Annotated in this window: 96 protein-coding genes, 1 pseudogene and 1 riboswitch (2 of these 98 only partly in view); of the genes and pseudogenes, 47 read left to right on the top strand and 50 right to left on the bottom strand. The window is 72.2% G+C overall.

All coding sequences use genetic code 11. The annotated features are described in order from the left end of the window. Positions 1-431, bottom strand: partial view of a MarR family winged helix-turn-helix transcriptional regulator gene (locus AB852_RS22250; protein WP_073791417.1) — the 5' portion only. 28 nt of this gene lie to the left of the window's left edge; 431 of the gene's 459 nt are visible here — the first part of the coding sequence; it begins with the start codon at positions 429-431; its stop codon lies off the left edge, out of view. Positions 432-1,606: 1,175 nt separating this feature from the next. On the opposite strand from AB852_RS22250, the gene AB852_RS22245 reads away from it, so the two are divergent. After that, positions 1,607-1,861, top strand: coding sequence for a hypothetical protein (locus AB852_RS22245; protein WP_073791414.1), 255 nt, complete (start codon positions 1,607-1,609; stop codon positions 1,859-1,861). A gap of 216 nt (positions 1,862-2,077) precedes the next feature. Continuing rightward, positions 2,078-3,430 (top strand): DUF2252 domain-containing protein, encoded by a 1,353-nt coding sequence (locus AB852_RS22240; RefSeq protein ID WP_073791718.1) that lies wholly within the window; start codon positions 2,078-2,080, stop codon positions 3,428-3,430. An 80-nt stretch (positions 3,431-3,510) separates the two neighbouring features. Here AB852_RS22240 and AB852_RS22235 read toward each other — a convergent pair whose 3' ends face one another. Both AB852_RS22235 and AB852_RS22230 read right to left on the bottom strand, forming a co-directional pair. Beyond that, a complete protein-coding gene (locus tag AB852_RS22235) occupies positions 3,511-4,848 on the bottom strand; it encodes a DUF1254 domain-containing protein (protein WP_073791412.1) in 1,338 nt (445 codons plus the stop codon). Between the two features lie 135 nt (positions 4,849-4,983). Then, entirely contained in the window at positions 4,984-5,430 is a 447-nt protein-coding gene (locus AB852_RS22230) for a DUF7144 family membrane protein (RefSeq protein WP_073791409.1), read from the bottom strand. 190 nt (positions 5,431-5,620) lie between these two features. Between AB852_RS22230 and AB852_RS22225 the strand changes: the two genes are divergently transcribed. After that, complete coding sequence (locus tag AB852_RS22225; RefSeq protein WP_073791716.1) at positions 5,621-6,490, top strand: class I SAM-dependent methyltransferase; 870 nt, start codon at positions 5,621-5,623, stop codon at positions 6,488-6,490. A 13-nt stretch (positions 6,491-6,503) separates the two neighbouring features. Here the strand turns inward: AB852_RS22225 and meaB are convergent, their stop codons facing one another. From meaB to AB852_RS22190, 7 genes are all read right to left on the bottom strand, one after another. Continuing rightward, positions 6,504-7,622, bottom strand: a complete 1,119-nt coding sequence (gene meaB / locus AB852_RS22220; RefSeq protein WP_079184834.1) for a methylmalonyl Co-A mutase-associated GTPase MeaB — start codon at positions 7,620-7,622, stop codon at positions 6,504-6,506. 10 nt (positions 7,623-7,632) lie between these two features. Further along, positions 7,633-9,840, bottom strand: a complete 2,208-nt coding sequence (gene scpA / locus AB852_RS22215; RefSeq protein WP_073791406.1) for a methylmalonyl-CoA mutase — start codon at positions 9,838-9,840, stop codon at positions 7,633-7,635. Then, the gene (gene mutA, locus AB852_RS22210; protein WP_073791403.1) at positions 9,840-11,696 is read right to left on the bottom strand and encodes a methylmalonyl-CoA mutase small subunit; all 1,857 of its coding nucleotides are present in this window, start codon (positions 11,694-11,696) and stop codon (positions 9,840-9,842) included. Before mutA ends, scpA begins: the two co-directional genes overlap by 1 nt. 139 nt (positions 11,697-11,835) lie before the next feature. Beyond that, positions 11,836-12,294, bottom strand: coding sequence for a hypothetical protein (locus tag AB852_RS22205; RefSeq protein WP_073791714.1), 459 nt, complete (start codon positions 12,292-12,294; stop codon positions 11,836-11,838). A gap of 110 nt (positions 12,295-12,404) precedes the next feature. Next, the gene (locus tag AB852_RS22200) at positions 12,405-14,300 is read right to left on the bottom strand and encodes an alpha/beta hydrolase (RefSeq protein ID WP_073791400.1); all 1,896 of its coding nucleotides are present in this window, start codon (positions 14,298-14,300) and stop codon (positions 12,405-12,407) included. Further along, positions 14,297-14,734 carry a hypothetical protein gene (locus AB852_RS22195; RefSeq protein ID WP_073791398.1) on the bottom strand — a complete coding sequence of 146 codons (438 nt, stop codon included), beginning with the start codon at positions 14,732-14,734 and terminating at the stop codon, positions 14,297-14,299. The genes AB852_RS22200 and AB852_RS22195 overlap by 4 nt, the downstream gene beginning before the upstream one ends. A gap of 189 nt (positions 14,735-14,923) precedes the next feature. Beyond that, positions 14,924-16,339, bottom strand: coding sequence for an MFS transporter (locus tag AB852_RS22190; RefSeq protein WP_073791395.1), 1,416 nt, complete (start codon positions 16,337-16,339; stop codon positions 14,924-14,926). A 327-nt stretch (positions 16,340-16,666) separates the two neighbouring features. On the opposite strand from AB852_RS22190, the gene AB852_RS22185 reads away from it, so the two are divergent. After that, entirely contained in the window at positions 16,667-17,491 is an 825-nt protein-coding gene (locus AB852_RS22185; RefSeq protein ID WP_079184833.1) for a helix-turn-helix transcriptional regulator, read from the top strand. A gap of 285 nt (positions 17,492-17,776) precedes the next feature. On the opposite strand, the gene AB852_RS22180 is transcribed toward AB852_RS22185, so the two are convergent. Next, a complete protein-coding gene (locus AB852_RS22180; RefSeq protein WP_143201264.1) occupies positions 17,777-18,328 on the bottom strand; it encodes a hypothetical protein in 552 nt (183 codons plus the stop codon). Between the two features lie 514 nt (positions 18,329-18,842). On the opposite strand from AB852_RS22180, the gene AB852_RS22175 reads away from it, so the two are divergent. After that, positions 18,843-19,382 carry an NUDIX hydrolase gene (locus tag AB852_RS22175; RefSeq protein ID WP_073791389.1) on the top strand — a complete coding sequence of 180 codons (540 nt, stop codon included), beginning with the start codon at positions 18,843-18,845 and terminating at the stop codon, positions 19,380-19,382. 4 nt (positions 19,383-19,386) lie between these two features. Here the strand turns inward: AB852_RS22175 and AB852_RS22170 are convergent, their stop codons facing one another. Next, complete coding sequence (locus tag AB852_RS22170; RefSeq protein WP_178391087.1) at positions 19,387-20,697, bottom strand: NsdA family TPR-like regulatory protein; 1,311 nt, start codon at positions 20,695-20,697, stop codon at positions 19,387-19,389. A gap of 149 nt (positions 20,698-20,846) precedes the next feature. Here AB852_RS22170 and AB852_RS40905 point away from each other — a divergent pair, with 149 nt between their 5' ends. The 5 genes from AB852_RS40905 to AB852_RS22155 all read left to right on the top strand — a co-directional run bounded on the left by AB852_RS40905 (position 20,847) and on the right by AB852_RS22155 (position 23,427). Further along, entirely contained in the window at positions 20,847-20,984 is a 138-nt protein-coding gene (locus tag AB852_RS40905) for a hypothetical protein (RefSeq protein ID WP_245876867.1), read from the top strand. Positions 20,985-20,996: 12 nt separating this feature from the next. Then, entirely contained in the window at positions 20,997-21,299 is a 303-nt protein-coding gene (locus tag AB852_RS40900; RefSeq protein WP_245876866.1) for an ATP-binding protein, read from the top strand. Continuing rightward, entirely contained in the window at positions 21,287-22,399 is a 1,113-nt protein-coding gene (locus tag AB852_RS22160) for a radical SAM protein (RefSeq protein WP_073791384.1), read from the top strand. The genes AB852_RS40900 and AB852_RS22160 overlap by 13 nt, the downstream gene beginning before the upstream one ends. Positions 22,400-22,402: 3 nt before the next feature. Further along, positions 22,403-22,540, top strand: a complete 138-nt coding sequence (locus AB852_RS39875; protein ID WP_178391086.1) for a hypothetical protein — start codon at positions 22,403-22,405, stop codon at positions 22,538-22,540. A gap of 77 nt (positions 22,541-22,617) precedes the next feature. Further along, positions 22,618-23,427: an aminoglycoside phosphotransferase gene (locus AB852_RS22155; RefSeq protein ID WP_073791381.1), complete on the top strand. Its 810-nt coding sequence runs from the start codon at positions 22,618-22,620 to the stop codon at positions 23,425-23,427. A gap of 65 nt (positions 23,428-23,492) precedes the next feature. On the opposite strand, the gene AB852_RS41665 is transcribed toward AB852_RS22155, so the two are convergent. After that, on the bottom strand, positions 23,493-23,705 hold the full coding sequence (locus AB852_RS41665) for a VRR-NUC domain-containing protein (protein ID WP_073791378.1): 213 nt from the start codon (positions 23,703-23,705) through the stop codon (positions 23,493-23,495). A 387-nt stretch (positions 23,706-24,092) separates the two neighbouring features. Further along, complete coding sequence (glnA, locus tag AB852_RS22145; protein ID WP_073791375.1) at positions 24,093-25,502, bottom strand: type I glutamate--ammonia ligase; 1,410 nt, start codon at positions 25,500-25,502, stop codon at positions 24,093-24,095. 315 nt (positions 25,503-25,817) lie between these two features. On the opposite strand from glnA, the gene AB852_RS22140 reads away from it, so the two are divergent. Further along, complete coding sequence (locus AB852_RS22140; protein WP_073791372.1) at positions 25,818-26,285, top strand: RDD family protein; 468 nt, start codon at positions 25,818-25,820, stop codon at positions 26,283-26,285. A 203-nt stretch (positions 26,286-26,488) separates the two neighbouring features. Here the strand turns inward: AB852_RS22140 and AB852_RS22135 are convergent, their stop codons facing one another. From AB852_RS22135 to lipB, 4 genes are all read right to left on the bottom strand, one after another. Continuing rightward, positions 26,489-27,190, bottom strand: a complete 702-nt coding sequence (locus AB852_RS22135) for a DUF4191 domain-containing protein (RefSeq protein WP_073791369.1) — start codon at positions 27,188-27,190, stop codon at positions 26,489-26,491. A gap of 324 nt (positions 27,191-27,514) precedes the next feature. Next, positions 27,515-27,724, bottom strand: coding sequence for an SCO2195 family GlnR-regulated protein (locus AB852_RS22130; RefSeq protein ID WP_073791366.1), 210 nt, complete (start codon positions 27,722-27,724; stop codon positions 27,515-27,517). Positions 27,725-28,068: 344 nt separating this feature from the next. Continuing rightward, positions 28,069-29,034: a lipoyl synthase gene (lipA, locus tag AB852_RS22125; RefSeq protein WP_073791363.1), complete on the bottom strand. Its 966-nt coding sequence runs from the start codon at positions 29,032-29,034 to the stop codon at positions 28,069-28,071. Positions 29,035-29,196: 162 nt separating this feature from the next. Further along, complete coding sequence (gene lipB / locus AB852_RS22120) at positions 29,197-30,051, bottom strand: lipoyl(octanoyl) transferase LipB (RefSeq protein ID WP_073791361.1); 855 nt, start codon at positions 30,049-30,051, stop codon at positions 29,197-29,199. Between the two features lie 218 nt (positions 30,052-30,269). On the opposite strand from lipB, the gene AB852_RS22115 reads away from it, so the two are divergent. Continuing rightward, positions 30,270-31,841: an NsdA family TPR-like regulatory protein gene (locus tag AB852_RS22115; protein ID WP_073791358.1), complete on the top strand. Its 1,572-nt coding sequence runs from the start codon at positions 30,270-30,272 to the stop codon at positions 31,839-31,841. Positions 31,842-31,949: 108 nt separating this feature from the next. Here the strand turns inward: AB852_RS22115 and AB852_RS22110 are convergent, their stop codons facing one another. Together AB852_RS22110 and AB852_RS22105 are read right to left on the bottom strand one after the other, a co-directional pair. Beyond that, positions 31,950-33,308: an NAD(P)/FAD-dependent oxidoreductase gene (locus AB852_RS22110; protein ID WP_073791355.1), complete on the bottom strand. Its 1,359-nt coding sequence runs from the start codon at positions 33,306-33,308 to the stop codon at positions 31,950-31,952. Positions 33,309-34,294: 986 nt separating this feature from the next. Further along, positions 34,295-35,194 (bottom strand): TIGR01777 family oxidoreductase, encoded by a 900-nt coding sequence (locus AB852_RS22105; protein ID WP_073791353.1) that lies wholly within the window; start codon positions 35,192-35,194, stop codon positions 34,295-34,297. 106 nt (positions 35,195-35,300) lie between these two features. Between AB852_RS22105 and AB852_RS22100 the strand changes: the two genes are divergently transcribed. Further along, positions 35,301-35,798, top strand: coding sequence for a GNAT family N-acetyltransferase (locus AB852_RS22100; protein ID WP_073791350.1), 498 nt, complete (start codon positions 35,301-35,303; stop codon positions 35,796-35,798). Between the two features lie 19 nt (positions 35,799-35,817). On the opposite strand, the gene AB852_RS22095 is transcribed toward AB852_RS22100, so the two are convergent. Continuing rightward, entirely contained in the window at positions 35,818-36,345 is a 528-nt protein-coding gene (locus tag AB852_RS22095) for a DUF4240 domain-containing protein (RefSeq protein ID WP_073791335.1), read from the bottom strand. A 134-nt stretch (positions 36,346-36,479) separates the two neighbouring features. On the opposite strand from AB852_RS22095, the gene AB852_RS22090 reads away from it, so the two are divergent. Then, the gene (locus AB852_RS22090) at positions 36,480-37,463 is read left to right on the top strand and encodes an SDR family oxidoreductase (protein WP_073791712.1); all 984 of its coding nucleotides are present in this window, start codon (positions 36,480-36,482) and stop codon (positions 37,461-37,463) included. A 58-nt stretch (positions 37,464-37,521) separates the two neighbouring features. On the opposite strand, the gene AB852_RS22085 is transcribed toward AB852_RS22090, so the two are convergent. From AB852_RS22085 to cobT, 9 genes and pseudogenes are all read right to left on the bottom strand, one after another. Beyond that, positions 37,522-38,532, bottom strand: coding sequence for a helix-turn-helix transcriptional regulator (locus AB852_RS22085; protein ID WP_073791332.1), 1,011 nt, complete (start codon positions 38,530-38,532; stop codon positions 37,522-37,524). A gap of 123 nt (positions 38,533-38,655) precedes the next feature. Then, on the bottom strand, positions 38,656-41,361 hold the full coding sequence (gene aceE, locus AB852_RS22080; RefSeq protein WP_073791329.1) for a pyruvate dehydrogenase (acetyl-transferring), homodimeric type: 2,706 nt from the start codon (positions 41,359-41,361) through the stop codon (positions 38,656-38,658). Between the two features lie 1,124 nt (positions 41,362-42,485). Continuing rightward, complete coding sequence (locus AB852_RS22075) at positions 42,486-43,121, bottom strand: GntR family transcriptional regulator (RefSeq protein ID WP_073791326.1); 636 nt, start codon at positions 43,119-43,121, stop codon at positions 42,486-42,488. 221 nt (positions 43,122-43,342) lie between these two features. Further along, a complete protein-coding gene (sucB, locus tag AB852_RS22070; RefSeq protein ID WP_073791323.1) occupies positions 43,343-45,181 on the bottom strand; it encodes a 2-oxoglutarate dehydrogenase, E2 component, dihydrolipoamide succinyltransferase in 1,839 nt (612 codons plus the stop codon). A 61-nt stretch (positions 45,182-45,242) separates the two neighbouring features. Then, complete coding sequence (gene lpdA / locus AB852_RS22065) at positions 45,243-46,631, bottom strand: dihydrolipoyl dehydrogenase (protein ID WP_073791320.1); 1,389 nt, start codon at positions 46,629-46,631, stop codon at positions 45,243-45,245. Between the two features lie 256 nt (positions 46,632-46,887). Next, positions 46,888-48,441, bottom strand: coding sequence for a leucyl aminopeptidase (locus AB852_RS22060; protein ID WP_073791317.1), 1,554 nt, complete (start codon positions 48,439-48,441; stop codon positions 46,888-46,890). Positions 48,442-48,617: 176 nt separating this feature from the next. Then, positions 48,618-49,424, bottom strand: coding sequence for an adenosylcobinamide-GDP ribazoletransferase (locus AB852_RS22055; RefSeq protein WP_073791314.1), 807 nt, complete (start codon positions 49,422-49,424; stop codon positions 48,618-48,620). Positions 49,425-49,998: 574 nt separating this feature from the next. Next, positions 49,999-51,720: pseudogene (locus tag AB852_RS22050) on the bottom strand (phosphatidylglycerol lysyltransferase domain-containing protein); the annotation flags it as partial. A 218-nt stretch (positions 51,721-51,938) separates the two neighbouring features. Further along, positions 51,939-53,021, bottom strand: coding sequence for a nicotinate-nucleotide--dimethylbenzimidazole phosphoribosyltransferase (cobT, locus tag AB852_RS22045; protein ID WP_073791311.1), 1,083 nt, complete (start codon positions 53,019-53,021; stop codon positions 51,939-51,941). Positions 53,022-53,181: 160 nt separating this feature from the next. On the opposite strand from cobT, the gene AB852_RS22040 reads away from it, so the two are divergent. Continuing rightward, on the top strand, positions 53,182-54,165 hold the full coding sequence (locus AB852_RS22040) for a class I SAM-dependent methyltransferase (protein ID WP_073791308.1): 984 nt from the start codon (positions 53,182-53,184) through the stop codon (positions 54,163-54,165). 751 nt (positions 54,166-54,916) lie between these two features. Here the strand turns inward: AB852_RS22040 and AB852_RS22035 are convergent. Next, complete coding sequence (locus AB852_RS22035) at positions 54,917-56,125, bottom strand: bifunctional adenosylcobinamide kinase/adenosylcobinamide-phosphate guanylyltransferase (RefSeq protein WP_073791296.1); 1,209 nt, start codon at positions 56,123-56,125, stop codon at positions 54,917-54,919. A 91-nt stretch (positions 56,126-56,216) separates the two neighbouring features. Here AB852_RS22035 and AB852_RS22030 point away from each other — a divergent pair, with 91 nt between their 5' ends. After that, positions 56,217-56,471 (top strand): hypothetical protein, encoded by a 255-nt coding sequence (locus AB852_RS22030; protein ID WP_073791295.1) that lies wholly within the window; start codon positions 56,217-56,219, stop codon positions 56,469-56,471. 58 nt (positions 56,472-56,529) lie between these two features. Here AB852_RS22030 and AB852_RS22025 read toward each other — a convergent pair whose 3' ends face one another. The 3 genes from AB852_RS22025 to AB852_RS22015 form a co-directional block, all read right to left on the bottom strand. Next, a complete protein-coding gene (locus tag AB852_RS22025) occupies positions 56,530-57,606 on the bottom strand; it encodes a S1C family serine protease (protein ID WP_073791294.1) in 1,077 nt (358 codons plus the stop codon). Positions 57,607-58,369: 763 nt separating this feature from the next. After that, a complete protein-coding gene (locus AB852_RS22020) occupies positions 58,370-59,128 on the bottom strand; it encodes a methyltransferase domain-containing protein (RefSeq protein ID WP_399546539.1) in 759 nt (252 codons plus the stop codon). Then, positions 59,125-59,754: a DUF3043 domain-containing protein gene (locus AB852_RS22015; protein ID WP_073791293.1), complete on the bottom strand. Its 630-nt coding sequence runs from the start codon at positions 59,752-59,754 to the stop codon at positions 59,125-59,127. Before AB852_RS22015 ends, AB852_RS22020 begins: the two co-directional genes overlap by 4 nt. A 283-nt stretch (positions 59,755-60,037) precedes the next feature. Between AB852_RS22015 and AB852_RS22010 the strand changes: the two genes are divergently transcribed. The 5 genes from AB852_RS22010 (at position 60,038) to AB852_RS21990 (ending at position 66,586) form a co-directional block, all read left to right on the top strand. Continuing rightward, a complete protein-coding gene (locus AB852_RS22010; protein WP_073791292.1) occupies positions 60,038-60,832 on the top strand; it encodes a PspA/IM30 family protein in 795 nt (264 codons plus the stop codon). Between the two features lie 33 nt (positions 60,833-60,865). Continuing rightward, on the top strand, positions 60,866-61,144 hold the full coding sequence (gene pspAA, locus AB852_RS22005; protein ID WP_073791291.1) for a PspA-associated protein PspAA: 279 nt from the start codon (positions 60,866-60,868) through the stop codon (positions 61,142-61,144). Positions 61,145-61,312: 168 nt separating this feature from the next. Next, positions 61,313-62,593, top strand: a complete 1,281-nt coding sequence (locus AB852_RS22000; protein WP_073791710.1) for a sensor histidine kinase — start codon at positions 61,313-61,315, stop codon at positions 62,591-62,593. Next, positions 62,590-63,267: a response regulator gene (locus AB852_RS21995; protein ID WP_073791290.1), complete on the top strand. Its 678-nt coding sequence runs from the start codon at positions 62,590-62,592 to the stop codon at positions 63,265-63,267. The genes AB852_RS22000 and AB852_RS21995 overlap by 4 nt, the downstream gene beginning before the upstream one ends. Positions 63,268-63,475: 208 nt before the next feature. Next, on the top strand, positions 63,476-66,586 hold the full coding sequence (locus AB852_RS21990; RefSeq protein ID WP_073791289.1) for an efflux RND transporter permease subunit: 3,111 nt from the start codon (positions 63,476-63,478) through the stop codon (positions 66,584-66,586). Between the two features lie 174 nt (positions 66,587-66,760). On the opposite strand, the gene nadA is transcribed toward AB852_RS21990, so the two are convergent. Then, entirely contained in the window at positions 66,761-67,939 is a 1,179-nt protein-coding gene (gene nadA, locus AB852_RS21985; protein WP_073791709.1) for a quinolinate synthase NadA, read from the bottom strand. 375 nt (positions 67,940-68,314) lie between these two features. On the opposite strand from nadA, the gene AB852_RS21980 reads away from it, so the two are divergent. After that, the gene (locus AB852_RS21980; protein WP_073791288.1) at positions 68,315-68,671 is read left to right on the top strand and encodes a HesB/IscA family protein; all 357 of its coding nucleotides are present in this window, start codon (positions 68,315-68,317) and stop codon (positions 68,669-68,671) included. Between the two features lie 192 nt (positions 68,672-68,863). Here the strand turns inward: AB852_RS21980 and AB852_RS21975 are convergent, their stop codons facing one another. After that, positions 68,864-70,408 (bottom strand): hypothetical protein, encoded by a 1,545-nt coding sequence (locus tag AB852_RS21975; protein ID WP_073791286.1) that lies wholly within the window; start codon positions 70,406-70,408, stop codon positions 68,864-68,866. A gap of 174 nt (positions 70,409-70,582) precedes the next feature. After that, positions 70,583-70,792, bottom strand: coding sequence for a hypothetical protein (locus tag AB852_RS21970; RefSeq protein WP_073791284.1), 210 nt, complete (start codon positions 70,790-70,792; stop codon positions 70,583-70,585). 189 nt (positions 70,793-70,981) lie between these two features. Here AB852_RS21970 and AB852_RS21965 point away from each other — a divergent pair, with 189 nt between their 5' ends. Then, on the top strand, positions 70,982-71,956 hold the full coding sequence (locus AB852_RS21965; RefSeq protein ID WP_073791281.1) for a carbohydrate kinase family protein: 975 nt from the start codon (positions 70,982-70,984) through the stop codon (positions 71,954-71,956). Positions 71,957-72,615: 659 nt separating this feature from the next. On the opposite strand, the gene AB852_RS21960 is transcribed toward AB852_RS21965, so the two are convergent. Further along, complete coding sequence (locus tag AB852_RS21960) at positions 72,616-74,043, bottom strand: cysteine desulfurase/sulfurtransferase TusA family protein (RefSeq protein WP_073791279.1); 1,428 nt, start codon at positions 74,041-74,043, stop codon at positions 72,616-72,618. Positions 74,044-74,363: 320 nt separating this feature from the next. Between AB852_RS21960 and ctaC the strand changes: the two genes are divergently transcribed. The 4 genes from ctaC (at position 74,364) to AB852_RS21940 (ending at position 78,870) form a co-directional block, all read left to right on the top strand. Then, positions 74,364-75,323 carry an aa3-type cytochrome oxidase subunit II gene (gene ctaC, locus AB852_RS21955; protein WP_073791276.1) on the top strand — a complete coding sequence of 320 codons (960 nt, stop codon included), beginning with the start codon at positions 74,364-74,366 and terminating at the stop codon, positions 75,321-75,323. Then, positions 75,320-77,071: an aa3-type cytochrome oxidase subunit I gene (gene ctaD / locus AB852_RS21950; protein ID WP_073791274.1), complete on the top strand. Its 1,752-nt coding sequence runs from the start codon at positions 75,320-75,322 to the stop codon at positions 77,069-77,071. Before ctaC ends, ctaD begins: the two co-directional genes overlap by 4 nt. Beyond that, positions 77,068-77,466 carry a cytochrome c oxidase subunit 4 gene (locus AB852_RS21945; RefSeq protein WP_073791271.1) on the top strand — a complete coding sequence of 133 codons (399 nt, stop codon included), beginning with the start codon at positions 77,068-77,070 and terminating at the stop codon, positions 77,464-77,466. Before ctaD ends, AB852_RS21945 begins: the two co-directional genes overlap by 4 nt. Positions 77,467-77,607: 141 nt before the next feature. Beyond that, on the top strand, positions 77,608-78,870 hold the full coding sequence (locus tag AB852_RS21940; protein ID WP_073791269.1) for a L,D-transpeptidase: 1,263 nt from the start codon (positions 77,608-77,610) through the stop codon (positions 78,868-78,870). Between the two features lie 187 nt (positions 78,871-79,057). On the opposite strand, the gene AB852_RS21935 is transcribed toward AB852_RS21940, so the two are convergent. Continuing rightward, positions 79,058-79,459: a DNA-binding transcriptional response regulator gene (locus AB852_RS21935; RefSeq protein ID WP_073791266.1), complete on the bottom strand. Its 402-nt coding sequence runs from the start codon at positions 79,457-79,459 to the stop codon at positions 79,058-79,060. Positions 79,460-79,673: 214 nt separating this feature from the next. Between AB852_RS21935 and ctaE the strand changes: the two genes are divergently transcribed. The 6 genes from ctaE to AB852_RS21905 all read left to right on the top strand — a co-directional run bounded on the left by ctaE (position 79,674) and on the right by AB852_RS21905 (position 87,573). Further along, on the top strand, positions 79,674-80,294 hold the full coding sequence (ctaE, locus tag AB852_RS21930) for an aa3-type cytochrome oxidase subunit III (RefSeq protein WP_073791263.1): 621 nt from the start codon (positions 79,674-79,676) through the stop codon (positions 80,292-80,294). A 77-nt stretch (positions 80,295-80,371) separates the two neighbouring features. Then, positions 80,372-81,181, top strand: a complete 810-nt coding sequence (qcrC, locus tag AB852_RS21925) for a cytochrome bc1 complex diheme cytochrome c subunit (RefSeq protein ID WP_073791260.1) — start codon at positions 80,372-80,374, stop codon at positions 81,179-81,181. After that, positions 81,178-82,236 (top strand): cytochrome bc1 complex Rieske iron-sulfur subunit, encoded by a 1,059-nt coding sequence (qcrA, locus tag AB852_RS21920; protein ID WP_073791257.1) that lies wholly within the window; start codon positions 81,178-81,180, stop codon positions 82,234-82,236. The genes qcrC and qcrA overlap by 4 nt, the downstream gene beginning before the upstream one ends. Beyond that, positions 82,233-83,876, top strand: a complete 1,644-nt coding sequence (qcrB, locus tag AB852_RS21915) for a cytochrome bc1 complex cytochrome b subunit (RefSeq protein ID WP_073791254.1) — start codon at positions 82,233-82,235, stop codon at positions 83,874-83,876. The genes qcrA and qcrB overlap by 4 nt, the downstream gene beginning before the upstream one ends. A 220-nt stretch (positions 83,877-84,096) precedes the next feature. Beyond that, complete coding sequence (gene trpD, locus AB852_RS21910) at positions 84,097-85,158, top strand: anthranilate phosphoribosyltransferase (protein ID WP_073791251.1); 1,062 nt, start codon at positions 84,097-84,099, stop codon at positions 85,156-85,158. Between the two features lie 642 nt (positions 85,159-85,800). Next, a riboswitch (SAM riboswitch) is annotated at positions 85,801-85,917 on the top strand. A gap of 255 nt (positions 85,918-86,172) precedes the next feature. Beyond that, a complete protein-coding gene (locus AB852_RS21905; protein ID WP_073791248.1) occupies positions 86,173-87,573 on the top strand; it encodes an aminotransferase class V-fold PLP-dependent enzyme in 1,401 nt (466 codons plus the stop codon). Here AB852_RS21905 and AB852_RS21900 read toward each other — a convergent pair. From AB852_RS21900 to AB852_RS21870, 7 genes are all read right to left on the bottom strand, one after another. Beyond that, positions 87,522-88,736 (bottom strand): glycerate kinase family protein, encoded by a 1,215-nt coding sequence (locus tag AB852_RS21900; RefSeq protein ID WP_073791245.1) that lies wholly within the window; start codon positions 88,734-88,736, stop codon positions 87,522-87,524. The two genes, AB852_RS21905 and AB852_RS21900, sit on opposite strands and share 52 nt — an antisense overlap. Before the next feature lie 67 nt (positions 88,737-88,803). Further along, the gene (locus AB852_RS21895) at positions 88,804-90,195 is read right to left on the bottom strand and encodes an SLC13 family permease (RefSeq protein ID WP_406398136.1); all 1,392 of its coding nucleotides are present in this window, start codon (positions 90,193-90,195) and stop codon (positions 88,804-88,806) included. 463 nt (positions 90,196-90,658) lie between these two features. Beyond that, the gene (locus AB852_RS21890) at positions 90,659-91,321 is read right to left on the bottom strand and encodes a response regulator transcription factor (protein ID WP_073791240.1); all 663 of its coding nucleotides are present in this window, start codon (positions 91,319-91,321) and stop codon (positions 90,659-90,661) included. Continuing rightward, positions 91,318-92,805, bottom strand: a complete 1,488-nt coding sequence (locus AB852_RS21885) for a sensor histidine kinase (protein WP_073791237.1) — start codon at positions 92,803-92,805, stop codon at positions 91,318-91,320. The genes AB852_RS21890 and AB852_RS21885 overlap by 4 nt, the downstream gene beginning before the upstream one ends. Then, positions 92,792-93,187, bottom strand: a complete 396-nt coding sequence (locus tag AB852_RS21880) for a hypothetical protein (RefSeq protein ID WP_073791234.1) — start codon at positions 93,185-93,187, stop codon at positions 92,792-92,794. The genes AB852_RS21885 and AB852_RS21880 overlap by 14 nt, the downstream gene beginning before the upstream one ends. A 172-nt stretch (positions 93,188-93,359) precedes the next feature. Further along, complete coding sequence (locus AB852_RS21875) at positions 93,360-93,641, bottom strand: Lrp/AsnC family transcriptional regulator (RefSeq protein WP_073791232.1); 282 nt, start codon at positions 93,639-93,641, stop codon at positions 93,360-93,362. 37 nt (positions 93,642-93,678) lie between these two features. After that, positions 93,679-94,446 (bottom strand): rhomboid family intramembrane serine protease, encoded by a 768-nt coding sequence (locus tag AB852_RS21870; RefSeq protein ID WP_107499308.1) that lies wholly within the window; start codon positions 94,444-94,446, stop codon positions 93,679-93,681. Positions 94,447-94,626: 180 nt separating this feature from the next. On the opposite strand from AB852_RS21870, the gene AB852_RS21865 reads away from it, so the two are divergent. The 5 genes from AB852_RS21865 (at position 94,627) to AB852_RS21845 (ending at position 100,568) form a co-directional block, all read left to right on the top strand. Further along, a complete protein-coding gene (locus AB852_RS21865) occupies positions 94,627-94,866 on the top strand; it encodes a hypothetical protein (RefSeq protein ID WP_073791229.1) in 240 nt (79 codons plus the stop codon). 38 nt (positions 94,867-94,904) lie between these two features. After that, positions 94,905-96,254 (top strand): NYN domain-containing protein, encoded by a 1,350-nt coding sequence (locus tag AB852_RS21860; protein WP_073791226.1) that lies wholly within the window; start codon positions 94,905-94,907, stop codon positions 96,252-96,254. Positions 96,255-96,822: 568 nt separating this feature from the next. Then, on the top strand, positions 96,823-97,932 hold the full coding sequence (locus AB852_RS21855) for a C40 family peptidase (protein WP_073791708.1): 1,110 nt from the start codon (positions 96,823-96,825) through the stop codon (positions 97,930-97,932). 278 nt (positions 97,933-98,210) lie between these two features. After that, the gene (locus AB852_RS21850; RefSeq protein ID WP_073791223.1) at positions 98,211-99,248 is read left to right on the top strand and encodes a C40 family peptidase; all 1,038 of its coding nucleotides are present in this window, start codon (positions 98,211-98,213) and stop codon (positions 99,246-99,248) included. Between the two features lie 66 nt (positions 99,249-99,314). Further along, positions 99,315-100,568: a hypothetical protein gene (locus AB852_RS21845; protein WP_425444181.1), complete on the top strand. Its 1,254-nt coding sequence runs from the start codon at positions 99,315-99,317 to the stop codon at positions 100,566-100,568. Here AB852_RS21845 and AB852_RS21840 read toward each other — a convergent pair. Next, positions 100,525-101,913 (bottom strand): glycosyltransferase 87 family protein, encoded by a 1,389-nt coding sequence (locus tag AB852_RS21840; protein WP_425444180.1) that lies wholly within the window; start codon positions 101,911-101,913, stop codon positions 100,525-100,527. The two genes, AB852_RS21845 and AB852_RS21840, sit on opposite strands and share 44 nt — an antisense overlap. Before the next feature lie 220 nt (positions 101,914-102,133). On the opposite strand from AB852_RS21840, the gene AB852_RS21835 reads away from it, so the two are divergent. Beyond that, positions 102,134-103,276, top strand: coding sequence for a glycosyltransferase family 4 protein (locus AB852_RS21835; protein WP_073791220.1), 1,143 nt, complete (start codon positions 102,134-102,136; stop codon positions 103,274-103,276). Positions 103,277-103,512: 236 nt separating this feature from the next. Here the strand turns inward: AB852_RS21835 and AB852_RS21830 are convergent, their stop codons facing one another. Both AB852_RS21830 and AB852_RS21825 read right to left on the bottom strand, forming a co-directional pair. Continuing rightward, complete coding sequence (locus AB852_RS21830) at positions 103,513-104,286, bottom strand: ABC transporter permease (protein WP_079184831.1); 774 nt, start codon at positions 104,284-104,286, stop codon at positions 103,513-103,515. Further along, positions 104,283-105,035, bottom strand: coding sequence for an ABC transporter ATP-binding protein (locus AB852_RS21825; RefSeq protein ID WP_073791217.1), 753 nt, complete (start codon positions 105,033-105,035; stop codon positions 104,283-104,285). Before AB852_RS21825 ends, AB852_RS21830 begins: the two co-directional genes overlap by 4 nt. A gap of 112 nt (positions 105,036-105,147) precedes the next feature. On the opposite strand from AB852_RS21825, the gene AB852_RS21820 reads away from it, so the two are divergent. Both AB852_RS21820 and AB852_RS21815 read left to right on the top strand, forming a co-directional pair. After that, complete coding sequence (locus AB852_RS21820) at positions 105,148-106,452, top strand: sensor histidine kinase (RefSeq protein WP_073791214.1); 1,305 nt, start codon at positions 105,148-105,150, stop codon at positions 106,450-106,452. Then, complete coding sequence (locus tag AB852_RS21815) at positions 106,452-107,102, top strand: response regulator (protein WP_073791212.1); 651 nt, start codon at positions 106,452-106,454, stop codon at positions 107,100-107,102. Before AB852_RS21820 ends, AB852_RS21815 begins: the two co-directional genes overlap by 1 nt. Positions 107,103-107,188: 86 nt before the next feature. On the opposite strand, the gene AB852_RS21810 is transcribed toward AB852_RS21815, so the two are convergent. After that, positions 107,189-108,988, bottom strand: coding sequence for an AMP-dependent synthetase/ligase (locus tag AB852_RS21810; RefSeq protein WP_073791209.1), 1,800 nt, complete (start codon positions 108,986-108,988; stop codon positions 107,189-107,191). Positions 108,989-109,306: 318 nt separating this feature from the next. Here AB852_RS21810 and AB852_RS21805 point away from each other — a divergent pair, with 318 nt between their 5' ends. The 6 genes from AB852_RS21805 to AB852_RS21780 all read left to right on the top strand — a co-directional run. Next, a complete protein-coding gene (locus AB852_RS21805; RefSeq protein ID WP_073791206.1) occupies positions 109,307-110,098 on the top strand; it encodes a metallophosphoesterase family protein in 792 nt (263 codons plus the stop codon). Positions 110,099-110,287: 189 nt separating this feature from the next. Continuing rightward, on the top strand, positions 110,288-110,725 hold the full coding sequence (locus tag AB852_RS21800) for an SRPBCC family protein (protein WP_073791204.1): 438 nt from the start codon (positions 110,288-110,290) through the stop codon (positions 110,723-110,725). A 1,025-nt stretch (positions 110,726-111,750) separates the two neighbouring features. Beyond that, the gene (locus AB852_RS21795; RefSeq protein WP_073791201.1) at positions 111,751-112,926 is read left to right on the top strand and encodes an ArsA family ATPase; all 1,176 of its coding nucleotides are present in this window, start codon (positions 111,751-111,753) and stop codon (positions 112,924-112,926) included. A 66-nt stretch (positions 112,927-112,992) separates the two neighbouring features. Next, entirely contained in the window at positions 112,993-113,562 is a 570-nt protein-coding gene (locus AB852_RS21790; RefSeq protein WP_073791199.1) for a DUF5304 domain-containing protein, read from the top strand. A gap of 52 nt (positions 113,563-113,614) precedes the next feature. Beyond that, positions 113,615-114,556, top strand: coding sequence for an ROK family glucokinase (locus AB852_RS21785; RefSeq protein ID WP_073791196.1), 942 nt, complete (start codon positions 113,615-113,617; stop codon positions 114,554-114,556). 76 nt (positions 114,557-114,632) lie between these two features. Then, a protein-coding gene (locus AB852_RS21780) for an endonuclease/exonuclease/phosphatase family protein (RefSeq protein WP_073791193.1) crosses the window boundary here: on the top strand, positions 114,633-115,343 show its 5' portion. 39 nt of this gene lie beyond the right edge of the window; 711 of the gene's 750 nt are visible here — the first part of the coding sequence; its start codon is at positions 114,633-114,635; the stop codon falls past the right edge of the window.

Below are 115,343 nucleotides of genomic sequence, written 5' to 3'. Positions count from 1 at the left end.
ACGTCCTCCAGGAACTCGCGGAGCGCGGCGAGCTGGTGCTCGTCGTACCCCTTCAGCAGTATCGCGGACCGCTCGGCCAGCGGCTCGTGGACGGATCTGCCGAACGGCACGGAGGTCTCCTCCAGGACGACCAGGACCCGGCGGCGGTCGTGCGCGTCGGGGACCCGGCGGACATGTCCGAGCCGCTCCAGCCGGTCGACCAGCGCGGTCGTCCCGGCCGAGTTCAGCCCGAGCCGGGCGCCGAGCCGTCCGGCGGTCAGCGGGGCGCCCGTGTCGCGGGCGTCGAGCAGACAGGACAGGGCGCGGATGTCGGTGGGGTGCGTGCCGTGGCGCGCGGCGAACCGTGCGGCCAGCGCGCCGAGTCCGTCCGCCACCTCGCGCAGCAGCCGGACGATCTCCTGTCCGGTGTCGTCGTGCCCGTCTCGCTCCATACCGTCCTCCGTCGTCCGGTCGTGTCGCACGGCGGGCCCGCCCCTCCCGCCTCCCGGTCCGCCGGGCCGGTGTGGTGACAGGTACGCACCAAACTCCCCCCCGACTCAACGCCCCGCCTTCGCTTGCGCTTCCGAGGTCCCCTGTGCTGGGCGCACCTGTCCCTGTGCGGGGCGTTCGTGGGTGCGCAGTTCCCCGCAGGTCGCCTTCGCTCGCGCTTCCGAGGTCTGCCCGGCTGGGCGCACTTGTTCCTGTGCCGTCGCTCGTCGGGTGCGCAGTTCCCCGCAGGTCGCCTTCGCTTGCGCTTCCGAGGTCTGCCCGGCTGGGCGCACTTGTTCCTGTGCCGTCGCTCGTCGGGTGCGCAGTTCCCCGCGCCCCTGGATGCTGCTCCCTTGCGGTCGCTCTTCGGGTGCGGGCCGGTTCTCGTTTTCGCGCAGTTCCCCGCGCCCCTTTGGGGCGCGTTCTGTTTGTTCTTCGGGTCGGTGCCGGTCGGGATTCTCCGTCCTCGCTCCAACGCGCTCGGTCGGACGTCCCTCTTGCCCTGCTGAAGAGCATCGGAGTCTGCGGGCAGAGATTCCCGCCCACCCCCTCCCGTAGCCGGGCGAGTGCACGGGGAGGGGGGTTTGAACCCCGGCCGGGGTTGGCGCCAGCCCGCTGTCTGACCCCACCCGCAGACTGAGAACAGTCCCAGGTGGGCGCCCCCAAAGGGGCGCGGGGAACTGCGCAAAGACGAGGACCGGCCCGCACCCGACGAACAACCGACCGGGGCAGCATCCAGGGGCGCGGGGAACTGCGCGAGCAACCAAGGGCCATCCGCACCCGAACGGGAACCGTAAGGGGCGCGACCCAAGGGGCGCGGGGAACTGCGCAAAACCACCGAGCGACGGCACAGGAAACAGGTGCGCCCACCCGGACAGACCTCAGAAGCGCAAGCGAAGGCGACCCGCGGGGAACTGCGCACCCCCCGAGCGACGGCACAGGAACGGAGTGCGTCCCGCCGGACGGACCTCGGAAGCGCAAGCGAAGGCGACCCGCGAAGGCGGCCTGTTCGATTTACTCAAAAGCCCCTGGCCAGGGGCTTTTGTCGGTGGGGGGCGGTAGAATGGGGGCAGTGTTCGAGGGTTCGCGAGGAGCCCCCGGCCACGACAGGAGGAAGCCCGTGCCCGCTGCCGCACTCATGGACCAGACCCTGCCGATCGCCCCGCCGAAGAAGCAGCCGCTGCCCGCCGGACGCCCCCGCGAGTGGTACGTCACGCACAACCGCCGGCTCAAGGCCATGCGCCTGGCCATCACGCTGCTCGACGCCGGCGTCTACCTGCCGAACCAGGCGCACAACCGCACCATCCGCTCCGCCGCCCAGCGCGTGGGCATCCACCCCCCGTCGGACATCACCTGCCATATGGTCCGGGCCTTCATGCGCTACAACCGCTGAGAGGCGGAGCAGCACACGGCCGCCCGGGGTCCGCTCCAGGAACCCCGGGCGCCACCGGAAGCGTTCACCCGTTCGACGCAACCGGCGATGCGCCGCGTCGGCCGGTCCCGTTCACTGGGGGGAACCACGCGGCGCACCCCGGAGGCTGCCCATGCCGAGGACCCTCTCGACCGCACCGGAGTCCGCCGGAGCCCGGGGCGCGGGGTGAACACGCCCGTGGGAAGGCCCGCGGACCGTACCCCCGCGGCCCGTGCCGAGCAGGGCCGCCGCGCCCGCAAGCTCGTACCGCGCAGCGCCCACGGCGCGTGGATACCCGCCGCGGGCCGCCCCGACCCGGTCGCCGTACTGGAGCGCCAGGACGCCGACCGGGTACGGCACTTGCTGCCGATCCGGTACGGCAGGATGGCGCTGTCGCCGTTCGCGTTCCTGCGGGGCGGCGCCGCGGTCATGGCGGCCGATCTCGCCGCCCTGGACGGCAGCGGGCTCACCGTCCAGCTCTGCGGCGACGCCCATCTGCTGAACTTCGGACTCTTCGCCTCACCCGAACGCGCCCTCCTCTTCGACCTCAACGACTTCGACGAGACCTTCCCGGGCCCCTTCGAGTGGGACGTCAAACGGCTCGCCGCCAGCGCCACCGTCGCCGCCCGGGAGAACGGCCTGGGCCGTGGCCAGGCCCGTGCCGCCGCCCGGGAGTGCGTCAAGCGCTACCGGCTGACGATGCGCCGTCTCGCCGAGCGCGGCGAACTGGACGTCTGGTACACCCGGCTCGACACCGACGCGCTGCTGGAGCTGATCCGTCCCGGCGGCCGGGCCCAGGCGCGGGCCACCTTCGCGCGGGCCCGCCGCCGCACCAGCCTCCAAGCGCTCGGCAAGCTCACCGAGGTCGTCGACGGCCGGCGCCGCATCCGGGACGATCCGCCGCTGGTGGAGCGGCTGGGCGCCCCCGACATGACCGAACTGCGCAAGATGTTCAACGACTACCGCTCGACGCTCTCCGAGGAACGAAGGCTGCTGCTGGACCGGTTCCGCTTCGTGGACGCCGCCCGCAAGGTCGTCGGCGTCGGCAGCGTCGGCACCCGCTGCTTCATCGTGCTGCTCGCCGGCCGGGACGGCGACGACCCGCTGTTCCTCCAGATCAAGGAGGCGGGCCCGTCCGTCCTGGAGGAGCATCTGCCGTCCGGGCCGTTCGACCACCCGGGGCACCGCGTGGTCGCCGGACAGCGGCTGCTCCAGGCGTCCGGCGACATCTTCCTCGGCTGGATGACCGGCCCCCAGGGCCGCGCCTTCTACTGGCGCCAGCTGCGCGACATGAAGGCCACGGCCGACCTCGCCGCGCTGGGCCCCGACCGGCTCGTCCGCTACGCGGGCCTGTGCGGCACGGCCCTGGCCCGCGCCCACGCCCGCTCCGGCGACCGTATCGCCCTCGCCGGATATCTGGGCCGCGGCGACACCTTCGACCGCTCGGTCGCCGACTTCGCCGTGCGCTACGCCGAGCAGAACGCCAAGGACCACACGGCCCTGACGGCGGCGATCGCCGCGGGAGTCGTCAGCGCCGAACCGGGCGTGTGACGCTCCCCGTTCCCGGGCCCGAAGACCGGGCCCCGAAGATCGCAGCCGGACGCGTCCCGCCCGCTCAGCGTCCCGCCCGCTCACCCCGTACGGACCCGTTCGATCCGCGGGAGCGTGTACGAGCCGTCGAGGACCGGTTCCCGCGGCAGGTACAGCCGGATCATGGGGCGGAACGCGCCCTCGGGGGCGGGGAGCCAGTTGGCCTCGTCCGGCGGCGGGTCGTGCTGGATGCGGATCGTGAGCGAGCCGTCGGTGCCGCGCACCAGCCCCGGGGTGCGGTCGCCGATCGAGTAGCGGTCCACGGGGTTGGCCACCAGGTGGTACTCGGGGACGTCGTACATGGTCACCGACCAGAACGCGGCCACCGGCGGCGGGGAGTCGAACGTCAGGGTGTACCGGCGGTCGCCGGTGAGCGGTTCACCGTCCGCGTCGCGGAACGTGTACGCGTACACCGCCTCGTACCCGTGGTTGCCCCAGAGCCCGGCACGCGCCGCGACCGCCCGCCGGAGGTACGAAGCGGTACGGTCGGCGGCCTTCCAGCGTGCCTCGTCCAGGGTGCCCACACCGAAGTGGTCGAGGTTGTGGTCGAACAGATGCGGGTCCGACACCCAGGCACCCGGCTCCCCGCCGTCCGCTGCGGGGGCCGTGTTCGCCTCCTCGACCCGCCGCGCGCCCTCCGCCAGCCCCGCCTCCAGCGCGTCCGCGAGCTCCGGACCGGCGGACGCGTACGGCGACGGGCCCTCCTCCAGCAGCCCCAGCGGCTGGAACCGCTCCTGGTACGCCTGGTCCGGCGCGGCGGGCGGGAAGTCGGCCGACCACACCCGCATCCGCTCGAAGAACCGCAGCGCCCCGGGCACCGCCGGATCGGGGGTGGGCAGCCCGGTGGGATGAGGCTCGCCCAGCGGGGTCAGCGTCAGTTCCTGCTGGAGGGCGCGGACCCGGGGCAGATCCGCGGGGCCCGCGCACGCGTTGCGGCCGACGATCGTCACCACCGCGGTCGGCGCGTCGATCACCCCGCGCACCCCGGCCGGTTCGGTGCCGGACCAGCCCGGCGGGACGATCGCCCACGAGCCCTCGCCGGTACCGGTCGCCCGGCTGCCCAGATACGCGAAGTTGGCGCTCCACGCGTCCACGAACTGGAGGACGTGGTACGCGCCGCCGGTGTCCGGGGTGTGCAGCAGCAGCGGGCCGCCGGACAGGTCCAGCTGGGCGATCGAGTACACGGTGTCGTTGTTGACGGAGACGAACCGTGTGTCGGGAGCGGCGAGCCGGGTGGCGTGAGCGAACCGGTTGAACGGGGTCGGCGGCAGCACGCCCATTCCCACCCGGACGAAGCGGTCCATCATCGACAGACCGCTGACCAGCGGGAACCCATAGACGTACGCGTCGGCCGCCAGGGACTCCAACTCGTCGGACATGGCCGCTCCCTCCAGCTCACGGCACCGGGGCCCGTGCCGCCGGCCGCCGTGGGCGGTCCGCCCGGCGTACCGGGCGGACCCGCCGCGGAGCGTGCCGGACACCGCCCGGCCGCCCCGCGGACAACGGGGTGGACGCTAGAGCACCCGCTCCTCGCGGCCCGCCCCGCTGCACAGCGCCCAGATCACGAAGATGCCGATGGCGATGGAGATGAGCGCCCACAGCGGCAGGTACGGCAGCCACATGAAGTTGAGGACGACGCTCAGCGCGGCCAGTCCGACACCCGTGGCACGCGCCCAGTCGGCGCCCTTCAGGATGCCGTAGCCGACGATCGCGACGAGCACGCCCAGCACGATGTGGATCCAGCCCCAGCTGGTCAGGCTGAACCCGAAGACGTAGTCGCCGACCCGCGCGTACACATCGTCCTTGGCGAGCGCCGCGATGCCGTTGAGGACCGACAGCACACCGGAGACGATCATCAGTACCCCGGCGAAGACGGTTCCGCCGGTGATCCAGCTGTCGCGGCGGTGGTCGGGCCGGTCCGTCCGCGGGGTGCCCGCGGGCGGGGGTGTCGTGCTGCTCATGGGGTTCTCCCGTCGGAACGCGGTCCCTCGGTGCTGAGCGGCGGGCCTCGGACCGCCAAGGACCCGGTGCCCCGAGCGTGTGCCGTACGGAGCGCCACGGCGAACCGGGTACGGCCGAACGGGTGAAACTTAGGCTTGCCTAACCTAGGGTGTCCCGCGAGACGTCCGCAGCGACGAAGAGGTGAGCACCGTGCCCGACACGCACCCCGCCTCCCCCTCGGGGGCACCCAAGCACGTCCCGGAACTGGGCGAGATCCAGGAGACCCTGCTGATCCCCCTGTACGCCCGCGCGCTGGAGACGAGGAAACGCCACGGGATGCTCAGCGACCCCAAGGCGGTGGAGATGGTCGAGTCCCTCGACTACGACTTCTCCCGCTTCGACGGCGCCCGCAGCCTCGTCGGCTCCAATCTGCGCACCCTGCTCTTCGACCACTGGGTACGGGCGTTCCTCCAGGAACACCCCGGCGGGACGGTCGTGGAGCTGGGCACCGGCCTCAACACCCGCTTCGAACGCCTCGACACCGGGCACGTCCACTGGTTCGACCTGGACCTGCCCGATGTGACGGCCCTGCGCCGCCGCTACTTCACCGACACCGACCGCCGCCGCACCCTCGCCCTGTCGGTCACCGACCCGGCCTGGACCGACGCGGTGCGGGAGAGCCCCGGCCCGTACTTCCTGGCCGCCGAGGCCGTCCTGATCTATCTGCCCGAGGACCAGGTACGGGACGTGTTCCGCATGATCGCCGCACGGCTCCCCGGCGCCAGGCTGGCCCTGGAGACCGCGTCCTCCCACATGATCGACGGCCAGGACCGGCACGACGTCCTCAGCAAGGTCGCCGCCCGGATGGTCTGGCGCTGCGACGACCCCGCCGCACCCGCCGCCTGGCACCCATCCGTCACCCTGGAGGACACCCGCACCTTCGCCCGGCTGCCCGCCGAGGTCCGCCGCGCCGTGCCCCAGCCGACCCGCGCCCTGCTGTCCCTGCTGGCCCGGGTCCGCCGCGCGGACATCGAGGCGTACCGCTTCAACGTGTACGGGTTCGGCGACCGGACCGGGTGACCCCGCGGGACCGTCAGCCGGACGCCCCGCCCGAGTCCCCGCCCGACGGCCCGTCATCGGCCCCGTCGCTTCCGGTGGCTCCGGGTGCTCCAGCCGCCCTGGGCGTTCCGGCAGCCTCGTCGGCCCCGGTGCCCGCGCCGCCCCCGTCCCCGCCCCCGAACACATCGAGAATCCGCTCGGCCGCCAGTGTCGCCGTCAGCTCCCCGTCCCGTACCCGCCGCTCCAGGGAAGGGGCCAGGGCCCGGACCCCCGGATGGGTGCGCAGCCGGTCCAGCAGCTCGTCATGGACCATCGCCCAGGTCCACGACACCTGCTGGTCCCGGCGTCTGGCGGCCAGCCGGCCCGTCGCCTCAAGGCGTGCCCGGTGCTCCTCCACCCGCTCCCACACCGTGTCCAGCCCGGTGCCCTCCCGGGCACTGCAACTCAGCACCGGGGGAGTCCAGGCGGCGTCCGCCGCGTGCATCAGCCGCAGCGCGCCCGCCAGTTCACGGGCCGCCCCGCGGGCGTCCCGCTCATGGGGGCCGTCGGCCTTGTTGACCGCGATGACGTCCGCGAGCTCCAGGACGCCCTTCTTGATGCCCTGCAACTGGTCGCCGGTCCGCGCCAGCGACAGCAGCAGGAACGTGTCCACCATGCCCGCGACCGCCGTCTCCGACTGCCCGACCCCGACCGTCTCCACCAGCACCACGTCGTACCCCGCGGCCTCCATCACCACGATCGACTCCCGGGTGGCCTTGGCGACCCCGCCGAGCGTGCCCGCCGTGGGCGAGGGCCGCACGAACGCCGCCGGGTCCACCGCCAGCCGCTCCATCCGGGTCTTGTCCCCGAGGATCGAACCCCCGGTCCGTGTCGACGAGGGATCGACGGCCAGCACCGCGACCCGGTGCCCGAGCCCCGTCAGCATCGTCCCCAGCGCGTCGATGAACGTCGACTTGCCGACACCCGGCACCCCGCTGACGCCGACCCGCCGGGCGCGGCCCGAGTGCGGCAGCAGCTCGGTCAGCAGCCGCTGCGCCTGCTCCCGGTGGTCGGCGCGCGTCGACTCCACCAGGGTGACGGCCCGCGCGACGAACGCCCGCTTCCCGTCGAGCACGCCCTTCGTATAGGCGTCGAGATCGATCGTCCTCGCCATGCCCGTCGGCTCACCGCTCCCCGGACTCGTGCCCGAGCCGGTCCGCGAGCCGCACCACCAGGTCGTACGCCGCGTCCGGGATGACCGTGCCGGGCGGGAACACCGCGGTCGCGCCCGCCTCGTGCAGCGCCGCCACGTCCTGCGGGGGGATCACCCCGCCGACCACGATCATGATGTCCTCCCGGCCCTCCTCCGCGAGCTGCTCCCGCAGCGCGGGGACGAGCGTGAGGTGCCCGGCCGCCAGCGACGACACACCCACGATGTGCACATCCGCCTCCACCGCCTGCCGCGCGACCTCCGCCGGGGTCTGGAACAGCGGGCCCACGTCCACGTCGAAGCCGAGGTCCGCGAACGCCGTCGCGATCACCTTCTGCCCCCGGTCATGGCCGTCCTGGCCCATCTTCGCGACGAGTATGCGCGGACGGCGGCCCTCGTCCTGCTCGAAGGCGTCCACCAGCGCCCGGGTGCGCTCCACGGACGGCGACTCACCTGCTTCGGTGCGGTACACACCCGAGATCGTACGGATCTGGCCCGCGTGCCGCCCGTAGACCTTCTCCAGGGCGTCCGAGATCTCCCCGACCGTCGCCTTCGCCCGGGCCGCGTCCACCGCCAGGGCCAGCAGATTGCCCTCCAGCCCCGGCCCGGGACCGTCCTCGGCGGCCCGGGTCAGCGCGCGCAGCGCGTCCTGGCACACCTGCTCGTCCCGCTCCGCGCGCAGCCGCCGCAGCTTGTCGAGCTGCCGCTCACGCACCGAGGAGTTGTCGACCTTCAGCACATCGATCTGCTCGTCGGTCTCGACCCGGTACTTGTTGATCCCGATCACCGGCTGGCGCCCCGAGTCGATCCGCGCCTGCGTCCGGGCCGCCGCCTCCTCGACCCGCAGCTTCGGGATGCCCGCGTCGATGGCCTGCGCCATCCCGCCCGCCGCCTCGACCTCCTGGATGTGCGCCCAGGCCCGCCGCGCCAGGTCGTACGTCAGCCGCTCCACGTACGCGCTGCCGCCCCACGGGTCGATGACCCGGGTCGTGCCCGACTCCTGCTGGATCAGGAGCTGGGTGTTGCGGGCGATCCGCGCCGAGAAGTCCGTCGGCAGGGCCAGTGCCTCGTCCAGCGCGTTGGTGTGCAGCGACTGGGTGTGCCCCTGCGTCGCCGCCATCGCCTCCACACAGGTCCGCGTCACATTGTTGAACACGTCCTGCGCGGTCAGCGACCAGCCCGAGGTCTGCGAATGCGTCCGCAGCGACAGCGACTTGGGGTTCCCGGGCCCGAACTCCTTGACCAGCCTCGCCCACAGCAGCCGCGCCGCCCGCAGCTTCGCGACCTCCATGAAGAAGTTCATGCCGATCGCCCAGAAGAACGACAGCCGCGGCGCGAACGCGTCCACGTCCAGCCCGGCACCCCGCCCCGCCCGCAGGTACTCCACCCCGTCGGCCAGGGTGTACGCCAGCTCCAGATCGGCCGTCGCCCCCGCCTCCTGGATGTGGTACCCGGAGATGGAGATCGAGTTGTAGCGGGGCATCCGCCGCGAGGTGAACGCGAAGATGTCGGAGATGATCCGCATCGACGGCTTCGGCGGATAGATGTACGTGTTGCGGACCATGAACTCCTTGAGGATGTCGTTCTGGATGGTCCCGGCCAGCTTCTCCGGCGGTACGCCCTGCTCCTCGGCGGCGACGATGTACAGCGCCAGCACCGGAAGCACCGCGCCGTTCATCGTCATCGACACACTCATCCGGTCCAGCGGGATGCCGTCGAACAGCTGCCGCATGTCGTAGATCGAGTCGATCGCGACACCCGCCATGCCCACATCGCCCGTCACCCGGGGATGGTCGCTGTCGTAGCCCCGGTGCGTCGGCAGGTCGAACGCGACCGACAGCCCCTTCTGCCCGGCCGCGAGATTGCGCCGGTAGAACGCGTTGGACTCCTCCGCCGTCGAGAACCCCGCGTACTGCCGGATGGTCCACGGCTGATTGACGTACATCGTCGGATACGGCCCGCGCAGATACGGCGCCACCCCGGGATACGTGTCCAGGAAGTCCAGGCCCTCCAGGTCCCGCCCGGTGTACAGCGGCTTGACGCGGATGCCCTCCGGGGTCTCCCACGACAGCTCGCCGTCGTCCTGGCCGGTGGACTCCTTCAGCGCCGAACGCCACTGCTCCTCGGAGCCCTGGCCGGGACCGTCGCCCAGCTCCACACCGGTGAAATCGGGGATCGCCATCACGACACTCCCAGGGAGTCGAGTACGGAGGTGAGGGTGGCGACGGCGTCACAGCCCGCGAAGACGTACGTGTCCACGTCCGGGACCTCACCGGGCCTGCCCGCGAGCAGCACCCGTGCGGCGCCCGCCGCCCGCAGCGCGGCGGCCACCGCCGCGCCCTGCTCCGCGTACACGGGGTCGCTGGAGCACAGACACGCGAGCGTGGCACCGCTCGCGGTGAACGCGGCGGCGACCGTAGCGGCGTCCACCGACACCGGGTCATGGACGGGTTCGATCCCCCCGGCCTGGAACAGGTTCGCGGCGAACGAGGCCCGCGCGGTGTGCGCGGCGGCCGGACCGAGCGCCGCGAGGAACACCTTCGGCCGCTCACCCGTCCGCGCCAGATACGCGTCCGACCTGGCCCGCAGCACCTCGTACGCCTCGTCGCGGCGTACCCGGGGCAGTCCGCCGGAGACCGGGGCGGGCGCGGGCTCGCGCTCCACCGGCCGCTCCCCGAGGTTCGGGAACTCGCTGACGCCCGTGATGGGCTCCCGCCGGGTCGCCAGCCGCTTGCCGCGCGCCGCCCAGGTCGCCGCCAGCCGCTCCCCGGTGAACCCGGACCGCAGTGCCGCCGCCGCTCCGCCGGCCCGCTCCACCTCGCGGAAGAACTCCCAGCCCGCGTGGGCGAGCTCGTCGGTCAGCCGCTCCACGTACCAGGACCCGCCCGCCGGGTCCACGACCCGCGCCAGATGCGACTCCTCCACCAGGACCGCCGAGGTGTTCCGGGCGATCCGCCGCGCGAACGCGTCCGGCAGCCCGATCGCGTCGTCGAACGGCAGCACCGTCACCGCGTCGGCGCCGCCGACCCCGGCTCCCAGGGTCGCCAGGGTGGTCCGCAGCATGTTCACATACGGGTCGCGCCGGGTCATCATCACCGACGAGGTCACCGCGTGCTGGCGCTGCGCGCCCGCGCCGCCCCCCGACACCTCGACGACCCGCGCCCACAGCCGCCGGGCGGCCCGCAGTTTCGCGATCGTCAGGAACTGGTCGGCAGTCGCCGCGTACCGGAAGTCCAGCTGTCCGACCGCCTCGTCCACGCTCAGCCCCGCGTCGGTGAGCAGCCGCAGATACGCCACACCGGTGGCCAGGGAGAGCCCGAGTTCCTGCGCGGCCGATCCACCGGCCTCGTGGAACGGCAGCGCGTCCACGGTCAGCGCCCGGACCCCGGGCCATCGGCCGGCGGTGGTCCGCGCCAGGTCCACGGCGTCGTGCCAGTCCGTGGGGCCGGGCTCCCGTCCGGAGCGCGCCGCGTACCCGAGCGGATCGGCCCCGAGGTTGCCGCGCGCCTCGTCGGCCCGCACCCCGCGTTCGCCGTACAGCTCCAGCAGCGCGCGTCCGGCGGCCCCTGACGCGTCACCCGCGTCGAGGACGACCGCCACGAGGTCGAGGTACACGCCGTCCAGCGCCCGCCCGATCCCGTCGACGGGCACGGAGCCGGGACCCACGGTGAGCCACAGCGAGGTGACGCCGTTCTCCAGATCGGCGAGCACGGCCTCGTTGGTCCGCGCGGGATCGCCCCCGGCGTGCCGCTGGCGCACGTCCCAGCCGCCCGGTGTCGCTCCCTCGGGGCGTCCGCCCCGCACGAAGGGGGCGAAGCCGGGGAACCCGGTATCGGCCACCGCGTCCCGCGCGGTGTAAAGCGGCCGGGTGCTGAGCCCGTCCTCAAGCGTCGTGGACAGCGCTTCCTCGGCGTCGTCGCCCGAGACCTCCTTGCCCGACTTGCGCAGTACGCCTTCCACGAGGCGCTGCCACTGCGCATGGGTCGCATCAGGGAACTCGGCGGCCAGCGAAAGCCCGTCGTCAGGCAGGACCGTCATGCTCAGATGCTAGGCCCTCACGCTTGAGGCGCAGCAGAGCTACGCACTGTGACGTTCCACTCGAACGGAAGGTCTTGTATGCGGCGACCTGGGGCTTTCGCCCCCTTTTCCAGGCCGTACGGGTGGTCCGTGCCGCCGCTCAGGGCGCCTTGTCCGCCGACCAGAAGGGGGAACGGACATTGGGCCGGGGGATGGGATCGACATCCTTGTAGGACGGCCCGTTCGGCTCGGCCGTGGGCTCCGCTACCTCGGACTCCTCGACGCAGGGGGTGGCGACCTCGAAGAACGCCTGGCCCTCGCCCGCGATGCTCAACCGGAGCCCGAAGCCGTCCGCGGTCTTGGCGTAGAGGGCAGGGAACTCCTTGTTCTTGTTCACGTTCGTGATGCGGACGTCCGCCTTCTCCCAGGCGCGTTCGACCACACCGAGGAAGCTGCCCCGCATCTGTTCGGAGATCACCGTCATCACCACCCGGCGGCGCGACAGATCGCAGCTCCCCGTCGTGGTGTCGCCATGGGCCCACTGCACGGGCGGCCGGATGGCCTTGAACGTCAGGTCCAACAGGGCATCGGCCCGATCGGCCGCCTCTTGCATGTTCATGTCGCTCCTCGCCCTCTCAGCCCCCTCCGCACCGGAGGTCTTGGTCTCCGCGCACCCGGTGACGAGCGCACCGAGCACGACCGCCGTCACGACGTACTTTGCTTGTGTCCTCACCGATGGCGCTCCGTGTCGATCGTCTCAGGCTGCCCGGCGACGATCTTCGCGATGTTGTCGGCGGACATGGGGTCCTTCTCCGGATTGAAGTAGTTCGAGTGTGCGGGGGTCGCGCCTTCTCCGTCGATGATCGGACGGGGGCCGTCGTCCACCGCGAACCGCTGGGCCCCGAACGCCTCGCTCGCCGGGTCCTTGCCGAACCACAGATCGTCGTCGCCCAGATCGCTCACCTCCCGGAGGATGGCCCCTCCCGGGACGAACCCGCTGAGGGGATACGCGATCGCCTCCTCCTTGGACGGCAGCTTGGACACCGGGTCGTTCTCCGCGGCGCCGACGTACACATTCTCCTTGCCCACGCCCATGTCCTCGGCCCGATCGACGCCCACTCCCGGGCTGCCGATCAGGATGATGTCGTCCGCACCGGGGATGCCCCCGTCCAACTGGGAGGCCGCGCCGACCGTGCGTGACCCGTACGAGTGGCCGATCGACGTGACATGCGGATCGTCGTTCTCGTTGGTCGCGCTCAGCCCGCTCATGAAGCTGTTGTACGCGGGGGCGCCCTTCTCGGCCCGCTCCGAACTCATCACGGCCCCGCTGTGCAGCAGATTGTCGTTGTCGGGGAGCTGCGGCGCGTCGTACCCGAGCCACACGATGGAGGCACTGGACTGGTCGTACTCCCGGGCCCCGATCGCCGTGTCCCGGGCGCGCTTGAGGTCGTTCTTCGCGAAGTCGGAGTCCAGGGCCGTCCCCAGTCCCGGCACATACGCCGAGACGTTCTTCGACGTGTCCGGGTTGCCGTAGCTGACGATCGCGCGGCCGTTGCCCTCGTCGCCGATGCCGAGCAGCATCATCGGCGGACGGCTGCCCTCCTGGAGCTGACGGTCGATCTCCTTGAGCCCGCCGAGCTGGGACTGGGACTTCTCGTCGCCCTGGCCCTCCAGCTTGGCGATCAGGAGCTGGAGGTTCTCCCGGTTCGCCTCGTCCCGGACGACGGAGGGGATGCCGTCCAGATTGCCGATCACATCCGGGTACACCGCGAGGTACTCCTCGCGCTGCTCCTGGCTGAGCCCCGCCCACCAGCTCTCCCGGGCGGCGGCCGGCTTGTCCAGCGGGACCTCGTCCAGCAGATACGTCCGCGCGGCCGAGCGGACCGTGCCGGCGTCCGCGGCCATGTCCGCCCATGTCTTCGCGTCGACGGTCAGCCCCGGCGCGGCCTTCAGCTCGCCCAGGGCCTTCTGGTACCGGCCGTCGATCTCGCGGGCCTCGCGCAGGGCGTGGGCGATCGAGTCGGCGATCTCCTGCGCCCGCGCCTGGTGCGGGTTCGGTTCGTACACGCCCTTGATCGGCTGCCCGCCCCCGGGCGTCAGCGTGGGGCCGCCGCCGAGCCCCGGCCCGTACGGCCCCTGGGTGCCGAGCCGCGGACCGGACAGCCCGCCGTTCGACGCCCCGGGAGGCGCGAGCATGCCGTTGTTGCCGAAGGCCGTCCCGCCGGGGTTCGGCCCACCGGTCATCGCGTTCTTGCCGCCGGAGGGATAGGCGACGCTGCCGTCCTCGTTGACCGTGTACGAGTTGGCCCCCGCGTCGTCCAGCGCCGCCCCGAGCCGCCGCTTGGGGGCGGCCAGCTCCTGGGACAGTCCGTTCACCGCCGAGCGGATCAGTCCGCACTCGGTGCGGAGGTAGTCGAAGTTGCCGCTCAGCCGCTTGAGACGGCCCACGGCCGACTTCGCCGACTCGCTCTCCTGGGACTTGGACAGCGTCCCGGCCATGTCCCCGTCGACCTGGGTGCCCGCGGCGTCCGCCCGGCGGGCGACCGCCGCCCAGCCGTCGGCCGCGTCGTCCAGCTCGGTCAGGGTGAGGTCGCGCAGCTGCTGCCACGTCAGTGCCGAGGTCACTTGGCGCCCTCCGGCGCCCGGACCGCGTCCGCCCGGCCGCCCGCGGCGACATCGGCCCCGGTGAGATCCTTCGCGACCTGCCGCAACTTCGGTTCCAGCGCGTCGCACTCGTCACGGACCGCGCCGATCCGCTTCTCCCAGGAGGCGAGCACCTCCGTGAGCGCGCCCAGACTCGCGAGCCCGGCGGCGCCCGAGGCGACCCCCGTATGCGCGTCGGTCAGTTCCTTCTTCGCGGCGCTCGTGCTCGTCCGCAGCTCACCCGCCGTGTCCGCGGCCTGGTTCCACGGCTTGCCCGCGTGCCGCAGCGTCCCACCGCCCCCGGTGTCCGTGGCGCCGCCGGGAGCGCCCGGCTCCACGGGCACCTGATTGAGTTGCATCCCCGTGTGGCGCTCTGCCACTTGGGACTTGAGCTGGTCCCACTCGTCCCACCCCATGGCCGCGCCCTTCCCCGTGTCCGCCGGACGCCCCGTGTCCGCCCGGCCCAGCGATCACGGTAGCAACTTCCGCCGCGGGGGCAACAACCACCCGGCGGGGCGGGACACGGGGCAACGCCGCTGGTCGGGGGCGTTGCCCGCACCGCCGCACACCCGTCACGACAACCACCCCCCGCGCCCACGAAACCCTCACCGCGTCCCGGCCGATTCGGGCGCCGCGCGGGTACCCGGGACCGCCGGGAGCAGCGAATGGACGAGGACCGCCCCGAGCACCATCACCCCCGCCGCCACGTACAGCGCGGACGCGTACCCGTCGAGGGCCGCCGCCCCGTGCCCGCCGCCCGGGCCCTGACGTACGGCCAGCGTCACCAGCCCGGCGATACCGATCGCGCCGCCCACCTGCTGCACCGACCCGAGCACCGCCGAGCCCACCCCCGCGTCGTCCTCCGTGGTGCCGCTGACCCCGCCGACCGCGAGGGCCGGCGCGCCGAGACCGGAACCGAGGGCCGCGAGAAGAATGCCGGGCAGCACCCCGCTCGCATACCCGTCACCCGGCGACACCTGCGCGAGCGTCAACAGGCCCACCGCGCCGACCAGGAACGCCGACACCAGGGTCCGGCGCACCCCGATCCGGACCACCGCCCGCGACGACAGCCACACCCCCGCGAGGATGGCCAGCCCGTACGGTACGAAGGCCAGCCCCGCGCGCAGCGGCCCGTACCCGAGCGCGGTCTGGAGCCGCAGCATCAGCAGGAACGACAGCGCGAAGAACACGGCGGTGAACAGCAGCCCCGTACCGTTGCTGACGGCCCGGACCCGGTCGGCCAGGAACCCCCGGGGGACCAGCGGCGCCACCGCACGCCGCTCGACCACCACGAACACCCCCGCGAGCACGGCCGAGAGCAGCAGCGGAACGGTCACCGCCGTGGAGCCCCAGCCCGCGTCCCCGGCCCGGATCAGCCCGTACACCAGCGCGGTGACGGCCCCGGTACCGAGCACCGCGCCCGGGATGTCGAGCCGGGGCGCACGCGGCGCGCGGCTCTCGTCGACGAGCCGGGGCACCAGGAACAGGGTCACCAGGACGACCGGCAGATTCACCAGGAAGATCCACCGCCAGGACGCGAGCCCCGTCAGCGCCCCGGACACCACCAGCCCCGTGGTCCCGCCGAGCGCGGCCAGCCCGCCCCACAGCCCGAGGGCCCGCGCCCGTTCGCCGTCCCCGGGGTAGAGCAGGGTCAGCAGGGCCAGGGCGCCAGGCCCGGCCAGCGCGGCGCCCGCGCCCTGCGCGAAGCGTCCGGCCACCAGCTGCCAGGGCTCCTGGGCGAGCCCGCACCCGAGGCTCGCCACCCCGAAGAGCGCCACACCGAGCAGGAACACCCGCCGCCGCCCGTACAGATCCCCGGCCCGCCCGGCGGGCATCAACAGCCCGCCGTACGCGAGGAGATACGCGTTCGCCACCCAGGTCAGCCCACCGGTCCCGAACCCGAGCTCCGCGCGGAGCGTGGGCAGCGCGACACTCACCACGGTGTCGTCGAGCACCAGCATGAAATGCACACCGCACAACACGAGCAGCGGCGCCCGGCGCCGCTTCACGGGGGCCGTCATCGGACGCCTCCGGAGGCGGAGGCGGAGCGGGTGGTGGGACGGCCGCAGTCGGCGGCGGAACGAACGGAATCGGCGGAACGAACGGAATCGGCGGAACGTGCTGAACCGGCGGAACGAGCCGAATCGGCGGAACCGGCGGGCTCGGCGGAACGAGTCGAACAGGCGGAACCGGCGGAACGTGCCGTACCGGAAGGGCGGGCGGAGAAAGGCCCGGGAGCAGGTGGGATGAGCATGTGACCGACGCTAGGCAACGCGCGCTCCGGCCGCGATACGCTACGAGGACGGGTGATAGCGAGCTGAGGACAACCGAGGGCGAAGGACCACGCCATGGCCGGGAACGTGACACGAGCGCGGCGGTACATACCCCCCGCAGGCGACGGACTGTGCCCCCCGCCCGCCGCGCCCGGCGCGATCGTGGTGGGCACGTTCCCGCTGGAGTCGGGGGAGTGGATCGCACCCCACGCGCACACCCACCACCAGCTCGCGTGGACCCGGGGCGGCGTCCTCGGTGTGGGTATCGGCGACGCGTACTGGGTGCTTCCGCCGACCCGCGCCCTGTGGATACCGGCGGGGACACGGCACAGCACCGGGGCCACCCGGGGCGCGCTGCTCCACGGCCTCTACTTCCCGCCGGAGCGCTGCGCGATCGACTGGCCGGACCCGACCCCGGTCGTGGTCGACGGCCTGCTGGCCCATCTGATCGCCCATCTGTCCCGCGACGACCTCCCCGAGGACGCCCGGCTGCGCGCCGAAGCGGTCGCCGTGGACCTGCTGCGCCCACTGCCGACCACCCCGATCGACGTCCCGTACCCGGTGGACGACCGGGTACGCGCGGTGGCCGACGCCCTGCTGACCGACCCCGCCGACCCGCGCGGCCTGGAGGTCCACGCCCGCGCCATCGGGGTCAGCCGCCGTACCCTCACCCGGCTGTTCACCAGCGACACCGGTATGACGTTCGACCACTGGCGCACCCACGCCCGGCTGCGCGCGGCCCTCCCTCTCCTCGCCGAGGGCCACCCGGTCTCCCGCGTCGCGAGAACGGTCGGCTACGCCACCCCGAGCTCCTTCCTCGCCGCCTTCCGCCGCACGGTCGGCACGTCCCCGGGGCGGTACTTGGGGACGTCGACGGAGGAGGCGGGGCGGGGGGAGTAGGGGCATCCGGCGGGGACGGCAACGGCGTGGGCCGCCGCCCCTGTCCGGGAGCGGCGGCCCACGCCGTGCCTGCTGTCGCGGTGGCCGCGAGGTCCGGTTGCCCGGTGTCTCCCGGCGGCCCGGCCCGCCTAGAGGTCGAAGTGCAGCTCGACAAACCCTCTGACCTGCACAGATGCCCTTCTGGCAAGCAGCCTGGTGCATAATCGGTGCACATGGCGGGGAAGGGGAGGCTCTGCCTGGGCCTGCCGATCGCCCACGGCACCTGTAGCCGGGTCATGAGCTGCGCTACCGGGCGGCCTTGGCGCACGCTGAGTCGCTGTCGGGGACTACCTTGATGCGAGCGTCCTCCAGACGGATGCTTGTGTGTTGGTTGGCGGCGGGGTCCCAGAACTTGAGCCGGTGGCTGATCCGTCGACTCAGCGGTCTCCGCCTGCCCCGCAGGTGCCACTCGATCTGTGGTCGCTGGACGCGCTCAACAAGGGTGGCATCGCGGCAGTGCAGGGAGAGCTCGGCGTTCTGGGCCAGCGTGTCCAGGGTGGTAACCGCCTGTTCGACGGCCGTTTCGCGAACCCCGCGGATGCGGACCTCGATCACGCGCAGCCTCCCGCTCGCGTCCGTGGTCACCGTGGTCTCCCCTGCCACCGGCTCGCGTATGGGCCAACTCATCGCGTCGCACACCTGCTGGAGCAGGTCCAGTTCCTCAGGGCGGTCCAGGACCTCTGCAACGATGTGGACACGACGGTTGAAGGGCGGCCCGGCTGGGCCCGCAGGCCCCGGGTCTTGCTGCGGGGCGGGACTCTGCCGGGCCGAGCCCGGTGCGGAAGTCGACGTGCTCATAGATGGATTCTGCCTTCACAGCGTCCGTGCACTTCCCGACGTCGGCCGAGGTGGGGACCAGCCCGTCCTGTCCGAACGGATCCGTCGTGCCCCGCCCGCCGAAACCGTCACGCGCTACGAAGGCATTTTGCGGGTGACTCTCCCCGCCCAAGTCGGCCGAATCCTGGCCGACCCCGCGTGGCCTGCCTTGACCGCCGCCTTGCGCCGCGCAGAGGCCGGCAGCCACTCGCCAGCTTCCGTTCTCACCGGAGCCGCTGAAGGACGTGAACTCGGCACCGCCAAACACCTTGCCCAGGTATTCATCTGGCGGCTCGATAACGCGTCCAGCCGACGACTCGCGGCCGCAAGGGCAAGCAGCACAATGGCTACAGTGCAGAGCACCTCAACGGTCATGTCTGCTGACTCCGAAACTCCCCCCTCTCGTCGGGCGTGGGCGATGATGCGCCAACCTGGCGGACGGATTCTCGTCACAGTGACATGCTGGATACTTCACTGAAACAAGGGAGTTGGGCTCATGCAGTGGACCGTCCATGGCGAGCGGCAGATCTACAACAACCCATGGGTGAACCTCTGGCTTGTGGACGTCCAGCAGCCTGACGGCCGGCGGTGGGAACACCATGTGGTCCGGATGCGGCACCTGGCCGTAGCGGCCGTGGTCGACGACCAGAAGCGCGTGCTGATGATGTGGCGGCACCGGTTCATCACCGACACCTGGGGCTGGGAGCTTCCCATGGGCCTCATCGAGGCCGACGAGACCCCGGAGCAGGCCGCTGCCCGCGAGGTGGAGGAAGAGACCGGCTGGCGTGTGAAGGGCCTCAAGCCGCTGGTCTACGCGCAACCGGCGAACGGCATCACAGACTCCGAGCACTTCATCTTCCGCGCCGAGACAGCCTTGTCTGCAGGCCCACCGACCGAGGTGAACGAGTCCGACCGAATCGAGTGGATTCCGATCTCAGCGATCCGGGGCATGATCGACCGCCGCGAGGTCGTCAGCAGTGGCAGCCTGGTCGGCCTGCTGTACCTGCTGCTGGACGAGGCGACCGGCAGCTCGTAAGGGGTCAGCCGAGGGCTTCACGCATGCGCTGCTCGAAGGCGAGGACGGGGGCTTCGCGTGCGTAGGGGAGCATTTGGCGGTGAAGCTCCTGGATGTGGCCGCTCACTCGTGGCGAGTCAATGGCTGCGGCAAGGCCGAGGGCGAGGCCGGCGCTGGTGCATGCCTCGTCGAGTTTGCCCAGTTGGAGCTGGGCGCTGGCCAGCCAGTAGGCGTGGAAGGCCCGGCCTCGTTGTTGGTCGGCATTTTCTCGACGTAAGCCCTCAGCGATGAGGGGTTCGGCGCGGGCTGGTTCGCCGAGGCGCGCGTAGGCGATGCCGGTGTCGACGAGGAGTTTCGTCTCGTCGAAGTACTGGACCCAGTCAGGCGCCTCGGGTTCGTGTCCGCGTGAGCGTTCGTACTGGTCACGGGAGCGAGCCACGGCCTGGTGGCAAGCCTGGGCGTCTCGAAGGGCGGCATGGGCGAACGCTTCACGTAAGTGCAGCATCGACATGACGAGCGGCTGTTCGCCGACGGCGCGGGCCGCGTCCTGGGCACGGCATGCAAGGGCCACGGCATCGTTCGGGTTGCCGTCGTAGGTGGCCAGCAGGCTCATGCAGGACAGCACATTGGCCATGAAGAGGCTGTCGCCTTGCGTGTGGGAGAGCTTGAGCGCCTGGATGAAGTAGGTGCGAGCGGTGCTGTACTGGCGGGCGTCGAAGTAGGCCCAGCCGGAAAGCCGTGCCAGCTCGGCCGCAACCCCTTGGAGGTCGTGCCGTAAGCCGGCCTCGGCAGAATCGAGGAGACGGCCGACATAGCGCAGATGCCCCACGACGGCCGGCCGCAGGGTCGCGCCGCCGTGTGCGTTGTCGCGCCGCCAGTAATCCTGGACCGAGGAGCGCAGGGCCGTGAGGGTGGAGCGGGTTGCCCGGCCGTCGACCAAGGCAAGAAGGTCATCCAATTCCTCTGCCGCTTCGGTGCGCTGAGGCTCGCGCGGTACGGCAGGGAGTAGCTCGGGCGGCTTCTCCTCGGTGGTGGAGGAAGCAGGGATCTCCCAAGGGCGGTGGGCCAGGCCGAGCATTGCACCGGGGATGCGAAGGCCGTCGGCGACGCGTTCGATCACGTCGATATGCGCCAAGCCGCGCCGCCCCGCCATGATCTCACCGACCCTGCTCGGCGTCATGCCGCACAGCGCGGCGATTTGCGACGGGTAGATCCCCGCCTTGACTTTGACCAGCCGGAAGATGCGGGCGAAGTCCCGAGCGCGACAGGCTTCCTGCCATGCCGCGCTGGCCAGCAGATCGGCCGGCAGAGCCCGGTGGGCTTGCGAGCGTGCCACTCATCCCCCTCACTCGACCGTCCGGACGGGCTGACATGAGACCGACTGCTGAGGAGATTACCCACGTTGGGTAATCACCGTGACCTGATTCTATGATCGCCGCAGCGGTGAACTTGTGTCCCACAGCCCGCCCGCGACGAGGGGACGCGATGCACGCGATGACGACGTACGACCGACAGACCACCCCGTTGCGGTGGCAGATGCAGTTCAGCCCAGCACGCAAGTGCGTGCCCCTGGCCCGCGCCCTCGTCTCCAAGACGCTCGCGAGCTGGGGATACGGCCAGTAGGACATCGGCCGGGTGGTCCTCGTCTGCGGAGAGCTCTCCGCCAATGCCGTCCAGCACGGCGGCAGACGTGGGCACCTCTTTGAAATTCGGCTGACTGTTGACGGCCCGCGCTGCCTGGTCGAGGTCTCCGACGCCAGCCGTACCCCTCCCCGCCCCACCAAGGCAGGGGAGGACGACGAAGGCGGCCGGGGCCTGCTTCTCGTCGATTCGCTCTCCGAGGAGACCGGCCACCACTACCGCTATCCGCTCGGCAAGACCGTGTGGGCCCGCCTGATCCCCGGCAGTCCGAGTGAGGAGTCCGTATGCACGAGCTGATCGCTGCCCCGTACCTCGACCACCACCTCCTCGTGCAACCGGGCAGTCCGAGGGCAGCCCGCCTTCCTGTTCACCGGTATGAGGAACTGCGCACCACGCCGGACGCCTCCGCAGCGCCCACCTGGCTGGCCGACGTGGCCCGCCGGGCTTGGGAAACCGATCTGAGCGACCGACGTCTCGGGGAGACTGTGCTGGTCCGCTCCCGCTCTCCCTATGGGTACGGACGTGCCTCGTACGAGCTGAACCTCGGCTGCAACTACGACTGCGAACACTGCTACCTCGGCCTGAAGCAATTCGTCGGCCTGGAGTGGCCCGAGCGTGAGCGCCTACTGCACGCCATCAGGGACTCGGGGGTGCTTTGGCTCCAGCTCACAGGCGGTGAGCCGATGATCGACAAGCTGTTCCCCGAGACGTACCGGCTGGCGTACGAGCTGGGCATGATGGTCGAGATCCTCACCAATGGCTCGCGTCTTGCCGCACCGAAGAACCTCGCCCTGCTGACCCGCTTGAGGCCGAACCGGATCACACTCAGCCTGTACGGGGCCACCGCAGAGTCCTACGACGGGCTGACCCGGCGCCGGGGCGCGTACCGCATGTTCGTCAAAGGACTGGATGCAGCCCACGAAGCTGGGCTACCCCTCGATCTCGCCTTGATCATCACACGGCACAACGCCCATGAGGCCGACCAGATGCGTGCCTTCGCCGGCCGCTACGACCTGCCGTACCGCGAGTACACCCACATGTCGCCGACCATCTACGGCGGCGCGGAAACCCTCGCCGCCCAGGCCCCGGACCACCTCGCAGATCGCGAACCCTTCAACGGCTGCAACGCCGGCCACACCTTCTTCCACGTCGACCCGCACGGCATGGCGACCATCTGCAAGGTCGGCCGTGACGAAGCGATCCCCCTCATGACCACGGGAGTCGAGGGCCTGAGCCGCCTTGGCGGCATCGCCGACTCTCTGATGCTTCGCACCGGTGGCTGCACCGGCTGCCAGCTCTCCGGCACCTGCCGGGTCTGCCGGCCGCTGGCCAAGGTCTACCAGGAGGCGAAGGCACCACTGGACAGGTACTGCCAACACGCGACTACAAGGAACTGAACCATGACCGCCGTAGCAGTCGAGATCGCCCCCATCCGCCCGCTGTCCGAGCCTGATGCGGAGATCATCCTCATCGACGACGTGGACGACTTCGCTGCGGCCACCACGCCCGGCTGCGGGGACGACAACCCGTACAACTGACCATCCCTTCAGGGGCTTTCGGCGGCACCTCGCGCCGGAGGCCCCTGTTGGCGCTCAGATCTGGAAACCTGACGGCCATGCCCGCACCCTCCATCACCTTCGGCAGTCTCCCCTCTGGCGCTCGTACCGCCATCGAAGCCGAGATCGGCTCGATTCTCAGGATCGAAGACGTCAGCACCGGTCTTAACAGCTCCCTCTCCGCGCTCGCGCGCACCGCCGGCGGAGTCGTCTTCCTCAAGGGCCTGCGCTCCGACCATCGCTGGGTCTGGACGCAGCAACGCGAGGCAGACATCAACCCGTACGTGACCCCGCTCGCCCCGCGCCTGCTGTTCCATGCCATCGCCGGCGGCTGGGATCTCCTTGGCTTTGAGGCCATCGACGGCCGCCATGCCGACTACTCCCCAGGCTCCCCCGACTTGCCCAAAGTCACCGACGCCCTCCAAGAGCTTGCCTCTCTCCCTTGCCCTGACATCGAGCTCCGGCACGCCGAACAACGCCTGGCCGACTACGTCGCCGACCCCGCCGACGCGGCAGCTTTCGCAGGGAACGCGCTGCTCCACACCGACTGGAACAACCACAACGTTCTCATCACCCACGACCGCGCTCACCTAGTCGACTGGGGCTGGGCCACCCGCGGAGCCGCCTGGCTGGATCCAGCCCACTGGGTCATCTGGCTCATCGCGGCCGGCCACACGCCATCTGCCGCAGAGGAGTCGGTCGCGATGCTTCCCACCTGGACATTGGCACCACCCCGAGCGGTGGACGCCTTCGCCCACGCCAGCGCGAACCTCTGGGAAGGAATTGCGGGCGTTACCCCGGACGACTGGACAATGAACTTGCTTGACGCTGCACGGCTTTGGCAACAGCACCGAAGCAATCGCCACTGACAAATTCCACGGTTCGCCCCAACGGGGCTGTCGATTAAACCCGGCGCACCGCTACTCCCTCACCGTCACGATCGGCTTCTGCATTTGACCCGTCCGAAGCCTCTATCTTCTCCCGGTCCATTTTTAGGCCCCCTGTACACCTTCGCGATCTTAAACGGCAACTTCAGCAATTCATGGTTGTTCACGATCCAGTCCCGCTGATCTTCACTCAGCTTGTCACTGCTCGATTTCACTTCAATGAATTCGACATCTGCGACCCCACGTGCGCCTCGCTCCAAGAAACAAGATCGGGCCGGCCCAGATGTCTATCCCAATAGTCATCCGCGAGAAACCGGATATTTTCCTTCACCCGCGTCGGGCCCAAAATCTCAACGAATACACCCGATCAAGACGGTCATAGCCCATCGCTAGTCATCAGTAAAAGGCCAGGTCAGCGACCCGCACACGGAGCCTGGACAAACCAGCGAGGGCCGCTACCCCGACTATGGGGTAGCGGCCCTCGCTGTTGTTTCTGGCATCACGTCGGAGAGTTGGCCGGGCGGTGCACACTCGGTGCACAAGGGGGCGGAAGGCAAGCGGTGACAATGAGAACTGCTGGGAAGAGTTTTCGCAGGTCACAGCCTGTTTGCAGGGCTTCCACCCAGGTCGCCCGGGGACTCCGCCCTCTAGAGGTCGAAGTACAGCTCGAACTCGTGGGGGTGCGGGCGGAGCTGGATCGGGGCGATCTCGTGGGTGCGCTTGTAGTCGATCCAGGTCTCGATCAGGTCGGACGTGAAGACGCCGCCGGCCTGGAGGTACTCGTTGTCGTTCTCCAGGGCCTCCAGCACGGCCGGGAGCGAGGTCGGGACCTGCGGGACGCCCGCGTGCTCCTCGGGAGCCAGCTCGTACAGGTCCTTGTCGATCGGCTCGGCCGGCTCGATCTTGTTCTTGACGCCGTCCAGGCCCGCGAGCAGCAGCGCCGAGAAGGCGAGGTACGGGTTCGAGGACGGGTCCGGGGCGCGGAACTCGACGCGCTTGGCCTTCGGGTTCGAGCCCGTGATCGGGATACGCATCGCGGCGGAACGGTTGCGCTGCGAGTAGACCAGGTTGACCGGGGCCTCGAAGCCGGGCACCAGACGGTGGTACGAGTTCACCGTCGGGTTGGTGAACGCCAGCAGCGACGGCGCGTGCTTCAGGATGCCGCCGATGTAGTAGCGGGCCATGTCGGAAAGACCCGCGTAACCCTGCTCGTCGTAGAAGAGGGGGACGCCACCGCTCCACAGCGACTGGTGGACGTGCATGCCCGAACCGTTGTCACCGAAGATCGGCTTCGGCATGAACGTCGCGGTCTTGTTGTTGCGCCAGGCGACGTTCTTCACGATGTACTTGAAGAGCATCAGGTCGTCGGCCGCGGCGAGCAGCGTGTTGAACTTGTAGTTGATCTCGGCCTGACCGGCCGTGCCCACCTCGTGGTGCTGACGCTCGACCTGGAGGCCCTGCCGGTCCAGCTCCAGGGAGATCTCGGCACGCAGGTCGGCGAAGTGGTCCACCGGCGGGGCGGGGAAGTAGCCGCCCTTGTAACGGACCTTGTAACCGCGGTTGTTCTCGACCGCACCGGTGTTCCAGGCGCCGGCCTCGGAGTCGATGTGGTAGAAACCCTCGTTCGCCGAGGTGCTGAAGCGCACCGAGTCGAAGACGTAGAACTCCGCCTCCGGACCGAAGTACGCGGTGTCCGCGATACCGGTCGAGGCGAGGTACGCCTCCGCCTTCTTCGCGATGTTCCGCGGGTCACGGCTGTACTGCTCGCCGGTGATCGGGTCGTGGATGAAGAAGTTGATGTTGACGGTCTTGTCACGGCGGAAGGGGTCCAGCCGCGCGGTCGACAGGTCGGCGCGCAGCGCCATGTCGGACTCGTGGATGGCCTGGAAGCCGCGGATGGACGAACCGTCGAACGCGAGCTCCTCGGCCGGGTCGAACACCCTGGCCGGGATCGTGAAGTGCTGCATCACACCCGGCAGGTCGCAGAAGCGGACGTCGATGAACTTGACGTCCTCGTCGGCGATGTACTTCTTGGCCTCGTCGGCGTTCTTGAACATCCAACTCCTCCTACTCCCGACCCGGGAGGGGCGGGGTTGCAGCTCGTACGTGCGCCAGTGCGGTGGCACATGCTCGCCCTGACGATAGGGACGCGGGATTTCTCAAGCGTGACCCATTTGTTTCGCCGAAGTTAACCAGGGCGTCGGCGGTGGTGCCGTCCACCCGGATTCCCCGTGGCGCCACGGCCATGACCGGGAACGGCGGTGAGGAGCGTCACCCGCCCGTGCGCGCCCCGCGCGCACGCCCTCTCCCCGGCGCCCCCGCCCCGGGACCCCAGGAGCGGGACGGCCCGCGCCCCCGGTTACCGTGGACGGGTGGACAAGAGGCAAGCAATCGGATCGTGGCTCTCGGGCCCCCGCGAAGCCGCGGAGCAGGCGGGCGTCGACTTCGGATACCGGGGTGAACAGCTCGGCCTGCCCGAGTCCGGGCCCGGCTCGATCGCCCGCCCGGGCCGCAGGTTCGGTGCCCTCGCGGTCGACTGGGGCCTGTGCATGCTGATCGCATACGGCCTTCTCACCGACGGCTACGGCCAGTCCACCGGCAACTGGGCGCTGCTCGTCTTCTTCGTGCTGAACGCCGTCACGGTGGGCACCGTCGGCTTCACCCCCGGCAGGCGGCTCTTCGGTCTGCGGGTGATCGCCGAGGACGGCGGCTACGCCCGCCCGCTGCGGGGCCTGGTACGCAGCGCGCTGCTGTGCCTCGCCGTCCCCGCCCTCGTCTGGGACCGTGACGGCCGTGGTCTGCACGACCGGCTGGCCCGCACGATCCAGGTCCGTATCTGACGTCGTCGCCGATGGTTCGGCCCCGTCGGACGCGGGACCCCGCACGCGGCACCCGTTCCGTCCCTGTACGGGGCACAGCTGCTTGATCCCGAACGGCGGGCGCCACGGACAGCGCAGGCCGACGCGTACCCGGCCCGGGTATGACGAAGGGGCGCCGGAACCCGTCCGGGTTCCGGCGCCCCTTTTCGCTTGGGTGTCGCGGGTCAGCGCGTCTTCGGGCCGCCCTTGGGCATCCGCATGCCCTTCGGCATGGGGCCCTTGGGCAGAGGCATGTTGCTCATCAGGTCGCCCATCGCGCGCAGCCGGTCGTTGGTCGCGGTGACCTGGGGGCCGCTGAGGACGCGCGGATACTTGAGCATCGTCGTGCGGACCTTCTTCAGCGGGACCTGTCCCTCGCCGGTGCCGACGATCAGGTCATGGACGGGCACGTCCGCCACGATCCTGGCCATCTTCCTCTTCTCGGCGGCGAGCAGGGACTTGAGCCGGTTCGGGTTGCCCTCCGCGACCAGGACGATGCCCGCCTTGCCGACCGCGCGGTGCACGACGTCCTGGCTGCGGTTCATCGCGATCGCCGGGGTGGTGGACCAGCCCCGGCCGATGTTGTCGAGGACCGCGGCGGCAGCGCCGGGCTGTCCCTCCATCTGGCCGAACGCGGCCCGCTCGGCCCGGCGCCCGAAGGTGATCGCCGTCGCGAGGAGCGCGATGAGCAGTCCGAGGATGCCCAGATAGACCGGATGCCCGATCCAGAAGCCGAACGCGAGGAAGACACCGAGGGTGCCGATCCCGACCCCCGCGAGCACGAGCCCGATCTTGGAGTCGGCCCTGCGGGTCATCTTGTACGTGAGGGCGATCTGCTTGAGCCGCCCCGGGTTCGCAGCGTCCGCTGCGGATTCCTTCCTCGCCATGTGTGAAGTCTACGTGCCCCGAGTGGCGCCCACGACGCCCGGTGGCCCCTGGATCGCGCGGGAACGGCCCGGGGAGGCGAGCGGCGGGCCCGGGAAGGGTTCCGCGGCGGTCCGGGGCCGGTCACATACGGTCCGCGACCGCCGGGCGGCGGCACCGCTCAGGAGACGCGGCCGGAACTGTTCGGGAGGCCCGGGCGGAGCCGTTCACGGGGGTGTGGGTCGGACGGTTCGGGAGACCCGGGTGGGGCCGTTCAGGGGGTACGGGCCGAATGGTTCAGGGGCCCGGGCGCAGCCGTCCGGGGGTGCGGGCCGGACGGCTCCGGGTCAGGAGGTGCGGGCGGTGTGGGGGGAGTCCTGGAGCGCGAGCTCGGCCTCGCTGCGGTCCTTGGCCCGGCGGCGGTCCTCCAGGACCGAGGTCCAGGCGTTGCGGCGGGCGGTGCGCTGGCCCCCGCTCATCAGCAGCGACTCGACGGCGCGCAGCGCGGTCGTGACGGACGGGCGGGCGGTGGCGCGGACGGGCGGCGCGGCCTGCATGGTGGTTCCCCCTTGGAGCGCGGCGGGCGGTGCGGTCCCGCACGGCGGCACGGCGGGGCCGGGGGCCGGGCGCGACGGGTTGTGCGGTACTGGTTCGTGCTCCGGTGCCGTACGGCGGTGTACGCGGAGTGGAACCAGGGTCACGGTTCGGTGTTACCAGTGCGTGACCCACCGGTCAAACGGTGATGAACCCCTGACGCGGGTCCGCACCGGACAGCGGCGCGGCCCCGGCGGTCGTCCCACCTGCGGGGACCGTCGGGGCCGCGTCGACCCGGCTCCTACCGGCGGGTAGGAGCCTGTGCGGAGAGTCACACGGGCCGCCAGGGCCCGCGTGAGGTGGTGCCTCAGACCGCCTGGGAGGCGACGTACGCGCCGCGCTTCTCCACGGCCATCTTGTACAGCCGCCCGGCGCGGTACGAGGACCGGACGAGCGGGCCCGACATCACACCGGAGAAGCCGATCTCCTCGGCCTCCGCCTTCAGCTCCACGAACTCGTGCGGCTTCACCCAGCGCTCGACCGGGTGGTGGCGGACCGTCGGCCGCAGGTACTGGGTGATGGTGATCAGCTCGCAGCCCGCGTCGTGCAGCTCGCGCAGCGCCTCGCTGATCTCCTCACGGGTCTCGCCCATGCCGAGGATCAGGTTCGACTTGGTGACCAGCCCGGCCGCGCGGGCCTCGGAGATCACCTTCAGGGAGCGCTCGTAGCGGAAACCGGGGCGGATGCGCTTGAAGATCCGCGGCACCGTCTCGACGTTGTGCGCGAGCACCTCGGTACGGGTGGAGAACACCTCGGCGAGCGCGTCCGGCTCGGCGTTGAAGTCCGGGATCAGCAGCTCGACCTTGGTGCGGCCCTCGGGGCGCTCCGCGGTCATGGCGTGGATCTGGCGGACGGTCTCCGCGTACAGCCAGGCGCCGCCGTCGGCCAGGTCGTCGCGGGCGACGCCGGTGATCGTGGCGTAGTTCAGGTCCATCGTGACGACGGACTCGCCGACGCGGCGCGGCTCGTCACGGTCGAGGGCCTGGGGCTTACCGGTGTCGATGTTGCAGAAGTCGCAACGCCGGGTGCACTGGTCGCCGCCGATGAGGAACGTCGCCTCGCGGTCCTCCCAGCATTCGTAGATGTTGGGACAACCGGCTTCCTGGCACACCGTGTGCAGTCCCTCGCTTTTGACGAGCTTCTGCATCTTCGTGTACTCGGGGCCCATTTTAGCCCGGGTCTTGATCCACTCGGGCTTGCGCTCGATGGGGGTCTGGCTGTTGCGGACCTCCAGGCGCAGCATCTTGCGTCCGTCGGGTGCGACTGCGGACACATCGGCTCCCTGTGCTTCGATTCATGGGCGTCCACCAGGGTACGCCCGTCAGGTGTACGGCCCTGATGTGAGTCCAACCTCAGATCATCGGGGCCCATTCCCCCGTCCGGGGAACAAGATGTCATCGGCACCGGGTGCCGTCGGCGCCCGGCGCCGCCGGGGTCAGGTCCCGGCGCCCGCGGTGTGCCGCGGCCCGGACGCGGCGGCGGGCCGCAGTCCCGTGGCGGGCGCCTCCGGCACCTCGCGGGGCAGCAGCTCGGCGTTCTCCAGGACGTCCGCGAGATGGCGCTCCACGACCGGCAGCACGTCCGCGATGGTGAGAGCGCGCTCCAGCTCGCCCGCCAGCGACGCCACGCCCGCGTCACGGATGCCGCACGGCACGATCCGGTCGAACCAGGTGTTGTCCGGGTTCACGTTCAGCGAGAAGCCGTGCATGGTGACGCCCTTGGCGACCCGGATGCCGATCGCGGCGACCTTGCGGTCCTCGCGGCGCTGGCCCGCGTTCGACGGGGCGTACTCGGGGCCGTTCATCCGGGGGTCGAACTCGTCGTCGGCGAGCCGGGGGTCGAGGTCGAGGGAGAGCCCGCCGAGCGCCGGGCGGCGCTCCACCGGATCACCGAGCACCCACACCCCGCTGCGGCCCTCGATGCGGGTGGTCGTCAGGCCGAACTCCGCACAGGTGCGGATGAGCGCCTCCTCCAGCCTGCGCACATGGGCCACCACGTCCACCGGACGCGGCAGCTTCATGATCGGATAGCCGATGAGCTGCCCCGGGCCGTGCCAGGTGATCTTGCCGCCGCGGTCCACGTCGATCACCGGTGTGCCGTCCAGCGGGCGCTCGCTGTCCTGGGTGCGGCGGCCGGCGGTGTAGACCGGCGGATGCTCCAGGAGCAGGCAGGTGTCCGGCACCTCGTCGGCGAACCGGGCCGCGTGCACCCGGCGCTGCTCGTCCCACGCCGCCCGGTACTCCACCCTGTCCGCGCCGAATCCCAGCCGGACGAACCGAAGCTCACTCACGGCACGTGCCTCCCTGATGACTTTGGGGCGCATATATCCACCCCAGCCACTGTACGACCCGCCGAACTACGTCAGCCGTCGGGCCGATCCTCACACGATCGGATGAATGCGGGGCGAAGGTGGCGTTGCGGACGGCTTCTCCCGCTACATTCACGCCGTTCACAAGGCCATAAGGGCCGCTCAAGGTGTGGCCCGAAAGGCAGGAGACCGCACATCTGATGACGGAACGACCTCCGCAGCGCACACCCAACCGCCAGCTAGCCGCCCTCATCGCGGAGGCGGGGTTCTCCAACGCGGGGCTGGCCCGCCGGGTCGACCAGCTCGGTCTGGAGCATGGGCTCGATCTGCGGTACGACAAGACATCCGTGACCCGCTGGCTGCGCGGACAGCAGCCACGCGGCACCACCCCCGCGCTCATCGCGGAAGTGTTCACCCGCCGCCTCGGGCGCAGACTCACCGCCCAGGACCTCGGGCTCGACGCGTGCGCGCCCGTGTACGCGGGCCTGGAGTTCGCCGCGGGCCCCGAAGAGGCCGTCGACATCGTCAGCGGCCTGTGGCGCAAGGACTCCGGCAGCCACGCCGAACTACGCAAGATCGCCTTCACCCCGGCCGGGCTCGTCGTGCCCAGCCGTGACTGGCTCATCGGTCGCGCCGACGACAAGGTGAGCCGCGGCGACGAACGGGTCCCCGCCGACCGCCGTGACGAGCGCGCCGCGCTCGCCGCGGCACGCGCCGGGCAACTGCCCGAACGGGCCGTCCGGGGCCTGGAGCGGCCCGGCCGTCCCGAGGGTCCCGTCCGGGCCGCCGAACCGGGCGGGGCGCTCCGTATCCCCGCCCAGGGCCGCACGGTCCCGCAACAGAGACAGCGCGGCACCGAACGCGGCCCCGGCCACCGGGTCACCGCCGGGGACATCGCCGCCCTGCGGTCCGTCGCCGAACTCTTCCGCACCCTCGACAACGCCTACGGCGGCGGGCACGCCCGCCAGGCCCTCGTCCGGTACCTGGAGCACGAGGCCGAGCCGATGCTGCGCGGGGTCTACGGCGAGCAGACCGGACGGCGGCTCTTCGGCGCCGCCGCCGAGCTGACCCGGCTCGCGGGCTGGACCTCGTACGACATCGCCGCCCACGGGCTCGCCCAGCGGTACTTCGTCCAGGCCCTGCGGCTGTCGCAGGCCGCCGCGGACCGGGCCTACGGGTCGTACGTGCTGGTCACCATGAGCCGCCAGGCCGTCTACCTCGGCCACGGCCGGGAAGCCGTGCAGCTCGCCCGGGTCGCCCAGCAGGGCATCGGCTCGTCCGCGCCGCACACCGTCCAGTCGCTGCTGCACGCCGCGGAGGCCCGGGGCCACGGCGTGCTCGGTGAGGTACGGGCGTGTACGGCGTCCCTGGTACGGGCCGAGCGGGCACTCGACGCCGCCCGGCCCGGGGACGACGTACCGCACTGGGCCCGGTTCTTCGACCAGGCCCAGCTCGCCGACGAGTTCGGCCACTGCTACCGCGACCTCCAGCAGTACCGGGCCGCGGCGCAGCACGCCGAACGCTCCCTCCAGCTGCGGGCCCCCGGCTTCGCCCGGAGCCGGCTGTTCTGCCGGGTGGTGCTGGCCTGCGCCCGGCTCGGCCTCGGCGAGCTCGACCAGGCGTGCCAGCTGGGCGCCGAGGCCGCGCAGCAGGCGGCCGACATGCGGTCCGTACGGGCCCTGGAGTACGTCCGGGACTTCGAACGCAGACTGGAGCCCTACCGGGACACCGCGCCGGCCCGCGCGTACCGCGACAAGGTCGCGCTGATCTGACGCACCGGTCCGAGGCACCGGCCGGAGGTACTCGGAGGCATCACGTCCGAGGTACCGCGTCCGTGGCATCGCGGCCCGGCCCCGTACCGCCCCCCGGCAGGTACGGGGTCAGGCCGCGAGCCGCTCCGGGGGCCGGGAACGCTCCGGGGCGAGATCCGTGAGGATCGCCGTCGCGGCGCGGTGCCCGGACTGGATGGCGCCACCGAGGGTGCTCGTGTCCCGGTGGTCGCCGCAGACGTACAGCCCGGACAGCACCCGGACCGGCCGCCGTGGATCATGGGGCGCGGGCATCGCGGGCACCGCGTCCGGCACCTGGTGCACGGCCAGCAGCTCCCACCCCCGCGTCGAGGTGCCGTACAGCTCCGCGAGCTGCGCCAGGACCAGCCGTTCCAGACCGGGCGGCGGCGCCCCGAGCACCGTCGACGTGATCAGGGACCGCCCCGCCGGGGCGCGGCTCGGGTCGACCTGGCTGACCACCGCCGTGTGCGCCACCGGACCACGGCGTTCCGTCTCCAGCACCAGCGAGGGCTCGTCCAGCGGCGGCTCCCCGGCCGCGTGATGGACCACCGTCACCGGATGGAAGTCCGGCACCCGCAGCCCCGGCAGCAGTTCGGCGGCCGATCTGGCGTCCGTGGCCAGCAGCACCGCGCGGCAGCGGATCTCACCGTGCTCCTCGGTCCCCACCCGTGTCGTGGACACCGTCCGCGCCCGCACCCCGGTACGCACCGTCCCCGGCGGCAGCGAGGCCGCCAGCCGGTCCGGGAGGGCCTGTGCGCCCCCCTCGGGCAGACACAGCCGCCCCCGGGCGAACGCGTGCAGCGCGAGGTCCGCGCAGCGGCTGGACGTGGTGAGCTCCGGATCGCACAGCAGGGCGGACAGCAGCGGACGCAGGAACCCGTCGACGGTCCGGGGCGCGAACCCTCGTGCCGGGAGGGCCTCGGCCGTCGGCACCTCCGGGCGGGCCAGCAGCCGCTCCACCGGGGTGTCCGCGAGCCGGGCCAGCGCCGACGCGAGCCGCGCCTGGTCCAGTGGGCCCCCGATGGGGCCCGCGACCCGGGGCGACCAGCCCGCCCGGGGGCCCCGGGGGGTGTGCGCCAGGGCCCGCGCCGCCCGCAGCGCACCGCGTGCGCTCCGTGCGCCCCGCGCGCGCCGGACGTTTCTCGGTTCGCCGATCCGGTGGAACCTGTCCTCGCCCCGGATCAGCACCCCCGGCGCGAACGGCCGCAGGACCAGGCCCTCCAGGGCCGGTGTGCGACGGAGTTCGGGATACGCGGTGGACAGCGGGCGGGCGATCCGGTCCAGCCGGAAGCCGTCGACCTCCTCGGTGGACATCCGTCCACCGGGCCGGCCTGCGGCCTCCAGCACCACCGTGGCGATCCCCGCCCTGACCAGGTGCCGGGCGGCCGAGAGTCCGGCGACCCCCGCCCCTACGATGACGACGTCCGCGTTGCGTGCGTGCTCAGGCACGTGCTCCTCCCCGAGGTTGCGCGGCTGCTGCGGGCGTTCCTGCCCCCAACACGGCTCCGGAATACCCGAGTTCCGGTCGAGATTAGGAGACCCACGCGGTTCCGGGAGTCGCGCGTCGCCGTGGCACGGACGCACGGGTCGCCTTCGCTTGCGCCCCCGGGGTCTGTCCGGCTGGGCGTACTTCGTTCCTGTGCCGTCGCTCGTGGGTGCGCAGTTCCCCGCGCCCCTGGGTGCTGCCTCCTGGTGTCGCTCTTCGGGTGCGGGCCTGTTCTCGTTTTTGCGCAGTTCCCCGCGCCCCTTTGGGGCGCGTCCGGCTTGTTCTTCGGGTCGGTGCCGGTCGGGATTCTCCGTCCTCGATCCGACGCGCTCGGTCGGACGTTCATGTGGTCCTACTGAAGAGCATCGGAGTCTGCGGGCAGAGATTCCCGCCCACCCCCTCCGGTGAGTCCGGCGACTGCGCGGGGAGGGTGGTCCCGCACCCGAAAGGCCGCCTGAAGGAGCGCCCCAAAGGGGCGCGGGGAACTGCGCACCCCCGGAGTACCCGCACGAGAACAGGTACGCCCAGGTGGGGAACCCCAGGGGCGCGGGGAACTGCGCGAGGGCGACCCGCACCCGAAGAAGCGACCGCAACGGGGCAGCATCCAGGGGCGCGGGGAACTGCGCGAAAGACGAGAACCGGCCCGCCCCCGAAGAGCAACCGCAACAGGGCAGCATCCAGGGACGCGGGGAACTGCGCGAAAGACGAGAACCGGCCCGCACCCGAAGAGCAACCGCAACAGGGCAGCATCCAGGGGCGCGGGGAACTGCGCACCCCCGGAGTACCCGCACGAGAACAGGTACGCCCAGGTGGGGAACCCCAGGGGCGCGGGGAACTGCGCGAAACCCACGAGCGACGGCACAGGGACAAGTACGCCCAGCCGGACAGACCCAGAGGCGCAAGCGAGGACGACCCGCACCGGAGAACTCGAAGGCGCAAGCGAAGGCGGTCAGTGGAGGGCGGACCGCAGGGTCTCGTCGATGCCGGGGAACGCGAAGGCGAACCCCGAGTCCAGCAGCTTGCGGGGCACCGCCCGGGTACTGGTCAGCACGTCCGTCGCCATCTCGCCGAGCAGCAACCGCACCGCGGGGGCCGGCGCGGTGAACACCGCCGGACGCCGCAGCACCCGCCCCATCGCCGCCGTGATCTCACGGTTCGTCAGCGGCTCGGGCGCCGTCAGGTTCACCGGGCCCGACAGCTCCTCGGTGTCCAGCAGATACCGCAACGCGGCCACCTCGTCGTGCAGCGAGATGAAGCTCCAGTAGTGCCGCCCGTCCCCGAGCCGCCCCCCGAGCCCCGCCTTGAACAGCGGGAACAACCGCTGCCAGGCCCCGCCCTGCCGGGCCACCACGAGCCCGGTACGGGCGAACACCGTCCGTACCCCCGCCTCCTCGGCGGGCGCCGCGGCCTCCTCCCACTCGATCCCCAGCGAGGCGAGGAACCCGGAGCCGGGCGGCGCGCTCTCGTCGACCGCGCGGTCACCGGTGTCGCCGTAGAAACCGATCGCGCTGCCGTTCACGAACACCCGGGGCGGGACGTCCAGCGCCGCGACGGCCTCCGCGAGGGTGACCGTACCGAGCACCCGGCTGTCCCGGATCCGGCGTTTGTACGCCGCCGTCCAGCGGTGGTCGGCCACCCCCGCGCCCGCGAGGTTCACCACGGCGTCGCAGCCCGCGAGACCGGCCGCGTCGATCCGCTGGCGCAGCGGGTCCCAGCGGAGCTCGTCGGGTCCGCGCGGCGCGCGCCGCACCAGCCGGACCACCTGGTGTCCGTCGGCGCCCAGGGAACGTACGAGGGCGGAGCCGATCAGCCCGGAGGCTCCGGCGACCGCGATACGGGATGCCTGCATGACCCCATCCTGCCCATGGAACCCTCGCGCGCCCCCGGCGGGACGCGCTCACCAGCACCGGAAATTTCCCGGCACGCCGTCCCGCCTGCCCCTTAGGGTGACGGGTATGCCCGATCGTCCCGTACCGTCCGTACGTCCCGCGCGCGCCGGGGACGAGGACACGCTCGCCCGTATCGACCGTGACACCTGGTCGACCCTGCACGCGGTCTCCCCCGCGCCGGAGCCCCCGTACCAGCCGTTCTTCGACGAGCGGCACGCTGTCGACGACCATCTGGTGGCCGAACTGGCGGGCGCCGTCGTCGGCTATGTCCGGCTCGGCAGCCCCACCCCGCTCGCGTCCAACGCCCATGTCCGGCAGATCCAGGGCCTCGCCGTCACCGACGGCGCGCGCGGCACCGGGGCGGGCCGCGCCCTGGTGCGGGCCGCCGTCGCGGAGGCCGGGCGGCGGGGCGCGCGGCGGATCACCCTGCGCGTCCTCGGACACAACGCCCCCGCCCGCGCGCTGTACGAGTCGGAGGGCTTCACCGTCGAGGGCGTCCAGCCGGAGGAGTTCCTCGTCGGCGGGCAGTACGTGGACGACGTGCTGATGGGCCGCTCCCTGTGACCGGCGGGCCCCGGGCGGCTCAGATGTCCGACTGGCCGAAGCGGTCCCACAGCCGGGGGTAGTAGCTCGCGAGGACGGCGTCGTCCTCGAAGTCCAGCGGACTGCCCTCCGGCTCCCGCGGCGGGGGCGGCAGCCCCAGGTCCGGCGCGGCCGAACCGGTCAGCTGCTCGTACGCCTCGTCCGCCGCGTACCCCAGCTCCTCCGCGTCGCCGTCCACCGCCGGGTCGAAGTCGTCCAGCAGCCCGGCCAGGTCGTCGGGGGAGTGCAGGGCGCCCTCGAAGACCTCCCGGCCCTGGCCGATCAGCCAGCAGCGGAAGAAGTCGAACGCGTCGTCGCTGACCCCGTCCAGCAGCACCCAGGCGGCGCCCCACAGATCCCAGCGGTATGCCCGGTTGTAGCGGGCCTCGAAATGCCGGGAGAAGTCCAGGACGGACTCGGGGTCCAGCCCCAGCAGCCGCTCGACCAGCGCGTCGGCCTGGTCGTCGGGGTCCGGCCCGGCGGCCTCGCGGGTGCTGTCGATCAGCTCCCAGAACTCCGTCTCGTCCATCACGGGACCAGCATCGGCCTTCGGCCCCCGCGCCGCACGCCGAGTGCGCGTACGTGCACCCGTTGCGGCCGGTCCGGGGAGCCCCGCCGGAAAGGCGACAGAGGATGTCCGGATTGGACGGCACCATCGGGTCCATGACCGACCACACCACTCCGCTTCCCGCCACCGGCACCGCGACCACCCCGCCCGGCGGGCCCCTGACCGGCCGGATCGCCCTGGTCGCCGGGGCCACCCGGGGCGCCGGACGCGCCATCGCCGTGGAACTCGGCCGCGCCGGAGCCACCGTCTACGCCACCGGACGTACCACCCGCGCGCGGGTCAGCGAACTGGGACGCGCCACGGAGACCATCGAGGGCACGGTGGAACTCGTCGACGCGGCGGCGGCCGCCGCGCACTCCGGCGGCGCCGGGATCGCCGTCCCGACCGACCATCTGGAGGCCGACCGGGTACGCGCCCTGCTCGACCGGGTGGAACGCGACCACGGACGGCTCGACATCCTCGTCAACGACATGTGGGGCGGAAACCCGCTCCTCGACTTCGGCACCCGGATGTGGGACGTCGACCTCGACCGGGGCCTGCGGATGCTCGACCTCGGGGTCCGCAGCCACATCATCACCAGCAGTGTCGCGCTGCCCCTGCTGGTCCGGCACCCCGGCGCCCTGCTCATCGAGGTCACCGACGGCACCGCCCGCACCAACCAGGTCTCCCGGGAGAACTTCTACTACGACCTCGCCAAGAACGCCCCCATCCGGATGGCCTTCCTCCTCGCCGGGGAACTGGAGGACGTCGGCGGCACCGCTGTCGCCGTCACCCCCGGCTTCCTGCGCTCCGAGGAGATGCTCGACGCCTTCGGCCTGACCGAGGAGACCTGGCGGGACGGCATCGGCGGGCAACAGCACTGGGAACTGTCCGAGTCACCGGCCTACCTCGCCCGGGGGATCGCCGCCCTCGCCGCCGACCCGGACCGGCGCCGCTTCACCGGACGGTCCCTCGACAGCGGCGAACTCGCCCGCGAGTACGGCGTCACCGACACGGACGGCAGCCGCCCGGACGTCTGGGGCTTCATCCTCAAGGAGCGGGCGGGCGAGCACCCCGATCCGGCGGCCCACCGCCGCTGACCCGCACGCGCGCGGCCCGTGTCTCCGCCCGGGGGAGACACGGGCCGCCGCCGGTCCGTCAGCGGTAGTGGCGCGCCATCCGCTCCGTCGCGTCCGTGAACCGGCGCCGCAGCGCGGGCGGCGCGAGCACCTCCGCCTCCGGCCCCAGCATCAGCAGCTGGCTGTACGCCACCTCGTCCGACTCCACGGGCACCGTGACCGTCACCCGGCCCCGCGCGTCCGGCTCCCCGGGCTCCGCCAGCGCCTCCCCGGCCGCAGCCGCGCCCACCGCGTGCCGCAGCAGCCGCGCCCCCTCCGCCGACAGCCGGACGACCGCCGACGTACGCAGCAGGGCCCGCGCGAACTGCGCGCCCCGCTCGGCCCAGAACCCCGGCAGATCGAAATCCCCGTCCCGGTCGAACCGCTCCGCCCCGGCCGCTACCGCCGTGAACCGGTCGATCCGGTAGACCCGGTACGCCCCCGTGTCCGCCCGGGCGCACAGGTACCAGACACCCGCCTTCAGGACCAGCCCGTACGGCTCCAGCACCCGCTCCACCTCGGCGGGGCGCGCGTCCTCCCCCTCGCCGCTCCCCGGGGAGACGCCGCCGCCCTGGCGGTAGCGGGCGGTGATCCGGCGGTCGTCCCAGACGGCGTCCGCGACCGCGGGCAGCAGCGCCGGGGCCTTCGGCGCGTGGAACCAGCCCGGGGCGTCCAGATGGAACCGCTGCGCGGCCGTACGGGACGCGCCGCGCAACGACGGCATCAGCGCGGCCGACACCTTCAGCCGGGCCGCCGACGCCGCGTCCTCCAGCCCCATCTCCCGCAGGGCACCCGGCACCCCCGACAGGAACAGCGCCTCCGCCTCGCCCCGGTCCAGGCCCGTCAGCCGGGTGCGGTAGCCGCCCACGAGCCGGTAGCCGCCCACGCGCCCCCGGTCCGCGTACACCGGCACCCCGGCCTCGGAGAGGGCCTGTGCGTCCCGGGTGACGGTCCGCTCGGACACCTCCAGCTCCCGCGCCAGCTCGGCCGCCGTCATCGACGCCCGCGCCTGGAGCAGCAGCACCATCCTGATCAACCGCGCAGCCCGCATCCCCCCATGATGCCGCCCGCCACCCCTGCCCCCGGCCCGCCCGGGGAACGCCGAAGGGCGGGGGCGCGGACGGCCGTCACGGCCACCCGCACCCCCGCCCCTCGGACGGCTGCTCCCGGACCGCTACAGCCCGTAACGCTCGCGCGACTCCTTCACCGCGGCGGCGGGTACCTCACCGCGGCGCGCCAGCTGGGCCAGCGCGGCCACGACGACCGACTCGGCGTCGACACCGAAGTGGCGGCGCGCGGCGTCGCGGGTGTCGGAGAGCCCGAACCCGTCGGCCCCCAGCGAGGTCCAGTCCTGCTCGACCCACTGCGCGATCTGGTCCGGCACCTGCCGCATGTAGTCGCTGACGGCCAGCACGGGCCCCTCGGCCCCGGCGAGCGCCTTGCGCAGGAACGGCGTCCGGTCCTCACCGCGCAGCACCGCCGCGTCCGCCTCCAGCGCGTCGCGCCGCAGCTCGGTCCACGAAGTCGCCGACCATACGTCGGACCCGACGCCCCACTCCTCCGCCAGCATCCGCTGCGCCTTCAGCGCCCAGTGGATCGCCGTACCGGAGCCGAGCAGCTGGATACGCGGCGCGTTCACCGGCAGGGTGAGCCCGGCGGACTCCGCGGTGTTGAAGCGGTACAGCCCCTTGACGATGCCCTCGTCGATCCCGCCCGGCTTCGCGGGCTGCGGCATCGGCTCGTTGTAGACCGTGAGGTAGTAGAAGACGTCCTGGTCCTCACCGGCCACCGGCTCGCCGTACATCCGCCGCAGACCGTCCTTGACGATCGCGGCGACCTCGTACGCGAACGCCGGGTCGTACGACATCGCGGCCGGGTTGGTCGCGGCGATCACCGGCGAGTGCCCGTCGGCGTGCTGGAGGCCCTCACCGGTCAGCGTGGTCCGCCCGGCCGTCGCGCCCACCAGGAAGCCGCGCCCGAGCTGGTCGCCGAGCTGCCACATCTGGTCGGCGGTGCGCTGCCAGCCGAACATCGAGTAGAAGATGTAGAACGGGATCATCGTCTCGCCGTGCGTCGCGTACGACGTGCTCGCGGCGATGAAGTCCGCCATGGACCCGGCCTCGGTGATCCCCTCGTTGAGGATCTGGCCGTCCTGGGCCTCGCGGTAGTACATCAGCTGGTCACGGTCGACCGGCTCGTACGTCTGGCCCTTCGGCGAGTAGATCCCGAGCGACGGGAACAGCGACTCCATACCGAAGGTGCGGGCCTCGTCGGGGACGATCGGCACCCAGCGGCGGCCGGTCTCCTTGTCCCGGATGAGGTCCTTGACCAGCCGGACGAACGCCATCGTCGTGGCGACCGACTGGCTGCCGGAGCCCTTGTCGAACGACGCGAACGCCTTGTCCGCGGGCGCGGGCAGCGGCGCCACCGGGTGCACCCGGCGCGCGGGGGCGGGGCCGCCGAGGGCCGCGCGGCGCTCCTGGAGGTAGCGGACCTCGGGGGAGTCGGCGCCGGGGTGGCCGTAGGGCACCACACCGTCGACGAACGCGCTGTCCGCGATCGGCAGGTCCAGCAGGTCCCGCATGTCCTTGAACTCGTCCGTGGACAGCTTCTTCATCTGGTGGTTCGCGTTCTTCGACGCGAAGCCCCGACCCAGGGTGAAGCCCTTCACGGTCTGCGCGAGGATCACCGTCGGCGCGCCCTTGTGGGAGACCGCGGCACGGTAGGCGGCGTACACCTTGCGCGGCTCGTGGCCACCGCGCGACAGATGGAAGCACTCCAGGATCTTGTCGTCGCTGACGAGCTTCGAGAGCTCCGCCAGCGCCGGGTCCTTGCCGAAGAAGTCCGCGCGGATGTAGGCCGCGTCACGCGTCTGGTACGTCTGCACCTGCGCGTCGGGTACCTCACGCAGCCGCCGTACCAGGGCGCCGGTGGTGTCCAGCTGGAACAGCTCGTCCCAGGCGGTGCCCCACAGCGACTTCACGACATTCCAGCCGGCGCCCCGGAACTGGGCCTCCAGCTCCTGGACGATCTTGAAGTTGGCGCGGACCGGGCCGTCGAGGCGCTGGAGGTTGCAGTTGATGACGAAGGTGAGGTTGTCCAGCTCCTCGCGGGCGGCGAGCGCGAGGGCCGCCGTCGACTCGGGCTCGTCCATCTCACCGTCACCGAGGAACGCCCACACATGCGAGGCGGACAGGTCCTTGATGCCGCGGTTGGTCAGATACCGGTTGAACCGGGCCTGGTAGATCGCCGACAGCGGGCCGAGACCCATGGAGACGGTCGGGAACTCCCAGAGCCAGGGCAGCCGCCGCGGGTGCGGGTAGGAGGGCAGTCCGTTGCCGCCCGCCTCCTGGCGGAAGTTGTCCAGGTGCGCCTCGGTGAGCCTGCCGTCGAGGAAGGCACGGGCGTAGATGCCGGGGGAGGCGTGACCCTGGATGTAGAGCTGGTCGCCGGAGCCCGGCGCGTCCGCCGCCTCCTTGCCCCGGAAGAAGTGGTTGAAGCCGGTCTCGTACAGCCAGGCGGCCGAGGCGAACGTCGCGATATGGCCGCCGACGCCGTGTTTGCTGCCGCGGGTGACCATGGCCGCCGCGTTCCAGCGGTTCCAGCCGGCGATCCGCTGCTCCAGCGCCTCGTCACCCTCGGGCGCGGGCTCGGCGGAGGTCGGGATCGTGTTGACGTAGTCGGTCTCCAGCAGCTTGGGCAGCGCGAGACCGGCGCCCTCGGCGCGCTCCAGCGTGCGCCGCATCAGGTACGCGGCACGGTGGGGACCGGCGGCCTTGGTGACGGCGTCCAGGGAGGCCTGCCATTCGGCGGTCTCCTCGGGGTCACGGTCGGGGAGCTGGTCGAGCTGGCTGGGCTGGATCGCGGTGGGGTCGGTCATTTCGCCGCCTTCCGGTGTCGAAGGGGGTTCCCTCATCGGTAGGGGTCCGGGGGGTGCCCTTGTTCTTGGCAGGACAGGGCGAGGGCTCGGGTAGGAGCCCGACGGTGACTGTAACTCCCTGATCGATGATCGATCAAAGGGTTGATCGGTAAAACCTCTCCGAATCAAGAAAGTCGGCACGGAGTGCCTCTGCGGCAGGCATGGGGTGCCCTGGTTTTCGCAGGTGGGCGGGGGTGCTCCGCACGTTTGAGCGGTTCGCGTCTCCCTTGAACCCCGGGCCGCGGAGGGATGCCCGCCGACGCGGGTCCGGGTCCCCTGTGCGGGCCGCCTTCGCTTGCGCTTCCCAGGTCTGTCCGGCTGGACGTACGTGTTCCTGTGCCGTCACTCGTCGTTTTTGCGCAGTTCCCCGCGCCCCTGGGTTTCCTGTGCTGGGGGCACTTGTCCCTGTGCCGTCGCTCGTGGGGTGCGCAGTTCCCCGCGCCCCTTGGGTCGCGCCTCTTGCGGTTCCCGTTCGGGTGCGGGTGGTCGTTGGTTGCTCGCGCAGTTCCCCGCGCCCCTGGATGCTGCCCCTTCGGGCTTGTTCGTCGGGTGCGGGCCGGTCCTCGTCTTCGCGCAGTTCCTCGCGCCCCTTTGGGGGCGCTCACCTGGGGCTGTTCTCAGTCTGCGGGTGGGGTCAGACAGCGGGCCGGCGTCAGCCCGGGGCTGGGGTTCAAACCCCCCTCCTCGCGGAGTCGCGCTGCTGCGGGAGGGGGTGGGCGGGAATCTCTGCTCGCAGACTCCGATGCTCTTCAGTCGGACCACGGAACGTCTTACCGAGCGTGTCGGATCGAGGACGGAGAATCCCGACCGGCACCGACCCGAAGAACCGACCGGACGCGCCCCAAAGGGGCGCGGGGAACTGCGCGAAAACGACGAGCGACGGCACAGGAACGAAGTGCGTCCAGCACAAGAAACCCAGGGGCGCGGGGAACTGCGCACCCACGAACGACCCGCACAGGAAAGGTGCGCCCACCCGGACAGACCTGGGAAGCGCAAGCGAAGGCGACCCGTGGGGAACTGCGCGAGAACGACGAGCGACGGCACAGGAACAAGCGCGTCCAGCCGGACAAAGGCGCCGGCGGGAGCTACACCGCTGCGTCGGGCCGCGGCGCGCAGCCGAGTACGTGGGCCTTGACCAGCTCGGCGATAGCCGGATCACGCCGCTTGAACGCCGCGACAAGCGCCTCGTGCTCCTCGGCATAGGACTGCTGAACCGTCCCCAGCCACCGGATGGAGAGCGAGGTGAAGACCTCGATCCCCAGCCCCTCCCACGTATGCAGCAGCACCGCGTTCCGCGCGGCCCGCACCATCTCCCGGTGGAACGCCACGGTGTGCCGCACCTGCCCGGTCCCGTCGGCGAGCCGGTCCGCCGCGTACAGCGCCTCCACATGCGGCTCCAGCGCCGAGCAGTCCGCCGCGAGCCGCTCCGCCGCGAGCTCCGCGGCGATCGCCTCAAGCCCCGCCCGCACGGGATAGCTCTCCTCCAGGTCCGCCGCGCTGAGGTTGCGCACCCGGACCCCCTTGTTCGGGGCCGACTCGATCAGCCGCAGCGACTCCAGCTCCCGCAGCGCCTCCCGCACGGGAGTCTGGCTGACCTCCAGCTCCGTGGCGATCCGCCGCTCGACGATCCGCTCACCCGGCTTCCAGCGCCCGCTCACGATCCCCTCCACGATGTGCTCGCGGATCTGTTCGCGTAGCGAGTGGACGACGGGCGCGGTCATGACGGGCTCCTTGCTGCCGGGCGTCGTGGGGACCCCCAAGGGCGTTGACCTTTAGACAATACGGCTGCGCCCCCGTCCGGAAGTCATCCGAACGGGGGCGTTGTCCCAGGTGTGGTGAGCCTTACAGGCCGTCCGCACCGTCGAACCGCGTGTCGCGGGCAACCCGGCCGTCACCCGTACGGGGGAACGTACACCTATCCCCGTACGGGCGGCCGGACCGGCTACAGACCGAGCTCGACCTCGAACTCGCCGGCCTCCAGGATCGCCTTGACGGCGCTGAGGTACCGGGCGGCGTCGGCGCCGTCGACCAGACGGTGGTCGTACGACAGCGACAGGTACGTCATGTCCCGGACGCCGATCACGGTGCCGTCGGGGGTCTCGATGACCGCCGGACGCTTGACCGTGGCGCCGATGCCCAGGATGGCGGCCTGGGTGGGCGGCACGATCACCGTGTCGAAGAGCGCGCCGCGCGAGCCGGTGTTGCTCACCGTGAAGGTCGCGCCCGCGAGGTCGTCGGGGCGGATCTTGTTGGTGCGCACGGCACCGGCCAGCTCGGCGGTCTTCTTGGCGATACCGGCGATGTTGAGGTCGCCCGCGCCCTTGATGACCGGGGTCATCAGCCCCTTCTCGGAGTCCACGGCGATGCCGATGTTCTCCGTGTCGAAGTAGGTGATGGTCCCCTCGTCCTCGTTGATCCGGGCGTTGACGATCGGGTGCGCCTTGAGCGCCTGGGCCGCCGCCTTCACGTAGAAGGGCATCGGGGACAGCTTGACGCCCTCACGGGCGGCGAAGGAGTCCTTGGCCTGGGCACGCAGCCGCATCAGCCGGGTCACGTCCACCTCGACGACCGAGGTGAGCTGCGCCTGGCTGTGCAGCGCCTTCATCATGTTGTCGCCGATGAGCTTGCGCATCCGGGTCATCTTGACCGTCTGACCGCGCAGCGGGGACACCTCAAGGGCCGGGGCCTTCTTGGCGGCCGGAGCGGCGGCCGGTGCGGCAGCGGCGGCGGGCGCCGGAGCCGCGGCGGCCTTGGCGGCCTCTCCCGCGGCGATGACGTCCTGCTTGCGGATACGGCCGCCGACACCGGTGCCCTTGACGGACGACAGCGCGACACCGTTCTCGGCGGCGAGCTTGCGCACCAGCGGGGTGACGTAGGCGCCCTCGTCCGTGTCCCGCGCGGCGGCGGGGGCGGGAGCGGAGGGAGCCTGCGGCGCCGCGGGAGCGGCCGGAGCCGGAGCCGGAGCGGCCGGAGCCGGAGCGGCCGGGGCAGCGGCGGCGGGCGCCGGGGCCGGAGCGGCCGGTGCGGGCGCCGGAGCAGCCGGAGCCGGGGTGGCGGCCGGGGCGGGGGCCTCGGCTGCCGGAGCCGGGGCCGGAGCCGCGGCGGGGGCCGGGGCGGCGGCGGGAGCGGCACCCGGGGCACCGATCACCGCGAGCTTGGCGCCGACCTCCGCGGTCTCGTCCTCACCGACGGTGATCTCCAGGAGAACACCGGCGACGGGCGAGGGGATCTCGGTGTCGACCTTGTCGGTGGACACCTCCAGCAGCGGCTCGTCGGCGTCGACGGAGTCACCGACGGCCTTCAGCCAGCGGGTGACGGTGCCCTCGGTGACGCTCTCACCGAGCGCCGGAAGGACCACGTCGGTGCCCTCGGCGGCCCCGCCCGCCGGAGCGGCGGCAGGAGCCTCGGGGGCGGCGGGGGCCTCGGCGGCCGGGGCCTCGGCGACGGGCGCCGGGGTCTCGGCAGGCTGCTCGGCGGGCTGCTCGGGGGCCGGGGCGGGAGCCTCGGCGGCGGCCGGGGCCGGGTCGGCGGCGGGGGCACCGCTGCCGTCGTCGATGACGGCCAGCTCTGCGCCGACCTCCACCGTCTCGTCCTCGGCGACCTTGATGGACGCCAGAATGCCGGCGGCGGGCGAGGGGATCTCGGTGTCGACCTTGTCGGTCGACACCTCCAGCAGCGGCTCGTCGAGTTCGACGCGCTCGCCCTCGGCCTTCAGCCAGCGGGTGACAGTGCCCTCGGTGACGCTCTCACCGAGCGCCGGAAGGGATACGGAAACCGCCATGGTTTCGGTTGCTCCTTACGAAAGTGCGGAAGTCTGTGGTCGTCGCGCCCGGTGACCGGAATCAGTCGTGGGAGTGGAGGGGCTTGCCCGCCAGTGCGAGGTGGGCCTCGCCGAGCGCTTCGTTCTGGGTCGGGTGGGCGTGGATGAGCTGGGCGACCTCGGCCGGCAGCGCTTCCCAGTTGTAGATCAACTGGGCCTCGCCGACCTGCTCGCCCATCCGGTCGCCGACCATATGGACGCCGACCACGGCACCGTCCTTGACCTGGACGAGCTTGATCTCGCCCGCGGTCTTCAGGATCTTGCTCTTGCCGTTGCCCGCCAGGTTGTACTTCAGGGCGACGACCTTGTCCGCGCCGTAGATCTCCTTGGCCTTGGCCTCGGAGATGCCCACGGAGGCGACCTCGGGGTGGCAGTAGGTGACCCGGGGCACACCGTCGTAGTCGATCGGCACGGTCTTCAGACCGGCCAGCCGCTCCGCCACCAGGATGCCCTCCGCGAAGCCGACGTGCGCGAGCTGGAGGGTCGGGACCAGGTCACCGACGGCCGAGACCGTGGGCACATTGGTCTGCATGTACTCGTCGACGAGGACATAGCCGCGGTCCAGCGCGACACCCTGCTCCTCGTACCCGAGGCCCTGGGAGACCGGGCCGCGGCCGATGGCGACGAGCAGCACCTCCGCCTCGAAGACCTTGCCGTCGGCAAGGGTCACCCGGACGCCGTCCTGGGTGTACTCCGCCTTCTCGAAGAAGGTGCCGAGGTTGAACTTGATGCCCCGCTTGCGGAAGGCGCGCTCCAGCAGCTTGGAGCTGTTCTCGTCCTCGGCCGGCACCAGGTGCTTCAGGCCCTCGACCACGGTCACGTCGGTGCCGAAGGACTTCCACGCCGAGGCGAACTCGACGCCGATGACACCGCCGCCGAGGATGATCGCGGACTCGGGCACCCGGTCCAGGGTCAGCGCGTGGTCCGAGGAGATGACGCGGTTGCCGTCGATCTCCAGACCCGGCAGCGACTTCGGCACGGAGCCGGTCGCGAGCAGCACATGGCGGCCCTGCACGCGCTGCCCGTTCACGTCGACCGAGGTCGGCGACGACAGCCGGCCCTCGCCCTCGATGTACGTCACCTTGCGCGAGGCCACCAGGCCCTGGAGGCCCTTGTAGAGGCCCGCGATGACATCGTCCTTGTACTTGTGGACGGCCTTGATGTCGATGCCGTCGAAGGTCGCCCGGACACCGAACTGCTCGGCCTCGCGGGCCTGGTCGGCGATCTCGCCGGCGTGGAGCAGGGCCTTCGTCGGGATGCAGCCGTTGTGCAGGCAGGTACCGCCCAGCTTGTTCTTCTCGATCAGAGCGACGTCCAGACCCAGCTGGGCGCCACGCAGGGCCGCGGCGTAACCGCCGCTACCGCCGCCGAGGATCACTAGGTCGAAAACGGTGCTGGCGTCGTTCGCCACGTCACGTCCTCCATGCATTGCGCCGCGTGCCGGGCCCTGTTTCCGGAGGGTGTCCGGCCGGTCGGCTGGTGTGGCCGCTCTTTCTACGGCCCTGTGGTGGGGGCCCTGTCCTGCCGCTGCCCATCTTCGCACTAGTCGGGGGGTGGAGGGACGCCGGTCCCCTTGGTGGTATCGCTCACACACCGGTACGGCCCCGGGCGCGGAGCCCGGGGCCGTACCTGCGCGGCGCTCGTGCCGCGGTCGTGCGCGGGGGACGTCAGCCCAGGTCACCGGCGGCGGTGCGCTCGGCGAGCCGCACCAGGGTGCGCACGGCGGAGCCGGTGCCGCCCTTGGGGGTGTAGCCGAAGGGGCCGCCGTCGTTGTAGGCGGGGCCCGCGATGTCCAGGTGGGCCCAGGTGATGCCCTCGCCGACGAACTCGCGCAGGAACAGTCCGGCGACCAGCCCGCCGCCCATCCGCTCGCCCATGTTCGCGATGTCGGCGGTGGGGGAGTCCATGCCCTTGCGCAGGTGCTCGGGCAGCGGCATCGGCCACGCCGGCTCGCCGGACTCCTCGGCGGTCTCGTGGATCGCCGTACGGAACGCGTCGTCGTTGGAGAGGACACCGAAGGTGCGGTTGCCGAGCGCGACCATCATCGCGCCGGTCAGGGTCGCCACGTCGACGATGGCGTCCGGCTTCTCCTCGGACGCCTTGGCGAGCACGTCCGCGAGCACCAGACGGCCCTCGGCGTCGGTGTTCAGCACCTCGACCGTCTTGCCCGAGTACATCCGCAGCACGTCGCCGGGGCGGGTCGCGGAGCCCGAGGGCATGTTCTCGGCGAGCGCCAGCCAGCCGGTGACGTTGACGGCGAGCCCGAGCCGCGCGGCGGCGACGACCGCCGCGAACACGGCGGCGGCACCGGCCATGTCGCACTTCATCGTCTCGTTGTGCCCCGCGGGCTTCAGCGAGATGCCGCCCGAGTCGTACGTGATGCCCTTGCCGACGTACGCGAGGTGCTTCTCGGCGTCGGGGTGGGTGTACGTGAGCTTCACCAGCCGGGGGGCGGCGGCGGAACCGGCGCCGACCCCGAGGATGCCGCCGTACCCGCCCTTGGCGAGCGCCTTCTCGTCCAGCACCTGGATCTTGATGCCGTGTTCCTTGGCGGCGGCGGTGGCCACGGCCGCGAACGACTCCGGGTTGAGGTCGTTCGGCGGGGTGTTGACCAGGTCGCGGGCGCGGTTCAGCTCCTCGGTCACCGCGAGCGCGCGGGCGGTGGCCGCCTTGTACGCCTTGTCACGCGGCTTGCCGCCGAGGATCGCGATCTCGGCGAGGGGCGCCTTGCCGTTCTTGGCGTTCTTGCCGCCCCGGCCGTTCGCCTTGTAGGCGTCGAAGGCGTACGCGCCGAGCAGCGCGCCCTCCGCGACGGCACCGGCGGCCTCGGCGTCGGCGAGCGGCAGCGCGAACGCGGCCTTCTTCGCCCCGGCCAGCGCACGGGCGGCACTGCCCGCGGCGATACGAAGCGTCTCGTCGGTGTAGTCGGCGGAGACGTCGGTGCTGTCGTCCTCGTCGGCCTCCGGGACCGGGCCGAGCCCGACCGCCAGCACCAGCGGCGCCTTGAGCGCGGCGGGGGAGGGGAGCTTGGTCACCTCGCCCTCGCCGCCCGAGGCCCCGAGGGTCTCCAGGGCGGCGGCGAGGGTGCCGTCGAACGCCTGGTCCACGGCCTCGGAGCCGGGTGCGAGCACAAGGCCCTTGGCGCCCTTGGCGACACCGACGACGATGGCGTCGGCGCGCAGTCCGGATGCCGCGGCGGTGCTGAGAGTCAGAGCAGTCACGGTGGTGAGATCTCGCTTCCTAGGAGTTCCATGGCCGAGAGGGGGTGGGCTCGACCGGCCTCGTACCCGTGGGTGGACCGGGCCGGAAGAGTGCCACGGAGAAGCCTACGCTCCGTGACACCGCCGCCGCCCACCGGTGCGGGCGCAAGGGAAGACGCGCGGGGAGCGGGGAACGTTCATCCACCCAGGGTGAGCACGACGAGGGCGCCGGTCGCCGCGGTCTCCGCGACCCCGCCGAACACATCGCCGGTGACCCCGCCGAAGCGCCGGACGCAGTGGCGCAGCAGCAGTTCGGCGGCGCCGCAGCCGACGAGCACCGCGGCGGCCGCGCGGACGGCGTCGGACGGTCCGAGGGCGAGCGCCGCACCGGCCGACGCGGCCGCGGTCGACGCGAGCAGGGCCGCGGCGGCGGGCAGCGGCACGGTCCCCGCGACGGCCGCGCCCAGACCGCCGGGCCGGGCGGGCGGCACCCCGGGGCGCGCGGTGAGCGTCAGCGCGAGGCGCGCGGTGACCGCGGCGACGAGCGCCGCGAGCGCGCCGTGCGCCCAGGAGCGCGCGTACAGCTCACCGAGCGCCGCGGTCTGCGCGAGCAGCACCAGCAGCAGGGTGATCACCCCGAACGGGCCGATGTCCGACCGCTTCATGATCCGCAGCGCCTCGTCGGCGGGCTTGCCGCTGCCGAGGCCGTCGGCGGTGTCCGCGAGGCCGTCCAGATGCAGCCCCCGGGTCAGCGCCGCGCCCGTGGCCACGGTGGCGACCGCCGCGAGCAGGGGTCCCGCGCCGCCGAGCAGCAGCGCGCCGCCGAGGGCCGCGCCGCACGCCCCGACGACGAGTCCGGTGACGGGCGCCCAGAGCATCCCGGAACGGGCCGCGTCCCGGTCCCAGCGGGTCACCCGGACGGGCAGCGCGGTGAGCGTCCCGAACGCGAAGCGGGGCCCTGCGTGCCGGTCCGGCCCGGGGGTCCGGTGGTCCTCGGGTGTCATGCCGGGCAGGCTATCCGCAGGGGCCCGGGGCGGGCGGGTCCGGGTTCCCGCCGGTCGGCGCACGTGTTCCGGTACGGGTGTCGTGCGGGTGCGCGGTTCCCGTGCCGTCGTCCGGTGGGTGCGCAGTTCCCCGCAGGTCGCCTTCGCTTGCGCTTCCCAGGTCTGTCCGGCTGGACCCACTTGTTCCCGTGCCGTCGCTCGTCGGGTGCGCAGTTCCCCGCGCCCCTTGGGTCGCGCCTCTTGCGGTTCCCGTTCGGGTGCGGGTGGCCCTCGGTTGCTCGCGCAGTTCCCCGCGCCCCTGGATGCTGCCCTCTTGCGGTCGCTCTTCGGGTGCGGGTCCGCCCTCGTCTTTTGCGCGGTTCCCCGCGCCCCTTGGGGGGCCTTCTGCCGGGTGGGGTTGCCGGGCGGGTGCGGGGTGATCGTTCTTCGCGCGGTTCCCGGCGCCGCTTTGGGGGCCCTCAGCCTGGTGTGGCTGCTGGGTGGGTGCGGGGGGGTCGTGGGGCGCGGGGTTGCCGGTGTCCCGTCGGGGGCCTTCGCGTGGTGTGGTGGTGAGGCGGGGTGGGCGGGGGTGGTCCGGGAGGCCGGGGACGGTGAGGAAGCCTTCCGCGCGGGCGGCGGCGAGGACGATCCGGGGCAGGTCCGCGCTCTTCTCGAAGAGCAGGAAGCGGGGCTCCCAGACGGGCCGGTACTTGGCGTTGGCCCGGTACAGCGACTCGATCTGCCACCAGCGGGAGAAGAAGCTCAGCAGCGCGCGCCACAGCCGCAGCACCGGTCCCGCGCCGAGCCGTGCGCCGCGTTCGAAGACGGAGCGGAACATCGCGAAGTTCAGCGAGACCTGGGTGATCCCCATCCCCGGTGCCCGCTGGAGCAGTTCGATGACCATGAACTCCATGAGGCCGTTCTCCGTGTCCCGGTCACGTCGCATCAGGTCCAGCGACAGCCCGCGCGGACCCCACGGCACGAACGACAGCAGCGCCCGCAACGTGCCCTCGGCGTCGGTGCATTCGAGCATCACGCACCGCCCGTCCGCCGGGTCGCCCAGTCGGCCGAGCGCCATCGAGAAGCCGCGTTCGGTGGCGCCGTCGCGCCAGTCGTCGGCGCGGGCGACCAGGGCGGCGATCTCGTCCCCGGGGATGTCGGCGTGCCGGCGGACCCGGACCTCGTACCCGGCGCGCCGCACCCGGTTGTACGCCTGGCGGACGGTCCGCATCGCGCGGCCGTCGAGGGTGAAGTCGGCGGTCTCCACGATCGCCTCGTCGCCCAGCTCCAGCGCGTCGAGGCCGTGCCGCGCGTACACCGTCCCGGCCTCCTCGCCCGCGCCCATCACCGCCGGGAGCCAGCCGTGCGCACGGGCCTGCGCGAGCCAGGGCGCGATCGCGCCGGGCCATGCCTCGGGGTCCCCGATCGGGTCGCCGGACGCCAGGGACACCCCGCTGACCAGCCGGTACGTCACGGCGGCCTTGCCGGTCGGGGACCACACCACGCTCTTCTCCCGGCGCAGCGCGAAGTACCCGAGGGAGTCGCGTCCGCCGTGCCGCGCCAGCAGCGCCCGCAGCCGTTCCTCGTCGTCCCCGGTGAGCGGGTCGACGGCCCGCCGGGAGCGGAAGGCGGCGTACAGCACGGCGAGGACCAGCAGGGTGCTGAGGATGTTGATGGTGACGTCGGTCCACCGGGGGGTGGTGATGCCGGGGAACCGCTCGTCGTCGGCGGCGACCGAGACCAGCCGCAGGGTCCCGTAGAGCCAGCGGTCCGGGAACGTCGAGCGGGGCGCGTCGGGGTCGGTGTTGGTACTGGTCACCAGGAACGCGGCGAGCAGGCTGGTGGCCAGCAGCCCGCCGCCCGCGACGAGGGCCGCGAGCCGGGGGTTGGCGCGGTCGCCCTTCGCGTAGAACGCCTCGCGGCCCACCAGGAGGGCCGTGAGGAACGCGGCGGACAGCGCGAAGGACACCCAGTTCTGCGGGTGGACCCGGATCTCCGGGAAGCACAGCGCGAACGCGAACAGCGGCAGGAACAGCCCGCACAGCACCAGGTTCAGGATCCAGGCGGCGCGTTTGCGGCGGCGCGTCGTGACCGCCAGGAACGCGGTGAACACCCCGGAGGCGAACCCGGCCGTCAGCAGGTACGGGGTGAACAGGTCCTCGGTGTTGTGGCGCCGCAGGTCCTGGCCCAGCGACACCCAGCCGGCGCTCAGCAGGTTCACGAACGTGACGGCCCGCAGATACCCCACGCACAGCCGCGCGGCCCGCTCGGCGCGGCGGCTCGGACCGCCCCCGCGCGTCGACCGGTCGTCAGCCATGGAACGGGACTATAGGCCGCGTTCCGTACGGTATCGCCGGTATCGCGGTGGAACGTGGCGGTACGGACCGCCCGCCCACCCGTTCCGCCCCCAGGCGGGCGCCCGCCCGCCCCACCCGGTCGCGTACGGGCGGCTCAGTTGAGTACGGGCGGCTCGTCCCGTACCGGCGGCTCGTCCCGCTCGGACGCGTAGGCCCCGCTCAGCCGTATTCGGGCAGCTCAGTCGTGTACGGGCATGTCATCCCGTACCGGCGGCTCGTCCCGTACGGGCAGCTCCGCCGAGAGGGCCGCCGCCGCCTGCACCAGCGGCAGCGCGAGCAGCGCGCCGGTGCCCTCGCCGACCCGGACGCCCTGGGTCAGCAGCGGCTCGATCGCCATCCGGTCCAGCGCCTTGGCCTGCGCCGGTTCCCCCGAGTCGTGCCCGGCCAGCCACCAGTCCGGGGCCCGGAACGCGACCCGCTGCCCGACCAGGGCGCAGGCGGCGGACACCACCCCGTCCAGGATCACCGGCGTCCGGCGCACCGCGCACTGCAACAGGAACCCGGTGACCGCCGCGAGATCCGCGCCGCCGACCGTCGCGAGCAGCCGCAACTGGTCCCCGAGCACCGGACGGGCCCGCCGCAGGGAGTCCCGGACCGCCGCGCACTTGCGCATCCACGCCAGGTCGTCGATCGGACTCCCGCCCCGGCCCGTCACCACCGACGCGTCCGTCCCGCACAGCGCGGCGATCAGCGCCGCCGCCGCGGTGGTCCCCCCGACGCTCAGATCCCCGAGCACCATCAGGTCCGTGCCCGAGTCGACCTCCTGATCGGCCACCGTCATCCCGACCCGGAACGCGGCCTCCGCCTCGCCCGCCGTCAGCGCGTCCTCGATGTCGATCCGCCCGGACCCACGCCGCACCCGGTGGCGCACCACCTCGTCGGGCAGGGTGTCCGGCTCGCAGTCCAGGGCCACGTCCACCACCCGGACGGGCACCCCGAGCCGCCGCGCGAGGACGGCCACCGGGCGGGAGCCGTCCAGCACGCCCCGGACCAGCGCGTCCGCGCTCCCGGCGGGCCGCGCGGACACCTCCAGTCCGGCCACCCCGTGATCACCCGCGAACAGCACCACCTTGGGCCGCTCGACGGTCCGCACCGGCACGGCCGACTGCGCCGCCGACAGCCAGCCGGCCAGCTCGTCGAGCCGGCCCAGCGCCTCGGGCGGCACGTCCTGCCGTTCCCTGCGTTCCTCGGCGTCGCCGCGCAGCCCGCCGTCGGGGCGCTCGATCAGGTCGCTGAAGTCGTCGAGAGTGAAGGAGCTCATTCGCGGAACAGTACCGGCACCGCCCGGCCCGTCCGCCCGGCCCCCGCGCCCCCGCCGGACCCCGCGCGCGGACGCCCCCGCGCCCCGGCCCGGCGGCACGGGACGCACCGGCCGCGCACCGTCGTTGAACCCGCATCGTTGATCCCTTACGTTCCGTTTTGTGCCCCCCACGCAGCAGAGCGCCGCCGAGCCCGCCGACCCCACCGCCGCCGGACCGCGTCCCGGGACGACGGCCGCCCCCGCCGTCCGCCGCACCGACTGCCCCTGGTGCGGCTCCACCCGTCTGCGCACCCTCGTCCTCGACCGCTGCGACGACTGCGCCTACGTCTTCCGCAATCCCCGCCCGGCCCCGGGCGTCCGGCCGTCACCGCCCGCCGCCGACGCACCGGAACCGGCCGCCGCCCGTGACCGCCGCCACCGCGCCGCCGCCCGCGCGCTGCTCCCCTTCGGGGAACCCGAGAGCTGGCTCGACGTCGGGACCGGCGCCGCCCGCTTCCCCGTCACCGCCCGGACGGTCCACCCCTACACGGCGTTCGACGGCCTCGATACCGGGCCCGAGGTCGCACAGGCCCTCGCCGACGGCCGGATCGACGAAGGCCATCGCGGCACCCTCACGGACCTGGCTCCCCGGCTCACCGCCCGCTACGACGTCCTCAGCATGTTCCGCCACCTCGAACACGTCCCCGACCCCCGTGCCGAACTGCGCGCGGCGCACCAGGTGCTGCGTCCCGGCGGCCATCTCGTCGTCGAGGCCACGGAACCCCGCAGCCTCGCCGCCGCGGTGCTCGGCCGCTGGTGGGCCCCCTATCACCGGCCCCGGCTCCTCCAGCTCATCCCGGAGAGCGCCCTGTGCCGGGAGCTGCGCGGCCTCGGCTTCACCGTCGTCCTCATCGACCGCCGCGCCGCGCACCGGTCCGCGGGGCCCGGTGCCGCCGCCACCCTCGCCCTGGCCCGCCTCCTCGCCCGCCCGTCCGCCGCCGACAGCCCGGTGGCCCGCCTCGCCCGCACCGCCCTGTCCCGGTCCGCGGGCCCCCCGCTCGCCCTGGCCCGCGCCCTGGACCGCGCGCTGTCCCCCCTCACGTCCCGCACCCGCTGCGCCAACGCCTACCGCCTCATCGCCCGCCGCGACACCACCCCCGGGTGACCTGTGGGCCCCCCTCCCGCCCGCGCTTCCCGAGCTCCCCTGCGCTGGGCGCACTTGTCCCCGTACGGGGATGTCCGTGGGTGCGCAGTTCCCCGCGGGCCGCCTTCGCTTGCGCTTGCGAGGTCTGTCCGGCTGGGCGGGCTTGTTCCCTGTGCCGTCGCTCGTCGGGTGCGCAGTTCCCCGCGCCCCTGGATGCTGCCCCTTCGGGCTTGTTCGTCAGGTGCGGGCCGGTCCTCGTCTTTGCGCAGTTCCCCGCGCCCCTGGGTGCTGCCCCCTCGCGGTCGCTTCTCGGGTGCGGGTCGGTCCTCGTTTTTGCGCAGTTCCCCGCGCCCCTTTGGGGGCGCCCACCTGGGGCTGTTCTCAGTCTGCGGGTGGGGTCAGACAGCGGGCCGGCGTCAGCCCGGGGCTGGGGTTCAACCACCCTCCTCGCGGACTCGCGCTGCTGCGGGAGGGGGTGGGCGGGAATCTCTGCCCGCAGACTCCGATGCTCTTCAGTCGGGCAAGGGGGATGTCCGACCGAGCGCGTTGGAGCGAGGACGGAGAATCCCGACCGGCACCGACCCGAAGAACCGGCCGGATGCGCCCCAAAGGGGCGCGGGGAACTGCGCAATCCCACCGAGCGACGGCACAGGAACGAAGTACGCCCAGCCCCGAGTACCCAGGGGCGCGGGGAACTGCGCACCCACGAACGACCTGCACAGGAACGAGTGCGCCCAGCCGGACAGACCAAGCGACGCCCCCCGGGGGGACTTCAGCCGCGCAGGACGAGGGGCTGGCCCGCCACCACCAGGAGAACCTGCTCGCACTCCAGGGCGAACGCCGCGTTCAACCGCCCCAGCTCATCCCGGTACCGCCGCCCCGACGCCGTGGCGGGGACGATCCCCGACCCCACCTCGTTGGACACGGCGACAACCGTCCGCCGGGTCGACCGCACCGCGTCCGTCAGCTCCCCGACCCGCCGCCGCAGCGCCCGCTCACCGCCCCCCGCCCACTCCGCGTCGTCCCACGCGTCCACCGCGTCCATCGCGTTAGTGAGCCACAGCGACAGGCAGTCGATCAGCAGCGGCGGCCCCGAAGCGGCCAGCAGCGGCACCAGGTCGCAGGTCTCCTCCGTCCGCCACGACCCCGGCCGCCGCTCCCGGTGCGCACCGACCCGCGCCGCCCACTCCCCGTCCTGCCCGTTCCCCCCGTACGCGGCGCCCGTCGCCACGTACACCACGTCCGGGAAGCTCTCCAGCCGCCGCTCGGCCTCCACCGACTTCCCCGACCGGGCCCCGCCCAGCACCAGCGTCCGGAGCGGTACGTCCGGTACGTCCTCGTAGGCGCCGACCGTGAGCGTCGTCCCGTCGGGGACCGCCCGCGCGCCCGCCGCCGCCAGTCTGCGCGTCAGCTCCCGGCCCGGCGGCACGTCATGGTCCAGGTGGACCGCGACCACGTCCGTCGTCGGCCCCACCGCCCCCGACGCCCGCAGCCGCGCCAGCGCGTCCGGGCGGCCCAGGACATCGGCAACCACCAGGTCGTAGCGGCCGTCGTGCGAACCGAGTCCCGCGGGCGCCGCGCCCGGCGGCAGGTACAGCAGCCGCTCGCCGTCCGGCCCGGTCACCGCGTACCCCGTACCGGGGGCGTCCATCGGCACGGCCCGCACCCGGTGCCCGGTGAGCAGCGCCAGTTCCCGCCCGTCCGGCACACGGCCCGGCTGCGGCAGCCCCGCGGGCACCTCCACCGGCGGACCGTCGTGCGGATGCGACAACAGCACCTGCCGTACGCCCCCCAGGGTGCGTCCGGCGCGCGCGGCGGCGAACACGGCGCCGGGGGTGAGGTCCAGCAGCAGCGTCCCGTCCACCAGGGCGGCGGACGCGGCGCGCGCCCCGTCCACGAGGGCCAGGGCGCAGACGGCGCAGGGACAGCCGGGGCGGGGCAGCCCCTCGGGGGCGGCGGTGCCGAGCAGAGTGAGTTCCACGGGAAGATCCTCCCGCGCCGGTGTCCCGGCCGCCCGCCCGGATAGGCTTCACGCTGCACGCACGACCGTGATCGACCTTCGGGAGGCAGGCATGGCGGACTGGACGTGGCGGTTCGAGAAGGCCGACGGTACGGAGGTCGCCCCGGCGGTGGAACCCGAGGAGTTCACCACCCAGGGGGACGCCGAGAGCTGGATCGGCGAGCAGTGGAAGGAGCTTGTCGCGGGCGGCGCCGACCAGGTGTTCCTGCACGAGGACGGCAGCCTGATCTACGGCCCGATGAGCCTGCACGCGGAAGAGGCCGAGCCCGAGCCCGTGGCCGAGCCGGTGGCGGAGGCGGACGCCTGAGCCACCGGCGTGTCCGGACGGGCCGGTGCCCCGCACCCGCCCGTCCGCACGGCCGCCGTCAGATCTCCCCGAGCGTCACCTTGGCGGTGTTCTCCGTCCCGTCCCGCTGATACGTGACGTCGATCTTGTCGCCCGGCTCGTCCCCGGCGAGGATCTCGGCGAGCGAGGTGATCGTGGTGACCCGCTGGTCACCCAGACGGGTGATGATGTCGCCGGCCCTGATGCCCGCGTCGTCCGCCGCACCGCCGTTGGACACCGACACCACGGCGACGCCCGCGGGCCGCTGGTCCTGATCCACCACCGTGCGGCCGGTGATCCCCAGCGCCGCCCGGCCCGAGTCGGTGACCCGGCCGTCCCTGATGATCTGGTCCGCCACCGTCCGCACCATCGAGGCGGGGATCGCGAACCCGATGCCCGGCGCCGCGCTGTCCCCGAAGTTCGGGTCCGTCGCGGCGAGCGTGGGAATCCCGATGACCTTGCTGTCCAGGTCCACGAGGGCGCCACCGCTGTTGCCGGGGTTGATCGACGCGGAGGTCTGGATCATGTTCGCGAGGGTCGCGCCCGTGCCGCCGCCGTCCGCGCTCTCGCTGACGGTGCGGCCCGTGGCCGAGACGATCCCGTCGGTGACGCTGGACGAGAGCCCCAGCGGGGAGCCCATCGCGAGCACGAGCTGTCCCACCCGCACCTTGGTGCTGTCGCCGAACGACGCGGCCCGCAGTCCGTCGGGCACGGTGTCCAGTTTGACCACCGCGAGATCCTGCTCGGGGTACGAGTAGACGAGCTTCGCGGTGAGCGGCTGCTCGTTGTTCGCGGTGGTGACCTGGAAGGTGCGTTCCGTGCCGATCACATGGGCGTTGGTGACGATGTGGCCCTGGTCGTCGTAGACCACACCGGAGCCCAGGTCGTTCCTGCCGCGGATCTGCACGACCGACGGGAGGACGTCGGCGATCACCTTCTCGAAGCCGCTCTGGAGGTCGTCCGCGGAGCGGGGGGCCGCGGCGGCCTGTTCGGTGACGGGGGTGGCCCGGGCGGTCCCCGGGGGCTTCCCGCCCGGTCCGGAGCACCCCCCGGCCAGGACGGCCGCACCTATCGCGACACCCACCACCCGGAACCCGGCCCTTCGGGATACGTTCATGCCCGAAGTCTTGCCCGGCCCGTCCGGGCAGGCCTGAGATGACCCCCCGAACGGGTCGCCTTCGCTCGCGCTTCCGAGGTTTCCTGTGCTGGACGCACTCCGTTCCGGTGCCGTCGTTCGTGGGGTGCGCAGTTCCCCGCAGGTCGCCTTCGCTTGCGCTTCCCAGGTCCGTCCGGCTGGGCGTACTTCGTTCCGGTGCCGTCGTTCGTGGGGTGCGCAGTTCCCCGCGCCCCTGAGGCGCTGCCCTGTTGCGGTCGTTCTTCGGGTGCGGGTCGCCCTCGTCTTTGCGCAGTTCCCCGCGCCCCTTTGGGGCGCGTCCGGTTTGTTCTTCGGGTCGGTGCCGGTCGGGATTCTCCGTCCTCGTTCCAACGCGCTCGGCAGGACGTTCCCTTGCCGGACTGAAGAGCATCGGAGTCTGCGGGCAGAGATTCCCGCCCACCCCCTCCCGCAGCAGCGCGACCGCGCGAGGAGGGTGGTTCCGCAAGCAAAGGCCTGCACCTGACCGACAGCCTGAAGGGGCGCCCCCAAAGGGGCGCGGGGAACTGCGCAAAAGACGAGGGCGGACCCGCACCCGAAGGGCGACCGCAAGGGGGCAGCACCCAGGGGCGCGGGGAACTGCGCACCCACCGGGCGACGGCACAGGGCCAAGTGCGTCCAGCCGGACAGACCTAGGAAGCGGTAAGCGAAGGCGACCCGCACGGGAACAAGTACGTCCAGCCGGACAGACCTCGGAAGCGCAAGCGAAGGCGACCCGCAGGGGGAACTACCCCCGCGCCCCGCAGAGGTGAAGGAGGGAGCCGACACCCCGATAGGGGTCGGTACGCCCCGCACGGTCCTCCAGATCGAGGAACAACGCGAGATCCCCGGCGGAGCCGACCGCGTCGTCCCGCACCGCGTCCGCGAACACCCGCACCCCGTACCACGCCCGCAACGGCGCCCCGATCCCCGCGAGCGTCACGGTCAGCGCGGACAGCCGGTCCGCGCGGACCTCCACGCCCCGCCGGTCCCGCGCGCGGGCGGAGTCGAACGCGGCGAGCGCCCCACCCCAGTCCCCGGCCAGCGCGGGCCGCACGGCCAACGCGTCGGCGTTGCGGACGAGCAAGGACAGCAGCCCCCCGGCGGCCAGCATCCGCCCGAGCCCCGCGACCAGCGGATCGGGCTCCGCCACATAGGGCAGGACCCCATGGCAGAGCACCACGTCGAACCCGCCGGGAAGGAAGTGCACCCCGGTGTCCCGGCCGTCACCCTCGATGAACCGGACGCGCCCCCGGATGCCCTCGGGCTCCGCGGCGAGCGACGCGCGGGCCGCCGCGATCAGCCCGGCGTCCCGTTCGAGCCCGGTCACCTCGTGCCCGGCCCGCGCCAGCCGCAGTGCCTGCGTACCGCGGCCGGTGCCCACGTCGAGCACCCGCAGCCGCTTGCCGACCCGGAACCGGGCGGCTATCTGCTCGTCGAGCTGTCTGGCGACCAGCTCCCGCCGGACGACATCCGGCAGACCTCCGGGTGAAGAGGAGGTGGTCAGGGCCGTTCCCCGCGCTTGACCTGGGGCTTGGGCAGCCGGAGCCGGCGCATCTGGAGGGTCCGCATCAGGGCGTAGGCCACGGCGCCGCGCTTGGGCTCGTCCGCGAACCGCGTCCGCAGCTCCTTCTTGAGCCGGAACACGAGAACGATCGAGTCCACCACGATCATCACGATCACGAACAGCCACAGCAGCAGCGAGACGTTCTGGAGCGCCGGGACCCGGACCATGCTCAGGACGAGGATGACCACGGCCATCGGCAGGAAGAATTCCGCGATGTGGAAACGCGAGTCGACGTAGTTACGGGCGAACCGGCGGACCGGGCCCTTGTCGCGCGCGGGCAGATATCGCTCGTCACCGCTGGCGAGGGCCTGGCGCTGCCGCTCAAGGGCGGTACGCCGCTCCTCGCGGGAGCGCTTGCTGGCTTCCTTGCGCGTCGTCGGCGTATTGGCGACGCTGCGGCGCTGCGACTGCGCCACGCTGCGCTTCGGCGTCGGGCGGCCCTTGGGGGCCTGCGGGTCACGGGACTGGGGGGAGGAGGCGGTCACCGGCGTCTGGTCGGCGGCGGCCTTCTCTGTCTTGGCACGGCTACGGAACACAAAACCCAAGGGTACGGGGTGCCCGCGCATGGACCGCGGCCGGGCGGGGAACGATCCGGCAACACCGGTCGTCCCACATAGGGAACGGAAGAGGACATCCGGGAGCGGGCGCCCACCGGCCCGTACGGACCGCGGGCAGCGGGCCGATCCCGGGGACCACCTACTCCTTACGCCGGAGCGGAAGCGCACGCAGTCGTCCTTGGGGATGAGCGCATCCGGCGCCGAACAGTGCGGTAATAGAAGCAGGCCCCTTACTGTGGGACCTGTTGCAGAGCTTGAGCCGGAGTCCGTCAGAAGGGGGCGCGCGAAGCCCATGAGCGGTGTCATGAAGCGTATGGGGATGATCTTCCGCGCGAAGGCGAACAAGGCCCTTGACCGGGCCGAGGACCCGCGCGAGACCCTCGACTACTCGTACCAGAAGCAGCTCGAACTGCTGCAGAAGGTCCGCCGCGGGGTCGCCGACGTCGCGACGTCCCGCAAGCGCCTGGAGCTTCAGCTCAACCAGCTCCAGAGCCAGTCCAGCAAGCTGGAGGACCAGGGCCGCAAGGCCCTCGCGCTCGGCCGGGAGGACCTCGCCCGTGAGGCCCTGTCCCGTCGCGCCGCCCTTCAGCAGCAGGTCACCGACCTGGAGGCCCAGCACCGGACGCTCCAGGGCGAGGAGGAGAAGCTGACGCTGGCCTCGCAGCGCCTCCAGGCCAAGGTCGACGCCTTCCGTACCAAGAAGGAGACCATCAAGGCCACGTACACGGCCGCCCAGGCGCAGACCCGGATCGGCGAGGCGTTCACCGGCATCTCCGAGGAGATGGGCGACGTCGGCCTCGCGATCCAGCGCGCCGAGGACAAGACCGCGCAGCTCCAGGCCCGCGCGGGCGCGATCGACGAGCTGCTGGCCTCCGGCGCCCTCGACGACCCCACGGGCACCGCCAAGGACGACATCGCCGCCGAGCTGGACCGCATCTCCGGTGGTACTGATGTGGAGCTGGAACTCCAGCGGATGAAGGCCGAGCTGGCCGGGGGATCGTCCTCGCAGCAGGCCATCGAGGGCGGACAGAACGCCGCCGGGACCCAGCAGCCGCAGCGGGACACCCCGCGCTTCGACAAGCAGTAGGCCCCGGCCGAGGGCCGCGCCGAGGAGGGCGTCATGATCGTACGGATCATGGGGGAGGGCCAGGTGAAGCTGGCGGACAGCCACTTCACCGAGCTGAACGCGTTGGACGACGAGCTGCTCGCCGAGCTGGAGCGCGGGGACACCCCCGGGTTCCGGCGCACCCTCGGCGCGCTGCTCGACCGGGTCCGTGAGCTGGGCACCCCCCTGCCCGACGACTCGCTCGAACCGTCGGAGCTGATCCTGCCGTCCTCCGACGCCACCCTGGACCAGGTCCGCGACCTGCTGACGGACGACGGTCTGATCCCCGGCTGAGGCCACCGGCCGATCCGGGGGCCGTCCTTCTCCCGGCCGGGCCTCAGGGGCACCCCTAGGGGTCCCGTGACGGTGTCCGGGCCCGGCGGGGTCGTGGTTCCTCGCGGGAGCGCGCACCGCCGGGGAGTGTCACCCGTACGGGGCGCTACCGTTCACCGGGTGACCCCCCTGGAGCGCGTCAAGCGTCTGCGTGGCTGGCTGATCGCCCATCCCACCGCGACGGACAGTGCCCTCGCGGTCGCCGTCCTCGCGGCGATGCTCCTCGGCTCGGTGCTGGACCCGAACGGCCCAGCGGGCAAGCACGGACCCACCAGCTGGGACACCCGCACCCCGACCGTCCTCGGCCTGGTGCTGATGCCGCTCGCCGCGGGCACCCTGGCGCTGCGCCGCCGCGCGCCCCTCCCGGTCCTCTGCGTCACCACCGCGATATCCCTGCTGGAACTGATCCTCAGCGACCCGAGGGCCCCCGTCGCGATGAGCGCCGTCGTCGCGCTGTACACCGTCGCCGCGCACACCGACCGGCCCACGACCTGGCGCGTCGGACTGCTGACCATGACCGCCCTCACCGGCGCCGCCATGCTGTCCGGCCCCATGCCCTGGTACGCGCAGGAGAACCTCGGCGTCTTCGCGTGGACGGGGATGGCCGCCGCCGCGGGGGACGCGGTCCGCAGCCGCCGGGCCTTCGTGGACGCCATCCGGGAACGCGCCGAGCGGGCCGAACGCACCCGCGACGAGGAGGCCCGCCGCCGGGTCGCCGAGGAGCGGCTGCGGATCGCCCGGGATCTGCACGACGTGGTGGCGCACCACATCGCACTGGTCAACGTCCAGGCCGGGGTCGCCGCCCACCTCATGGACAAACGCCCCGACCAGGCGAAGGCCGCCCTGGCCCATGTCCGGGAGGCCAGCCGCTCCGCCCTCGGGGAACTGCGCGCCACGGTCGGACTGCTCCGCCAGACCGGCGACCCCGAGGCCCCCACCGAACCGGCACCGGGCCTGGACCGGCTGGAGGAACTCGCCGACACGTTCCGGCACGCCGGGCTGCCCGTCGACGTGGCCCGCGGCGACCAGGGCAGCAAACTCCCCGCGGCCGTCGACCTCGCCTCGTACCGGATCATCCAGGAGGCGCTCACCAATGTGCAGAAGCACGCGGGGGAACGCGCCCGGGCCGAGGTCAGCGTCGTCCGGGTCGGACCCCATGTGGAGATCACCGTCCTGGACGACGGCTCCCGCGACAGCCGCCGTCCGCCCGCCGCGGACACCGCCCGGCCGCCCGCCGATCCCCCGCAGGCCGGTGGGCACGGACTGCTCGGGATGCGCGAGCGGGTCACCGCGCTCGGCGGCGCCCTCACCGCGGGCCCCCGCTACGGCGGCGGCTTCCGCGTCCATGCGATCCTGCCCGTCAAAGCACGTGCCGGGCGGAGCACGGCACAGACGGGGGACACGCCATGACGATCCGGGTACTGCTCGCCGACGACCAGGCACTGCTGCGCAGCGCCTTCCGGGTACTGGTCGACTCCGAGCCCGACATGGAGGTCGTCGGTGAGGCGTCCGACGGCGCCGAGGCCGTCCGCGTCACCGCCGAGACGATGCCCGACGTCGTCCTCATGGACATCCGGATGCCCGGCACCGACGGTCTCGCCGCCACCCGCCGGATCTGCGACGACCCCGCCCTGTCCGCCGTCCGCGTGGTGATGCTGACGACGTTCGAGGTGGACGAGTACGTCGTCCAGTCGCTGCGCGCCGGGGCGTCCGGCTTCCTCGGCAAGGGCTCCGAGCCGGAGGAACTCCTCGGCGCGATCCGGGTCGCCGCCGCGGGCGAGGCGCTGCTGTCCCCGGTGGCGACCAAGGGCCTCATCGCCCGGTTCCTCGCCCAGGGCGAGGGCCCCGGGGTCGACGGCGCCCGGTCGACGCGTCTGGACGTGCTGACCGGCCGGGAACGCGAGGTGCTCGTCCTGGTCGGGGGCGGTCACTCCAACGACGAGATCGCGGACCGGCTCGATGTCTCCCCGCTCACCGTCAAGACCCATGTGAACCGGGCGATGGCCAAGCTCGGCGCCCGGGACCGCGCCCAACTCGTCGTCATCGCCTATGAGTCGGGACTGGTCCGGCCCCGCCCGCACTGACCCCGGGCACCCCGCCGCCGGCGGCCCGGGAAAGGACCCGGACTCACTCACAGGGACTACCGCGCCTACTACACCCGCAGTATGCGCGGCATAAGGAAAGCGACCTGCGAGCGAGGAATCCGGGCCCCCGGATGGGCCAAGGTGAGGACAGGGGGGTAAGTCGTGCCTCCTCCTGCCGCGCCAAGCCACAGAAGAGAGACCGCCACCCATGTCCTGGCTGTCAAGATTCAGCCTTGCTCAGCGGGCCCTGATCGGGCTGATTTCGATCATCGCGCTGGTCTTCGGTGCCATCGCGATACCCCAGCTCAAGCAGCAGCTCCTGCCCTCCATCGAACTTCCGATGGTGTCCGTCCTGGCCCCCTACCCGGGCGCGTCCCCCGATGTCGTCGAGAAGCAGGTCGTCGAACCGCTTGAGGACAGCATCGAAGCGGTCGACGGCATCACCGGCGTCATCGCCACCGCCAGCGAGGGCAACGCCGTCCTCAGGGCCCAGTTCGACTACGGCGACGGCTCGAAGCAGATCATCGCGGACGTCCAGCAGGCCGTGAACCGGGCTCGCGCCCAGCTCCCCACCGAGGTCGACCCGCAGGTCATCGCCGGTTCCACCGACGACATCCCGACCGTGGTCCTCGCCGTCACCTCCGACAAGGACCAGCAGGCGCTCAAGGAGCAGCTCGACCGCACGGTCGTGCCCGAGCTGACGGACATCGACGGGGTCGCCCAGGTCACCGTCGACGGCGTCCGTGACCTCCAGGTCACCGTCACCCCCGACGACCGTAGGATGGCGGCGGCAGGCGTCACCCCGCCCGTGCTCGGCCAGGCCGTCCAGGCGGGCGGCGCGACCGTCCCGGCCGGTTCCTTCGAGGAGGACGGCAGCAACCGCACCGTCCAGGTCGGCGGCGGCTTCACCTCCCTGGAGCAGATCCAGGAACTGATGATCACGGGCCAGGGCGTCAAGAAGCCCGTCCGGCTCGCCGATGTCGCCTCCGTGAAGCAGGAGCCGGCCAAGGCGGACTCCCTCACCCGCACCAACGGCGAACCCAGCCTCGCGGTCCTCGTCACCATGGACCAGGACGGCAGCGCGGTCGCCATCTCCGAAGCGGTCGAGAAGGCCCTGCCCGGCCTGCGCACCGACCTCGGCTCCGGCGCCGAACTCACCGTCGTCAGCGACCAGGGCCCCGCCGTCTCCAAGGCGATCGCCGGTCTCACCACCGAGGGCGCCCTCGGACTGATCTTCGCGGTCCTCGTGATCCTGGTGTTCCTGGCGTCGATCCGCTCGACCCTGGTCACCGCGGTCTCCATCCCGCTCTCCGTCGTCCTCGCGCTGATCGTGCTGTGGACCCGGGACCTCTCGCTCAACATGCTCACCCTCGGCGCCCTGACCATCGCCATCGGCCGGGTCGTCGACGACTCGATCGTGGTCCTGGAGAACATCAAGCGCCACCTCGGCTACGGCGAGGAACGCAGTGAGGCCATCCTCACCGCCGTCAAGGAGGTCGCGGGCGCGGTCACCGCCTCGACGCTCACCACGGTGGCCGTGTTCCTGCCGGTCGGTCTGACCGGCGGCATGGTCGGCGCGCTGTTCGGTTCCTTCAGCCTCACCGTGACGGCCGCGCTGCTCGCGTCGCTGCTGGTGTCGCTCACCGTCGTCCCGGTCCTGTCGTTCTGGTTCCTGCGGCCCCCGAAGGCCGTCCGCGGCGTCGACCCGGAGGTGGCCCGCCGCCAGGCCGAGGAGAAGGAGGCCCGCAGCCGCCTCCAGCGCATGTACGTCCCCGTGCTGAGGTTCGCCACCCGCCGCCGGCTCGTCAGCCTCGGCATCGCGGCCGCCGTCCTGATCGGCACCTTCGGCATGGTGCCGCTGCTGAAGACCAACTTCTTCGACCAGGGCGAGCAGGAGATCCTCTCCATCAAGCAGGAGCTGAAGCCCGGAACCGGACTCTCCGCGACCGACGCCGCCTCCGCCAAGATCGAGAAGATGCTCGACGGCGTCGAAGGCGTCAAGGACCACCAGGTCACCATCGGCTCCTCCGGCTTCATGGCGGCGTTCGGCGGCGGCACCGACACCAACCAGGCGTCGTTCCAGGTCACCCTGGACGACGACGCGTCCTTCGAGGACACCCAGGACCGCATCGAGACCGGACTGGGCAAGCTGGACGGGATCGGCGAGACCACCCTCGCGGCCGGCGACGGCTTCGGCAGCCAGGACCTCAGCGTGGTCGTCAAGGCCGCCGACGCCGCGACCCTGCGCGAGGCGGCCGAGCGGGTACGTGACGAGGTCGCCGAACTGGACGACGTCACCGACGTCCAGAGCAACCTCTCCCAGTCGGTCCCGCGGATCTCCGTGAAGGCCACCGACAAGGCCGCCCGCGCCGGGTTCAGCGACGCCACCCTCGGCGCCGCCGTCACCCAGGCCGTACGCGGCACCACCACCGGCAAGGCCGTCCTCGACGACACCGAACGCGACATCGTGATCCGTTCGGCGAAGCCTGCCGGGACGATGGACGAACTGCGGGCGCTGCGCCTCGGCCCGGTGAAGCTCGGCGACATCGCCACGGTCGAACTGGTCGACGGCCCGGTCTCCATGACCCGGATCGACGGCCAGCGCTCCGCCAACGTCACCGCCCGCCCCACCGGCGACAACACCGGCGCGGTCAGCACCGAACTCCAGACGAAGGTCGACGCGCTGGACCTGCCCGAGGGGGCCACCGCCTCCATCGGAGGGGTCTCCGAGGACCAGGACGACGCGTTCGCCTCCCTCGGGCTCGCCATGCTCGCGGCCATCGCCATCGTGTTCATGCTGCTCGTCGCGGCCTTCAGGTCGCTCGTCCAGCCGCTGATCCTGCTGGTGTCCGTCCCGTTCGCGGCGACCGGCGCGATCGGCCTGCTGATCCTCACGGGCACCCCGATGGGCGTCCCCGCGATGATCGGCATGCTGATGCTCATCGGCATCGTGGTGACCAACGCGATCGTCCTGATCGACCTCATCAACCAGTACCGCGCCAAGGGGTACGGGGTCGTGGAAGCGGTCGTCGAGGGTGGCCGCCACCGGCTGCGCCCGATCCTGATGACGGCCCTCGCGACGATCTTCGCGCTGCTGCCGATGGCCCTCGGGGTCACCGGCGAGGGCGGCTTCATCGCCCAGCCCCTCGCGGTCGTCGTCATCGGCGGTCTGATCACCTCGACGCTGCTGACACTGCTCCTGGTGCCGACCCTCTACGCGATGGTCGAGCTCCGCAAGGAGCGCAGGCGCGCCAAGCGCGAGGCGAAGAGGTCCGCCGTACCGGCCGGTACGGAGACCCCGGAGCTGGCCAAGACCTGACTTCCGGGCCCCGTGGCCGGGGCCCGGAACGCGGTACGCGGATGCCCGCACCCCCGAAGGACCGGGGTGCGGGCATCCGCGCGTGTGCCGCGCGGCGAAGGCGAAGGGCCGGGGTACGGGCACCCGTGCGAACGCCTGCGAAGGGCCGGGCAGGGCGCGCTGCGGCGGTGCGCGCTACGGCAGGGCGAGCATCTGCTCAAGGGCCAGCTTGGCGAAACGTTCCGTCTCAGGGTCGACCGTGATCTGGTTGACCAGCTTGCCGTCCGCGAGCGACTCCAGCGTCCACACCAGATGCGGCAGGTCGATCCGGTTCATCGTGGAGCAGAAGCACACCGTCCGGTCGAGGAAGGTGATCTCCTTGCCCTCCGGGGCGAAACGGTTCGCCAGGCGCTGCACCAGGTTCAGCTCCGTACCGATCGCCCACTTGGAACCGGCGGGCGCGGCCTCCAGCGTCCGGATGATGTACTCCGTCGACCCGACCTGGTCGGCCGCCGCCACCACCTCGTTCTTGCACTCGGGGTGCACCAGCACATTGACCCCGGGTATCCGGGCCCGTACGTCCTCCACGGACTCCAGCGAGAAGCGCCCGTGCACGGAGCAGTGCCCGCGCCACAGGATCATCTTCGCGGCCCGCAGCTCCTCGGTGGTCAGCCCGCCGCCGGGCTTGTGCGGGTTGTAGACGACGCAGTCGTCCAGGGACATCCCGAGGTCCCGGACCGCCGTGTTGCGCCCGAGATGCTGGTCGGGGAGGAAGAGCACCTGCTCGCCCTGCCCGAACGCCCACTCCAGCGCCCGCTCGGCGTTGGAGGAGGTGCAGATGGTGCCCCCGTGGCGGCCGGTGAACGCCTTGATGTCCGCCGACGAGTTCATGTACGAGACGGGCACGACCCGGTCGGCGATGCCCGCGTCGGTGAGCACGTCCCAGCACTCGGCGACCTGCTCGGCGGTGGCCATGTCGGCCATCGAGCACCCCGCCGCGAGGTCCGGCAGGACGACCTTCTGGGCGTCGCCGGTGAGGATGTCCGCGGACTCCGCCATGAAGTGCACACCGCAGAAGACGATGTACTCGGCCGCGGGCCGCGCGGCGGCGTCCCGGGCCAGCTTGAACGAGTCGCCCGTGACATCCGCGAACTGGATGACCTCGTCGCGCTGGTAGTGGTGCCCGAGGACGAACACCTTGTCCCCGAGCCTCTCCTTGGCCGCACGCGCCCGCGCCACCAGGTCCGGGTCGGACGGGGAGGGCAGGTCTCCCGGACACTCCACCCCGCGCTCGCTGCGCGGGTCGGCCTCCCGGCCGAGCAGCAGCAGTGCCAGCGGGGTCGGGGTTACGTCCAGGGGCTGGGCGGTGGTCACGATCACGCACCCTTTCTCTCGGAGCTCTCGCCCCGGCGGCTCACGGGCGCTGTCGGACCTGGTCCCCAGGCGCCTTTTCGTCGTTCTGACGTTATCTATCATAACTGCTTCACGTCAGTTTGACGATGCCCATCGTGTCGATGTGACGCATACCCCGTGGGCCCCCAGCGGGCCCCGGACCAGGGCTTGTTCCCGGCCCCTTGGGACCCGTCCGGCTCGACCGTGTCGCCGCCCGGCCCCATGTGCGAGCATGGAAGCGCACGGCACGCAGACACGAAGGCACTGCCGAGGACGGACGCGGGCCCGGAATGAATCCGCCGCCCCGACGGTTGTCACGTCGGCAAGCAGTCTCCGTACAACCCGGGAGAGATGTAGATGTCCGTATCGGACGAGACCAAGACCGCCACCGACGGCATCATCCTGTCCGACGCCGCCGCGGCCAAGGTCAAGGGCCTGCTCGACCAGGAAGGCCGCGAGGACCTGGCCCTGCGGGTCGCCGTTCAGCCCGGCGGCTGCTCCGGCCTGCGCTACCAGCTCTTCTTCGACGAGCGCTCCCTCGACGGCGATGTCGTCAAGGACTTCGACGGGGTCAAGGTCGTCACCGACCGGATGAGCGCCCCCTACCTCGGTGGTGCCTCCATCGACTTCGTCGACACCATCGAGAAGCAGGGCTTCACCATCGACAACCCGAACGCCTCGGGCTCCTGCGCCTGCGGCGACTCCTTCAGCTAGTCGCGCCACCGGCCGCCCGCGTGGGCCGGTACCCGCACGACGGAGGCGGTACCCCGGACGGGGGTACCGCCTCCGCGCGTTCCGCCACCTCCCGTGACCGCCTTCGCGTCACGGCTCCGGCGCCTCTCCCGTACCGCCTACCGCGTGACGGCTCCAGCGCGTCCCGTACCGCCTGCCGCGCTCCCGTACCGCCTACCGCGTGACGGTTCCGCCGCCGCCCTTCACCGCCCCGTCGCCGTCCGGCCCGCCCTCCGGGAACGGCCAGTTCTTCGGCGCCCGGTCCGCTACGGGCCGCCCCTTCCCGTCCACCACCGCGCGGTCCCCGAGCGGCTCCGCCAGCCGCGCGGTCAGCTCATGCCGCTTCAGCATGAGCACACACGCCTTCTTCTCGTTCACGCTCTCCGTCACCCGGACCACCACCGTGCCCGCGCGCGGTTCGGCACCGGCCGTGAGATCGCCGCACACCCCGGCGAGGACGTGCAGGACCAGTTCCCGGCCGTCCTTCCGGGTCTCGTACCACGCGACCTCCTTGTCCACCGTGGTCCTGGCACCGTCCGGCTTCTCCTCGCCGCCGCTCTTCCCCGGGTCCGCCAGATGCCTCGGGTCGACCGCCGGATACGTCACCGTGTACGGCTCCCCGGACCCCTTCGGCCGCACCTCGAACAGCCATGACGGGACGAGCGCGGGACGGCTGTCCGCGAGCCGCACCGCCAGCCCGAACTCCGCGCCCGTCACCGTCAGCGGCTCACGGGCCTTCGCCGCCCCGCCGTCCCCGCACGCCACCGACGGGTCGTCCTGGTGCGGCACGGGGTCCGCGCAGCCGCCGATACCGACCCGTCCGCCACCCTGCTGGTTCAGCAGTTCGAGTGCCTTCCGGGCGCTGATCACCGGGTAACGGTCACCCGCGCGCGGCTCCCCGAGATGACCGCTCGCCCGGACGACCTCCCCCGTGGGGCCGACCTGGACCCCCGTGGACCAGCCGAATGTCGGCAGCCCGCCCACCCGGGGAGCCGCGTTCACCACCCGGGCCGAACCCATGACCTGGCGTGCGTCGAGCTTCGCGTCGTCCTGGCCGAGTGCCTTCAGGACCGGGGCGGCGGCGCTCTTCGCGGCCCGCTCACCGATCGGCGCGGTGTCCCCCGACATACGGTCCGCGCCGCCGTCCGTGCACTTGGCGGTGGCGCCGCAGCCGTCCGGCCCGGCCGCGTACCGCTGGAACGTCCAGGTGCCCCCGCCGTCCCGCGCCGCCTGGAGCGACGGACCCGAACCGTCCTTCGGGGTGCCCACCCGCCAGGTCTCCCCGCTGAGCCGGGGTGTGCCCGGCACCCCCAGCGCCTCGGCGAGCCGCCGTACCTCGCCCGCGGTCACCTCCGCGTCCGGCCGGTGCACCGCCGCCGTGCCCGGACCCCGCGGCAGCTCACCGCGCGCCCGGTACAGCGGTCCGCCCGGGTCGGGCTCACCCGGGGCGATCCCCGGGTCACCGCCCGGGTCGCCGCCCGGCCCGTCGAGCGCGAGCGGTGGGGGAGCGGCGTCGTCACCGGGGGCCGTGACCCCCTCCCCGCGGTCCCGCTGCGCGTCCCCGGACGCGGCCACCGCGAGATACGTGCCACCGCCCCCGGCCAGCAGCACCGCGGCCGTCACGGACACCACCACGGGTGAACGGCGCCACGCGCCCCGGGGCGCGGCGCCCCGGTCCGTGCCGCCGGGTCCGTCGGGGTCGACCGGATTGGTGGTCACCGCATCGCTCCTCAGTCCGCGCCGCGCCCGTGTCCCGGCCACGGCGGTACGTCGTCCAACTCCCCCTCGCGGGGACAGCGGTGGGACGTGGGGAGGGCGCGTACGGTTCCCTCCGGGGCGGTGTTCACCCGGGAGGGTGAGCGGAACGGGAAGGGGGCGGGCCCACGCCCGGGGTCAGTCCCCGTACTCCTGTGTCGCGTCCAGCAGCCGGGCCGAGGCGGGCGGGACGACCACCCCGTGGATCAGCGACGGGGACACCGGCACGGCCCCGGCCCGCCGGTCCGCCGGCCAGTGCGGGATCATCCGGGCGCAGTCCCCGCGCAGCGCGGCGAGACCGCCTTCCCTGTCGTACGGAGCGGTGCGACCGATCTGGAGGTTGGTCATACCGGCACCGTAGACGCCCCGAGTCCGGTGAAAAAAGCCCTACTATCCGGTAGTTTCCACCCCTCCGTACGGTTCGGACCGTTGCGATGACCCGGTAGCGTGAAGTGTTCAGTCCTGCCGGGCTCCGGGGCGGCATGCCCTGTGCCAGGCCCACCCAGCCGCCCCCAGTTCCCACAGGAGCGCTTCGCCGTGCGTATCGCAGTCACCGGCTCCATCGCCACCGACCATCTGATGACCTTCCCCGGACGGTTCGCCGACCAGCTCGTCGCAGATCAACTGCACACGGTCTCCCTTTCCTTCCTTGTCGACACCCTCGACGTACGGCGCGGCGGGGTCGGGGCGAACATCGCCTTCGGCATGGGCCAGCTCGGCGCCACCCCTGTCCTGGTCGGCGCCGCCGGTTCGGACTTCGACGAGTACCGCGCGTGGCTCGACCGGCACGGGGTCGACACCGCCTCCGTACGGATCTCCGAGGTGCTGCACACCGCGCGGTTCGTCGTCACCACCGACGCCGACCACAACCAGATCGGCTCCTTCTACACGGGCGCGATGAGCGAGGCCCGGCTGATCGAGCTGAAGGCCGTCGCCGACCGGGTCGGGGGCCTCGACCTCGTCCTCATCGGCGCGGACGACCCCGAGGGGATGCTCCGGCACACCGAGGAGTGCCGCACCCGGGCGATCCCGTTCGCCGCGGACTTCTCCCAGCAGATCGCCCGGATGGACGGCGACGAGATCCGCATACTGCTGGACGGCGCCGCGTTCCTCTTCTCCAACGAGTACGAGAAGGGGCTCATCGAGGCGAAGACCGGCTGGACCGACGAGGAGATCCTCGCGCGGGTCGGGCACCGGGTCACCACGCTGGGCGCGCGGGGCGTGCGGATCGAGCGGGTCGGGCACGACCCCATCGAGGTCGGGGTGCCCGAGGAGAAGGCGAAGGTCGACCCGACGGGGGTCGGCGACGCGTTCCGGGCCGGGTTCCTCTCCGGGCTCGCCTGGGGGGTCGGGCTTGAGCGGGCCGCGCAGGTCGGCTGCATGCTCGCGACGCTGGTCATCGAGACGCTGGGCACGCAGGAGTACGAGCTGAGCCGGGTCCACTTCATGGACCGCTTCACGAAGGCGTATGGCCACGAGGCCGCGCAGGAGGTCGTCCGCCACCTGGCGTAGCCGCCCGGCGGGTGGTCCGGGGGCGCGGTTGCCCGCGCCCCCGGGATGCTGCCCCGATCCGTTCCTCGTCGGGTGCAGGCCGTCCTCGCGCAGTTCCCCGCGCCCCTGGGTTCCTGCTTCGTCCCGTCGGGGTCGGGTGCGGGCGGTTCGTGGGTGCGCAGTTCCCCGCGCCCCTGGATGCTGCCCCTGTTCGTCGTCCGTCGGGTGCGGGCCGGTCCTCGTTCTCGCGCAGTTCCCCGCGCCCCTGAGATGTGCCGCTTGCCCCATCCGGCCGGGTGCGGGCGACCCGCACCCGACCGCGCACGGTACGAGGCGGCCTCCCCAGGGGCGCGGGGAACTGCGCAAAACCACGGGCGACCCGCACGCCACCGGAAAGGGTGAGTCCCGAGGGCCTGGGCCCCACGGGCGACCCGCACCCGACGCGCGCACGGGACGGGGCGGCCTCCTCAGGGGCGCGGGGAACTGCGCACCCCCGTCCGTACCCGCGCGGGAACAAGTACGCCCAGGTGGGGAACCCTAGGGGCGCGGGGAACTGCGCAAAACCACGGGCGACCCGCACGCCACCGGGAAAGGGTGAGTCCCGAGGGCCTGGGCCCCACGAGCGACCCGCACCCCGACCGGGCACGGGACGAGGCGGAACCCAGGGGCGCGGGACGGGGTCAGGCGAGGCGGATCACCTCGTAGGCGGAACCCCGTGCCGCCGGGGTCTCACCCACATAGCGCTGGCCCCGCATCTCGCACCACGCGGGAATGTCCAACCGCGCCGCCTCGTCGTCCGCGAGCACGACGACCGTCCCCCCGACCGGCACCCGCCCGATCACCTTCGCCAGCTCGATCACCGGCAACGGACACCGCTTCCCGAGCGCGTCGACCACCAGCGGCCCGGCCTCCCCGGCGACCTCCGCCGCAGCCTCCTCGGAGCCACCCGCACGGGAAGCCGCACGGGAACCCGCATGGGTGTGCGCACCCAACTTCGCGCGGACCTCCGCCACCACCCCGGGCAGTACGCCGAGGAACCGTTCGACCTCCTCGGCCGTGGTCCCGACGGGCAGCGACACCCGTACGTTGCCCTCGCTGAGCACCCCCATCGCCTTGAGCACATGGCTCGGCGTCAGCGTGCTGCTGGTGCACGACGAGCCGGACGACACGGAGAACCCGGCCCGGTCCAGCTCGGACAGCACGCTCTCGCCGTCCACGTAAAGAGAGGAGAAGGTGACGAGGTGCGGCAGCCGGCGTACCGGATCGCCCACCACCTCCGTGTCCGGCACCAGCAGCGGCACCCGCTCCCGCAGCCGGTCGGTCAGTGCCCGCAGCCGGACTGCCTCCTCGGCCGCCGCGCCCTGGACCGCCCGCAGCGACGCCGCCGCCGCGACGATCGCCGGGATGTTCTCGAACCCGGGCGCCCGCCCGGACTCCCGCTCGTCCACCGGCCCGCGCACCGCGAACCGCGCCCCCTTGCGCACCACCAGCAGCCCCACCCCGGCCGGACCGCCCCACTTGTGCGCGCTGCCGGTCAGCAGGGACCATCCGCCGGGCACCGGCCCCCAGCCGAGGGACTGCGCCGCGTCCACCAGCAGCGGCACCCCGGCCGCCCGGCAGCTCTCCGCGACCTCCGCCACCGGCTGCTCCGTGCCCACCTCGTGGTTCGCCGACTGGAGACAGGCCAGCGCGGTGTCCGTACGCAGGGCCGTCCCGTAGGTGTCCGCGTCGACCGCGCCCGTCCGGCCGACCGGGACCCGGCTCACGGAACCGCCGGCCGCCTCGTGCGCCTCGGCCGCGTGCAGTACGGAGGAGTGCTCGACCGCCGACACCACCAGATGGCCCCCGACACGGCGGCGCCCGGCGAGGGCCCCGGCGACACCCGAATGCACGGCCCGGGTGCCCGAGGAGGTGAACACCAGCTCGTCCGGACGGCAGCCCACCGCCTGGGCCGCCGCCTCACGGGCGGCGTCCAGCAGCATCCGGGCCCGCCGCCCCTCGCGGTAGAGCCGGGCGGGGTCGGCCCATCCCTCGTCCAGGGAGGCCTGGAGCGCCTGCCGGGCGACGGGATGCAGCGGAGCGGAGGACGCGGCGTCGAAGTAGGACACGCCCGTACGGTAACCCCTCCGGCACCCCCCGAACGGCTGCCGGAGGGGCCGTCAGAAGCGCCGCCACGCACGCCGATCCACCGCCCCCGCCGGGCCCCGGAACCCCCGGCTCCGTTCGTCGGGCGGCCCCCCGACCAGCGGTGCACCACCCCTTCGGGGAGTCGGGCGGCGCGTTGGGCACCCTCCCCGCGCGACCCCAAATTGCGTCCAGTAGGGTTTGGTCCGCATAAACATCCAAACCCCTGCCCGTCGCAGGGCGGCGACCGACCTGCGAGAAGGCCGCAGCCGACGCACGGGCGAGACTCCCGGGAAGGCGCTACGTGAGTCCCAACGGCTCCGACCGCTCGCCGCGGCGCCCGATGCGGCGGAAGCTGCTGCAGGCACTGACTGCGGGCCTGGTCCTGGCAACCGCCACCGGTTGCACATACAAGGACTTCCCCCGCCTTGGTATGCCCACTCCGACCACCGAAGAGGGTCCCCGCATCCTCTCCCTGTGGCAGGGCTCGTGGGCCGCCGCGCTCGCCGTCGGCGTATTGGTGTGGGGCCTGATCCTGTGGAGTGTCTTCTTCCACCGGCGCAGCCGCTCCAAGGTCGAAGTTCCCCCGCAGACCCGGTACAACATGCCCCTTGAGGCGTTGTACACCGTGGTTCCGATCCTCATCGTCTCGGTGTTCTTCTACTTCACCGCCCGCGACGAGTCGAAGCTGCTCGAACTCCAGGACAAGCCTCCCCACATCGTGAACGTGGTCGGCTTCCAGTGGAGCTGGGCCTTCAACTACATCGAGCAGGTTCCGGGCTCGACGGGTGACGCGAAGACCGACAAGAACCTGAAGGCGATCCCCGACCGCTTCGTGGAGGACTTCCCGGAGAACGCGGGCGGCGTCTACGACGTCGGCGTTCCCGGTACCCGTAACCCCCAGACGGGCAACCCCGGCCCGACCCTCGTGCTCCCCAAGGGGGAGAGGGTCCGCTTCGTCCTGACCTCTCGTGACGTCATCCACTCCTTCTGGGCGGTGCCGTTCCTGATGAAGATGGACGTCATCCCGGGCCACACCAACGCCTTCGAGGTGACCCCCAGCAGGGAGGGCACCATGATGGGCAAGTGCGCCGAGCTGTGCGGCACGGACCACTCCCGCATGCTCTTCAACGTCAAGATCGTCTCTCCCGAGCGCTATCAGGAGCACCTGAAGGAGCTCGCCGAGAAGGGGCAGACCGGTTACGTCCCGGCCGGCATCGAGCAGACGAAGCACGAGAAGAACCGGGAGACGAACAACCTGTGAGCATCCTCAATGAACCTCAGGGTGCCGCCACGGCCGACGACTCGTACGAGAACGAGCTACCGGTCCGGCGCAAGCAGCCCGGCAACGTCGTGATCAAGTGGCTCACCACCACCGACCACAAGACCATCGGTACGCTCTACCTGGTCACCTCGTTCGTCTTCTTCTGCGTCGGCGGCGTCATGGCGCTGTTCATGCGCGCCGAGCTCGCCCGTCCCGGCACGCAGATCATGTCGAACGAGCAGTTCAACCAGGCGTTCACGATGCACGGCACGATCATGCTGCTGATGTTCGCGACGCCGCTGTTCGCGGGCTTCGCGAACTGGATCATGCCGCTCCAGATCGGTGCCCCCGACGTCGCGTTCCCGCGGCTGAACATGTTCGCCTACTGGCTGTACCTGTTCGGCTCGCTCATCGCGGTCGCGGGCTTCCTGACCCCGAACGGCGCGGCCGACTTCGGCTGGTTCGCCTACTCGCCGCTGTCCGACTCGGTCCGCTCGCCGGGCGTCGGAGCGGACATGTGGATCATGGGTCTGGCCTTCTCCGGCTTCGGCACGATCCTCGGCTCGGTCAACTTCATCACCACCATCATCTGCATGCGCGCTCCCGGCATGACGATGTTCCGGATGCCGATCTTCACGTGGAACGTGCTGCTGACCGGTGTGCTGGTCCTGCTCGCCTTCCCCGTGCTCGCCGCCGCGCTCTTCGCGCTGGAGGCCGACCGGAAATTCGGTGCGCAGATCTTCGATCCCGCGAATGGCGGGGCGCTGCTGTGGCAACACCTCTTCTGGTTCTTCGGCCATCCCGAGGTGTACATCATCGCTCTGCCGTTCTTCGGCATCATTTCCGAAGTACTGCCCGTATTCAGCCGTAAGCCGATGTTCGGCTATTCCGGCCTGATCGGCGCGACCATTGCCATTGCCGGTCTTTCGGTCACGGTGTGGGCGCACCACATGTATGTCACCGGTGGCGTACTCCTGCCGTTCTTCTCCTTCATGACGTTCCTCATCGCCGTTCCGACCGGTGTGAAGTTCTTCAACTGGATCGGCACGATGTGGAAGGGCTCGCTGTCCTTCGAGACACCGATGCTCTGGGCGATCGGCTTCCTGATCACCTTCACCTTCGGTGGTCTGACGGGCGTCATCCTGGCCTCGCCGCCGCTGGACTTCCACGTCTCCGACTCGTACTTCGTCGTCGCGCACTTCCACTACGTCATCTTCGGCACCGTGGTCTTCGCGATGTTCGCCGGCTTCCACTTCTGGTGGCCGAAGTTCACCGGAAAGATGCTGGACGAGCGGCTCGGCAAGATCACCTTCTGGACGCTGTTCATCGGATTCCACGGCACCTTCCTGGTCCAGCACTGGCTGGGCGCCGAGGGCATGGCACGCCGCTACGCGGACTACCTGGACGCGGACGGCTTCACCGCCCTGAACACGATCTCCACGATCAGCTCGTTCCTGCTCGGTCTGTCGATGCTGCCGTTCTTCTACAACGTGTGGAAGACCGCCAAGTACGGCAAGAAGGTCGAGGTCGACGACCCGTGGGGTTACGGCCGCTCCCTGGAGTGGGCGACGTCCTGCCCGCCGCCCCGGCACAACTTCCTCACCCTGCCGCGTATTCGTTCCGAATCCCCGGCGTTCGATCTGCATCACCCGGAGATCGCCGCGCTCGACCAGCTGGAGAACGCGGGCGGGCACCTCGGCCCCGGTTCCGGTGAGGCGCTGGCCGGCGGCAAGGAGGCCGGCAAGTGAAGATCCAGGGCAAGATGTTCATCTGGCTGAGCGTCTTCGTGCTCGTCATGGCGATCGTCTATGGCGTGTGGTCGAAGGAGCCGGCCGGTACCACGGCGCTCTTCCTGACCTTCGGCCTGTGCATCATGATCGGCTACTACCTGGCCTTCACGGCCAAGCGGGTCGACGTGGGCGCGCAGGACAACAAGGAGGCCGATGTCGCGGACGACGCCGGTGAGGTGGGCTTCTTCAGCCCGCACAGCTGGCAGCCGCTCGCTCTCGCCGTCGGTGGCGCGTTCGCGTTCTGCGGAGTCATCTTCGGCTGGTGGCTGCTGTACTTCTCGCTGCCGATCCTGCTGATCGGTCTGTGGGGCTGGGTCTTCGAGTACTACCAGGGCGAGAACCAGAACCAGTAGCACGCGGCCTGGGCCGTAAGGGACCCGGACACTCCTCACGGAGGGTCCGGGTCCTTCTCCTTGCCCCGGACGCAGTAACGGACGCCCCCCGGACGGCCCACCCACCGCGCCCGCGAGGTGAGTCGTTCCTAGGCTCGGCCCATGAGCAACTCACCGCGAACCCGCACGGTTCTGAGCTGCACGCTGGTGGCCGCCCTCGGCGCGGGCGCCACCGCTTGCGGCGGTCGCCCGGACCACCCGCTGTCGGCCGCGCCGTACGACGCGGCGAGCCAGGTGGTCTTCAACAACTCCTCGGGCACCGGCAAGGTGGACCCGGACCAGCCGCTGGAGATCATCTCCAAGGGCGGCAAACAGGGCCGCATCACCGATGTGACGGCCACCGACGCCGCCGGCCGCTTCGTCGCCGGCCGGCTCGCCGCCGACGGCACCCGCTGGCACACCACCACCCCCCTGGCCGCCGGGGAGCACTACACCGTACGGGTGAGCACCGAGAACACCGACGGCTCACCCGGCCGCAAGGTCCTGGCCTTCGACACCGGGGTGCCCAGCAAGAAGCGCGAACTGGAGGTCACGTTCGGCCCCGAGGAGGGCAAGTACGGCGTGGGCCAGCCCATCATCGCGGAGCTGAGCGAGGAGGTCACCGACAAGGCGACCCGCGTCACCATCGAGCGCGGTCTGCGGGTGGAATCCCAGCCCTCCGTCGAGGGCTCCTGGTACTGGGTCGACGACCAGACCCTGCACTACCGGCCCAAGGAGTACTGGCCCGTCAACGCCTCCGTACGGGCCCACAGCAACCTCAAGGGCATCAAGCTCGGCGAGCGGCTCTGGGGCGGCAACAGCGCGGATCTGAAGATCACCACGGGCGACCGGATCGTCGCCGTCACCGACGCCTCCGCGCACACGATGACGGTCTACCGCAACGGTGAGGAGATCAACACGATCCCCGTCACCACCGGCAAGCCCGGCTTCGAGACCCGCAACGGCATCAAGGTGGTGCTCGGCAAGGAGTACTTCGTACGGATGCGCGGGACCAGCGTCGGCATCGCCGAAGGCACCTCGGAGTCGTACAACCTGCCCGTGTACTACGCCACCCGCGTCACCTGGAGCGGGGAGTACGTCCACGCGGCGCCCTGGTCGGTGAGCTCCCACGGCTCCGCCAACGTCAGCCACGGATGCACCGGGATGAGTACCGGCAACGCCGCCTGGTTCTACGAGACCATCAGCCAGGGCGACCTCGTCAAGGTCGTCAACAGCTACGGCGACGACATGAACGCCTTCGGCAACGGCTACGGGGACTGGAACCTCGACTGGGACGAATGGCAGGAGGGCAGCGCCGCCATCGGCAACCCCGCGAAGCGGACCCCGCCGGCCACCCAGCTCGCCCGGCTGCGCCCGCAGGTCTGATCCGGCGGCGCGTACCGTCCGGCCTCCGACACGCCCGGGGGCCGGACCGGCACGAAGGGGCGACGGGCAAGCGGGTGACGGGCGAACGGGCGAACGGGTCCGTGGAGTCCGTGCGCGGCCCGTGGAGGGCCTGGCGCGGGCCGGGAGGCGCTACGGCCGCGCCGCGGCCTCCCGTGCCCCTGGCGGGCTATGCCTGGACGGCGAGCCGGGTGCGCAGCAGCCCCGCCAGGGCGTGGGCGAACTCCACCGGCTCCACCGGCAGGGTCACGGCCGCCTCCGCGCGGCTCCAGGTCGCGAGCCACGCGTCCTGCGGGCGCCCGATCAGCAGCAGCACCGGCGGGCACCGGAAGATCTCGTCCTTGATCTGCCGGCAGACACCCATACCGCCCGCCGGGACGGCCTCACCGTCGAGCACACACACGTCGACGCCCCCGCGGTCCAGCTCCTTCAGCACCGCGGGCAGCGTCGCGCACTCGATGAACTGCACCTCGGGCACATCGGTCGCCGGACGGCGCCCCGTCGCCAACCGGACCTGCTCGCGGGTGCCCGCGTCATCGCTGTAGACCAGGACCGTGGCGGTCGGCTGCATTGTTCCTCCGAGTGCTTTGAGGGCCCTGGAGCCTGCCGGGCCCTTGGGGGCGTTGATGCCTGGGACGGGAACCGCTGCCGCGGATGCTACTCCCTCGAACACCTCGTCAACACCGGTTCGGACACCGCCGCGATGGGCCATCCGGGCCGCGTCACGCCCATGGACACACCGAACGGCACCCCCCGGAGTGAGGGCGAGATAAGCGACCGACATAATGTCGGTCGTGGCGACAGCAACGACAGTAGATACCGGGCACGCGCACCCGTCGGTCAATCGGCCGAACCTCACCAGTGTCGGAACCATCATTTGGCTGAGTTCCGAGCTGATGTTCTTCGCGGCCCTCTTCGCGATGTACTTCACCCTGCGATCGGTGACCGGTCCCGACTTCTGGAAGGAACAGGCATCAACCCTGAACCTTCCGTTCTCGGCGACGAACACCACGATCCTGGTGCTCTCCTCCTTCACCTGTCAGCTCGGCGTTTTCGCCGCCGAGCGCGGGGACGTGAAGAAGCTCCGGATGTGGTTCATCGTGACCTTCATGATGGGTGCCATCTTCATCGGTGGTCAGATCTTCGAGTACACGGAGCTGGTCAAGGAGTACGGCCTGACGCTGTCCTCCGACCCGTACGGCTCGGTGTTCTACCTGACCACCGGCTTCCACGGACTGCATGTGACAGGCGGACTGATCGCCTTCCTGCTGGTCCTGGGTCGCACGTACGCGGCCAGAAGGTTCACCCACGAGCAGGCGACCGCCGCGATCGTCGTGTCCTACTACTGGCACTTCGTCGATGTCGTGTGGATCGGCCTCTTCGCCACGATCTACTTGATCAAGTAATCGGGCCGCGCCCACCGAGGGGCGCGTACCGACAACCAGAAGCATCGACGCAGAAGATCCTGACACCGGGGTAATCCGTGAAAAAGCTCTCCGCACGACGACGCCACCCGCTGGCGGCTGTCGTCGTCCTACTCCTCGCGTTGGCGGCCACCGGGGGGCTGTACGCCGCGTTCGCGCCGGCGGACAAGGCGCAGGCCGATGAAACCTCCCAGTCCCTCGCCATCGAGGAGGGCAAGAAGCTGTACGCCGTAGGCTGCGCGAGCTGCCACGGCACCGGCGGTCAGGGCAGTACCGACGGTCCGCCCCTGGCGGGTGTCGGTGCCGCCGCTGTCGACTTCCAGGTCGGTACCGGCCGGATGCCGATGGTGGCGCAGGGTGTCCAGGCGCCTAAGAAGAAGGTCGTCTACACCCAGGCGCAGATCGACCAGCTGGCCGCGTTCGTCAGCTCGCTCGGTGCCGGTCCGAGCATCCCCACCAAGGACCAGTACAGCCCCGAGGGTGCGGACATCGGCAACGGTGGTGAACTGTTCCGCAACAACTGCGCGCAGTGCCACAACTTCACCGGCCAGGGCGGCGCCCTGACCGACGGGAAGTACGCGCCGAAGCTTCAGGGCGTCAGCCAGAAGCACCTCTACGAGGCGATGACCACCGGGCCGCAGAACATGCCCTCCTTCCCCGACACGACCATGCCGGAGAAGGACAAGAAGGACATCATCGCCTACATCAACGCGGTCAACGGTGACAAGACGGTCAACAACGGCGGTCTGACCCTGGGCGGCCTCGGGCCGGTCAGTGAGGGTCTGTTCGCCTGGATCTTCGGTCTCGGCGCCCTGATCGTCGTCGCCATCTGGGTCGCCGCTCGGACCGCAAAGGCCAAGAAGTCATGAGTAGCCAAGACATTCCAGAAGAGAACCTGCCCTCCGCGCAGGACCACGCCCACGGCTCCGTAGCCCTGGCCGACACGGACAATCCCTTCGCGGACCCGGGTCTGCCGCCGCACGAACACCGTGTCCAGGACATCGACGAGCGGGCCGCCAAGCGGTCCGAGCGCACGGTCGCCCTGATGTTCACGCTGTCGATGCTGGGCACGATCGGCTTCATCGTCGCCTATGTGGCGATCCCGGTGGACAAGTCGATCTTCGTCTGGCCGATCGGGCACACCAATGCCCTGAACTTCACCCTCGGCCTCACGCTCGGTGTCTCGCTCTTCCTCATCGGCGCGGGGGCGGTCCACTGGGCCCGCACCCTGATGTCCGATGTCGAGGTCGTCGACGAGCGCCACCCGATCGCCGCGACCCCCGAGGTCAAGGCGAAGGTCATGGCGGACTTCCGGCTGGGTGCCCAGGAGTCGGCGCTGGGCCGCCGCAAGCTGATCCGCAACACGATGTTCGGCGCGCTGGCCCTGTTCCCGCTGTCGGGTGTCGTCCTGCTCGGCGGGCTCGGCCCGGCCCCGGGCACCAAGCTGCGGCACACGCTGTGGTCCAAGGGCAAGCTCCTGGTCAACATGAACACCAATGAGCCGCTGCGTCCCGAGGACGTGACCGTGGGCTCGCTGACGTTCGTGAAGCCCGAGGGTCTTGAGGAGCACGACCACGAGTTCCTGACCGAGATCGCCAAGGCCGCGGTGATGATCATCCGCCTCCAGCCCGGCGACATCAAGGACAAGCAGGAGCTGGCCTGGTCGCACGACGGCATCGTCGCGTACTCCAAGGTCTGCACCCACGTCGGCTGCCCGATCAGCCTGTACGAGCAGCAGACGCATCACGCGCTGTGCCCGTGTCACCAGTCCACCTTCGACCTCGCCGACGGCGCCCGGGTCATCTTCGGCCCCGCCGGTCACGCCCTTCCGCAGCTGCGGATCGGTGTGAACTCGGAGGGCTACCTTGAGGCGCTCAGCGACTTCGACGAGCCTGTCGGTCCGTCCTTCTGGGAGCGCGGATGAGTACCACCACGACGAACGAGAACGAGACCGACCGCAGGGGCAAGGCGCCCGCGGGTGAGCGGGTCGCGGACTGGGCGGACGGCCGGGTGGGGATCTACTCCCTCGCCAAGGCCAACATGCGCAAGGTCTTCCCCGACCACTGGTCGTTCATGCTGGGCGAGGTCTGCCTCTACAGCTTCATCATCATCATCCTCACGGGTGTGTATCTGACGCTGTTCTTCCACCCGTCGATGAACGAGGTGGAGTACCACGGCCCCTACGTCCCGCTCCAGGGACAGCTGGTGTCCGAGGCGTTCAACTCGACCATGAAGATCTCCTTCGAGGTCCGCGGCGGTCTGCTGATCCGGCAGATCCACCACTGGGCCGCGCTGATCTTCCTGGCCGGCATGTTCGTGCACATGATGCGCGTGTTCTTCACGGGCGCGTTCCGCAAGCCCCGTGAGGTCAACTGGGTCTTCGGCTTCCTGCTGTTCGTCCTCGGGATGTTCACCGGCTTCACCGGCTACTCGCTCCCGGACGACCTGCTGTCGGGCACCGGTGTCCGCTTCATGGAGGGCGCGGTCCTGTCCGTGCCCATCGTGGGTACCTATCTGTCGTTCTTCCTGTTCGGCGGGGAGTTCCCCGGCGTCGACTTCGTGGCCCGGTTCTACTCGGCGCACGTCCTGCTGCTGCCAGGCATCATGCTGGGCCTGATCGTGGCCCACCTGATCCTCGTCGTGTACCACAAGCACACCCAGTTCGCGGGCCCCGGCCGCACCGAGAAGAACGTCGTCGGCATGCCGCTGATGCCGGTCTACATGGCCAAGGCGGGCGGCTACTTCTTCCTCGTCTTCGGTGTCATCTCGGTCATCGCCGCGCTCGTCAGCCTCAACCCGATCTGGGTGCTCGGCCCCTACCGGCCGGACATGGTCTCCACCGGAGCCCAGCCGGACTGGTACATGGGCTTCTCCGAGGGCCTGATCCGGGTGATGCCCGGCTGGGAGATCAACTTCGCCGGACACACGCTCGCCCTGGGCGTGTTCATCCCGCTGATGGTCTTCCCGCTGGTCCTGGTCGCGATCGCGGTCTACCCGTTCATCGAGTCCTGGGTCACCGGCGACAAGCGCGAGCACCACATCCTGGACCGCCCGCGCAACGCCCCGACCCGTACCGGTGTCGGTGTCGCCTGGATCACCTGGTACGTGATCATGCTGATCGGCGGTGGCAACGACCTCGTCGCCACGCACTTCCATCTGTCGATCAACTCGATCACCTGGTTCGTCCGTATCGCGTTCTTCGTGGGACCGGTCCTCGCCTTCATCATCACCAAGCGGATCTGTCTCGGCCTCCAGCGCCGCGACCGGGACAAGGTGCTGCACGGCCGCGAGACCGGCATCATCAAGCGCCTGCCGCACGGTGAGTTCATCGAGGTCCACGAGCCCCTCAACCAGGAGGCGCTCCACACCCTCACGGCGCACGAGCAGTACAAGCCCGCGGAGATCGGCCCGCTCGTCGACGAGAACGGCGTCAAGCGCAAGGTCTCCCCGGTGGAGAAGCTGCGCGCGAAGCTCTCGAAGGGCTACTACGGGGAGCAGGGGCAGATCGAGAAGCCCTCCGTGGAGGAGTACAAGGAGATCAGCGAGGGCCACGGCCACCACTGATCCCCACGGCCCGGGGCCCCGCGCGGGGGTCCCGGTGGTCGCCACCCGAGGAGTCCCGTCCATTGCCCGGACGGGGCTCTTCGCCGTTCCCGGGGCTGGATAGGGTGGAGGGTGACCGGCCCGGCCGGTTCCCCTACGCGGACGCGCAGGCGCGTCCGCCCGCCGACTCGGCCCGGCGGGCGCCCCCGGCGTCCGCACGGCCAGGAACCCAGGAGCGACCATGAGCGCTGTGCCCCCCGTTGGAGGCGACACCACGGCGGGCCGTTCCTGGCCCCAGGTGCTGAACGCGCTGCTGTCCGGTGAGGACCAGGCCGCCGACGCGACCTCCTGGGCCATGGACCGCATCCTGCGCGGTGAGGCCAGCGACGCCCAGATCGCGGGCTTCGCGGTCGCGCTGCGGGCCAAGGGCGAGACCGTGGAGGAGCTGACCGGGCTCGTCCGCACGATGTACGAGCACGCCCGGCTGATCGACGTGCCCGGCCCGAGCGTCGACATCGTCGGCACCGGCGGGGACGGCGCCCGGACGGTGAACATCTCCACGATGTCCGCGATCGTCGTCGCCGGCACGGGGGCGAAGGTCGTCAAGCACGGGAGCCGGGCCGCGTCCTCCGCGAGCGGCGCCTCGGACGTGCTGGAGAAGCTGGGCGTCAATCTGGAGCTGTCGCCCGAGCGGGTCGTCGAGGTCGCCGAGGAGGCGGGCATCACCTTCTGCTTCGCGGTGAAGTTCCACCCCGCGCTGCGCAATGTCGCCCTCGCCCGCCGGGACCTCGGCATCCGTACGGTCTTCAACTTCCTGGGGCCGCTGACCAACCCGGCGCGGGTCATGGCGCAGGCGACCGGCGTCGCGGACGCCCGGATGGCGCCGATCATGGCCGGGGTGCTCGCCGAGCGGGGTTCGTCCGCGCTGGTGTTCCGCGGGGACGACGGGCTGGACGAGCTGACCACCACCGCCACCTCGAAGGTATGGGTGGTACGCGGCGGGGCGGTCGCGGAGCACGCGTTCGACCCGCGGGACGTGGGGCTCGACCTGGTGCCGGTCGAGGCGCTGCGGGGCGCGGACGCGTCGTACAACGCGGATGTCGCGCGGCGGTTGCTGGCGGGGGAGACCGGGCCGGTACGGGACGCGGTCCTGCTGAACTCCGCGGCGGCGCTGGTGGCGTTGGCGCCGGGTGCGGGGGCGCTGGAGGAGCAGCTCCGGGCGGGGATCGCGCGGGCCGCGGAGGCGGTTGATTCCGGGGCGGCGCGGCGTGTGCTTGAGCGATGGGTCGCGGCGAGCCAGTAGCCCCGGCCGTCCCCCGCAGGTCGCCTTCGCTCGCGCCCCTGGGTTGCCTGTGCTGGGCGTACCTGTTCCTGTGCCGTCGCTCGGTGGGTGCGCAGTTCCTCGCGCCCCTGGGCACTCGGGGCTGGGCGCGCTTGTTCCTGTGCTGTCGCTCGGTGGTTTCGCGCAGTTCCCCGCGCCCCTGGGGTTCCACACCTGGGCGTACTTGTTCCTGTGCGGGTCGGACGGGGGTGCGCAGTTCCCCGCGCCCCTGAAGGGGCGCCCAACTGAGGCTGGCCCTCGGGTGCGGGTGGCCCCCCCCGCGCCCCTTTCGGGGCTCCGCTTTCGGTGGTGGGGCCCGCAGGCGGCGGGCTGCCGTGAGGGGCGCGATCAAGGGGCGCGGGGAACTGCGCAACACCCCGGAGTGCCCGCACGGGAACAAGTGCGCCGGGCCGGACGGACCCAGGGGCGCGAGGAACCGCGCCCCATGTCGGTACCTGTACGGGGAACAAGTACGTCCAGGTGGGAGTACCCGGGGGCGCGGGGAACTGCGCGAAGGCAGGGGGAGGCCGAACGGGGACAGGGGCCCGAGGGGGTGGGACCTCGGAAGCGCGAGCGAAGGCGACCCGTTTACGGCGCGGCGATCTTCTGGCATGATTCTGCGCAGGTCATGAGTGACAGCGCATCGGCCCCGGCTTGCTGTCCGGCAACCCTCCGTCCGTGGCGGGGTGCCCCGGGTGAAGACCAGGTCGTAGGCAGCGAGGTCTACGGCAAGCGCGGACCCCTCGCGTCTCCAGGGGTCCTGGTCGTCGAGGGAGCGGTCTCGTGAGCAAGCGAATGCGATAGGGCGCAGCGCCCCACCCCCGGGCACGCCCGCACCGGTGTGCACTTCTCCTTTCCCACGCCGTCCCGTACACGGGACACCCGTACCGCCATGCCCTCCCGCGAGGGCGTCCGTACCGGTTCCCGTTCCACCGCCCGTTCGTGCGCGGTGTCCTCGGCGTGGTCCCCCGCATCTGCCGCATCAGGGAGTTCGTCATGTCCGCAGCCGTCACCCCGACCACCACCGCTGCTGTCACCGACCCGTCCGACCCGGCCTGCCTGGCCCCGCTGCCCGTTCTCGGGCGGGAGGTGAGCGTCCCGCTGGTGACCGGCGGCGAGGTCACCTACGCGGCCCTCGACTACGCGGCGAGCGCCCCCGCGCTCCAGCGGGTGTGGGACGACGTCGCCGCCTACGCCCCGTACTACGGCAGTGTGCACCGGGGCGCCGGCTACCTCTCGCAGCTCTCGACCGACCTGTTCGAGAACGCGCGGGAGACCGTCGCCTCGTTCCTCGGCTGCCGTGCGGGTGACCAGGTCGTCTTCACCCGCTCCACCACCGACTCGCTCAATCTGCTCGCCGCCGCCCTGCCCGCCGGGTGCGAGGTCTTCGTGTTCGAGACGGAGCACCACGCGTCGCTGCTGCCCTGGCGCGACGCCCGGGTCACCTACCTCGACGCGCCGCGCACCCCCGCCGACGCCGTGACGACCCTGGAGCGGGCGCTCGCCGACCGGGACCCGTACGGTCCGGCCCTGGTGTGTGTGACGGGTGCGTCGAACGTGACCGGTGAGCTGTGGCCCGTCCGGGAGCTGGCCGCCGCCGCGCACGCGCACGGCGCGCGGATCGTGCTGGACGCCGCGCAGCTCGCGCCCCATCACCCGGTGTCGGTGGCCGAACTCGACGTCGACTGGATCGCGTTCTCCGGGCACAAGCTGTACGCGCCGTTCGGTTCCGGGGTGCTGGCGGGACGCGCCGACTGGCTGCGCGAGGCGGAGCCGTACCTGGCGGGCGGCGGTGCCTCGCGGAAGGTGTCGCGCCGCGCGGACGGGGGAGTGGACGTCGAGTGGCACGACAGCGCCGCGCGCCACGAGGCGGGATCGCCCAATGTGATCGGGGTGTACGCGATCGCCTCCGCGTGCAAGGCGCTCACCGAGGCCGGGTTCGACGATCTGGTGGCCCGTGAGCGGTATCTGATCGGACTGGTGCGCGCCGGGCTCGCCCAGGTGCCCGAGGTGCGGGTGCTGTCGCTGTTCGGGGACGACGCGCCCCGGGTCGGGGTGATCTCGTTCGTGGTGGACGGCTGGAACAGCTCGCACTTCGCGGCGGCCCTGTCCGCCGAGTACGGCATCGGGGTGCGCGACGGACTGTTCTGCGCCCATCCGCTGGTGCGGACCCTGCTGGGCACCGACCCGCAGGACCCGGGCGAGTGCGGTGCCCCGGAGGCCGCGCCGGGCGAACGGTCCCTGAACGCCATCCGGGTCAGCTTCGGCGCGGGCACCCCCGACGAGCATGTGGAGCGGTTCGTACGCGCCGTCAAGGAGCTGGTCGCGGACGGCGCGCGCTGGAACTACCGGACCGAGGACGGGCGCTGCGTACCGGACACGACCGCGTCCGCGTGAGTCCGGCCGCCGCTCAGCCGGGTGCCGATCTGGATCATGCGCAGGGCCCGCTCGGTGGCGTCGGTGAGGAACTCGCCGCCCCGGCCCAGCGCTTCGGTGAGGCTGACCGGCGCGGGCATGATCGAGCCGTACGCGTCGACCCCGATGGCCCGGACCTGGTGGGCGCCCTCGCCGAGGGTGCCGGCGAGCGCGAGGACGGGACGTCCGTACAGCTTGGCGCGGCGGGCGACCTCGGCGGGGACCTTGCCGCGCGGGGTCTGGTGGTCCAGGGCGCCCTCGGCGGTGACGACGAGATCGGCGCGGGCGAGCCGTTCGTCCAGGCCGAGGTGGTCGAGGAGGACGTCGAAGCGGGGCAGCAACCGCGCGCCCAGCGCGGCGAGTCCGGCGCCGAGCCCGCCCGAGGCGCCGGTGCCGGTGCCGTGGAACAGGTCGGTGGTGACGGCGAGATCGCGGGTGAGGACCGTCGCCCAGTGCTCCAGGGCGGCGGCGAGCAGTTCGACCTGCTCGGGGGTCGCGCCCTTCTGCGGGCCGAAGACCCGGGCCACCCCGCGCTCGCCGCACAGTACGTTGAAGGGGTTGCAGGCGACCCGGATCTCGGTGTCGGCCAGCCGGGGGTCGAGGCCGCTGGTGTCGATACGGGCGAGCCGGATCAACGCGGTGCCGCCGGCGGGCAGTTCGCGGCCGTCCGCGTCGAGCAGCCGGGCGCCGAGCGCCTGGAGGGCTCCCGCGCCGCCGTCGGAGGTCCCCGAGTCGCCGCAGCCGACGAGGATACGACGTGCCCCGGTGTCCAGGGCGGCCCCGATCAGTTCCCCGACACCGTAGGTGGTGGTGACGCCCGGGTCCCGCAGATCACGCGGGACGAGCGACAGCCCGGCGACGGCGGCCATCTCCACCACGGCGGTGCCGCCGGTGTCCCCGAGGAGCGCGAAGTGCGTCCCGATCCGTTCCCCCGTGGGGCCGGTGGCCCGCAGCCGCACCAGCTGGCCGCCGGACGCGGTGGCGAGGGCGAGCGCGGTGCCCTCCCCGCCGTCGACGAGCGGTATCAGGTCGATCTCCGCCTCGGGGACGACCCTGCGGACGCCCTCCGCGATGGCCTCGGCTGCGGACTGGGCGGACAGGGACTCCTTGAAACCGCTGGGTGCCACGGCGAATCGGGTCAGCATGGTGGGACTCCTGTGACGGGTGAGGGTGAGGTGCGGGGCCGCGCGGAGCGCGGAGGGTGACCCGGGATCAGGTCAGGGGAACGCCGAGCAGGGGCCAGACCGCGACGGTGAACAGCAGCACGAGCAGCGCGGTCATGGGGGCGAGGACGGCGGACATCCGCAGCAGATCGCGCGGGGTGTAGGTCGGGATGCCGGGAATCTCGGCGTAGAGGGTGACGGGTTTCGCCGAGGCGGGCAGAGTGTGGCAGAAACCCGCGGCGGCGGTGGAGGCGAGGGCGGCGGCGACCGGGTTCACCCCGGCGCCGACCGCCGCCGCGACGACCAGCGGCACCAGGACGGAGGACCGGGCGGAGCGGGACTGGAGGACCAGGTGCGCCGCGGTGGACACCCCGATCACCACTGCGAGGAACAGCCACGGCGGCAGATCCAGCGGTATCCCGCCGACCAGGTACTTCGCCGCGCCCGAGTCGGACAGGGCGAGGCCCATCGCCATGGTCGCGGCCATGAACAGCAGCAGCGACCACGGGACGGTCTTCAGCGCGTCCTTCAGCCGTACGGTGCCGAGCGCCGGGGACGCGGCGACTATCGCGCCGATCAGGGCGACCACCGCGGGCGGCACCCGGTGCAGGGGTTCGCTGCACCACAGGGCGACGACGGTGGCCAGCAGCAGCGCGCAGCGGCTCTCGGCCGCGCTCCAGGGCCCGGTGACGGGCTGTTCGCTGTGTTCCTGGATCTGTTCGGCGGTGATGTGGACGGGGCCCTTGCGGTCGGCGCGCTTGGTCGTGGTGAACAGGACCACCTCCGCGGCGAGATGCGAGGACACCACGGCGAGCGGGAGTCCGACGAGCAGCCAGTCGGTGAAGCCGACACGTTCCCCCGCGGCCTCCCACAGCACCGACACGGTGATGAGGTGGGCGCCCGCGCCGATCAGGGTGGCCACCGCCGACAGCAGGATCACCGTGGGGAACAGCAGCGCGAGCATCACGACCAGCCGGGTGCGGTCGGCGAGGACCTTGGCGAGCGCGAGGAACACGGGCATGGCGAGCGCGGCGCGGCCCGAGGTCGCGGGCACCGCGAACGCGGTGACCACCAGGGCGGCGGTCGTCAGATGGGTGAGCTGGCGGACATTGCGGGCGCCGCCGACCAGGAACGCGGCGGCCCGCCCCGCGAGGCCCGTCCGGGCGACGGCGGCGGCGAGCACGAAGGCGCAGATCAGCAGCCAGACCGTGTCGTCACCGAGGGTGCCGAACAAGGCGTCGCTGCTGATCACGCCGGTCGCGGTCAGGGCGAGGCCCGCGCCGAGCGCGATGTACGTGTCGTCGATCGGCGTTCCGATCCAGGCGCAGGTCGCCAGGGCGAAGATGGCGAGGGTGATCCGCGCGTCGCCGCTGAGGCCCGGGAAGTTGCCCGGGACCACGAGGAGTGCGCAGATGCTCAGCGCCACGCACAGGGTCGCCATTTGCCGGATGTTCACTGTCACATGAGAGAGCTTTCACCTCGGCGGTGAGGGCTCCATGAGTTGTTGATGAAAGGAACTTCACGCGGCGCCTTCGCTGTGCGCTTCCCGGTTCACCTCAGCGTGGCTGTTCCTGTGCGGGGCGTCTTCGGTTGCCCCGCCTGGGTTTCTTGTGCTGGGCGCGGTTGTTCCTGTGCCGTCGTCCGTGGGGTGCGCGGTTCCTCGCGCCCCTGGGTTTCCTGTGCTGGGCGTACTTGTTCCTGTGCGGGTCGTTCGTGGGTGCGCAGTTCCCCGCGCCCCTTCGGGGGCGTTCCCTGGCGTGATTCGTCGGGTGCGGGTTGTTCGTGGGGCGCGGTTCCTCGCGCCCCTGGGTCTCCTCGGCCTGGCGTACTTGTTCCGGTGCCGTCGCTCGGTGGTTTCGCGCAGTTCCCCGCGCCCCCTTGGGGCGCCCGTCGGCTGTCCGGGGTTACTCCGGGAGGCGGTAGCCCATTCCTCTTACTGTTTCGACTCGGTCGGCGCCGAGCTTCTTGCGCAGGGCGCGGACGTAGACGTCGACGATGTTGGAGCCGGGGTCGAAGTCGTAGCCCCATACGTGGGACAGGATCTGCTCGCGGGACAGGACCTGGCCGGGGTGGCGCAGGAACAGTTCCAGCAGGACGAACTCGCGGGCGGTCAGGTCGACGGTGCGCTCGCCGGAGCGGGCGCGGCGGGTGCGCAGGTCGAGGGTCAGTTCCCCGCTGCGCAGCACGGTGACCTCGGGGGCGCGGGCGGCGGTGCGCAGCCGGAGCCGGACCCGGGCCAGCAGTTCCTCGAAGCGGAACGGCTTGGTCATCCAGTCGTCGGCGCCGCCTTCGAGACCGGCGACGGTGTCCCGTACGGAGTCGCGTGCGGTGAGCACGATCACCGGGACGGAGATCCGGGCCTCGCGCAGCTGCCGCAGGACGGTGAAGCCGTCCTTGCCGGGCAGTCCGATGTCGAGGACTATCAGGTCGAATCCGCCGGTGACGGCGTAGTCGTAGGCCGCTTCGCCGTCGCCGACGACGGTGGTGGTGAAGCCGTTGGAGCGCAGCCCCTTCTGCACGAAGGAGGCGATGCGTTCCTCGTCCTCCACGATGAGTATCCGGTTCACAGTGCCGCTTCCTTGGTGGGCTCTTCCAGTGCGGGCATGAGGACGGTCGTCCCGTCGGGGTCGTCGAGGACGAGGACGAAGGTGGCGCCGCCGCCCTCGGTGGGCCGCAGCTCCACCCGGCCGCCGTGACCCTCGGCGATGGCCTTCACGATCGCGAGGCCGAGGCCCGCGCCGGTGCCGCGGGCGCCGCGCCGGGCGGTGCCCCGCCGGAACCGTTCGAAGATCACCCCCGCGTCCTGCGGCTGGACCCCGGGGCCGCTGTCCGCGACGTACAGCTCGACGCGGCCCTCCTGGACCCGGGAGCCGATGGCGACCTGCTGGCCGGGGACGGTGTGCTGCACGGCGTTCTGCGCGAGCTGCACCATGGCCTGGGTGATCCGCTGGGCGTCCAGGTGCACCTCGGCGTCCGCGAGTCCGGCCAGGGACCAGTCCCGGTCCCCGAGTGCCCGGGCCTTCACGAACACGTCGGCGGTCAGTTCCCCGAGCTGGACGGGTTCGGGGCTGACGAAGTCGGGGCGTTCGGACTTGGCGAGCAGCAGCAGGTCCTCCACGATCCTGCTCATCCGCTCCAGTTCCTCCAGGACGATCCGGACGGTCTCCTCGCGTTCGGCGGGGTCGTCGCCCATCAGTTCCAGATGGCCCCGGACGATGGTGATCGGGGTGCGCAGCTCATGGCCGGCGTCATCGACGAACTCCCGCTGGGCGGCGAACGCGCGCTCCAGCCGGTCGAGCATGGCGTTGAAGGTGTCGGCGAGGGCGGCGATGTCGTCGCGGCCCTGGACGGGGATACGGCGGGTGAGGTCCTGTTCGGTGAGCTGGGCGGCGGTCGAGCGGATGATCCGTACGGGCCGCAGGATGCGTCCGGCGACCGCCCAGCCGATGCCGGTCGTCATCAGCAGGGCCACCCCGGAGATGGCGATCAGCATGGTGAACACGTCGTTCGCCTTGGCCTGTTCACCGGCCGGGTGGAAGGCGACGACGAACGCGGCGGGGGGATGCCCGGGGCTGGACGCGATCGTCACCTTCGCCCAGCGCACCTCGCCCTGCGGGCGGTGCAGTGTCCCGGTGGCGTGCCGTGACTCGAACACCTTCTTCAGGGCGGGCTTGTCCGCGGCCAGCGGGTGGTCGACCCGGGTCTCCCGCGGCTGCACCTTGGTCACCGGGTCCTGCCCGGGGACGTCGGTCAGCCCCAGGAGTTCCTCGTCGGGGTCGGCGTACTGCCGCATCAGGAACAGCCGCAGCAGCGCGTCGGGGTCGGTGAAGGGGTCGCCGGTGTTCGGGTCGACGCCGCGGTCGGCCAGATTGGCGAACTCCTTGGCCTCCTGGGCCAGCAGGCCGTTGATGCGGTGGTCGGCGTCGCGCAGCAGGACGGAGCGGGTGGCGAAGGCCACCGCGCCGAGCGCCACCGCCATCACCAGCAGCAGCCACAGGAGGATGCGCAGCCGTGCGGAGAGCCGGCGGCGCACCGGATCAGCCGTCGTCACCGAAGTCGTCGCCGCCAGGTCCGTCGTCGTCCCCGCCGGGGCCGTCGTCGTTGTTGTCGTCGCCGGCCGGGGGCTTGCTCGTCGGCTTCTTCGTGGGCTTGTCGGTGGGCTTGTCGGTGGGCTTGTCCGGGGCGGTGCTCCTGCCGCCGTCGGGGGTGGTGTCGGAGGGCGTTCCGTCCATGGAGGGCGGTGCGACCGTCTCGTCGCTGGGCGTCGGACGGGGCGAGCCCGCGGAGCCGGAGGGGGAGCCGCTCTCCAGCTCCACCTTCTGCGGAACCTTGCGGTCGTCGGGGCTGTCGGTGAGGGCGTAGCTGGTCACCGCGATACCCAGCGGTATCGCGACGACCGCGGCGAGTGCCGCTATGCGATGAGTGAAGACCATGGTTCCGATGGTGACGAGGCCAACCGCGCCCCAGGATGAGACTCGGATGAGGAAGTCTTCATCTTCGGCCCGGGGAGGTGCCCCGGCTGACGCGGTACGGGGCGGGGGCGTCGGCGGCGGACGCGGTGGCGGTACGGGCCGGCCGGGGGACGGCCGGGCGGGGGCGGACGGGTCAGGAGTCGAGCCCGATGGCGAACGCCGCTTCGAGGTCGTGCTGCGAGTAGGTGCGGAACGCCACATGCGTGTCGGTGCCCTCGACGCCCGGGATCTTGCTGATCCGGCCGGGGATGACCTCGGCGAGATCGTCGTGGGAGCGGACCCGGACCATGGCGATCAGGTCGTACGTCCCGGTCACGGAGAAGACCTCGCTGACGCTTTCCAGCGCGGCGATCGCCTCGGCGATCTCCGGGATGCGGTCCACACTGGTCTTGATGAGCACGATCGCGGTGATCACGGCTGGCTGTCTCCCTCGGTGGCCGCTGCTGGTGGATTCACTCTAGCCCGCCCCTGTCCGGCTCCTCCCGGATCGTGGCGGGGCTCCTGGGCAGACCCGGCCGCAGGCGGCCGTACCCGGCCCAGCAGCCCAGGAACCCGAGCCCGAAGCCGATCAGATGCGCCAGGTACGCCACCCCCGGCCCCTGGCCGTCCCGGCTCGCCGCCAGCCACTGGAGCGCCACCCAGAACGGCAGCACCATCCAGGCCGGAAAGCGCAGCGGCAGGAAGAACAGGAACGGGAACAGACTGGTGACCCGTGCCGTGGGGAAGAGGTACAGGAATGCCCCCAGGACCGCCGAGATCGCCCCCGACGCCCCCACCAGGGTCTGACCCCCGTCCGGCTGCCCCGCGTGCGCCGTCGCGTACCCGGTCAGCGCGAGCGCGCCGCACACCACGTACAGGACGAGGTAGCGCAGTCGTCCCAGGCGCTCCTCGGCCATCGTCCCGAAGACGTGGAGGAAGAGCATGTTGCCGAGCAGATGCAGCCAGCTCCCGTGCACGAACAGGGCGGTGACGGGGGTGAGCAGGGCCCGGGGCGCTCCGGAGAACAGTTCGGCGGGGATCACTCCCCAGCGGGCGAAATAGGACCTTTGTGCGGCGAGCAACCCGTCCCCCGTGCCGTACCCCGGGTTCAGGCCCGGGACCGGTCCGAGCAGGAAGATCAGCGCGCATGCCGCGATCAGCGCGTACGTCACCGGCGCCGAGCGGCCGCGCGCCGCCCCGCCCGGCCGGGCCGTCCGGTCGCCACCCCAGGAGCCGATCATGGACAGATCATGACGGAACGGGACCGAAGCCGTACGGTTGCCCCGCCGTTGCCAGGACCCGAGCGGGCTGCCCCTTACAGGTCGTAGGGTTACGGCGACACGCGCCCGCGCGACGGGCGCGCCATGGACGTGACGGGTGTGCCGCGGCGCACCCCAGGCCCTAAGGAAGCGACGCCCACGATGACGGTTCCCCTGCCGACCGAACGGACGCGGTGGCGCTGCACGCTCTGCGGCAACCTCACCCGCTTCGATGTGACGCGCTCCTCGAAGGTGGTCGAGTACGTCCACCTCGACCTCGCCGGAGAGCCCAAGGTGGAGGAACGCGACGTCGTCAGTGAGACCATCGACACGGTGCGCTGCCGCTGGTGCAACGCGAACGACTCGGTGGAACTCGTGGACAGGCCGGGTGCCGACTCCTGACGGAGCCGGCCCCGCACAGCTAGTGGGGTGACGGACGGATGACGGAGAGCGGAGGCGGGGAGCCGGACGACGGCACCGCCGAGGTGCTCGACCGCCCGCTGCCCGAAGGCGTGCGCCGCCGGGTCGTCCAGATCGTGTCGGACGGCTTCGGCGGGCTCACCGTGTCGGAGCTGCCGTCCGCCCTGCGGCAGTACGCGCGCTTCACCCCCAGCCGCCGCGCCAAGTTCGCGGGCAACGCGATGGCCGCCGCGCTGGAGAGCGACCCCCTGTTCCGCCAGCGCATCGCGGAACATCTGCGTGAGAACCAGGGGGAGCTGGCCGGGGCGCTCGACTCGGGTTCCCCGCCGCCCGCCGCCGACCCCCTCGACGTGGCCGCCGCCGCGTACGTCCTGCGGCCCGCCGGCTGGGTCAAGCTCGTCGCCGCGGCCGGTGAGGAGGCCCAGCGCGCCGACGCCGAACGCGCCGACGAGGAGGCCCGCGCCGAACTCGACCGGCTGCGGGTGGAGCTCGCCGAGGCCCGCCACCACACCCGCGCCGAGACCGAGCGGCTGCGCGCCGACCTGGACGCCGCCCGCCGCGAGGCCGAGTCCCTGCACCGCAAACTGCGCGCCGCCCTCAGCGATGTGAAGCGCGGCGAGGCCGCCCTGCGCAAGGCGCACGGCGAGATCGACGCCGTCCGCACCGAGACCCATGTCCAGCGCTCCGCCGCCGACAGCGAGGCCCGCAGGCTCAAGTCCCGCCTCGGGGAGGCCGAGGCCTCGCTGGAGGCCAGCCGCCGGGCCGCCCGTGAGGGCCGCAGCGTCGAGGACATGCGGGTCCGGCTGCTGCTCGACACTCTCCTGGAGTCCGCCCAGGGGCTGCGCCGGGAACTCGCCCTGCCGCCCGTGTCGGTGCGGCCCGCCGAGACCGTCGAAGCCGTCGAACCGGGCCGGATGACCCCCAAGGACATCGCCGCGCGCGCCCTGTCCGAGCACGACCCCGCGATCCTCGACCAGCTCCTCGCGCTGCCCCAGGCCCATCTCCTGGTCGACGGGTACAACGTCACCAAGACCGGCTATCCGCAGATGCCCCTGGAGAAACAGCGGCTGCGGCTGCTCGGCCAGCTCTCGCTGCTCGCCGCGCAGACCGGCGCCGAGATCACCTGTGTCTTCGACGGCGCCGAACTCGCCGCCCCCGTCCTGCTCGCGCCCCCGCGCGGGGTGCGGGTGCTGTTCTCCAAACCGAAGGTCACCGCCGACGAGCTGATCCGTCAGCTCGTACGCGCCGAACCTCCCGGCCGGCCGGTCATCGTGGCGTCCACCGACCGTGAGGTGGCCGACGGGGTCGCCAAGGCGGGCGCGCGCCCGGTCGCCTCCGTGATGCTCCTCAAGCGGCTGTCCCGCGGCTGACCGCGGGCGGTTGTCGCGGCTGGTCCGGCGAGCGGCTGTCCCGTGGCCGAACCGCGAGCGGTTGTCGCGTGGTTGAACCGCGAGTGGCTGTCGCGTGGTTGAACCGCCCCGGCCCGCACTCCGCCGTCACTCATCTGACCGTCGCGTACCTGTTGTCGCGAGCCCGCCCGTCTCGAACCCGGGCCCACCCGTACCCGGACAACCGGCGCACACGCCGCACGATGTACCACCGGCGGCTCCGCGTAACCGAACAAAGCGCTCCGCCGAAGCGCGCACGAGGGCCACTTCGCGCCATCTGTCCTGTAACTGACCTCTGGGGCGGTTGTCCGGATTGGCCCCGGGTTCACGCAACGTAGCGTCAGTCACGCGTCACGGCAGGTGAGTTGTATGTAAAGAATGCGGGTACGACCGAGATTTTTCCGGTGAGGATTTGAACTGATCACAAGAGGGTCACTAAGGTCAGGCGTCGAACCTCCGCTCGGGTGATCGCTCAACGGGAGCGACGGCGGAGGGGCACCGCCCGCCGGCGTACTCGGTAGGCGGCTGAGGGATGAAGGAGCTCGCCCCCGTGGCGTCCCACCGTCGACCGAAGCAGCCGAGCCGCGCCCGTGTGACCGTGCTCACCGTGACCGCCGCAGCGGCCGTCGCTCTCACCTCGCAGTCCGCGCAGGCCGCGCCGAGCGAGAAGCCCACCAAGGACGAGGTCAAGTCCAAGGTCGACAAGCTCTACCAGGACGCGGAGAAGGCCACCGAGAAGTACAACGGGGCCAAGGAGAAGCAGGAGAAGCTCGACAAGGAGATCGACACCCTCCAGGACAAGGTCGCCCGCGGCCAGGACGACGTCAACGAGCTCCGCTCGGGCCTCGGTTCGCTCGCCAGCGCCCAGTACCGCAGTGGTGGGATCGACCCCGCTCTCCAGCTCTTCCTCTCCTCCGACCCGGAGACCTATCTCGACAAGGCGTCCACGCTGGAGCAGCTCAGCGGCCAGCAGGTCGAGTCGCTGCGCAAGATCCAGGAGAAGCAGCGCTCCCTCGGCCAGCAGCGCCAGGAAGCCTCCGACAAGCTCAAGGACCTCGCCGAGACCCGTACCGAGCTCGGCGGCAAGAAGAAAGAGGTCCAGGGCAAGCTCGCCGAGGCGCAGCGGCTCCTCAACACCCTGACCGCCGCGGAGAAGGCGGCCCTCGCCGAGGAGGAGCAGCGCGCCACCCGCAACAGCGAGCGCGCCGCCCTGAAGGCCACCGAGAGCACCAAGGCCAAGTCCGACTCCGGGAAGGCCAAGACCGGCGGTCAGAGCGCGGGCGGCCAGGGCGGTTCCGAGGCGCCCGTGTCGGGCCGTGCCTCCTCCGCCTACGCCGCGGCCCAGAGCAAGGTCGGCGTCCCGTACGTGTACGGGGCGAGCGGGCCCAGCTCCTTCGACTGCTCGGGCCTCACCTCCTGGTCCTTCGCGCAGGTCAACCAGTCCATCCCGCGCACCTCGCAGGCCCAGGCGAACATCGGCACCCGGATCAACTCCCAGAGTGCCCTCCAGGTCGGCGACCTGGTGTTCTTCTACTCCGACCTGCACCACGTCGGCTTCTACGCGGGCAACGGCCAGGTGCTGCACGCCCCGCGCACCGGCGCCAATGTGCGCTACGAGTCGATCAACAACATGCCGTACATGTTCGGCGTCCGGGTCTGATCCGTCCCGCCCGCAGTCCGTTCCCCCGCCCGCGTACCCCACCGGTACGCGGGCGGCGGCGTTCCCCGCCCCGGGAAAGTGCCCGCGACACCCCCCGAACGGGCGAAATCCGTGTTCCGCCACTGACCCCGCGCCCCGCCGGTGACCTGCGTACCAGGCGAGGTGTCACCGTCCGTGTGCGAGGCGGTCTTTGGCCGGAGCGTGGTCGCCCGGCTACTGTCTGGCGCGCATTCCCCCGCCGAAGCAAGGGGGTCCGTCAGCGGAAGGAGCGGCTGCCCGTGGGGTCCCATCGCCGCCCAGTACCCGGCCTCGACCGCAGTGCCCGAGTCACCGCCCTGACCGCCGTCGCGGCCACCGCGGCGGCAGCCCTCGTCGCGGGTCCCGCCGCCGCCGCGCCCGGCGACACCCCCGCCGCCACCCGGGCCGAGGTCGACCGGCTCCACACCCAGGCGGAGAAGGCCACCGAGGCGTTCAACAAGGCCGACGAACGCGCCGACCGGCTCCGCGCGCGGGTCGCGGACATCCAGGACCGGGTGGCCCAGGGCCAGGAGCGCATCAACACCATGCGGGGCGCGCTCGGCGCGCTCGCCGGGGCGCAGTACCGCTCCGGCGGCGTCGACCCCGCGCTGGAACTGATCCTGTCCTCCGACCCCGACGCCTATCTGGACCGGGCCGCGACACTCGCCCGGATCGGCTCCCGGCAGACCGGGGACCTGCGGCGGCTGAACGGCGCCCAGCGCGCCCTCGACCAGGAGCGCGCCGAGGCCGGCCGCACCCTCGGCGAACTGGAGCGCAGCCGCGCGGACGTGGCCCGCCACAAACGCGCCGTCGAGGGCAGGCTCGGTGAGGCGCGGCGGCTGCTCAACTCCCTGACCCGGGCGCAGCGCGACGCCTACGAGCGGGCGTCCCGTTCCCGCCATCAGCGCACCACGCTCGACGCGGGGTCCGCCGGGAGCACCGGCGCCCCCTCGGGCCGGGCCGCCACCGCGCTGGCCGCCGCCCGCTCGGCCGTCGGCCGCCCCTATGTGTGGGGCGCCAACGGCCCCACCGGCTTCGACTGCTCGGGGCTGATGCAGTGGTCGTACGCGCAGGCCGGGGTCGGGCTGCCGCGCACCTCGCAGGCCCAGCGGTTCGCCGGCCGCAGGGTGCCGCTGTCCCAGGCGCGCCCCGGTGACCTGGTGGCCTACCGGGGGGACGCCAGCCATATCGGGATGTACGTCGGGGGCGGCCAGGTCGTGCACGCCCCCTACCCGGGCGCCCCGGTGCGCTACGACCCGGTCGGGATGATGCCCGTGTCGTCGGTGACCCGCGTCTGAGCCTCCCCCGGCCATCGGGCCGTCCGGCGGTGCGGTGACCGGCCCGGCGCCCCGTACGCTCTGAGCGTGGCGGAGCGCGGGCGGGGCGGGCGGGTCGGACGGACGGCGGCGGGGTACCGGTCCCCGGCCGCCGCGCTGCTGGTCGTGGTGGCCGTACTGGCGGGACTCGCGGGCTGCGGCGCCCCGGTCCGCGCCGATCCCGTGCTCGCCGACGCGCAACGTGTCCTGGACCGGCGGGCGGCGGCCGTGCTCGCCCGGGACACCACCGGGTACCGGGCCACCCTCGACCCCGGCCCGCGCGGCGGCACGCCGCCCGCCGACCCGCTCTACGACCGGCTCGCCCGGGTACCGCTGCACTCGTGGTCGTACACGGTCAAGGACGCGGACCGCTCGGGCGACCGCGCCACCGTCCGCGCGGAACTCGGCTACCGGATCGCCGGGTACGACCGCGCGCCCGTCGTCGCGGACCGCGCCGTGGAACTGCGCGAGCGCGACGGCCGCTGGTACGTGGCCGGGGACCGGCCCGCCCGGGACGCGCCCCGCCAGCTGTGGGAACAGGGCCCGGTCGACACGGTCCGCGGTACGCACAGCCTGATCCTCGGCGTCGGTCACGACCGGGCCCGGCTCAAGGAGTTCGCCGGGCTCGCCGACCGCGCGGTGCCGCAGGTGAGCGGGGTCTGGGGGAACGGCTGGGCCCGCCGGGTGGTGGTCCTGGTGCCCCGGTCGCTGGAGGCCATGGCCGAGCTGCTGGGGGCGCCCGCCTCCGGCTACCGGGGCATCGCCGCCGTCACCACCGGCGAGACCGGCGGCTCGGGACCCACGCCCGCCGACCGGATCATCGTCAACCCGGACGCGTACGACGTCCTCGGCGACTTCGGCGCACAGGTCGTGCTCACCCATGAGGCCACCCATGTGGCGACCCGCCGCCAGACCTCGGAGGCCACCCCGCTGTGGCTCTCCGAGGGGTACGCGGACTGGGTGGGCTACCACGGCACGGGCCGTACCGCGCGGCAGGCGGCGCCCGAGCTGGAGCGGGCCGTCGGCGACGGCCGGGTCCCCGGACGGCTGCCCGAGGACGCCGACTTCGGGTTCAGCGGGGACGCCGACCGGCTGGCGCGCGCGTACGAGAGCGGCTGGCTGGCCTGCCGGATGATCGAGGAACGCTGGGGCGGCGCGGAGCTGACCGCGTTCTACCGGGCCGTCGGCGCCCACGGGCAGCGGTCGGGCGCGGTCGACACGGCGCTGCGGGACGTCCTCGGGCTGTCGGAGGACGACTTCACGGCGCGCTGGCGGACGTATCTGAGGCGCGAGCTGGGCTGACCGCGGCGGGCCGCCCGCCGTACGCCTTCCGCGACCGCCGTACGCCCGGTGTCCCGGCGCCGGGCACCGTCGCCCGCCACAGCCGCCCGGCGGCCAGCAGGGCCGCCGCGACGAGCAGTCCGTTGCGTACGAACAGCAGCCCCACACCCAGCGGTTCGCCGGCCACGACCTCCGCGAAGTACACCGGGAACTCCAGCACCGTCACGAACGCCGCCGCGGCCACCAGCCACCCGGGGACGGCCATCCGGCTGTCCCGGAACGTCAGGCACACCGCCGCGAGCCCGATCAGCCACACCACGTACTGCGGGCTGATGACCCGGCTGGTGACCGTGAACAGCAGGACCGCCACGAAGGCGGCGTCCGCCGGGGTCCCCGGTGACCAGGTCCGGGCCCGCACCCGCCACACCATCAGCCAGCCCAGCGCCAGCACCGACAGCGCCTGGGCGGCCGTGCTCACCACCGGTACGTACGGGCCGAGGAACTCCAGCGACCCGTAGTGCAGCCGCACCTCGCCCGGCCAGCCGAACCAGCGCGCCAGATGCAGCACCAGCGCCCCCACCGACTCGACCTCGGTGCCCCGGTCCCGCTGGGCGGTGAGGAAGCCGAACGCGCCGGGCATCGTCACGGCGAACACCAGCAGGACCAGCGACCCGGCCACCGCCGCCGCCGTCCACGCGCGACGGGTCGCCCGGCCCGGGGCGGTACCGGCGAGGACCAGCGCGGGCCACACCTTCAGCAGCGCCCCGAACGCCGCGAGGGCACCCGCCGCGCGCGGATGACGGACCCCGGCGACCAGCGCGGCCACCGCGACCGCCGTCACCATCAGGTCGTAGCGGGCGTACACGGTGGGTCCCAGCAGCGGCACCCCGCACACCCACAGCCACACACCCCGCTCACTGCCGCCGGGCCGGGTGCCCGCGTACTGGAGCAGCAGCAGGACCACCGCGTCGGCCGCCAGCACGAGCACCGTGAACGCGGCCGGGTAGTCCAGGAACGGCAGCAGCCCCGGCGACAGGACCGGCAGCGCGGCGGCGGGCGGGTACTGCCAGGTGACGTCGTCCAGCGGGAACGTGCCGGTGCGCAGCACGTCGTACCAGCCCTGGTAGATCACCGAGACGTCCACGGTCACATCGGGGCCCGGCAGGACGAACACCTTCAGGACGAACAGCAGGAGCAGCGCCCGGGTGAGCATCCACACCGTCGGCATGAGGGCCGCGCGGTACCAGGGGAGCGGGGCGGCGCGCGGGGGAGTGCCCGGTCCGGCCCCGGTGCGCGGGCGCGGGGCCGGTGCGGTCGCCGGTGTCCCCGGAGCCGAACCGGGAGCCACGTCCGGAGTGTCCGTCATACCCTTCCCACCCTGTTCGCCGATGGCCAAGGGGAGTCATCATGCCTGGCCGGACGGGGGCCGGGCCATCAGGCGGGGCCGGGCCGGACCGACCGCGGCACGGGGTTCGCCACCGGGCGGGCCGATCGGACGGGGGCCCGGGGGCGTGCGCGCCGGGCGTGTGGGCGGCGGCTCGGGCCGGGGGGCCAGTGGCGGCGGCGGTTCGGTACTGTCGACGCCGATGCACAAGACCCTGATCGTCACGAACGACTTCCCGCCCCGGCCCGGTGGAATCCAGGCGTTCCTGCACAACATGGCGCTCCGCCTCGACCCGGACCGGATCGTCGTCTACGCCTCCACCTGGAACCGCAGCCGCGAAGGCGTCGAGGCCACCGCCGCGTTCGACGCCGAGCAGACCTTCACCGTCGTCCGCGACCGGACGACCATGCTGCTGCCGACCCCCCGGGTCACCCGGCGGGCCACCGCGCTGCTGCGCGAGCACGGCTGCGCCTCGGTATGGTTCGGCGCCGCCGCCCCGCTCGGGCTGATGGCGCCCGCGCTGCGCTCGGCGGGCGCCACCCGGCTGGTGGCGACCACCCACGGCCATGAGGCGGGCTGGGCGCAGCTCCCGGCCGCCCGGGGGCTGCTGCGCCGGATCGGCGGGTCCACCGACACCCTCACCTATCTCGGTGAGTACACCCGGTCCCGGATCGCCGGAGCCCTCGCCCCGGCCGACGCCGCCCGGATGGTCCAGCTCCCGCCCGGGGTCGACGAGAAGACCTTCCACCCCGGCTCGGGCGGCGACCTGGTGCGCGCCCGCCTCGGGCTCGCCGACCGGCCCGTCGTGGTGTGCGTCTCACGGCTGGTGCCGCGCAAGGGCCAGGACACCCTGATCGGGTCGATGCCCCGGATCCTCGCCGCCGTCCCGGACGCGGTGCTGCTGATCGTGGGCGGCGGCCCGTACGAGAACGATCTGCGACGGCTCGCGGAGACGACGGGCGTCGCGGACTCGGTGCGGTTCACCGGCGCCGTGCCCTGGTCGGAGCTGCCCGCGCACTACGGCGCGGGGGACGTGTTCGCGATGCCGTGCCGCACCCGCCGGGGCGGACTCGACGTCGAGGGGCTCGGCATCGTGTACCTGGAGGCGTCGGCGACGGGACTGCCCGTGGTGGCCGGGGACTCCGGGGGCGCCCCCGACGCCGTCCTGGACGGGGAGACCGGCTGGGTGGTGCGCGGCGGCCGGCCCGACGAGGCGGCCGACCGGATCGTGACGCTGCTCGGTGACCCGGAACTGCGGCAGCGGATGGGGGAGCGGGGCCGGGCCTGGGTCGAGGAGAGATGGCGCTGGGACCTGCTGGCGGAACGGCTCAAGGAACTGCTGTGACCCGGTGTGCCGCGGTGCGACGTGCGGTGCGGCGCGCGGTCCGGCGCGGTGGCGTACGGCCGCTGTCCGGGGCCCGCCCCACCTGAGACGCGCACCCTTGCCCCGGACGGCCCCCGCCCGGCTCGGCCCGTGTTCCAGGACGGCCCCTGCCCGACTCGGCCCGTGCCCCGGTCGGCCCGTGGCGCGGGCCGTCCGGAACGCGGGCCGGGAACGGGACACCGCGGTACGGCGGACCGTCAGACGGCGTCCTTGCGGCGCAGGGTGAGGTATCCCGCGCCGAGCGCCGCGGCGGTCCAGGCCGCCAGGATCGCGGTACCCGTCCACGGGCCGTAGTCCCGTGCGAACACCGGATCCTCCGGCGGCCCGGCCAGATGCATGATGAACGTGCCCGCCTGGTCCGGCAGGTACTGCGCCCACCCCCGGATCGCGGGGATGTTCCCGGCCCCCTGCGAGCCGAGCAGCAGCAGCGGCAGCAGCGCCCCCATCGCCCGCGCCGGACCGCGCAGCAGCGCCGTCAGCCCGAGCGCCAGCAGCGGCACCAGGACCAGATACAGCCAGCTCCCGGCGATCGCCCGCGGCACGCCCGGAGCGCCCCAGCCGACGCTGTCCGGGCCGAGCCCCCACTGGCCCGCCGCGAACGCCACCAGCACCGCCAGCAGCGACACGACGGCCAGTACCGCGGTCACCGCGAGCAGCTTGCCCGCGAAGAACGCGCCCCGGTGCGGGGTCGCCGCCAGCGACAGCCGGATGGTGCCGGTCGAGTACTCGCTCCCCATCACCAGGATCGCGAACACCACCAGCGCCAACTGGGCCAGCGTCAGCCCGTAGAAGCTCGCGAACAGCGGATCGGCGTCCGGCTGCCCGGCGCTCCCGGGATCCTCGCGCCAGCCGCGGAAGCTGCGCCCGATCAGCGCGGCGACGACACCGGCGACGGCCACGGCCGCGGCGAGGCACCACGCCGTCGAGCGCACCGTACGGATCTTCGTCAGTTCGGCCAGGAAGACGTTCACCGCTGCCCCTCCCGCTCGCCCCGGTATTCCAGGGACGCGTCCGTGAGCCGCAGGAAGGCGTCCTCCAGCGCGGCGGCCTCCCCCTCCCCGCCCGTGCCGGTGGCGGCGAACTCGGCGACCGGCACATCCGCCAGCAGCCGCCCGCGCCCGATCACCACGAGCTGATCGGCGGTGCGTGCCGTCTCGGTCATCAGATGACTGGAGACCAGCACCGTACGGCCCTCCGCCGCGAGGTCCCGCAGCAGGTTCCGCAGCCAGCGGATGCCCTCGGGGTCGAGCCCGTTGACCGGCTCGTCCAGCATCAGCACCGGCGGATCGCCCAGCAGCGCGGCGGCGATCCCGAGCCGTTGGGTCATCCCCAGCGAGAACCCCCGCGTGCGCCGGGACGCGACATCCGCCAGCCCCACCAGCTCCAGCACCTCGCCCACCCGGCGCCGCGCTATCCCGTTGCTCCGCGCCAGCCACCGCAGATGGTCCCCGGCCCGCCGGCCGCCGTGCAGGGCCGAGGCGTCCAGCAGCGCACCGGCGTGGCACAGCGGCCGTGCCAGCTCCTGGTAGGGGCGGCCGTCGATCAGGGCGCGGCCCCGGGTGGGGCGGTCCAGGCCCAGGATCATGCGCAGCGTGGTGGACTTGCCCGCGCCGTTGGGCCCGAGGAATCCGGTCACCCGTCCCGGCCGGACGGTGAACGACAGGTCGTCCACCACGGTCCGGCCGCCGTATCTCTTGCCGAGGTTCCGTACTTCGATCATGCCGGGGACGCTAGGCGCCGGACCGGCCCGCGCTCCGCCCCCGAAAGTGGGCGCCACCGGTCCGCCTTCGTTGCCTGGCCGGGCCGTCGGCGTCCGGCATACGCTGCCCCACATGATCGCGCCCCTGCTCGCCGCGTTCGCCGTGATCACGACGGACACCGCCGTGCTGGCGTCCCGGCTCCCCGGCGACCCGCCGTCGTGGGCCGGGCTCCTGGGCACCTCGGTGCTCCTGACCGGCGTCGTCCTGCTCAGCCGCCGCAGTCCGGTCGGGGCGTTCGTCACCGCGCTGCTGCTGTTCTCGCTGCTGCCCGCGGTGTTCGCGCTGCTGCTGTGGACCGGGTACGCCGCCGGACGGGCCCTCGTCACCCGCGGCGGTACGGCGGTGACCGCGGGCGCGGCCTGCGGCGGTCTCGCCGTACAGCTCCTGTCCGCGCCCGACGACGCCGGGATCACCCAACTCGTCACCGCCTACCTGGTGTTCGTCGCGATGCCGCTGCTCGTCGGCCGCCATCAGGCACAGCACGACCAGCTGGTCGACGCGCTGTCCCAGCGCAACGAGGAACTGCTGCGCCGCCAGGAACTCCTCGCCGAGCGGGAACGCCTCGCCGAACGGCTGCGGATCGCCCGGGACATGCACGACTCGCTCGGCCAGCGGCTCAGCCTCGTCTCCGTCCAGGCCGCCGCCCTGGAGGTCACCGACCTGCCGCCCGACCGGCGCGACGGGGTGCGCCAACTGGCCCGTACCACCCGCGCCGCGATGGACGAGCTGCATGAACTGGTCGGCGCGCTGCGCGGGACGGAGGACCCCGGCCGCCCGGCCCCGGGCCCGGCCGGGATCGAGCGGCTGGTGGCCGACTTCCGGACCGCCGGGCTGCCCGTGGAACTCTCCCGCACCGGCCGTCCGGTGCCGCTGCCCGACGCGACCTGGCGGACCGCGTACCGGGTGGTGCAGGAGGGGCTGACCAACGCGGCCAAGCACGCCGGGGGCCGGCCCGCCGAGGTGGCGCTGGTCTGGGAACGGGACGCGCTGCTGCTCACCGTGGTGACACCGGAGGGACCGGGGGCCGCCGCGACGGCGGTACGGCCCAGCGGACCGGGCCACGGGCTCGTCGGGCTGGGCGAGCGGGTACGGCAGGCGGGCGGGCTGCTGGACCACGGTCCGCACGGCGGCGGCTTCCGGCTGCTGGCGATGCTGCCCGCCGGGGAGGGCCCGCCGCCCGGGTCCGACCGCCAGGACGCGCCGTACGGTCCCGCCGGGGAGGGCGCGGGCGGCGGGCGGACCCGGGAGCGGGGCTTCCCGTACGGGCCGGGCGGGGACGGCCGGGAGAGCACCGCCCGGGTCGCCGTGCGCGGGGTCGCCGCCGCCGTACTGGTCCTCGTCGTGCTGCCCGCCGGATTCCTGCTGGGGGTGCGCTGATGATCAGGGTGCTGGTCGCGGACGACGAGCCGCTCATCACGGCGGGCATCCGCACCGTCCTCGCCTCCGCGCCGGACATCGAGGTCGTCGCCGAAGCGGGTGACGGACGGACCGCGGTCGAACGCGCGGTCAGCCATCGCGCGGACGTCGCCCTGCTCGACATCGTCATGCCCGTCCTCGACGGGCTCGGCGCGGTGGACGAACTGCGCCGCCGGGCCCCGGCCGTCCGCTGTGTGCTGCTCACGGCGTTCGGCGCCGAGTCCCATGTGCTGCGGGCCCTGGAATACGGCGCGGCGGGCTTCGTGCTCAAGAACTGCGAACCGGGGGAACTCATCCGCGCGGTCCGCGCGGCCCACCAGGGGGACGCCTTCCTCTCCCCGCAGGTGACCCGGCTGCTGCTCGGCACCATCGGCGCGGAGCGGGTGGGCCGACGGCAGGAGGCCGCGGGGCGGCTGGCCCGGCTCACCGCCCGCGAGCGCGAGGTGCTGGGGCTCGTCGCCGAGGGCCTGTCCAACGCGCAGATCGCCCGGCGGCTCCATATGACGGAGATGACGATCAAGACGTATGTGAGCCGCGTCCTCGCCAAACTCGACTGCGCCAACCGCGTCCAGGCCGCCCTGCTGAGCCGCGACGCGGGCCCGCACCCCTGACCGGCCCGGACCCCGGCCGGTCCGGACCGCGAACGACCCGGACCGCGAACGGCCCGCCGGGTGGACGAACCACCGTGCGGACGGGCCTACTTGGCCTGGTAGATGGCCTCGATCTCGTCCGCGAAGTCCTTCGCGACGACATTGCGCTTCAGCTTCATCGACGGGGTCAGATGCCCCGAGTCCTCGGTGAACTGCGTCGGCAGCACCCGGAAGCGCCGTACCGACTCCGCCTTGGACACCGCCGCGTTGCCGTCGTCGACCGCGCCCTGCACCGCCGCCAGCAGATCGAGGTCGTCCCGCAGGGACGCGGCCGTGGCACCGGACGGCTTGCCGTGCTCGGACGCCCAGCGGCCCAGGAACTCCTCGTCGAGCGTGATCAGCGCGCCGACGAACGGCCTGCCGTCACCGACGACCATGCACTCCGCGACCAGCGCGTGCGCCCGGATACGGTCCTCGATCACCGCGGGCGCCACGTTCTTGCCGCCCGCCGTGACGATGATCTCCTTCTTGCGGCCGGTGATCCGCAGATAGCCGTCCTCGTCCAGGGTGCCGAGGTCCCCGGTGTGGAACCAGCCGTCGCGCAGCGCCTCGGCGGTCGCGGCCTCGTTGTTCCAGTACCCGGCGAACAGGTGCTCGCCGTGCAGCAGCACCTCGCCGTCGTCGGCGATCCGCACCACGGAACCGGGCAGCGGCTGACCGACCGTCCCGATCTTCTGCCGGTCCCACGGGTTGAACGTGGTCGCCGCACAGGTCTCGGTGAGGCCGTAGCCCTCCAGCACGGTGAAGCCGATGCCCCGGAAGAAGTGCCCGAGCCGCTCGCCGAGCGGGGCGCCGCCGGAGATCGCGTACTCGCCGTTCCCGCCGAGCACCGCGCGCAGCTTGCCGTACACCAGCTTGTCGAACAGCTTGTGCTTGAGCCGCAGACCGAGTCCGGGGCCCGACGGGGTGTCCAGGGACCTGCTGTACGCGATGGCGGTGTCCGCCGCCCGGTCGAAGATCTTCCCCTTGCCGTCCGCCTGCGCCTTGGCCCGCGCCCCGTTGTAGACCTTCTCGAAGACACGCGGCACACCGAGCACCAGCGTCGGCCGGAACGAGGCGAGCTCGTCCGTCAGCTGCCGGACGTCCGGTACGCAGCCCAGCTTGATCGGCGCCATCATCGGGGCGATCTGCACCATCCGCCCGAAGACGTGCGCGAGCGGCAGGAACAGCAGCACCGAGCACTCACCGGTACGGAACAGCGGGCGCAGCCGTTCCACGACGTTGCCGCACTCCGCGAGGAAGCTGCGGTGGGTCAGCACACAGCCCTTGGGACGGCCCGTGGTGCCCGAGGTGTAGATGATCGTGGCCGGGTCGTCGGCCTTCGCCAGCGAGCCCCGCTCGGTGACCTCCGCGTCGGTGACGTCCGCGCCGAGCCGCCGCAGCTCCTCGACCCCGCCCGCGTCGATCTGCCACACCTGCGCCAGCGACGGCAGCCGTCCCCGTACCGACTCCACCGACGCCGCGTGGCTGTCCAGCTCCACCACGCACGCCACCGCGCCCGCGTCGGACAGGATCCACTCCACCTGCTCCGGTGAGCTCGTCTCGTACACCGGGACCGTCACCCCGCCCGCGCTCCAGATCGCGAAGTCCAGCAGGGTCCACTCGTAGCGGGTACGCGACATCAGGGCGACCCGGTCGCCGGGCCCGACACCGGCGGCGATCAGCCCCTTCGCCGCGGCTTCCACGTCCGCCAGGAACGCCCGCGCCGGCACATCACGCCAGGCACCGTCCACCTTGCGGGCGATGACGGCCACATCGGGGTGCCGTGTGGCGTTTCTGCGCACGATGTCGGTCAGGTTGCCGTCCGTCGGGACCTCGTACAGGGCCGGAAGGCTGAACTCGCGCAAGACTGCTGCTCCTCATAGGGCGCCGGCGCCACGACGGTGTGTCGCTGCGGCGGTCCGGGTACACGGCTCGGCGGTGCTCGGGGCTCCGGACCCCGCGGCCAGGGGTGCGGCACGGCGCCGGGCCTCGGAGCACGACGGACGGGCCGGACGTTACCGACCGGTACGACTCTTCGAAAGAGGGTTCCGGCCAGATGTTCGCTGCGTCACATGTCAAGGCGTTCCTTCGCGCACAGTAGTCCACCCCGTTCCCGACTGGGAAGTAACCGCAGGTCCGCCCGCCTCTACCCGGCTTTGCCCGCCCGCCCTAGGGTGATCGTCATGCCTGCCACCCCGCCCCGAACCCGCCACCACCGCGTCCATGTGGTGAGCGATGTGCACGGGAACGCCCGCGACCTGGCCCGTGCCGGGGAGGGCGCGGACGCCCTCGTCTGCCTCGGTGACCTGGTGCTGTTCCTCGACTACGCCGATCACACACGCGGGATCTTCCCCGAACTCTTCGGGGCCGAGAACGCCGGCCGTATCGTCGCGCTGCGCACCGCCCGCCGCTTCGAGGAGGCCCGTGCGTTCGGGGCGCGGCTGTGGGCGGGGATCGACCGGGAGGCTGCCGTCGAGCGGGCCGTGCGGGGGCAGTACGCCGAACTCTTCGCGGCGTTCCCGACCCCTACCTACGCCACCTACGGCAATGTCGACATCCCCGCGCTGTGGCCGGAGTACGCCCGCCCCGGGACCACCGTCCTCGACGGGCAGACCGCCGAGATCGGGGGCCTGACCTTCGGTTTCGTCGGCGGCGGACTGCGCAGCCCGATGCGCACGCCCTACGAGATCGGCGACGAGGAGTACGCCGCGAAGATCGAGGCCCTCGGCGAGGTCGACGTGCTGTGCACCCATATCCCGCCGGACGTCCCCGAACTCCTCTACGACACCGTGCCCCGCCGTTTCGAGCGCGGCAGCCGCGCGCTGCTCGACGCGATCCGGCGGACCCGGCCCCGGTACGCCCTCTTCGGCCATGTCCATCAGCCCCTGGCGCGGCGGATGCGGATCGGGTCGACGGAGTGCGTGAACGTGGGGCACTTCGCCAGTACGGGGAAACCGTGGGCGTTGGAGTGGTGACCGGGCCACGGCCCCGTCCCCTGTTCCCGTCCGCCCGTCCGCCCGTCCGCCCGTCCGCCCGTCCGTCCGCCCGTGCCCGCGCGGTGCCGGGCGGCGGTACGTGGCGCGGTGCGCGGTAGCCTTCATCTCCTTACCCGCGCGTAACGCGCGGCCTCACCCACCGGAACCGCATCTGGAGGAGCCACGGCGATGGCGGAGTACACCAGTTCGAGCATCAGGATCGAGGCCGACCCGGCCGACGTCATGGCCGTGATCGCCGACTTCGCCCGCTATCCCGACTGGACCGGCGAGGTCAAGGAGGCGGAGGTCCTCGCGACGGACGCCGCCGGGCGGGCGGAGCAGGTGCGCCTCGTCATGGACGCGGGCGCGATCAAGGACGACCAGACGCTGGCGTACACCTGGGGCGGTGGGCACGAGGTCAGCTGGACGCTGGTGAAGTCGCAGATGCTCCGGTCGCTGGACGGGTCGTACGTGCTGAAGTCCGTCGGGGACGCCGCGACGGAGGTCACGTACCAGCTCACCGTGGACGTCAAGATCCCCATGCTGGGGATGATCAAGCGGAAGGCCGAGAAGGTCATCATCGACCGGGCGTTGGCGGGGCTCAAGAAGCGGGTCGAATCCCCTTGAGGGAACGCCTCCGCACCTGAGCCCGGGGTTCCCGCGCGCTCCGTCCCCGGGGGGCCCGGTTCCCCGCGCCCCGGGGTCGCCTGTGCTGAGCGCACTTGTCCCGGTGCGGGTCGCTCGTGGGGTGCGCAGTTCCCCGCGGGTCGCCTTCGCTTGCGCTTCCCAGGTCCGTCCCGGTGGGCGCACCTGTTTCCTGTGCCGTCGCTCGGTGGTTTTGCGCAGTTCCCCGCGCCCCTTTGGGGCGCTCCCGGCTTGTTCTTCGGGTCGGTGCCGGTCGGGATTCTCCGTCCTCGCTCCAACGCGCTCGGTCGGACGTTCATGTGGTCCGACTGAAGAGCATCGGAGTCTGCGGGCAGAGATTCCCGCCCACCCCCTTCGGTGAGTCCGGCGAGTGCGCGAGGAGGGTGGTTGAACCCCGCCCCGGGCTGATGGACAGCCGACAACCCCAGGCGGGCTGGGCGCCCCCAAAGGGGCGCGGGGAACGGCGCAAACACGACGAACGACGGCACAGCAACAAGTCCGCCGACCCCTGGAACCCTAGGGGCGCGGGGAACTGCGCACCCACCGGGCGACGGCACAGGAACAACTCCGTCCACCCGGGCGTACCTCAGGGGCGCGGGGAACTGCGCACCCCCCGAGCGACGGCACAGGAACAAGTTCGCTGACCCGGGCGAACCTCAGGGGCGCGGGGAACTGCGCACCCACCGGGCGACGGCACAGGAACGAAGTGCGCCCAGCACAGGAACCCTGGGGGCGCGGGGAACTGCGCACCCACGAACGACCCGTACGGGGACAAGTTCGCTGACCCGGGCGTACCCAGGGGCGCGGGGAACTGCGCACCCACGAACGACGGCACAGGAACAACTCCGTCCACCCGGGCGTACCTCAGGGGCGCGGGGAACGGGGCAACCTGTGGGGGACCGTACGGGGGACGAGTGGGGGCGCCCACGGGCCGCCCGTGCGGGGGCGAGTGCGCTGAGCCGGGGAGTGGGGGCTCGGGCCTCCCCGGACGGGGTTAGCGTGCGGGGATGCGAACCATCCTCGTGACAGGCCCCGGCGGAGCCGGCAGAACCACCGTCGCGGCCGCGACCGCCCTGACCGCCGCCCGCACGGGCAACCGCACGCTGCTCCTGTCGACCGACCCCGAGGACACCCTGGGCGCGGCCCTCGGCACCCCCACCGGCCCCACCCCCCGGGAGGCCGCCCCGGGACTCACCGCCTGGCGCCCGGCCGCCGCCGCCCGCTTCGGCGAAGACCTGCTGCGGCTCCAGGACTGGGCCGCCCCCGCCCTGGACCTCGCGGGCGCGGCCCGGCTGGAGGGCGAGGAGCTCACCCCGCTGCCCGGCGCGGAGGAGGCCGCCGCGTTCCGCGCGCTGCGGGAGGCCGTCCGGGCCTCCCACGACGTGGTGGTCGTCGACCTCCCCCCGCTCACCCGCGCCCTCGCCCTCCTCGCCCTGCCCGAACAGCTCCGCCGCTATCTGCGCAGGCTGCTGCCCCCCGAGCGGCAGGCGGCCCGCGCCCTGCGCCCCGTACTCGGCAGGCTCGCCGGGGTCCCGATGCCGACGGCCGGGCTGTACGAGACCGCCGAACGCTGGGACCGCGAGCTCGCCGCCGTCCAGGAGGTGATCGCCCACCCGGCCACCACCGTCCGGCTGGTCGCGGAACCGGGCCGCACCGCGACCGACGCGCTGCGCACCGCCACCACCGCGCTCGCCCTGCACGCCCTGCGGGTGGACACCCTGCTCGCCAACCGGGTGCTCCCCGAGGACGCCGACGGCACCTGGCTCGCGGGCCCCGTCGCCCAGCAGGGCAAGATCCTCGCGGACTGGGGGTCCGTCGCCGGTCCCGGTTACCCCTTGGGACGCATACCGCACCTCGGCCGGGAACCGCACGGCGTCGACGACCTCGGGGCGCTCGCCGTCCCCTACGACCCGGCCCCGCCCGAGCCCGTGCGCTGGCCGGTCACCGACCCGCCCGGCGACGAGGGGGTGCTGCTCTGGACGGTCCCGCTGCCCGGGGCCGTACGGGAGGACCTGGATCTGCTGCGGCGCGGCGACGAACTCGTCATCACCGTCGGACGGTTCCGCAGAATCGTTCCGCTGCCGTCCGCGCTGCGCCGTTGCACCGTCGCCGGGGCGGGTCTGCGCGACGGTGAGCTGCGGGTCCGGTTCACGCCCGATCCGGGGCTCTGGCCGCGCACGTGAAAGGTGTACCGCTGTTCGGGTACCGTCGAAGGGACGAACCGTCGTCTTCCGCAGGAGTCACCCGCCATGAGCGATGCCGAGCGCCCCGAATCCCGTCCCGGCGGTGAGAGCGGTTCCGACGGTGAGCGGGACGCCCCCACGGCCGGTCCCGCCGACTCCGACGCCTGGTCCACGGCCTGTGCCGAGGACCTGGCCGAGGAGAAGGCCCGCCGCCGTGCCGAGCACGGGCCGCAGCCCGGCTCCGCGGCCGAGGAACTGCGCCGGCTGATGGACGCGGTCACCGAGAAGCTGTCCGGGCTCCAGTCGCCGCTGCTCGGCTCCGTCGCGTCGGGCGCCGCCGAGCAGGCCGTCCGGCAGGCGGTACGGCAGGCCCGTGCGGCCGTCGAGCCCGTCATCGAGCGCAACCCGCAGGTCTTCGACCACCTCGCCGCCGCGGGCGGCGAACTCCTCGCCGCGTACCGCTCGGCCGTCCAGGCCCAGGAGAGCCGCTGGACCCGGGGCCCCGGGGCGGACGGCGCCGAGGGGGACCGGCCCGCGGCGGACGGCCGCCCCGAGGGCGATCCCAGCGACCCGCGTGACCAGGCCGGTCCCGGGGACGACGGAGCCGCCGGGGGCGGACGCATCGATCTCGACTGACCCCCGCTCGGGTACGGTTGACGCTGCGGGCCACGATCGAACTGAGGGACATATGGGACTGACCATCGGCGTCGACATCGGTGGGACGAAGATCGCGGCCGGGGTGGTCGACGAAGAGGGCGCGATCCTGGAGACACACACCGTGCCCACCCCGTCGACCCCCGACGGCATCGTCGACGCGATCTGCGCCGCGGTCGGCGCCGCGGGCCGCGGCCACGACATCGACGCGGTCGGCGTCGGGGCCGCCGGTTACGTGGACGAGAAGCGCGCCACGGTCCTGTTCGCCCCCAACATCGACTGGCGCCACGAACCGCTCAAGGACAAGGTCGAGCAGCGGACCGGCCTGCCGGTCGTCGTGGAGAACGACGCCAACGCCGCCGCCTGGGGCGAGTACCGCTTCGGCGCGGGCCAGGGCCACGACGACGTCATCTGCATCACTCTCGGCACCGGCCTCGGCGGCGGGGTCATCATCGGCAACAAGCTGCGGCGCGGCCGGTTCGGGGTCGCCGCGGAGTTCGGCCACATCCGCGTCGTGCCCGACGGACTGCTGTGCGGCTGCGGCAGCCAGGGCTGCTGGGAGCAGTACGCCTCCGGCCGCGCGCTGGTGCGCTACGCCAGGCAGCGCGCCAGGGCCACCCCCGAGCGGGCGGGCGTACTGCTCGGCCTCGGGGACGGCACCGTCGACGGCATCGAGGGCAAGCACATTAGCGCCGCCGCCCGCGCCGGGGACCCGGTCGCCGTCGACTCGTTCCGTGAGCTCGCGCGCTGGGCCGGGGCCGGACTCGCCGACCTCGCCTCGCTCTTCGACCCGTCCGCCTTCATCGTCGGCGGCGGCGTCTCCGACGAGGGCGATCTGGTGCTCGACCCGATCCGCAAGTCGTTCCGGCGCTGGCTCGTCGGCTCGCACTGGCGGCCCCACGCCCAGGTGCTGGCCGCCCGCCTCGGCAACAAGGCCGGACTCGTCGGCGCGGCCGACCTCGCCCGCCAGGGCTGACCGGCCGCCCCTGAACAGGGCGACACCCACCCGGCCAGGCGCCGGGGGCGCCGCGCGACACCGTACGTTGGGGATCATGTCTTCCAACTCCGTTGCCGAACCGGACGGTTCGGCCGTGATCCGGGTGCTGAGCTACAACGTACGGTCGATGCGTGACGACACCGGCGCCCTGGCCCGGGTGATCCGGGCCTGTGCCCCGGACATCGTCCTGATCCAGGAGGCGCCGCGCTTCTTCCGCTGGCGCAAGAAGCTCGCGAGACTCGCGGCGGCGAGCGGTCTCTACACGCTCTCCGGGGGCGCCACCGCCGCGGGCCCCGCCCTGCTGTGCTCCCTGCGGGCCACCGTCGAGCACACCGAGGACACCCTGCTGCCGCTCACCCCCGGCCTGCACCGCCGGGGCTTCGCCACCGCGGTGCTCCGCTTCGGCGCGGCCCGGGTCGCCGTACTGAGCTGCCATCTCTCGCTCCAGAAGGCCGAGCGGCATGTCCAGTCCGGGCTGCTGCTGGAGCGTCTCGCGGAGCTCGGCGCCCCGCACGCCGTCGCGGGCGGCGACATCAACGAACGCCCCGACGGCCCGGCCTTCCGCCGGCTCGCCGGGTCCCTCCAGGACGGCTGGGCCACCAAGCCCTGGGGCGCCGAGTACACCTCGCCCGCCGACCGGCCGCGCCAGCGGATCGACGCGGTGTTCGCGACCCCCGGGATCGAGGTCCTGAGCTGCGGGGTCCCCACCGGACTCCCCGGGATCACCGACGCGGACCTGAGGGCGGCCACCGACCATCTGCCGGTC

The sequence above is a fragment of the Streptomyces uncialis genome, assembly GCF_001905345.1.
Lineage (GTDB): Bacteria > Actinomycetota > Actinomycetes > Streptomycetales > Streptomycetaceae > Streptomyces > Streptomyces uncialis.
The sequence above is the reverse complement of the archived record's forward strand: the minus strand, read 5'-3'. Positions and strand labels throughout refer to the sequence as shown.

Excerpts from the sequence above, each read along its gene's own strand:
- qcrB (WP_073791254.1), top strand. The coding sequence starts at position 82,233 with ATGAGTACCACCACGACGAACGAGAACGAGACCGACCGCAGGGGCAAG.
- AB852_RS21840 (WP_425444180.1), bottom strand. The coding sequence starts at position 101,913 with ATGACGGACACTCCGGACGTGGCTCCCGGTTCGGCTCCGGGGACACCG.
- AB852_RS22010 (WP_073791292.1), top strand. The coding sequence starts at position 60,038 with ATGAGCGGTGTCATGAAGCGTATGGGGATGATCTTCCGCGCGAAGGCG.
- meaB (WP_079184834.1), bottom strand. The coding sequence starts at position 7,622 with ATGGCGAGGACGATCGATCTCGACGCCTATACGAAGGGCGTGCTCGAC.
- AB852_RS22235 (WP_073791412.1), bottom strand. The coding sequence starts at position 4,848 with ATGTCCGACGAGTTGGAGTCCCTGGCGGCCGACGCGTACGTCTATGGG.
- AB852_RS40905 (WP_245876867.1), top strand. The coding sequence starts at position 20,847 with ATGCACGCGATGACGACGTACGACCGACAGACCACCCCGTTGCGGTGG.
- AB852_RS21805 (WP_073791206.1), top strand. The coding sequence starts at position 109,307 with ATGCCTGCCACCCCGCCCCGAACCCGCCACCACCGCGTCCATGTGGTG.
- AB852_RS22105 (WP_073791353.1), bottom strand. The coding sequence starts at position 35,194 with ATGCAGGCATCCCGTATCGCGGTCGCCGGAGCCTCCGGGCTGATCGGC.
- AB852_RS22130 (WP_073791366.1), bottom strand. The coding sequence starts at position 27,724 with ATGCAGGCCGCGCCGCCCGTCCGCGCCACCGCCCGCCCGTCCGTCACG.
- AB852_RS39875 (WP_178391086.1), top strand. The coding sequence starts at position 22,403 with ATGACCGCCGTAGCAGTCGAGATCGCCCCCATCCGCCCGCTGTCCGAG.
- AB852_RS21940 (WP_073791269.1), top strand. The coding sequence starts at position 77,608 with ATGAGCAACTCACCGCGAACCCGCACGGTTCTGAGCTGCACGCTGGTG.
- AB852_RS22100 (WP_073791350.1), top strand. The coding sequence starts at position 35,301 with ATGCCCGATCGTCCCGTACCGTCCGTACGTCCCGCGCGCGCCGGGGAC.
- AB852_RS22160 (WP_073791384.1), top strand. The coding sequence starts at position 21,287 with ATGCACGAGCTGATCGCTGCCCCGTACCTCGACCACCACCTCCTCGTG.
- AB852_RS21835 (WP_073791220.1), top strand. The coding sequence starts at position 102,134 with ATGCACAAGACCCTGATCGTCACGAACGACTTCCCGCCCCGGCCCGGT.
- AB852_RS21905 (WP_073791248.1), top strand. The coding sequence starts at position 86,173 with ATGTCCGCAGCCGTCACCCCGACCACCACCGCTGCTGTCACCGACCCG.
- scpA (WP_073791406.1), bottom strand. The coding sequence starts at position 9,840 with ATGGCGATCCCCGATTTCACCGGTGTGGAGCTGGGCGACGGTCCCGGC.
- pspAA (WP_073791291.1), top strand. The coding sequence starts at position 60,866 with ATGATCGTACGGATCATGGGGGAGGGCCAGGTGAAGCTGGCGGACAGC.
- AB852_RS22075 (WP_073791326.1), bottom strand. The coding sequence starts at position 43,121 with ATGACCGCGCCCGTCGTCCACTCGCTACGCGAACAGATCCGCGAGCAC.
- AB852_RS21815 (WP_073791212.1), top strand. The coding sequence starts at position 106,452 with ATGATCAGGGTGCTGGTCGCGGACGACGAGCCGCTCATCACGGCGGGC.
- AB852_RS22175 (WP_073791389.1), top strand. The coding sequence starts at position 18,843 with ATGCAGTGGACCGTCCATGGCGAGCGGCAGATCTACAACAACCCATGG.
- aceE (WP_073791329.1), bottom strand. The coding sequence starts at position 41,361 with ATGACCGACCCCACCGCGATCCAGCCCAGCCAGCTCGACCAGCTCCCC.
- AB852_RS22015 (WP_073791293.1), bottom strand. The coding sequence starts at position 59,754 with ATGCGCGGGCACCCCGTACCCTTGGGTTTTGTGTTCCGTAGCCGTGCC.
- AB852_RS21820 (WP_073791214.1), top strand. The coding sequence starts at position 105,148 with ATGATCGCGCCCCTGCTCGCCGCGTTCGCCGTGATCACGACGGACACC.
- AB852_RS21970 (WP_073791284.1), bottom strand. The coding sequence starts at position 70,792 with ATGACCAACCTCCAGATCGGTCGCACCGCTCCGTACGACAGGGAAGGC.
- AB852_RS22230 (WP_073791409.1), bottom strand. The coding sequence starts at position 5,430 with ATGAGCAGCACGACACCCCCGCCCGCGGGCACCCCGCGGACGGACCGG.
- AB852_RS22115 (WP_073791358.1), top strand. The coding sequence starts at position 30,270 with ATGACGGAACGACCTCCGCAGCGCACACCCAACCGCCAGCTAGCCGCC.
- AB852_RS21995 (WP_073791290.1), top strand. The coding sequence starts at position 62,590 with ATGACGATCCGGGTACTGCTCGCCGACGACCAGGCACTGCTGCGCAGC.
- qcrA (WP_073791257.1), top strand. The coding sequence starts at position 81,178 with ATGAGTAGCCAAGACATTCCAGAAGAGAACCTGCCCTCCGCGCAGGAC.
- AB852_RS22090 (WP_073791712.1), top strand. The coding sequence starts at position 36,480 with ATGACCGACCACACCACTCCGCTTCCCGCCACCGGCACCGCGACCACC.
- AB852_RS21900 (WP_073791245.1), bottom strand. The coding sequence starts at position 88,736 with ATGCTGACCCGATTCGCCGTGGCACCCAGCGGTTTCAAGGAGTCCCTG.
- cobT (WP_073791311.1), bottom strand. The coding sequence starts at position 53,021 with ATGAGCTCCTTCACTCTCGACGACTTCAGCGACCTGATCGAGCGCCCC.
- ctaE (WP_073791263.1), top strand. The coding sequence starts at position 79,674 with ATGTCGGTCGTGGCGACAGCAACGACAGTAGATACCGGGCACGCGCAC.
- AB852_RS22185 (WP_079184833.1), top strand. The coding sequence starts at position 16,667 with ATGGCCGGGAACGTGACACGAGCGCGGCGGTACATACCCCCCGCAGGC.
- AB852_RS22055 (WP_073791314.1), bottom strand. The coding sequence starts at position 49,424 with ATGACACCCGAGGACCACCGGACCCCCGGGCCGGACCGGCACGCAGGG.
- mutA (WP_073791403.1), bottom strand. The coding sequence starts at position 11,696 with ATGACGGTCCTGCCTGACGACGGGCTTTCGCTGGCCGCCGAGTTCCCT.
- AB852_RS22245 (WP_073791414.1), top strand. The coding sequence starts at position 1,607 with ATGGACCAGACCCTGCCGATCGCCCCGCCGAAGAAGCAGCCGCTGCCC.
- AB852_RS21990 (WP_073791289.1), top strand. The coding sequence starts at position 63,476 with ATGTCCTGGCTGTCAAGATTCAGCCTTGCTCAGCGGGCCCTGATCGGG.
- AB852_RS22155 (WP_073791381.1), top strand. The coding sequence starts at position 22,618 with ATGCCCGCACCCTCCATCACCTTCGGCAGTCTCCCCTCTGGCGCTCGT.
- AB852_RS21785 (WP_073791196.1), top strand. The coding sequence starts at position 113,615 with ATGGGACTGACCATCGGCGTCGACATCGGTGGGACGAAGATCGCGGCC.
- glnA (WP_073791375.1), bottom strand. The coding sequence starts at position 25,502 with ATGTTCAAGAACGCCGACGAGGCCAAGAAGTACATCGCCGACGAGGAC.
- AB852_RS21880 (WP_073791234.1), bottom strand. The coding sequence starts at position 93,187 with ATGGTCTTCACTCATCGCATAGCGGCACTCGCCGCGGTCGTCGCGATA.
- AB852_RS21980 (WP_073791288.1), top strand. The coding sequence starts at position 68,315 with ATGTCCGTATCGGACGAGACCAAGACCGCCACCGACGGCATCATCCTG.
- AB852_RS22195 (WP_073791398.1), bottom strand. The coding sequence starts at position 14,734 with ATGGGGTGGGACGAGTGGGACCAGCTCAAGTCCCAAGTGGCAGAGCGC.
- AB852_RS22085 (WP_073791332.1), bottom strand. The coding sequence starts at position 38,532 with ATGCGGGCTGCGCGGTTGATCAGGATGGTGCTGCTGCTCCAGGCGCGG.
- AB852_RS21800 (WP_073791204.1), top strand. The coding sequence starts at position 110,288 with ATGGCGGAGTACACCAGTTCGAGCATCAGGATCGAGGCCGACCCGGCC.
- sucB (WP_073791323.1), bottom strand. The coding sequence starts at position 45,181 with ATGGCGGTTTCCGTATCCCTTCCGGCGCTCGGTGAGAGCGTCACCGAG.
- AB852_RS21935 (WP_073791266.1), bottom strand. The coding sequence starts at position 79,459 with ATGCAGCCGACCGCCACGGTCCTGGTCTACAGCGATGACGCGGGCACC.
- AB852_RS22025 (WP_073791294.1), bottom strand. The coding sequence starts at position 57,606 with ATGAACGTATCCCGAAGGGCCGGGTTCCGGGTGGTGGGTGTCGCGATA.
- AB852_RS22030 (WP_073791295.1), top strand. The coding sequence starts at position 56,217 with ATGGCGGACTGGACGTGGCGGTTCGAGAAGGCCGACGGTACGGAGGTC.
- AB852_RS22180 (WP_143201264.1), bottom strand. The coding sequence starts at position 18,328 with ATGAGCACGTCGACTTCCGCACCGGGCTCGGCCCGGCAGAGTCCCGCC.
- AB852_RS21860 (WP_073791226.1), top strand. The coding sequence starts at position 94,905 with ATGACGGAGAGCGGAGGCGGGGAGCCGGACGACGGCACCGCCGAGGTG.
- AB852_RS22190 (WP_073791395.1), bottom strand. The coding sequence starts at position 16,339 with ATGACGGCCCCCGTGAAGCGGCGCCGGGCGCCGCTGCTCGTGTTGTGC.
- AB852_RS21870 (WP_107499308.1), bottom strand. The coding sequence starts at position 94,446 with ATGATCGGCTCCTGGGGTGGCGACCGGACGGCCCGGCCGGGCGGGGCG.
- AB852_RS21790 (WP_073791199.1), top strand. The coding sequence starts at position 112,993 with ATGAGCGATGCCGAGCGCCCCGAATCCCGTCCCGGCGGTGAGAGCGGT.
- trpD (WP_073791251.1), top strand. The coding sequence starts at position 84,097 with ATGAGCGCTGTGCCCCCCGTTGGAGGCGACACCACGGCGGGCCGTTCC.
- AB852_RS21865 (WP_073791229.1), top strand. The coding sequence starts at position 94,627 with ATGACGGTTCCCCTGCCGACCGAACGGACGCGGTGGCGCTGCACGCTC.
- AB852_RS22205 (WP_073791714.1), bottom strand. The coding sequence starts at position 12,294 with ATGAACATGCAAGAGGCGGCCGATCGGGCCGATGCCCTGTTGGACCTG.
- AB852_RS21895 (WP_406398136.1), bottom strand. The coding sequence starts at position 90,195 with ATGGCGACCCTGTGCGTGGCGCTGAGCATCTGCGCACTCCTCGTGGTC.
- AB852_RS21795 (WP_073791201.1), top strand. The coding sequence starts at position 111,751 with ATGCGAACCATCCTCGTGACAGGCCCCGGCGGAGCCGGCAGAACCACC.
- AB852_RS22135 (WP_073791369.1), bottom strand. The coding sequence starts at position 27,190 with ATGGCGAGGAAGGAATCCGCAGCGGACGCTGCGAACCCGGGGCGGCTC.
- AB852_RS22095 (WP_073791335.1), bottom strand. The coding sequence starts at position 36,345 with ATGGACGAGACGGAGTTCTGGGAGCTGATCGACAGCACCCGCGAGGCC.
- AB852_RS21825 (WP_073791217.1), bottom strand. The coding sequence starts at position 105,035 with ATGATCGAAGTACGGAACCTCGGCAAGAGATACGGCGGCCGGACCGTG.